This window comes from Bacillus sp. K2I17 (assembly GCF_002209985.1).
GTDB classification, from domain to species: Bacteria; Bacillota; Bacilli; order Bacillales; family Bacillaceae_G; genus Bacillus_A; species Bacillus_A wiedmannii.
Genome location: NZ_NJGF01000017.1, coordinates 1 through 108,226, shown reverse-complemented (window position 1 = coordinate 108,226; position 108,226 = coordinate 1). Strand labels below are relative to the sequence as shown.

Genomic DNA, 108,226 nt, shown 5'->3' with positions numbered 1-108,226 from the left:
AAATATAGAACTCAGGTTGCTTAGTTGTGTTTTTTGAATACTGTCTACTTGACAGGGGTCACTTCAAAATGGTGTCTTTTCTCTTTTTTAAATACGGTATGTTAGTAACTTACTTGTATGTAATGGTACGTTACATTGTTAAACTAACTTCAAAAGAAAAATTTTAAATTTTTTTCTTAATCTATATGTAATAAATATCACGAGAAAATTTTATCGATATAACAAATAAAACTTTCTCAATATTAATATGTTTAATAACTATACCCATCTGCTTTCCAATCCATTACAATAATTTCACATTGCAAATGCGTCAATGTTCTTAATATTCTAAATGGTTTATACCTTATAGGATTACTATGGGAAAGGATGTGAAATATCTAATAAAAAAACACTTTTTATGATGAAATAAAAAAAATTAATGAAGAAAAAGTTATTTCATTATTTTCAAATTTCGTTGAAGTGCATGTATTTATAATCACTATGAGACAAGGATCAGAATCTAAAAAATATTTTTTGTAGATTAGAAAATTGCATTTCAAAAATAAGTTAAAAGTTTATGGAGGGTTATATGAACGAGAAAATTTATTACTGGTCTCCTATTAAGCATTGGGAAAAGTTGCATAATGAAGTTTTGATAGGGGAAATGAGATTTACAGGCATTCTGTCTGAGTGGTTTCCTGAGTTTTATTTTATGGCTCAAAAAGGTGTAAAAATTAGTAAACTAGTAGAGCGCTTTTCTTTAGGAAATATAGAAGAGACACAAAAAACAATAGAGCTTATGATAAAAAATCGTGTGTTAGTAAGTAACATATTACACCCAAGAGAAGTATTTTCCACACAAGAAAAGATTTTTCCGAATCCATATAGCAACCAGATTCGCTTTTCTAAAGAAGAGTTAGATACGTATATGCGTGAACAATTTAATCGAACGCACGTTGCTGCGCGATCAACCGAAATTCAACTTGAAACAACAAATGAGCTACCCACTATAATCAAGGAACGTAGGTCTTGTCGCCAATTTGATATGAAAAAACATATTAATTTTTTAGAATTTTCCCATTTCATATCAACTCTAAAACAGGTTAGGGAAGAAAAAATATACTATCATTACGCAAGTGCAGGCGGACTCTACCCTATTGATATCTTTGTTTATATAAAACCAAAACGTATAGAAGGTATAAAAGCTGGGTTTTATTATTATAACCCATCAAAAAATAGTCTTGTGATTGTAAACAACATTGATCAAGTAATCAAAAGTGATCATGAGTTAATTAACCAGGATTTATTTACTCAATCTGCTTTCTCAGTTTATTTGGTTTATAATGCGAACGCTTCCATCCCGAAATACGGTTCAGATGGATATTTATTTGCTTGTATTGAGTCAGGCATTATCACTGCTACCTTAAATATGGTTGCTGAGACATTAAATTTAGGCGTTTGTTCAGTTGGTCATATGAAATTTGAAGAGATTCAGCAATTTTTATGTTTGGATAACCATCAAGTATTTCTCCATGGGCTTGAAGTTGGCCTGAAAATTAACGAATAGAAGAAATGAATATTAGGGGGATAAAGATAAACATGCACATTAAAGATCGAAGTTCTATTCATGGAAATAAAGGGGTAGAAGCGTTTTGGAAGGAGCAATTATCTTCCGAGGTTCTTGATTTTTCTATATTTAATAGTGATTACCAACTAAATAAAGAAAATCCTTGTGAGCACGTTCAAATCATAATGAATGTAGAGTTGAGTAAAAGTATACAAAAAGAAAGTAAGTCTCAAGATTTATTATTATTTAGCTGGTTACAGGCCGCGTTAAGGATTTGTTTGGCACACTATACAGATCAAGAAAGAATTACTATTGGTATTCCTGTAATCGAAAAAAATCTTGAAAAAAGCGAGAATCTTAATAAATTGATTCCTTTAGGAAGTGAAATCCATCCGCATCATAGCTTTAAACAAGTAGTGAATCAGATTGAAGAAACGACTTTATTCGGGTATGACAATCAGGGGTATCCACTCTCTGAATTATTAGTGGAACATCCTTTAACTCCTTTTCAAATTATTATTGGGATGGAAGGGTTACATAATAAAAATTCGATAGAAGAATATGCAGAGAATAATTTAGCGGTTTGGATACAAAGAAAATGGAATGAAATACATAATGAATTTGAATTTCAAATTTCTTTCAAATCTCATTCGTTTTCTTCTTTGCAACAGTTTGCAAATTCGTATCTTTATATTTTAAAGCAAGTATTAAAAAATCCGAATTTGGCAGTGAAAGATACGTGTATTATTGCAGAAGAAGAGAAAGAGTTGTTAGAAGGATGGAATAACAGTCATACAAACATAGACTTGTCTCTAACATTTCAAGATTTGTTTGAAGAACAAGTGTTAAAAACCCCAGATCAAATCGCTGTTGTTTGTAATGATCAATATTTAACATATAAAGAATTGAATAAGAAAGCAAATCAATTGGCTTTTATTCTTCAAAGTAAAGGTGTATCCAAGGAAAGTATTATTGGGGTTATGGTAGACCGGTCATTAGAAATGATCATTGGCATGATGGGAATTTTTAAAGCAGGTGCAGCATATTTACCAATCGATCCTAACTATCCAAATGAACGAATTGAATATATGTTACAAGATAGTCAAGCAAAATGTTTATTGAGCAAGCGAACGGAAGTAGAGTTACCGCAATTTGCTGGTGAAGTGCTGTATCTTGATGAGGAACATCTCTTCCAAGGTGAAGAAAGTAATTTAATTCGGGAAGGCGCTCCTAATGATTTAGCTTATGTCATTTACACATCAGGATCAACAGGAAATCCAAAAGGAGTAATGGTGGAACAGAAATCTCTTGTTCATTTTTTAAGTGCAATGAGAGAAAAAGTAAAAGATAATCAATCATTCTTGTTTCTTGCTAGTGTTTCTTTTGATATTTCCTTGTTAGAAATATGTCTTCCTTTAACACAAGGCTCGAAAGTAGTCATTGCTACAGAGGACCAGTTTGCAACAAAAGAATTGGCTCATTTGGTCAAAGTACATAAGGTAGATTTATGGGAATCAACGCCATCGCGAATGGAAGTGATTTTAAGTGATCCAGAAGGGGTAAATTTTCTGAAAGATTTAAAATCTATTTTGTTAGCAGGAGAAGCATTTTCCATTGATTTGGTTGAAAAAATTCGATGCATCAGTGAAGCGACAATTTTAAATATTTATGGTCCTACAGAAACAACCATTTGTGCAACAGTAAAGGATTTGAGCTCCGCCAAAGAAGTTACGATTGGAAGTCCCAATCCGAATTATCATTCCTATATATTGAATAAGTATGGTCAATTAAAACCATTTGGAATTCCGGGTGAACTCTGTATTGGTGGCGTGGCGGTAGCACGAGGGTATCTTGGGAAATCTAAACTGACAGATGAAAAATTTGTACCGAGTCCTTTTACTGCAGGAGAAATGATGTATCATACGGGTGATCTCGTTCGTTGGTTGCCTAGTGGAGAACTTGAATATCTAGGTCGAATGGATCATCAAGTAAAAATTCGGGGATATCGGATTGAATTAAGAGAAATCGAAAGCCAGTTAAGGGAATATCCACAAATAAAGCAAGCTATCGTTGTTGATCAAGTATATGGAAATAGGAAATTATTAGCTGCGTACTATGTATCCGATAATAAGGTCTCTTTTGATGAAATCAGAAAATATTTAAGTGATAAATTACCTGAGTTTATGATTCCTGAAAAAATGATTCAGGTGGAAGAGATTCCGCTGAATCCAAATGGGAAAGTAGATAGGAAAAGATTATTAGATATAACACAAACGGATTATATATCAATTCCATACGTTGCACCGCGCAATGAAATTGAACAAACATTGGTGCATGCATGGGAAAAAGTTATGGAGATTGAGGGCATCGGTATTCATGATAATTTTTTTGCTTTAAAAGGAGAATCGATTAAAGCACTTCAGGTAATTAATTTATTAAGAAAAGACTGCTTAAAAATAAGTACAACAGATTTTTTTAAGCATCCTACGATTGCTCAACTTAGTTCTTGTGTAGAGGTAGAGCATAAAGGGGAAAACTTTGAAAATAGACCAACTCATGTTAAAGATTTGTCTAAGTCATTTCCATTAACAGAGGTTCAGACAGCGTACATGTTAGGGAGGAATTCACAGTTTGAATTAAGTGGTATTTCACCTCAAACATATTTTGAATATGAAACAAAATTGGATATTAATCGTCTTTCAAAAAGCTTTCAAAAGGTAATTCATCGTCATCCAATGTTGCGAGCTGTAATTTTACCAGAGGGAGAACAGCAAATATTACAAAGCGTTCCTGATTACGAGATTGAAATAGTTAGTCTCATAGATTTAGATGATAGGAATCAAAATGCTCGCTTACAAGAAGAACGTTCTCGAATGACTAACCATGTATTCCCTTTGGGGAAATGGCCTTTGTTTGAATTAAAAGCCTTTCTTTTAAAAGAAGACACGTATTTATTATGTTTTCGATACGATGCTTTATTAATGGACGGAGCAAGCATGAACATAGTTGGACAAGATTTGTTGCATTATTATTATAAACCAAATCAAAAATTAGAATCTCTATCTTTTGATTTTCAAGATTACATGTTTATCTATGATGAAATGGAACAAAGTGAAGAATATAAAACAGCAAAAGATTATTGGACAAGTAAGCTTCCTGACTTTCCATTTGCATCTTCTTTGCTGTTAAAAAAGGATCCGGCAGAGATTGCTACTCCTAAATTCCAATCACTTACTAAGATCCTGGACAATGAAAAGTGGACAAAGCTACGAAAGTTAGCACAAGAGAAAGAAGTAACTCCTTCCGCTCTGCTTTGTACAATATATGGTGATGTGTTGGCATATTGGAGTAATCAACGTAAATTTGCAATTAATTTGACTGTATTTAACCGTTATCCTGTTCATGAAGAAGTAGAACAGATTGTGGGAGATTTCACATCGCTTATTTTGTTGGATGTTGATGTAAAACCAGAGCAATCTTTCTTTACTAGAGTAAAAGAAACGCAATCTACTTTATTGGATGGCCTTGAACATCGTCATTACGATGGAGTTAACTTTATTCGAGATTTTACTCGATACCACCAAATGACGCCAAAAGCAGTTATGCCAATTGTTTTCACCTCGATGCTAGCAGGTGCGGGTGCGTTTGCTTGGGAACAGCTTGGTTCTCTTCGCCATATTCATGCTCGGACTCCACAAGTGTATTTGGATAATGTAGTAATTGAAAAAAATGGAGAGTTATTAATTAGCTGGAACTATGTTGAAGAGTTGTTTGATGTTGATGTAATAGAAGCAATGTTTTCCCAATTTGTTGACTTATTGGAACAATTAGTGAAACAAAGCGACATAACATCTTTGCAGATGAAAGAATCGGATCAAACTTTAATTGAGCAATATAATAAAACAACTGAAAAAATACCTTTAACTACTCTGTATCAATTATTTACAGACCAAGTAAAACGTACACCGGATGAAGTAGCAGTGGTATTTGAGCAAGAATGGTTAACATACTCGGAACTTCATAAACGCTCCAATCAAATTGCGCATTTCTTAAAAGAGCAAGACATTGGTCTAGGTGACAAAGTGGGTCTTTTAGCAAAAAGACAAGTTGACACAATTGCTAATATGATAGGTATTTTAAAAGCAGGTGCCGCTTATGTTCCGATTGATCCCGATCATCCTTTAGATCGCCAAACATATATTTTAAAAAATAGCTCATGCAAACTTTTATTAGAACCTAGTCTTTATGAAGAAAAACATTTGTCATTATATACAACAGAAGATATGCCCGCTATTGCTGGTCCAGAAGATCTTGCCTATATCATATACACTTCAGGAAGTACAGGGAAACCAAAAGGAGTAATTATTACTCATCAAGCGGTTGCAAATACCATTCAAGACATTAATCAAAAATATCAGATAAATGAAGATGATCGTATTATTGGTATCTCTTCCATCTGTTTTGACCTATCTGTATACGATATTTTCGGAACGTTAAGCACAGGTGCAATGTTGGTAATGATTCGTGATCCAAGAAACATGCAAGAATTAATCCGTACCGTCGAGCGTAAAGGAATTACAATTTGGAATACAGTGCCTGCAATCATGGATTTGGCATTGGATCAAGTAGGTTCTCATTTTGAACAATCTTCTTTGCGTTTAGTTTTACATAGTGGAGACTGGATTCCACTTTCTTTGCCAGGAAAAATAAAACGGCATTTTCCAATTGCAGAAGTAGTTTCACTAGGAGGAGCAACAGAAGCATCGATTTGGTCAATTTATTATCCGGTCAAACAGGTGGAATCACATTGGAATAGTATTCCATATGGGATGCCTTTGGCGAATCAAACGTATTATGTGTTGAACTATGAAAAGAAAATGTGCCCTGTTGGTGTAATTGGGGATTTATATATCGGGGGAGTGGGCCTTGCTAAAGGATATTTAAATGACGAACAGAAAACGAATGACGCATTTGTATCACATCCTGATTTTGGTCTTTTATACAAAACAGGAGATTGTGGAAAAATGCATCCTGAGGGATATATTGAATTTTTAGGCCGCCAAGATTATCAAGTGAAAATTCAAGGATATCGAATAGAGTTAGAAGAAATTGCCCATTGTCTTCTAACTTACAAACAAATCGAACATGCTGTTGTAATTGATCAAACAGATGAGAATGGAATAAAATTTTTAGTTGCATATGTGGTAAATGAGCAAAATATTAGTACAACAGAACTACGAAAGCATTTGCGAGATCACTTGCCGGATTACATGATTCCTTCTTATTTTGTTTATTTGGAACAATTACCCTTGACTCCAAACGGGAAATTAGATAGAAAAGCGCTCCCTACTCCAGAGAAACAAAAAAATGAAGTATTTATTGCTCCAAAAACTGAAATGGAAAAAATATTAACTAGTGTTTGGCAAGAAGTACTCAAAGTAGATCGAGTTGGGGTAAATGATCATTTCTTTGCCTTAGGTGGAGATTCGATAAAAGCAATTCAAGTGTCCGTCAGACTATATAGACAAGGATTTGAGCTAGAGCCAAAAAATCTATTTTCATTTCCTATATTAGGGGACATGGTTCAATTTGTTAAAAAGCTAGACCATCTTTCAAGTTCACAAACAAATGATGTAAACAATATGAACGATAATAAAGCTACATTACTAAATGTTAAAGATAAACAACTTAATCAACATATACTTACCAAAATACAAGAAAAAATGCCGGATATAAATATAGAACGTATTTACCCATTAGTACCTTTCCAGAAAGTTATTTATGAACATGCTGCGACTGAACCGGATACAAATGCATATTTTGAACAAATAATTTGGTCACTTGAGGGGGAACTGGATATTGATCTCTTTATTCAGTGTTTCCAACAATTAATTAATCGTCATGATTCTTTAAGAACAATAATTGTGCAAGATGAACAAGCACAACCTTGGCAAGCTGTTCTACATGATGTTCAAATGATTTCAGAGATAAAAAAATTGGTTGATATGACGAAACAAGAACAGCAACAATTCCTAGACCAGTGGATGAATGAAAATTTAAGTCGAGGATTTAAAAATGATGAACTCATGAACCGTCTCTGTATATTCCAACTAGGTAATAAGGAGCATAAGGTGGTTTGGAGTTCCCATCATCTGTTATGTGATGGTTGGAGCGTCAGCATTTTAATAGACGAATTATTCCAACTCTATGAAACAAAAAATGCCGGAACTATGGCGGATTTACCTATTGTAAAACCTTTTGAAACATTCATAAATTGGACTGTAGCACAAGATCATGAGAGAGCACGTGATTTTTGGCGCGATTATTTATCAGGGTACAATCGGAAAATTAGTATTCCTAAAAAGAAAGTAATAACTCAAAGTGAAGGGTTAAACTTCACATTTATGGATTTAACATTAAATAAGGATTTGACTAGTCAGTTACAGGCATTTGTAACTAAAAACAATATAACTATGAATACGGCATTACTAGCTGTATGGGGAATATTGCTTGGCAAATACAATGGAACAAGAGAGATAGTATTACCTAATCTCGTATCAATCAGACCTCCCGAAGTAGAAGGAATTGAAAATATGTTTGGTCTGTTCACAAATGTTTTGCCTATCCGACTAGCATGGACAGAAACGCAAACTTTTGTAAATTTCCTGCAAAAAGTACAACTAGAAACATTGAAGTGTAATGAGTATGCATATTATTCATTTGTTGATATACAAAAGCAAAGTGAATTAAAAACCGAGTTGACTGACCATCTTTGGGTTTTTGAAAACTATCCAACTAACCAAGCTATCTTCTCTTCAAATGAAAACAGAAATTTTGCTATCACAGATTACGAAGTTGTTGATGAGCCGCATGTAAAGTATGGAATTATGTGCTTCCCTGAAGAGACACTTACAATAAAGTTTGGATATAATCAAACCGTATATGAAGCAGCGACAATACAAGAAATATTGAATCACATCCATCAGTTAATCAACATGATTCTTCAAAATCCAATACAGGCAATCGGTGAATACAAATTATAAAAAATAAAAAGGCGAGAAAGAACTCGCCTTTTTAAATAGAATAGGGGTAAACCAAATGACAAAAAACCTGCAGTTATCAGCTGAAGAGATGCGTCAGTTAGGATATCAAGCGGTTGACTTAATTGTTGATCATATGAATCATTTAAAAAGTAAACCAGTTTCGGAAACGATTGATAGTAATATTTTTAGAGACAAGCTAATTGAAACGATTCCGGAAAACGGATCCAATCCAAAAGAGTTACTTCATTTCCTTAATAACAATGTGTTTAATCAAATTACTCATGTGGATCATCCTCATTTTATGGCTTTTGTGCCCGGTCCTAATAATTATGTTGGTGTAGTAGCAGATTTTTTAGCAAGTGGATTTAATGTATTTCCTACAGCTTGGATAGTAGGTGCAGGTGCTGAACAAATTGAATTAACGACAATCAACTGGTTAAAATCAATGCTAGGATTCCCTGATTCAGCAGAAGGACTATTTGTCAGTGGCGGTTCCATGGCTAATTTGACTGCACTTACTGTAGCGAGACAGGTCAAGTTGAATAATGACATAGAAAATGCGGTTGTGTATTTCTCTAACCAAACTCATTTTTCTGTAGATCGAGCACTTAAAGTATTAGGGTTTAAACATCATCAAATTTGCCGAATTGAAACAGATGAAGAGCTAAGAATTTCAGTTAGTACTTTAAAAAAGCAAATAAAAGAAGATCGATTAAAAGGGAAAAAACCATTCTGTGTTATTGCCAATGCAGGGACAACGAATTGCGGAGCGGTGGACTCTCTCGATGAATTGGCTGATCTATGTGGTGATGAAGATGTATGGCTACACGCGGATGGGGCTTATGGGGCTGCAGCAATTCTCAGTGAAAAAGGAAGGGAGTTGTTAAGAGGAATTCATCGTGCTGATTCTTTGACGTTAGACCCGCATAAATGGCTTTTTCAGCCTTATGATGTTGGTTGTGTACTCATTCGAAATAGCCAATATTTAAGTAAAACGTTCCGTATGATCCCAGAGTATATTAAGGATACGGAAACTAATTTAGAAGAAAAAGTGAATTTTGGGGAGCGCGGAATTGAACTTTCTCGTAGATTTAGAGCATTAAAGGTATGGCTTTCTTTTAAAGCATTTGGAATCACAGCTTTTCGTGAGGCAATAGATCATGGTATTATGTTGGCTGAACAAGTTGAAGAGTTTTTAAGGAAAGAAAAAGATTGGGAAGTAGTAACACCTGCTCAATTAGGAATTGTTACTTTTCGTTACATTCCTTGTGGTCTAACGTCTACAGATACAATTCATGAAATAAACAAAAAACTGGTGGAAGAAATTAATCAAAGAGGATTTTCTATGCTAAGTACGACTAGATTGAAAGAAAAAATAGTAATTCGACTTTGCTCTATCAATCCAAGGACAACAATAGAAGAAATGCTTCAAATCATGATGAGCATAAAAGCAGTGGCAGAGGAAATAAACACTTCGTCTAAACATCTTATATCTGTTTCTCAGACTTGATATATTAGGTAAGTTTTACGTAATAATAGCCGATTTAAAAAAATCGGCTATTATATTTAAATAAATACTCACCAATGCAAACTATTCATGAATGTTTCTCTTGTAAAGGGATTAAGCTTCAACTTTAGATACTCTTTTGAAACCAGTTTTTATTGCTCGTACTATTTCGTTCACAGCGTAAATAGATACCTCGGCATTTGGATTCAATCCTTCAAACCAGTGATAGGCATTTGGATATAAATGAAATTCGACATCAACACCAGCTTGCGCTAGATTGCTTACATAGGTTAATGTTTCACTGCGGAATGGATCCAATTGACCAACAAATGTGTAGGTATATGGTAAGCCACTATAATCCTCAGCTCGAAAAGGTGCTGCATAGGCAGGGATTTGATCCGTTCCATACATTTCTCCTAAATACATTTTCCAACCAGCTTCATTTGCCTTTTGATTCCAAACAAATCCCTCTTTAATTTCATTGGCCGAAGGTGTATTATTTCGGTCATCAATCATTGGATAGAGTGGCATTTGTAAACAAATCGAAGGGTATTTTCGATCTCGGGCTAATAATGATAATGCTGCTGTTAGTCCACCTCCAGCGCTTACTCCTGCAACCCCAATTTGATTCGAATCAATGTTTAATAACTCTGCATTATCAGCAATCCATTTTAAAGCTGCATAACAATCTTCAATTGGTGCTGGGTAAGGATGTTCAGGAGCTAAGCGATAGTCTACAGATACGACCACACAGCGAGCTTCTTTTGCAAACCTCATACAAGTATCATCGTTATCATCTATAGAACCTAAGATATATCCACCACCATGTATCCATAATAAGACAGGTAAAGATTTATGATTTGATTTTGGACGATAAATTCTTAATGGTAAAGGATTAGCATCTGGTCCAACAATGACTTCATCTGTTAACGAAAGGGAGTCATCAACAACGGTAGGTGGTCTCATTTGAGCTATTCCTTCTCTAATTGATTGCAAGTTTTCCGGGCGTAAATCGAGATCTGGAAACATCTCTAACCCTTGTAATAATTCTGGATTTACTCTATTTTTCATTTGAGCACCTCTATTTGTAATTATTTTCAAATAAATGAAGTGTATTCTAAGTAGTTTAATTGTGAAAGAACACCATAATTAAATTGTAAATTGGATATGTTATAACAGTCAACAGAATATTCAGAAATAAAAACCTTTCTCAAGAAGGAGTTTCACGCAACCAATAATACAAGTAGTGGATTTAGGAACAAAGTGTTTTCATGTCGTTGTATTTATGTACACTTAGTTTTCTAACTAAACCAAGTGATGATCTTTTTTATTTTAATGACATATTGCAAATGATACCTGTTCGAATTCATACATTTGTATTCCTTAAATGAAGGTTGATTAATTTTGGAATTGTATAAGAGTTATGTCTTACTTTATTAGTAGCCTCTTTAATAACTGTATGAAGTTCATCCGCTGAACCATCTTTATTTCCAGCTACATGTTTAATTGCATTCTCTCCGCAATATGCTTTCACAATTTCCTCATCAGTATTGATGATACAAAACTTTGCAATTGGACTTTAACTAACTACACATAAACTCCTTATATCTCTAGATAAACTACCGATTAGCTCCATATAGACTCTAGATAACATATATAGAATACAAGTTATCAAGGAGGTAAGAGAAAATGAATTTTATGAAACGCGCAATTCTCAGTATGAAAAAAAGGATAGGAACATCATTAATTTTGATGGCAGTATTTCTGATTGTTACAAATTTGGTTCTTTCAGGGTTCACAATCCAAAATGCATCAAAAAAAGCAGCGGATGCTGCAAGAAAAAAACTGGGCGCAGATGTTACTTTAGGTCTTGATTTTGACAAATTAGGTCAACAAGCTAGTGAAACTGGAGAAATGCCTAATCTGCCGAAGCTTAACACAAAAGAAGCAGATCAATTAGCGGAGTCAAAATATGTAAAAGACTATAATTACATAGGCAACACTTTTGGAATTTCTGATGGACTTAAGCAAGTAGGAGCTTCAGAAGGAGAAGACGAAGGGAAAGGTAAAGCGGGGATGGTGGCTGTACGAGGCGGTTCAAGTTCCGGTACAGAAATAGATATGAATGCTTCTTTTATGATTGAGGGGGTCCGCAAGACTGCATTACAAGAAAGCTTTAAAAACGGAAAAAGTAAAATCATTGATGGAAAACCAATTACAGAGCAAATGAAGGGTCAGAATGTAGCTTTAATGGAAAAACGATTAGCAGAATTAAACAATTTGAAAGTAGGAGACAAAGTTAAAGTGCAATCAGGGGATAAGAAGGAAACCCTTGAGGTTGAAATTATCGGTATTTACGAAACAAATGAGCAAGCAATGGGTCAACAGGCTCCTCCTATTATGGATCCAGCTAATAAACTATATATGCCGCATTCAACTATGAAAAAATTAGAAGTAGACCAAGGTATAAGTAGTGTTCAAGTCGTGTATTTCTTGAATGATCCACAATATATTGATGCATTTAAAAAAGAAGCAAAAAAATCTAATATTGATTTTAATTATTATAAATTAGATGCGCATGATTCATTGTACAAGCAAATGATTGGTCCTATCGAAAATATCTCTTCGACTTCTCAAATAATTATTTATATTGTTTCAATTGCAGGTGCGATTATATTAGGGTTAATCATTATGCTATCAATTAAAGGACGTCGTAAGGAAATGGGAATTCTGTTATCTATTGGAGAGAAAAAATGGAAACTGATGGCGCAGTTCGTAGTAGAAGTAGTATGTGTCGCTATTTTAGCATTTGGATTATCCATAACAACAGGAGCTAAGGTTTCTCAATATATCGGGGATAATTTACTTTCGAGTGAAATTGCTATTGCAAGCGAAGAAACGGACACCACGCGAAATAGTACTGTAATGATGTCTGGACCTGGTGGTACTCTACAAAATCAAAAAGAAGATCCAATTGATAAAATTGATGTAAGTGTAACACGAGAAGATGTAGGGAAAATGGGGGGGATTGGACTAGCTATTGCTATAATAGCAACGCTTCTTCCGGCATTATCTATTCTACGTTTAAATCCAAAACAAATTCTTTTAAAAGATGAATAAGGAGGCTTAACATGGAAACGATTTTACAATTTAAAAATTTGGATTATTATTATGAAAGTAATGGGAAAAATGTAGCGATACTAGACAATGTTAACTTTTCTTTTCAAAAAGGGCATTTCTACACGATTTTAGGGCCATCTGGATCTGGTAAAACTACAACTCTAAGCTTAGGTTGTGGACTGGATGTCCCTAAAAATGGTTATGTACTGTATAATGGCAAAGATATTCGAAAAATTGGTTTGGATCGATATCGTAATCAAAATGTATCTGTAATTTTCCAATCTTATAATTTGATTACTTATATGACTGCTCTTCAAAATGTCCTAACAGCGATGGAAATTACAGGTGTTAAAGTGAAAAATAAGACGGCAAGGGCATTAGAGTTATTAGAGAAAGTAGGACTCACTGAAGTAGAAGCGAAACGTAACGTCTTGCAACTAAGTGGTGGGCAACAACAACGTGTAGCAATTGCTCGAGCATTATCTTGTAATGTTGATTTACTTATTGCAGATGAGCCGACAGGAAACCTCGACGAAGAAACAGCGATGGATATTATAGAACTGTTTCAAGAACTTGCACATAAAGAGAATAAATGTATTATTGTTGTAACGCATTCACAGGAAGTTGCTAAAAAATCTGATCGTGCAGTGTATTTAAGTAAGAAGAAGTTGGTCGTAAACCAAATCTAATACAAATATCTTAGCTTTTTAATTCACATAATTTTCAAAAACCATCCATTTCAAAAGCTTATACTTGATATATAATAAAATCAAGCCATAATCAAAATGGTCTCCCTGTACTGAATGTTAAAATAGTTTGTTGTTTCCTTTTTAACAATACTTGAAAAAGAACTTGTAGGATATTCTACAAGTTCTTTTTATTATAATTGGTTACCTATATCATGGGATAATCACACATAAAAAACGGGACATTACCTAGATATATAATCTAAATGCTGTCCCGTTTAACTGTGTATTTGTATAGTTATTGCAGAATTAAACCTACAATCATAATTAAACTAAATACTATCATCCAACCAAACGCACAATAGCCAAAAATTCTAATCCATTTAGGTAATTGATTCATGTTAATTTTATTTGAGGGAACTCCGTGCATAGAAAACACCATTTTTTGATCTCTATCCCTATTATTTTGTTGTTCATACATAACATCATCACCTTTCTAGAATAGTTGTATGTATAATATATCAGTCTGGAGAAAACTAAGTACCGAATATTAGACAAAATAAAAGTGATTCGACAAATATAGTGGATGGTTCTCTTTTCCAATACAGTATACTATATTTCAAAAAACGAAAATTTGATTACTCAAAAGCTATATATACTAAAGTATTTGCTCATTTAAAATATAGTAAACCTTTACCAAGAGATACTTATTATTCGATATTGATTAATTCGGATAAATTCACTAATACTTCTTAGCGTTTAGACACGTGTATGTCTTTCAAAATATAAGTACCGTAAAGTAGGAGTAATTATTTATTCGTTATTTTTAAAGCATTTAACGCTATTTTAGTTGCGTCTGCAATAAGTTTATCATCGTATTTCGCATCCTCTTTAGCATGATTAGAAAGTATCGCAAGTACAATTGGATTTTTATTTGGTGGCCAAATAATTGCGATATCATTCCTTGTTCCATAAGACCCAGAGCCAGTCTTATCGGCTACTTCCCATCCTGCTGGAACTCCAGCACGGATTAAGTTGTCTCCCGTAGTATTTCTTTTCATCAAATCTATTAAAAAGTTCCGTTTCTCAATTGGAAGGATATCACTTAGCGCGTAAGTTTGAAGACTAGTAGCTAATGCCATTGCGGTACTAGTATCACGAGTGTCATCTGGCTGCACTTCATTTAATTCTGGTTCAAAACGTTCAGGATTTGTAACAGAATCTCCTATTTCTCTTAGTGATTTTTTGAATTCACTTGGCCCACCTAATTGTTTAAGAATAAGATTTTGTGCAGTATTATCACTATATCGAATGGAAGCATCTGCAAGCTCCTTCAGAGTCATACCTGTTCCTACATATTTTTCTGTAATTGGATTGTAGTTCACTAGATCTTTGCTGGTATACTTAATTTTTTGATCTAAATCTTCTATTGATTTCTTTTGTAACAGTGCTCCAACAGCAAGGACTTTGTGGGTAGATGCGTATGCAAAGCGTTCATCTGAACGATAAGTAACAGTTTGATTCGTACCTGTGTCCAATGCATAAATACCAAGTTTAGCATCATATTCTTTTTCAAGCTTTACAAAAGAATGCCTACTTATATTTTCTTGTTTGGTTTGTTTCGATGGTTCGGATTGAATATTACTATTGGAACAGCTTATAAGCATTACACATGAAAGTAATACTACAGGTAGCATCTTTTTATATTGTGCAATGTGAAAAACCTTCTTTGAAACTATCATACATTTTCAACCTCTTTCAAGAATATATGGATTTTGTATAAGTATTTTACATACCTATACAATTAACAAATGCACTGGATAGCACTTCTCTTGTATTTCTTGCATTACAAAATGAGAGGACTACCAAGAATACCTTTTTTATACGTAATAGACAATCTAAGTAACACATTTGTTCCATTTATGATTAAGGTTTTTAACATATCTATTAACTTTGTTTTTAAGCATCGCAAACTCCATTTTTTGAACTCCACTTAATAAAGTTGGATGGTAGAAATAAAGAGCTTAAAAAACGAAAAGTCCCCCTTATTGATTCCTAATAAGATTATACTTGCTACAAAAACAAACAAACTCGTCCTACTAAGAGGGGAGTTTGTTTGTTTGTTGTTTAGATAAAGGAATGTTCATGCAAAATTGCACACTATGTTCCATATTTTTTATAGAATACTTTATATTTAGCGTTTCAAGAATTTGTTTAACAATATATAGCCCCAAACCACTTCCGCCAGTATTTCGATTCCTTGATTTTTCAATTCGATAAAATGGTTTGAAAATTTGTTGTATATCTTCATCTTTAATATTGATACCTGTATTTATAATTTGCATTTTAATTTGACCTTGTTTAGAATCCTTACTTAACTTTATATAGACTTTTTCATTATGTGGTGAATACATAACTGCATTATGGATAATATTTTTACATGCTTTTTCAAAAAGAACACGATCTGTATAAACAGAAAGGTCAGAGTCAATTTCTTTTATTATTTGGATGCTTTTTTGAGAAGCGAAAAATTCGAGATCTTTTGTGATTGTACCTATTAACTTTGAAAGATTAACTTCTTCTATTTTTAGTTTAAAAGTGTGTTGTTCTAACTTTGACATACTTAAAATTTCACGAACTAATTGTTCCATACTTTCAATAATTTGATGATTTTTCTTTAAATATTGATCACGATTTTGATAAGGGCCAATATTGTATATCATCCCTTCTAAGTATCCTTTCATTACAGTAAGAGGGGACTTTAATTCATGTGCTACAATCGCAAAAAACTCTCTGCGTTTTGTTTCTATTTCTCTTTCTTTTTCAATATCATTTTTTAATTGTTCATTTGCTTTTTTTAAATCAAACATAGCTTGTTGTAAGTTAATAGACATGTCATTCAAACTATTAGATAATTCTCCTAACTCATCTGTAGAGCGAACCTCAATTTTTTCGGAGAAATCTAAATTTGCCATATTTTGTGCACCCTCGTTAATATAAATAAGTGGCTTTGTAATAAACCTGGAATAGAAATAAGCACTCCCTATACCAATTACGATCACAATGATACTAATATAGGGGAGAAAGCGCACTAATACTTGCGAAGCTTCATCAATCGGTTGAAATGTTGCGAACACTACAAGCGTTAAACTACCATCTTGGAATTGAATTGGTTCCGTAACATTATATGAATTGCTAATGGTACCTGCATTCTCAAATCTTGCTGCTTTAGTAACTACTGTTGTTTGTGTACCACTTTGAATAAAAGAAAATGAAGGCGAGTAAATAATTATTCCTTCTTTATTTTGAAGCGAAAGCATCGCGTTATTTTTTTTTGCGTATTCATCAAAAAGTGGTATCGCATCTTGAAACGTAAGATCTTTGGATTTATCAATTATTTCTTTTATCCCTGTTTGAAGTTGATCTGTTTTGTATTGCTCATAAAACGTAGGGAGAAAGAAATATAAAGTTAAATAAATCAACACTGCAAAGGATAACAAAATGAGAGATGTAGTCATAAAGAGTTTATAAGTAATTTGCTTCATCTTCATGATTTTTACAATTCTATTCATCAATTTTATAACCAATCCCCTTTATTGTTTTAATATAGGGGATAGCTAGTTTTTTACGTAGATTTTTAATATGTGTATCTATTATTCGTGTTTCTCCAAAATAATCGTATCCCCAAACTTTTTCTACGATATTTTCTCTTGTAAGTACTTTTCTTTCATTTTGAAATAGTAGTTGTAGAATTTCGAACTCTTTTGTCGTTAACAAAATTTCAACATCATTTACATATACTCTATATGCATCAACATCAATGCGCACTTCTTTAAATACCAAATAATTATTTACATTTTTATCATAACTTCTTCTAAGTACAGCTTCGACTCGTCTAATCAAAACATGAAACGAAAAGGGTTTTGTTATATAATCATCAATCCCAAGATCGAACCCTTTCATTTGATCTTCCTCTTCTTCTAACGCAGTTAGCATAATAATTGGTATGTTTGACTGACTTCGAATCATTTTAGCAACTTCAAATCCATTAAGATTGGGCATCATTACATCTAGAAGCACTAAATCAAAGGATTGCTTATTAAATTGTGTCATACCCTCTAGTCCATCTGAAGCAACTACCACTGTATACTGTTGTGTCATTAGAAATTGTTTAATTAATTCCTGAATTTCTTGATCGTCCTCAACCACGAGGATATGATAGTTTTTCATAATATCACCTCTGGTAGTCATTATAGCCGTACTATCTGTAGTTTATGTGGAGATACAGTAGGAAACTTCATAGGACGTTTAACGTAGTAACTCCATTTTCAAGATTGTGTATTCTCCACAAAAAAGTATTATTACCCATATTCCTTTTTTATGGAGAAATATTTGTGTGCTTGAAAAAACTTATTATATAAAAAGCTAAACGATTAATATTTACAAAAAACTAATGTATAATAATGTAAATTGCATGTAGTTTTTTAAACTGTTTGAAAATATACTTTCGATACTTTACTAGAAGGGGAAAGGGAGATGAATTTAAATATAAAAGAAGCCAGCGAAATTTTAGAGCGTACGCCACAAACTTTTTAGTTTTTTTGCTAATTTAGTAAAGGCCTAAGGTGCGAACAAGGGATTATTTAAATCATGTGAGAAAGGTTGTGAAATTATTTGATAGGTTATAAAGCGATGCTGTTTGATTTAGATGATACGTTAATTGATAGGGATAAGGCAGTAGATAACTTGTTTTTATTAGTTTTAGAAAAATGTTATGAGGATGTTAGTGATACAGTCAAAAACAATATGTTACAGAAATTCAAAGAATACGATAAAAGGGAATACGGCATTAGTGATAAAACGATAGTTTTAGAATCATTATTTGATGAATTCGCGCCGAAATATAGATTGCCAGGCGATTATATCCAAGATTTTTGGAATTTAAATTTCCCTAAATGTTTTTCGATAGACCAAAATACTATTCATTTCTTAAATCATATAAAGAGTCACTTTAAAATTGGAATTATAACAAACGGCTCAACGCATAGACAAAAAGCTAAAATAATTAACACGAATTTAAACAATTACTTTGATACGATTATTATTTCTGAAGAAGTAGGATTGAGTAAACCTGATAAACGTATATTCGAACTAGCATTAAATAAGCTTAATGTGCAACCAGAAGATGTATTATTTATTGGAGATGACTTAGAAAAGGATATTGCTGGTCCTCAAAATGCAAATATAAAAGGTGTGTGGTTTAACCCTCAGAAAATCAAGAATACTACCCAAATACAACCATATGTCGAGATTAACACTTTGGATAGTTTGTTAAGTTATGTTAATCCACAATATTTTTATAACAAGTAAAAGCAATTTCATATATATATTCAAAAATATAAAAAGAGAAACTATCATTAATTTCATTGACCGTATTAGTAATAAAAAATAGATATTTACAATAAAAAATAGTGGCGATTTTAATAGTTGCGGCTAATTTAATCTATGGTTAATACGAAGTTTTTAAAATAATTTTACTCATACTGTGTAAATTATAAAGGGGTGGGACTATGGAAATAAAGAAATTAGTTATCGATGGAATAAATATTGCGGTCATAAAAAATGATAAAGTACTAATATCCGATGTTCAAACTGCGTTGGATCTTATGGCAACAGTTCAATATGAGGTAGATGCTAAACATATTATTATCGACAAATCATTAATAACTGAAAGTTTCTTTGACTTAAAAACACGCCTTGCTGGTGATATCCTTCAAAAGTTTATAAATTACAGAGTAAAGGTTGCTATTATTGGAGATTTCTCTATGTATACGAGTAAAAGCTTCAAGGATTTTATTTATGAATGTAATAAAGGGAAAGACATTTTTTACTTAGCAACTGAACAACAAGCAATTGAAAAACTAAGTACATTGAAGCATTAATAATACCATAGTAAAATCTCCCTCTTTTTCACGTCGCTTATTATTTACAACATATAAGAACTGATGTTTGTGGTAAACTAAGAGATGAATAAAGGGGGAGTTTTCTTGTACAATTTTAATGATACAATCCGAAATTTAAACAATTTAGTTTACAAACCTAACAATTTAATGATTACGAATCTAAAAGAAGAAAAGCAAAACGCAGAATATGTAGGATGTTTATTTCACTTAAATAACAAAACTATCCGTTTTAGAGTATCAAAAATTACGCCTAATAAAATTGGTCAATTTGTTTCTTTTTGGGAGAAAGATGACAATATGCATAATCAAGCATTTTCTTATGACGCTGCTCCTGACTTATTAGTTATCACTTGTATAGATGATAATCAACTAGGACAATTTATTTTCCCTAAAGAAATTCTTCTTAAAGAAAAAATATTAAAAACGCAAAGTCAAAAAGGGAAGATGGCTATGAGAGTTTATCCAATTTGGGATACCCCTGTTAGCAACCAAGCTAAAAAGAGCCAAATGTGGCAACTTCAATATTTTGTTGATATAAGCGATCATAATAATTTACCTATAGATAAACTATTACATTTGTATTTGTAGCTTCTTTTCTTAAGTAATCTTGTGAATTAGACTTTTTGTACCGGTACAGTTAAACGAAATGTACATTGTTTCAGTACCCCATCAAATTTACAATCAGCATATACTATTTTAACTTATAAATGTTAAGGGGTGCTGAATATGACAAGTCTACAATACAAACTGTTTACAAGATTGAATCTTACAAACCGTACTGAAGTGAAGTTTGAAGAATTAAATACAATTCTCTTTGCATTTGCACACACTATACCATTTGAGAATTTAGATGTTATAGCACGCAATGCGAATACAATTACTATGGAAAATTTACAGAATAAAATTTTAACTACATCCCGCGGCGGACTTTGTTATGAATTAAATACTCTTTTTTACTACTTTTTAAAAGATTGTGGTTATGATGTACAACTTGCACTTGGAACCGTATATAAAAATGAAATCAATGCATGGGCACTTGAAGATGGACATATAACGATTATTTTAAAGTATGCTAACGAACGATACTTAATTGATGTAGGTATTGCTTCCTTAGTACCTTTAATCCCTGTACCTTTTACTGAAGAGCCTGTTTCCTCTAAAAATGGTTCGTATCGAGTGAGAAAACGAGACACAAGTAAAGGAAATTACGTTCTAGAAAGAAAAGATACGAACGGAGAGTGGAAAGTTTGTCATGCCTTTTATAATCGTATCATTGATGAGACAGTAGTGAACGATGTTCAAAAAAGAGTAATAGAAGATGAGAAATCTATTTTTAATAAGGGACCAATTGCAGTGAAATTAACGGACTATGGCCATGTCTCTTTAACGAATACGAGTTTTACTGAAATGATTAATGGGGAAAAAATAAAATGTGAAATTACAGAAGATCAATATAGAGAGCTATTAAATACTTTATTTGCTATTGAGTTGAGATGAAACGAATAGCTAGCCGGTTCTTACGCAGAATCGGCTATTTTATTAACTTTAATTTAAAATAACTATTAAAGTTTGATTTTATTAATAGATATAATACACTAGAACAGTATGTACAATGAATTTTGAATGTAAAGGAAGATTTTTATGTCAATTATTGATAAATTGAAACTTAATAAGTATACAAATATGGTCGTAATGAATGAACCTAGTGATTATGACATTTTCACAGGAAAAGAAACTGCATTTTCAAAAGAACACGATGCCATTTTTATTTTTGTAGAAACACTTGATGAAATGGTGAAACAAACGAATTATATTACTAGTAATGAAGAATTACTAATTGAAAAAGGCTACATATTCTTTGCGTATCCGAAAAAAGGTAATTCTCGTTACAGTACGTTTATTCACCGTGATGAGATGTTTCCAGCGTTAAACGTTGGCGAAGATGGGTATGTAGGACAGAGTGATATTAAATTTGCACGAATGGTAAGTATGGACGACGTCTTTACTGTTGTAGGTTTAAAGCGTGAAAAGAAAAAAGAGAAGAAAACGCCTGCTATGAGTCAATGTGTTGCCGATTATGCAGATCGTATTAAAGATGTTGAAGCATTATTAGTTAATCATCCAAATGAACTTAAATTTTATCAAAGTTTAACACCTGGATATCAAAAAGATTGGGCGCGTAATTTATTTTCTGTAAAACAAGAAAAAACACGTGACAAACGTCTTGAGAAAATGATTGAAATTCTTTCACAAGGCTATAAAACAATTGAATTATTCCGCAAGAAGAAAAAATAATGGTTAGGAAAATCACAATGATGCAACAATTAATTACGCTTAGCACATTGAAAAAAGGATTCCTTTCAGTATACTAAAGTAAGTTCTTATATTTAAATAATTAGCAAAAGAGAAAAGGTGTTTGAAATGAAATCGTATATTGTAGTTGGAGCTGGTATTTTAGGAGCGTCTACTGCTTATCATCTTGCTAAAGCAGGTGCGAATGTTACTATCGTTGATCGACAACAATTAGGGCAAGCAACTGATGCAGCAGCTGGTATTGTATGTCCTTGGCTTTCACAGCGTCGTAATAAAGCGTGGTATAAAATTGCTAAAGGCGGTGCACGTTACTATTCTTCTTTAATTCAGCAATTAGAAGCAGACGGTGAAACGGATACAGGATACAAACGTGTAGGTGCAATTAGTTTACATACTGATGAGAAAAAGTTAGATAAAATGGAAGAGCGCGCTTATAAACGACGTGAAGATGCACCAGAGATTGGTGAAATCACTCGCTTATCAGCTGAAGAAACGAAAAAATTATTCCCAGCATTATCTGAAGAATACAGTTCTGTTCATATTAGTGGCGCTGCACGAGTAAACGGAAGATCATTACGTAACGCATTAATAAGTGCTGCAAAAAAACATGGCGCAACTTTTATAAAAGGAGACGCGGTATTAGTCCGTGAAGGTAATCATATTATTGGAGTTAAAGTAAATGACGAAACAATGGTAGCAGAAAAGGTAATTGTAACTGCAGGGGCATGGGCGAATGAAATCTTGAATCCATTAGGAATCAATTTCTTAGTTACGTTCCAAAAAGGACAAATTGTTCATTTGCAAACGGAAAATACAGCAACCGAAAATATGCCAGTTGTTATGCCGCCAAACGATCAATACATTTTAACGTTTGACAATGGTCATGTCGTAATTGGTGCTACTCATGAAAACGAAACTGGCTTCGATCATCGTATAACAGCAGGTGGTTTACATGAAGTATTCCATAAAGCATTAACAGTTGCACCTGGTTTAGAAGATGGTACTATGCTTGAAACGAGAGTTGGGTTTAGACCATTTACACCAGGATTCTTACCTGTTATCGGACCACTTCCTAACTTCGACGGTATTCTTGTTGCAAACGGATTAGGAGCTTCAGGTTTAACAGCTGGTCCATATTTAGGTTCAGAACTTGCTAAATTAGCACTCGGACAACCAATTGAATTAGATTTAAACGATTATGACGTTGCTGGTGCAATTGAATAACAAAAAAAGATTAGGATTCGCTCCTAATCTTTTTTATTTATAGCTAATACTTTAATTGCTTTAATAACCTTTTGTTTAATTCCCACAATGCTGTTTTGTTACTATCCCATTTCAAAAGCATTACTGCATCCTCAAAGCATAACCATTTATAATTGGAGTGTTCTTTAGATAATGAAACATTTTTTGTAGAAACTTTAACTCCAAAAGAAAATTCTTTTATTACATAAACATCTTCTCCCCAAAGAAATCCTCCGACTACATCCTCTACAGGTAGTGAAGAAACAGAATCTAATTTTATATAGGGACATTCTTTTATAATACCAGCCTCTTCAAACGCTTCTCGTTTTGCTGATTCAATAGGAGTTTCACCATCTTCTCCACCACCAGCTATTCCTTGCCAATAACCATAATCACTTCGGTTAAAAATAGCGTATTGAATAGAATCTTCAATTATTATATAAGGAAATATTAATGCTTGATATGGTGCTCTCATTGCATAACCTCTTTCTGAAAATAAGCTTTAAATAAACATGAATAATTGTTAATTATTAAATGGAGTGGGGGTTCTTTTGAATAAAAACACCACTGATAAAATAAAGATTACAGCCTTCAAACTACCCCAATATGGATAAACAGTATGATCAGTTAAACTAGCATATTGAAAGATATTCTCTAAACCGAAAATCCCAATAACGACTGCTAAGAGAAAAGCAGCTTTTCCAATAGTACTATTACGATAGAGGGTAAATAAGTATATTGCACATATAAGTGGTACGATGATTTGTAGTAAGATTGCCATGAATTGTCCCCCTAATTTATATTTTATACTTATATTATATCAAAAATGTAATAAAAAGGAATGTAAGTTAATTGATGCTAAGTAGAAAACAGACTTGTACGAACAGGGATATCACACTTTTACGTCTATAGTTTTGATACTAATTTAACTACTCTCATCATATTCTTCTATTAAAAAGAATAACAAGGAGTGTAAAGTTAATTGACAAAAGTTAAGGTTCGTTTACGGCCCATCGTTCATAAAGTAAATTTACCGACTGTATTGAAAACAGCTATACTTCCAGGTGAATCGATCGAAAGACTATTTATCGCAACTCAATTAGGAGAGGTTTTTTACATAGGAGACGGAGCTATAAAGACATTTTTAAATATTCGTCACCGAATTATTAAATTAGGTACATTTGAAGAAGGTGTTTCTAGTAGCGGTTATGATGAACGCGGTTTGCTGGGACTAGCGTTCCATCCACAATTTAATCATAACGGCTTATTTTACCTTCATTATTCAATGGCTGGAACTCAAGGACCAGGTTCGCTTTCAGAACAATTTAAACCGAATCCTTGTGACCCGAAAACTTTAAATTTAAAGTGGACAAATAGAGATACTCAATATGATCATATTGATACAGTTGAAGAATGGGTTTTACAATCAAATGGCCAACCTCAAAAGCGAAGAACATTACTTAATATAAAACGGCCATTTTTTAATCATAACGGCGTAAATAGCTTAAACTTTTCACCTGAGACTGGAAAACTTGTTTTTACTAATGGAGATGGTGGTTCTGGCTATGATCCGTTTAATTTAAGCCAGGATGATTTAGAAATAGCGGGTAAAATAATTGAAATCGATGTAAGTAAAAATACGTCCATAAATAATCCTCCAGTAGTTACACGTTTTAATGAACTTCCTCTATCTATTCAAGAAACTCTTACATTAATTGCAAAAGGCGTACGTAATATAACAGGTATTTCATTTCAAAGGTTGCATAATCAATATATCAAATATGCCGGTAACGTCGGACAAGATATTGTAGAGTCTATTTTTTCTTTTGTTCTATATAAATCAATACCAGTTACCGAAATCGTTCAAACCCATTTAATGAGAGATACTCCTGATCAATATGGAGTTATTAATTTTGGGTGGAGAGGATGGGAAGGGGAATTACCTACTTCTTTTATAAGGCACTGTTCTGAGAATCCTACTTTGGATGAGAGGATAACGGCTTATTATGATGAAACAATAGTAACATCAGTAAATCGTATTCAACCTCTAATAAGTTATTATCATAAAGATTCCAGACCGGATAAGTTTGGAGGAACTTCACTTACAGGAGTTCAGCCATATATGGGGACTGCAATCCCAAATTTAACAGGTAGCGTCGTATTTACTGACCTTGCTAAGAAAGAAGAATCTCAGTCTCCAGTAAAGGGTGCGTTAGCTTATTCTAGAGCTGGTACGCATGGTAAACATACTGACTTTCATGTTATTGAAATCGATTATGATTTTGGTACGCAAGCGGCTTTTTATATGAGTTTGGGAACAAATTTAGATCAAACTAGATTATATTTAGGGGTCTATGGTTCTATGAAAGTAACGGATTTTAACAAAGGTACTATTTTTGAAATCGTTCCTTGATATGATAAAAACTTTCAGATACATTCTTTATATAATCGTCTATTGTATAATGATTGATTCCTTTTAGAAGGTAACAAATAAACAATAAGTGTATGAATAAAAATAGAAAGTGATAAATTAGATATCTTTAGGGGGATTTTGATGAATCACTTTAGAAACTATTGGTATCAACCGATGATCGCGCATGATGCGAATTTTGTTCATAAAAGAAAGATGACGCCAGCAAAGAGGTTAGTGATTACAGCGTTACTCGGTTCACTTGCTGCTATTTTTCAATCTGCCGGGAACCTAATCCCTGGTATAGGCTTATTTATTAGTCCTTTTGCGACGCTGCCTATATTTTTCGCTATTTGTTATTCTACTCGCACGGGAATACTTTCTTACATTCTTACTATTCTCCTATTATTTATTATTGAGCCAAGCGAACTAATTGTCTTTCCTTTTACTACAGGTTTATTAGGTATAGCGTTAGGAGTATCCTTTATACAATTCAAGAGAAGGATTTTGATTGTTTCCTTTTCAGCAATATGTCTACTTCTAGGTATTATAATTGTACTTGATATCTTTCGATTTCCTGTATTAGGTCCTACTGTTCATACAACTTTGGATATAAAAATTATTCTATTAATATTTATTCTGAGCTTTCTATACTGCTGGATCTATGCAGGCATTTGTAGAATAATGTTGAATAGAGTATATAAAGTATGGTCTTAACAATTTCTCATATATTTTTAAAGATTGGAGATTCAAGTCGTGTATAACGTTAAAATTAGAAGACCTAATTCGGATGATGTAGATGAACTGAATATGTTTTTTCGTCTTGTTATTACTGATACATTTAAAAATGAAGGGTTATCACAATTATTAGATGACATAGAAAATGAAATTAACACGAAAAAACAATATTTGAAAAATGATTTGGAGAGTAATGGAGAAAGTCGTTACTTTTTATTAGCAATTGATACAAGTAACGATAAAATCATTGGAACAATTGAAATCGGCCCAGCAAGTACATTGATTAATAGTTGTACAGGTGGTGTGTTTAAAGATTTATATGAAATAGGAACTGTATTTGTACTACCTGAATATCAACGAAATGGCATAGGCAATTTATTACTACATGCAATGTATATTACGTTACTTAGCAGAGGAATAACAGAATACTGTTTAGATAGTGGATACAAAAAAGCACAAAGTATATGGACGAAGAAGTTTGGAGAACCTAGTTATGTACTGAAGGAGTATTGGGGAGAATCAAGCGATCATATGATTTGGAAGAAGAGTTTACATGATACACCTATAATATTTGAATTATAAAATGAAATATGCCTCTGAACGTAGCTTTTCTTACATATGTATGCTATTATTTATCTTTATAATAAAAGAGGACGTGAATGAACTTGATTAAAATTAATATTCCTGAAGCTGATGTTTCAATTACTGAACGTAAACAAGTTATTAAAGGAGACGAGCCAATAATTACTCCAATTAATGGATTTATCGATTTCCACTTGTTCCCTAGAGATAAAGGCGGCATTTTTATGTTTTACAATATTAATGACGAACTTCTTTTCGTAGGTAAAGCTCGTAAAATTAGACAACGTATTAAGAAGCATTTTGAAGACAATGTTTCACCAATTAAAAATCACCGTGATGAAGTATACCGCATCGATGCATGTATCGTAGAGGATCCAACAGAAAGAGAAATTTACGAAACTTACATTATTAATGAATATAAAGCAAAATATAACGTTGATAAAGTATTCTATAAATAAGTAATAAAAAAACAATCCTAGCGCATATACTGGGATTGTTTTTTTATTTAAATTTAGTCCTCATATTTTTCTCCTTTTTTTAAATGATTAGCAACAATAAAACAGCATACACCTATACATATAAGTACAATTCCAATCGATTTATGTTTTCCCTCAAAAAAAGGAATATCAGAAATAACATTTGTCATACATAACCCTATAAACACAAGGATAGGTCCTGCCCACAGTAATACATTGCCGAATTTCGTATGTTGCCACATAGTAACCCTCCTTACCTCTTTTTACATATATATCTATAAAATAAAAGTAAATTCATAGAGAAATATAGTTTTTTTCATATCGAAAATTTAACCTTCATATATTGGTACAAGCAAACGAGAAAGGGGACCATCATGAATTGGTTAGAAGCTTTTATATTAGGGATCATACAAGGTTTAACAGAGTTTTTACCGATAAGTAGTACGGGTCATCTTTATTTAGGAAGGCATTTGTTTCAATTAGATGAAGCAGGATTGTTTTTAGATACGATGCTGCACATTGGAACTTTGCTTGCAGTGTTTATTTATTACAAAAAAGAATTTATATATTTAATTAAAAATCCATTTTCCAAACTAATGCTACTACTTATTGTCGGGACGATACCCGCAGTTGTAATCGGATTGTTATTTAAAGACTTTTTTGAGGATATTTCAAAAACAGGCATTACGATTGGATGGGAGTTTTTAGTGACAGGTTTCTTTCTATATATGGCTGATAAACAAAAAAATGGTCGTAAAAAAATGGATGACATTACATATAAAGATGCATTTATTATCGGTTCATTTCAAGCTGCTGCTATTTTCCCAGCAATTTCTCGTTCTGGTATGACAATCGTTGCTGCATTATGGAGGAAGTTAGACCGCGAAACTGCTGCTTACTTTTCTTTTTTATTATCAACGCCAGCCATTGTCGGAGCTATCATTTTGCAATTAGCAGATGTTTATCAAGGGAAAGCAGAATCTATTTCTAGTACATCTTTAATCGTCGGCACATTATCAGCAGCGTTTTTCGGTTATATAGCCGTTTCATGGATGATTCAATATTTAAAACGTCACTCCTTAAAAGTATTCGCGTATTACGTATGGGGATTAGGCATTTTAATTTTAACGTTACAATTTACTCATGTGTTTTAATGTAGTAACTATTCGTTTAGATCCTGTTTCATTCATACAAGGCAGGGTCTTCTTTCATTAAGGGGGAAAATATGTTTAATAAGGCTATCGTTATTGGCGGAAGTATCGCAGGAAAACTCGCAGCAAAAGCATTATCATCTACTTTTAAAGAAGTAATCATTATAGAAGCTGGTGAAAGATGGGATGGAAAGTCTTCGAGAAAAAGAGTTCCACAAAGTAATCATCCTCATGTGTTATTAAAAGGTGGAGAAAAAGCGATTGAGGAATTGTTTCCTACTATCACTAATGAATTAATTGAAACAGGTAGTATCGTAAATAACTTTACTCGTGATATAAAATGGCATCAATTTGGTTTATGGAAACAGCAATTCATAGGTAAAGTACATATGATTCAACAAAGTAGGTTTTTGCTTGAATGGCATATTCAAAAACGAATTAATGATATTTCAAATGTTACCACTAAATTTGGAACATTAGTTGATGGTTTATTAGTAGATGGAAAGCTTAACAAAGTAAGTGGAGTAAAAGCTAAATGCTTAGAGACGGGCACGCAAGAAGAAATTCAAGCAGATATTGTTGTTGATGCAAGCGGATTCGGTTCAAAAAGTATAGCGTGGTTACGTGAATACAATATTGAAGTGCAAGAAGAGAAAGTGCGCATTGATTTGTTTTACGCAACTAGAATGTTTAAACTCAATGAAAATGAGAAATTAGACTGTTGTAATATGCTAATGTCTCCAAGTTTCCCTGACAATCCGTATGGTGTTCTTATTCAAACGATTGAGGATAATCGCTATTTTGTTACTTTCAGCGGATATGCAAATGAGAAAGCACCACAAACAGATGATGAGTTTTATGATTTTGCTGAAAACCTATCAATTTCTAATGTGACAGATTTTCTAAATAAAGCTGAGGCAATTTCAAATATCAAAACGTACAAAATTCCTTATCAAGTACGTCGGCGATTTGATTTAGTTAATCATTTACCAGAAGGATTGTTAGTAGTTGGGGATGCACATTGTCGTTTTGATCCTGTTTTTGGGCAAGGTGTTTCAGTTGCAGCTATGGAAGCTCACCAATTGCAGTTACTTTTGCAAAAGAGACAAAAGCTTGATAAAACATTTACACAGCGATTTTATAAAAAGACCGCTAATATCATACAAACTCCTTGGGAAATGACTACAACGGAAATATCACGTCATCCTCAGCTAACAAGAAAATTATCGATGAAGCAAAAATTTCAGCTATGGTATACGAAACAAATATATGAACTATCTGCAACTGACTCTGATGTTTATATTCGATTAGTAAGAGTTATGAATTTAATTCGTAGTCCATTGCACCTATTTCATCCGAAAGTACTACTTGCTGTATTACTGAAGCGAAAGAAATAGCAGGAAAATAATCGATTAAAAAGAATATATAACAGTTAGTATATATAGAAGGAGTGAGCGAGATGAAAATATACATAGAACAATTAAAGAAACACGATGCTAAAGATTTATTTACGTTTGAACTTACGAATAAATCTTTTTTTGAAACAATGGTACCAAATCGTGGCTCACAATATTTTAATTTTGAATATTTCCGAAAGCTACTAGACGATTTATTAATAGAACAAGCGGATGGAGATTCTTATTTTTATTTAATTCGTAATGAAGAAAAAGAAATTGTAGGACGAATAAATTTAGTAGATATTGATACAGAAACTCGAAGCAGTTCATTAGGGTATCGAGTCGGAGAAAAGTTTACTAAAAAAGGGGTTGCAACAGCAGCTGTAAAATTAGTTTTAGACGTAGCGAAAAATAATAAAATTAATGAGATTCATGCTAAAACAACTACTAATAATCTCGCATCACAAAGTGTATTAGAAAAAAGCGGGTTTTCTTCCTATCATAACGAAGCAGATACAACATCTGTAGAATTAAATGGAGAACATGTGAATTTTGTACATTATATATGGAGAAATACTTCGCGCTTATATTAAGGGGGACTTATACATGAATGATTTACGTTATCCAATTGGGCAATTTACATCCAAACGTCCTATAACTGAAGAAATGATTGATACATGGATTCAAGAAATTGAAGATTTACCTAATGAACTAGCAAAAGCAATTAAAGATTTAGATCAGAAGCAGTTAGACACACCATATCGAGTTGGTGGATGGACGGTTCGTCAAGTAGTTCATCACGTTGTTGATAGCCATATGAATAGCTACATACGCTTTAAATTAGCACTAACAGAAAAGAATCCTACTATTAAACCATATAAAGAAGAGAAGTGGGCAGAACTACCTGATTCTAAATTACCAGTAGACGTTTCACTAGTAATGTTAGAATCGTTACATAAAAGATGGGTTAACCTTTTATATTCTCTAGAACTAGAAGATCTAGAAAAGACATTTAATCATCCAGAAACTGGTGAAACAAAACTTGCTGCTGCAATTGGACTATATGCATGGCATGGACGTCATCATACAGCGCATATAACTTCATTAAGAAAGCGACTAAATTGGTAACATGGAGATTGGATTAGAGAAGGCAACAGAAAATGATGCAGCAGTTTTATTTCAAATGCAAATAGACTCATTTAGCCCTTTATTAAATAAATATAAAGACTATGAAACAAATCCAGCAAATGAAACTATTGAAAAAACTATTTTAAGGATAAATAATCCAAGCAACAACTTTTATAAGATGATAATAGATTCGAACCTTGTTGGAGCGATATGTATATCCCAAAAAGAACTACCTTATAAATTTTGAATCAGTCCAATGTTCATTCATCCAATCTATCAAGGGAAAGGAATCGCTCAAAAGGTACTTATTTTAATTGAAAAGATGTTTCCAAAAGCAAGGAGTTTTGAACTTGCTACGATTTTAGAAGAAGAAAGAAATTGTTTTCTATACGAAAAAACGGGGTATAAAAGAACAGAAGTAATAAAGAAATTAAATGATAAAACTACACTCATTTATTACAAAAAAGAAAGGTAAAGCATTTGAAATACGCTTTACCTTTTTCTGTTACTTAAGATTAAATATACAAAAACGATGCATATTCTTCCAAAATACTCGGGTTAGTAATTTTGGAACTGAATAAATATACATAAAAGCGTTATTTCGTCGTATATGTTACTAACGCTTTTTGAATGCTTAAAACACTATCGTCACCTTTAAATTCTTTCGTAATTGGTGTACTCAAACTAGATACCCAAATTTTAAGCTCAGCGTCTAAATCAAAATGCCCAGCTGTTTCAATGCTAAATTGTGTAATGCTTTTATAAGGAATAGAATGATACTCTGTTTTTTTACCTGATATCCCTTGTTTATCTACTAAAATAAGACGACGATTTGTAAATACGATTAAATCACGAATTAATTTATAAGCATGTTCAACTTTCTCATCGTCTAACATAATCTTCTCTAAATCACGTTCTACACTTTCTGTACTCGCATTTGATGCATTTCCTAAAATACCGCTAAATAAACCCATATGAAATTCCTCCTCGGTTAATTGTGGAATGTATTACTTATATTGTACCATGCTATTTACTAAGAAATTATGACATTACTTTAGTAGTTTCTGGTTATTATTGCAATTCGTTTATATAACCTCGTCTTAAAATCTTGTGTTAACATGTAAGTAAGAAAAAAGAAGCAGAGGGATATAGCATGAAAAATATAGGTTTAGTATTAGAGGGCGGAGGAATGAAAGGTCTATATACTGCAGGAGTACTCGAATATTTTATGGAAAAGAACTTATTCTTTCCGTATGTAGTTGGCGTATCCGCTGGTGCATGTATGGGCGCAACTTATTTATCACGTCAAAAAGGAAGGAATAAAAAAGTAAATACAGAGCTAGTGTCAGATCACCGATATATATCTTATCGAAATTTGATTCGAAAACGTGAATTATTTGGAATGGACTTTTTATTTGATGAAGTCCCTAATAAAGTTGTTCCATTTGATTTTCAAACTTTCTTAAATTCCAATGAACAATTTGTTATAGGAACGACTGATTGTGATTCAGGAAAAGCAGTTTATTACAATAAAATAGAACACGGAAATGATATTTTAAAAATCATTCGCGCATCAAGTTCTGTACCGTTTATAGCGCCTGCTGTAGAATATGATAATCTAAAATTGCTAGATGGAGGGATTATAGATCCTATACCGGTTCTAAAAGCACAAACTGATGGTTATCAAAAGAACGTCGTGATTATGACAAAGCCAGAAGGATATGAGAAGCAGCGGAATAAATTTTCTGGTCTGGCTAAAATTTTATATAGTAAATATCCGAAAATCGCAGAACATTTAGTAGAACATTATCGTTATTATAATGAAACCGTAACTTATATGAATGGCAACGAACAGAAAGATAATTTTTATGTAATTCAGCCTAGCTCACAACTTCCTATAAGCGGAATAGAAAGAAATAAAGAAAAGCTAGTTAATTTATATAATCTTGGCTATACAGATGCTCAATATCATTATGAAAAATTATTAAGTTGGATAGAGAAATAAAGGGGTGGAAAGTTGCTATTAGGTAAAATGGTTATTTTTAATGAATTGCAGAAAATGCATAGTCTGCTGCATAAACCGTTTCCGTATCGTGCTACAGGAAAATTGCAACGAGACTTAAAAAGTAAATTTACAGATGATGACTGTATAAACGCTGATTTTAATCATTATTGGATGCATACAGCAGGTACTTTAAGTTCTGTACTAAATGGAAACGAACAGAACATTACGTTTCAGCAAATAAAGTGGTTAAGGAAATCGTTTTTTGAATGGTTTCCGCAATATCGTTCTATAGAAACAGAAATTGTGAAGTATCCCGTTTTGTATAGAGATTTCATGAATTATGAGAAAGCGCGAAAACTATTACTATATTATCTTACTGAATAAAAATTAAAACGTACAAGTTATGCTGCTTGTGCGTATTTTGTTCATAAAAAAGACAATATTTATACCTTGCTTATATAGGAATTTTAATGTGCAGAAAGAAGTAATTATAGAATGAAGTAAGGGAGGAGAGGCGTTTAGCGATTGTTTTCCTTTAATGGATTGTCCAACTCGAATATCGTTAGTTATTTATGATAAAATATTTCGAGTGAAATCAAGTACTTATTATATCCAGTATTAAATAAGTTAAGCCAGGAGGAACAACAGTAAAATGGAAAACGTATCAAATATAGATAAATCGGAATCAAGAAAATCTTTACAATCGACTATTCGTAAACTTGAAAATGCATTATTACAGATGACTCAAAAAGGTGCAAATACTACATTAGTGAAAAAACGACTTAAAGCCGTTTGTGTAGGGTTAGCAGTACTAGAAAACGTTTGGAATCAAGAAAGTCACCAGTATAGTCAAGAAGAGTTAGCAGAAGCTCGTAATGTCCTTGTTGGTTTACTTCCATCAATTGAGAGAGCCTATGATAAGTCTAAAGTAGGTAGTCCGCAAAGAACTCTTTTAACAAGACGAATCAAAGCGTTGGAACTTTCTATTCAGGCAATTGATAAACTTTCTAATAAATAACTCATCTAAATACAATATCATCCTAATCCTAATTTTTATAAAAGCAATCTAGTGAAAAGAAATACAAAGGAGGAAGATGGGTGACTTCAATAATTAGTCCTAAATTAGAGGAGCTTAATAATCAATTAAAAAATGGAAACGAGAAAGCTTTTTATACTTTTTTGCATGAAATAAAGTCAAATCATACGCCACTAATAGAACAATGTCCTGTAAATAATCAGTATAAGCTTATAACGTATATATGGTTAGGGGACCAAAAAACTGAAAATGTTTATGTATTCGGTAGTTTTCCTGGTTGGGATCTGTCTGTAAATCAATTAAAACGATTGTTACAGACAGATATTTGGTATGAAACGTTTAGGACGGATAAGAGTTTTATTTCAACTTACTATTTTTCAGTAAACGATTTTTTCGAAAATGATTGGATAAAGCGTAGTGAACAGTACGAACTAGACCGATTTAATGGAAATACATTTGGAGAAGGTGCTAATAAAGCATCAGTGTTAAGTATAGGGATGGAAGTGCAGTATAGCAGTCGTTTCCCTTCAGATCATTATCCATCTGGAAAAATTGAAACATATTCTTTTCATAGTACGATTTTAAATAACACACGTAACATTCATATTTATACGCCTCATGACTATTCTCACACTTCACACCTTCAAGAACTTCTCATTGCATTTGATGGGAATTCATTCATTAATAACCTTTCAATCGCAAGAACACTCAATTATTTAATATACGAAAAAGAAATCCCATCTTGTATTGCTGTTGCAATAGATCCTGTTGATCGACTAGAAGAGCTAACTTATAACGATAAAATGAATGCATTTTTAACGGAGGAATTACTTTCGTGGATTCATGCTAAGTATCGTGTGCATCAAGAAGCGAAACATACAACAATTGCCGGTTTCAGTCTTGGTGGCTTAGCAGCTTTTTATGCAGCACTTCAAAATCCACATGTTTTCGGAAACGTGTTGTCAATGTCTGGATCCGTGCATTGGAAAAAGGATGGTTATGAAAATCAAATTCCTTGGATTGAAAATCAAATTTCATCTATAGATTCCGATACGAGTCAACCTCATTTTTACATAGCAGCAGGAGAACTTGAAAACAAACCTCTTTTAACGGCTAATAGACGCCTGTATAAAGCTTTAAAAGAAAAAGGGTACCAAATTACTTATGAAGAGTTTCAAGGCGGACATGACGGTGTTTGGTGGCGAGAAAAGTTGTTTGATGAATTGAAAGCATTAAAACTTACAAAAACAACACTCTAAATTAAAAAGGAGAGAGAGTCTATGAATCAAGAAGAACTAGATAAAAAACTAAAAAAGCAAGAGATATTAGTAAAAGATGAGAAAGTTTGGTCTTATACGTATGAGGATCATATTAGTTCTATCGTTAAAGAAGCAGAAAAGAAAGGGTCTTTTGATAATTTGCCAGGTAAAGGGAAACCTCTTAATCTTGATAAAGACCTTTCATACAATCCTGAAAAGCAACTTTATAGAACGTTAAAGAATAATCATGTTTTACCTAGGTGGATTGAGCTTTCAAAGGAAATTGATGATTTAAAAGAAAAGCTAAAAGAAAATACAAATACTACAGAAGCAGCGGATTTAATTCGAACTATTAATAAAAAGGTTTTAGAACATAATCTACTTTGTCCACCAAGTGCACAAAAAACGAGGGTGAAAACGGATTTTTAACAATTTTCAATGAAGCTATCTTTTGCTATATAATTAAGTAAGGCATTTTCAATTCATTATTAAAGGGAGGCAAATGTAATGAAGAATACGTATCAGCTTCAAATTCCGAAAGAACTAGAGCAGTATCGTAGTATTTTAGAAGAAAGTGTGAAACCTTATATTAAAGTGTCTGGAACATTAGCAGAGACAACGCTTTTTGAAAGTAAATTTGGTGGTTATCCGTATTTACCTATAGATCAAGAGCATCCTAAAGATTCAAATGGACAACCTATGATGTTACTAGCGCAGCTAAACTTTGAAGAAATGCCGCATGTTGAATATATGCCTCAAAAGGGTATGCTACAGTTTTTCGTAAGTGCTGAAGATGAACTTTACGGAGCAGATTTTGATCATCCAACAATCCAAAAAGACTTTCGAATTATTTATCATTCTACAATTATAGAAGATTTAAATAAGGTAATTACTGATTTTAGTTATTTAAACACTTCAGAATTAGAGAACTTTATCATTCCTGAAGCAGCGAAATTAAAGCTTGAATTAGGTTATCAACCAATAACATCAAGGGATTATCGATTTGAAAAGATGTTTAGTGAGGAAATTGATTGGGAAGAAATTGTTGATGAAGAAAATAATACTGAATTAGGCGAACTGTATGATGATTTATGTAAAGATCAAGGGCATAAAATTGGTGGTTATCCATTTTTCACACAGACAGATCCAAGGGAATGGGAAGAAAAATACCAGCAACATGACATGTTATTGTTGCAAATTGATACAGATGATTCATTAAATATTATGTGGGGAGATTCTGGTATTGCTAATTTCTTTATAAAGAAAGACGATTTATTAAATCTAGATTTTTCCAATGTTATTTACAATTGGGATTGTTATTAAAAACATATAACTGAAATACTAGCAAGCTAAAAAATCTTCCTAAAGGTGAGGGAGATTTTTTTATGTTAAAAATAAACGTTATGTTAACTAGAATAAAGAACGGTAAGTACAATAAAAGTCAAGTGTAACTGACAGAAATAACAACAAATAATCTAAAGTTATAAAACGTGTGTAAATAGCAATATAAATTTATTAAGTAAAACATAAAATGAATTTAATAATTTATATTTTGTATAGAAATAATTTTTCTGTATAAAAATTATTTCTATACAAAATGTTTTTGATTCGATAATTCTTAATGGATTATTGATTTGAATTTGCTGTGATGGATTTATAACAAAAAGAATGATAAAAACTGTAGAAATTCGTTTAGATACGATTTTATGTAAATCTCACTAAAAATCTCCGCTCCGTCTCATTAAGTATAGTTTACTTGGTTTTTGATACCTGATATCGCTTTTTTCTACAACTGCCTATAATATATATTATGTTAACTAACTTAGAATAATAAACTTATTAAATGTTAGCGTTGGTGATTAGCCTCCCCTTGTTCTTTTTAATCATTCTGTGTGATTGATTGTTTAGTTGTTTGTTTTTTTGTTGTTTTATAAGTTGTTGATAAAAATGTCTCCAGATATAAATTATATTTAAGACAATAAAAAATGCAATTCGTTTTAAATGAACGCATTAAACGAATTGCATTGATATGATTACGAATAAGTTTTTAAAATTAGATAAGTTTTTAAAATTAGTTTGCTACAGCAATTGCTTCGATTTCAATTAATAAGTTATCGTTAATTAACTTTCTAACTTCTACAGCCGAACTTGCTGGTGGATTCTTAGTATCAATGTATTGATCTCGAATATCTCTAACAATGGCCATTTGAGAAATCTTAGACTTTCTTTCTGAAACACTTCATATTTTCTATGCAAATAAATATCTTTGTCTTTATAAATCCAATTTGAAAATAGTTGTATTGATTTTCTTCCAGATAAAATAAAGCGATAATGTTTGTTTTGATTTAGTAAATCGGCTCGTAAATTGTGATTTTGAAGAATTTGATGTAAAGAATTCATAAATCTATATGATCCTCCTACAAAGCTTACTATATAATTTTCATATTTGACGTAACCATCCCCATCAAAATATCCACGAACAAAATGATGTAAATATTCTTCAGGCACGAATGGGAATTTGATATTTAATGATTTACATGGCATGATTCCATGTATATTCATAAGGTCGTCTTTTATTGTTTTGCTATTAATGTTTAGCATCTATACGCCTGTTTTTTTATTTTGATATAGTGGCTGGTTGGTGTGTAGTTCTTGTTTTATATCTTCTAAAATGTAACTTTCTTTTTGAGATATACTGACACATTGATTTTCTTTCTGTATAACACCATCTGCTGCTATAAATCCTAAAATATAAGCCATGTTATTTGACCATGTTTTAAAATAATCTTCTGATATGTCATACTTCCTTTTCCAACTCCCTATAGCACGCCTTGGAACGTTATTGTCTGTTAAAACCATACGAATATATCTAGCAGACACATTGGCAAGCGTAGCTATTTCTGAGGTACTCTTCCCTTCTGCATATAGCTGAGTTATTTGAGATTTTGATAGTTTACATTTTGATTTCTTTTTTCTCTCTATTTGCACTTACATCCTCTCCTTCCTTTTAATAATTAGAGACGTATTTTCTTCTACAACATATAACGAAACGTATGTTCTTCGTTGTTTATAAGAAAGTATTTACCAAATTAAAACAATTTACATTTACTTTATATTTGTTTTATCTGCTGCCTGATTTATTTTTTATATATAAGAATAATGAATTTGACAAATTTATGAAATGTACTGAATTTAAGATGAAAGGTAAATTAATTTCGTTTAAACTACAAATAGCTACAATAACAACATACGTATATTGTTAAACGTAAAAAGGAGAACGAATGAAAAAGAAATATATGAATCAAATTCATACTGATGTAAATTTTAAACCGAAAGATATAATCGGTTTAATGACTGATTACTTTAAAATGAAATCAAAGCTGCGTCCTTTAAAGAATTTACCTATTGTTTTATCGGATAAAAATAATGAGTCTTTAGAGAGTGTGACATGGTTTGGGCACTCTGCTTCTCTTTTGAAAATAGAAGGTAAAACATTGTTATTAGACCCAATGTTTGGAGATGCCTCTTCCCCATTTCCTCTGTTTAATAGTAAACGTTATAGTGGTATTTTTTCTTTAGAACGTGAAGACCTTCGAGAAATTGATGCGATTATCATTTCACATAATCACTATGACCATTTGAATTACAAGAGTATTATGCAGTTAAAAGATCGTGCGAAGCATTTTTATGTTCCAACTGGAGTTGCGCAATATTTAATTAAATGGGGTGTTTCACCTAGCAAAATTAGTGAACATAATTGGTGGGACGAAATTACGTTTGATAATATAAAATTAGTTTGCGCACCTGCAAGGCATTTCTCAGGACGAAGTATGACAGATAGAGATTGTTCGTTATGGTGTTCATGGCTTATTCTTGGTCAAGAGACTAAAGTTTTCTTTAGTGGTGATAGCGGGTATGCTCCTCACTTTAAGGAGATTGGTGATAAATACGGTCCATTCGATCTTACGTTAATGGAATGCGGGCAATATGATCCAAGGTGGTCTGCTATTCATATGTTACCAGAAGAGACAGTGCAAGCTCATATTGACGTGAAAGGAGAATTACTTCTTCCGATTCATTGGGGTGCTTTTACATTATCATTACATGAATGGAGTGATCCTATTGAACGTGTGACAAAAGAAGCAAAGCGTTTAGGAGTTAATATTGCAACGCCACAAATTGGTGAATCTATCACGTTAAAATCTACAGACTATCCTTCATCAACTTGGTGGAGAGAAATTTAACTATAAATAAAAAAGAGCGATCTCTATTATAAGGAATTCGCTCTTTTTCTGTATTTAACCTTATTTCACTATATTTGCTTTACCGCTATCTAAAACTCTATTTGTTTGTACAGAGTTAATATTAATAACCGTATTCATACTTTTATCAGTTAGTTCAATAAGTTCGTTTTCGTGATTGATTTTCTGTAAATCCCACACCATTCCATTGAACTCGTTATGTTGTCCACTTACTCTTAATATATTTTTCGTTTTACTTGATGGCTGTAATTGTAGATTTGTAAATTGATTACCGCTAATTTCATTTGGTGTAGTTACATTACTATCCATATAAATCATATTTACACAATCTTCAAGTGAGAAGTTTATAAAACGGTTGGCATTTATCCAAGCATAACCAGATTGCGGTTTCTTTGCTACTAATTTCAGCCCAGTTTCCATTCCTACAACTTTTATATTTTCAAAGTTAATAAATGAAATTTCATTTTCTTTCCCACCAGAATACAAAGAAATTCCAGTACCTTTATTTGTTTCTGTCCAATTAATAATATTTATATCTTTTATTTGTGTTTTGTGCCAAGTGTTATAATACTTATTTTTGCCGTCTAAATATATAACTTCAGAATTAAATGTAGGATCGTTTACAGCTATATAGGCTCCTTCGATAGAAGCGTTTTTTTCTAATTCTAGAACTCTGAAATTACCTTCAACAACAAACTGTGTTCCATAACCGAATAATAATTTTACACCTTTTTTCACTACGATTGGTGACGTGATTTTATACTTCTTATCCTCAAGCAATACTGTTTTAATTGTACTTGATTCTGCTTTATTAATAGCAGATTGTATTTTGTTTGAATCATTTTTACCTTTAAAGTCTTCTACATACACTTTATCATTTTTAGCTACGCTATCTTTTTTGTTGTATTGATAAAAAGCAAAAGTAATTAAAACTACAGCTATGAGTAAAATAATTATTTTCTTCATTACACTCATCCTCATATAAGTTTTCTCCTTAGCTACTCTTCGAATAATCTATGGCTTTTATATTTAGGTTATAATGATTGTGCTGCGTATTATAGATTACAATTCCTGCTTTTTATAATTGAACTATATTATCTATAGAACTATCCTGCTTAATCAATTCCGCATTCCTATAATCTATTAATTTATGATTAGATAAAACAAAATTGTGCTCTAATATTAATTCATTGTGGAATAAATCCGGTAAAAATTTAGGTATCATCTCTCCTACGCCGTAATTATAGTCACTTAGAATCCAAGAAATCTCTTTCCAATCTAAAATTCCTTCTGATACTTTTTTGGAGTGTGATATGTAAATTCATTATGTAGCTTTACTAAATAAACATACATACCACCAGAGTAAGATGAGTCCTCCCACTTAATAATGCCTTTAAACTGAATTTGTTCATGCGTAACTTCTATATTAGTCTCTTCTTTTATTTCACGAATCGCATTTTCTAAAGGTGTTTCTACCTTTCCACCTACCCCGTTCCATAATCCTTTTACAGGGTCATATTCTCTATTTAACATAAGTATCTCTTCATTTCTCTTTATAAAACATAAAGTGTGCTTGTACATAATGTGATTCCTTCCTTTGTTATTAATAAGCTCTTACTGGAGATATAAGATGTACTGCTGCAGATGGTGTTCCTGCTTCAATTAATATTGGTCTCATAGAACCGCTGAAACTTAAAGTAACCGTTTCTTCTTTTATCGCCTTTAAAGCATCCATCATAAATCGTCCATCGAAAGATATATTTAATTGTTTTTCACCTTGAATCTCATCTATCTGTTGTGTCTCGGATATTTTTCCAATCTGAGAAGCGTTAGAAGAAATTTTAATTGTGGATTCGTCTATGATTTCTAAGTTAACATTGTTATTTGCCCATTCACTTGATAATAAGCTGGATCGATCTACACCTTGTAAAATTCTTTTTCTATCTACGTTAATGACTGTTTGAAATTCATTTGGAATTAAACTAGATATATTAGGATATTTTCCTTCAATTAATCTTGAATATAATGTAGTTGTACCGAATGTAAAAATAATGTGACTTTCTGAAAGATAGATGTATACGAATTCTGAATTACTATTCATTAATTTTAGCAGTTCACTAATAGTTGCACTTGGTACGATACAACTTGCTTTTACCTCTGTAGAAATTATCGTTTCGCGTATAGCAAGTCTATGTGAATCAGTTGCAGCACAAATTAATTTGTTGTGTTCTAATTCGATATGTACTCCCGTAAGAACGGGTCTAGATTCATTTTTAGCTACTGCAAAGACAGTTTGTTTAAATACTTCAATCAATTGTTCTGTTTCTGCTTGTATTTTTGCATGATCGTCTATAAGTGGTACTTTCGGAAACTCATATGCTGGAAGTCCATTTAAGTTTAATGTGATTTCTTCTGACTGTATCGTAATTATTTGCTCATTCGTACTTTTTATTGATACATCGCTTGGCATTTTTTTTATAATTTCAATGAAATATTTTGCAGGTACTACAATAGTTCCTGCTTTTACTATAGTTGTAATTTGGTCGCCTTCAGTGGAACTAGGGATGAATTTTTCGATGAAAATATTTGAATCACTTGCGATTAAAGTAATTCCCGATTGATCTACAGTTATTTTTATGCCAGATAATATAGGGATTATAGCTTTGGTAGATATAGCTTTACTTACTTCTGAAAGTGCTTGAGTGAAATGTTTATGATTAACGATAAACTCCATTTTTTCCCCGCCTTACATGAATTGATAATGTTATGAAGATTGATGAACGATTGTCCCGTTAAAAAAGTAAGGCACTGTTTCTTTCCTTTGTAATATATTAAGTAAGTGTTCTGGTATACGTAAATGCGGTGCTGCTTCATGTAATTCCATCCAAGTAATCTCTTCAATTTCTTTTGGCCTTGTTATATTTGCCTGCCCGTCAATTATTTCACCTAAAAAATTAAAGAAAATTGCATGGTGTCCTCTCTCTTCGAAAAAAGCTTCGCTAATGTAACAAATACCGTTTACAGTTATATGTAGCCCGGTTTCTTCTTTCACTTCCCGAGTTACTGCCTCTTCTAACGTTTCTCCCAATTTAACTGCGCCACCTGGTAGCGTGTAATAAGAACCGTTCTTTCCTTTATTTTTTACCATTAAGATCTTTTCATTTGTTTTATCGTATAAAAGTGCATATGTAACATTTACTTTTTTCATACGTACCTCCTCTGTTTTTACTAAAAGGAATTTTCTGTCTATTTATCATTCTATCATTAACTTGTTTTAATAGTAAGTTCACGAAGTATTAGAATAAAAATTGATTAAATTAATACTAAATGAAAATGCCAGAATAACTCCTAAATTAGTAAAAACCCCGCTCCTATTTTGAGACGAGGTTAAACTTATATAACAAACGGATTCCAAATTAACGTTTCTTTAGATCAATTTTAAAAGTATACATATGAAACCCGTATTTTTTGTTAATAGCCAAAGATTTTTTACTTCCCAATTTCACAAAGTAGTTTTATCTCTTTGATTTGTTCTATATGACGCTGTTCATGCAAATAGATCAGTTCTATCCCCTGATCAAGATGTAATTCTCCAAGAGCTGGATGCATCACTGATTTAATCGTTAATATAGATTCATCTTCTATTGTACTTAGGAAACGCATTAATTCTTTTCTCGATTCGTTTAACATATCGATTATTTTCTGCACTTCAAATGGTTCTAAACTTGGTTCAATCATTCCTGGAGCTATAAATTTTAGCGATCTATCTTGTAATATAGAGCGGATTTCTCGACGCTCTTTTAGGGTACTATCAATCTTTTTTAAGCCAGATGAAATAACCTTTATGACCACTTTATCCAATAAAACTAAGTGATGACATACTTGTGCTATACTCCATTTATTCTTGTCTGGCTTACTATTGAATTGAGCATCATCCAATATCATAATTTCCTCGAATAGATGTTTTCTCGTTTCATCAAACCTATCATTTACAAATGAATTCATAACATTTCCCCCCTTCATCTGAATGCATATATTTAGATGCCTATTTTAGGTATATTCGCTATAAATAATTAGTTTCCCGTAACTAATATTCCACTTCGATCTTTTTTTGCTTTAGAAGTGCCTCTAAATATGAATTCACTCAAGATTCTCCTTTAAATGCATAATCCAAAAGGATAAATTTGTATTCAAAATACTAATGTTAATTCAATATACACTTTATAAACGTTTTTCTAAATAGTAATGATTATGTCCTTTCGGATGATCTTCACTTACTCCAATCACTTTATATCCATGCTTTTTATAAAACGCAGGTGCCTGAAAGCTAAAAGTATCTAAATTGATTAGCCTACACTCTTGTTCAATTGCAAATTCTTCAATAAGCTTTATTAATTGGCTTCCGTAGCCTTCGTGTCTATACTCTTCAGAAACCCAAAGGGAATCGACATGTACGTGGTGCCAAAATGTAATTGCAGTTATTCCGCCTACAATTTCTTCCTTTTCATTTCTCACTATAAAACTAATTTTTTCTGAAGGCTTTTTCTCTTCATCCGAAATATGTTTTTGGTTATATTCAATTACTTTTTCTCTTATGTAATCACTATCTTCTTGGACCCATTGTTTTACTATTTTCATTTTAAGTAGCACACTCCTTTTAAAGTATCTATTCAATTTAATAATCGTAATATCCTGTCTAACTTAATAGTCGTAGAGCACTGTTTCATTTCACTAAAATAAAGAAAAGCCGTACTACATTTTATCTGTAGTACGGCTTTTTATGGCGTCTGATTCTTTTTAATCTAAGTTTCAACATATTAGTACAATAATTCAATTGTATTACTGCGGATAAGAATGAACATTCCTAAACCAATTAGAACGACTGGAACGATAATATGACAATTTCTCTCAAGTACTTTAGCTAAAATAGGAGCTCTTATCAATTTGTAGCTAATAAAACACCATATTGCTATCATGCAATAAAAGATTACTAATGTAACAATATTGGCATTAAGATTTTGACTAGCAAACATTGGTATATAAATCGAAATATTATCAGCTCCATTAGCTAATGTAATTGAAGCTACTTTAAATATTGAACTAGAAGCGTTAGCAATGACTTCGTTACTTTTATAAGAACGAAGTGACAATAGTCCTTTCACTCCCATATAAATTGGCACGAATCCTAATAATCCGATCCACGAAACAGGAATGAAAAAAGAGCTTAAAGAACCGATGATACTTAGAAAAATAATTAAACTAAACCCAAAATATTGTCCAATAACAATATAAAGTTCTTTCATTTTAGTTTTCCCTCGGACAGTACTACCTTCTTTCTTAATTACTCCTGTCCTTACTTGCGAAAATAAAACAAGAAGTATAAAAATGTCATCAATATTTGTTAAAGTGAATGCGATAAAAGAAGAAATTATAGTTGTAACCAATATAAGCCAACTACCTTTATAATAAAATAATGGTGTACAAATGAATTGCATATCTAATAACAAAGGTGGTTAATGTAGGTTTATAACATGATTTCAGTGCCTTTATAAAACAATATGAATATTTTACTAATCTGCTACTTAGTTGCTAAAGAAATAAATTACTTTATTACCTTTCAAATCATTTTCACTTATTTTGTAATATAAAAAGAGCCCTATACAAGGACTCTTTTTATAATTAAGCTACTTTCCGATATAAATGTCGTGTTTCTTTTTTGTTTTCTGCTTTTGGTGGACGAATTAATATCGAAATAATGAAGGAAATAACGCTTAAAACACCAATTATAATAAAGGTCGGTTGAAATCCACCCAGTAACGCTCCAATGAACGCTCCTGCAAGTGCACCAAACCCGAAACCTTGATATACAATCCCGTAATTTGTACTATGGTTTTTTAATCCGAAGAAATCTCCAACAATGGCTGGGAAGATTGTGATATTACCACCAAAGCAAAAGGCAACACTTGCTACACAAGCGAAATAAATACCGTAATTTAGAGGAATGAAACTTAAAGTAAAGACTGACAATCCAATTATTATAAACGTTGCAGAAACAATTTTCATTCGACCAATTTTATCTGATAACGTTCCAAGAACGATTCTACCTACCGTATTAAAAATTGCAATCATTGCAACGGCGTTAGCGGCGGTTGCTGCACTAAGTCCAACGAGCTGTACCCCAATATCTTTTACCATACCGATTAAATATAGACCGCCCATACACGATGTGAATAGCATAAAAAACAAAAGATATACTTGTTTCGTTCGCATCATTTCACGAGGCGTATAGTCATTGTTTAATGATTCAGTTACAGTGTTACTTACGATTGCTTCACGTAAGAAGAACGATCCGGTTAAAACTAAAAGCAAGACGATGATACCCCAATATAAAAATGCTTGTGATACACCAAGACTATCGATAAGACTTCCGTTTATATATCTAAAGATTAAGCTGCCCATTCCATATGCCGAAACAGATATGCCAGAAATAAGTCCTTTTCGATTTGGAAACCATTTAATTAAATTAGATAGTGATGTAATATAAGCAGTTCCATCTGCATAACCAACAACGACACCAGCTAATAAATATAGTAATGGTAAGGAAGAAACTTGTGAACTAAGTATTAAACCGAGTCCCAAAACAATCCCTGCAGTAGCGATGAGTTTACGAAGTCCTAATTTTTGCTGCAACTTTCCTGCAAATAAGGTTGAGAATGATAATGAAAAACTTGTTATGGAGAAAGTTATCGCTACGGAATTGAGGTTCCATCCAAACTTACTAACAAGGGGTTGATTAAATAAACTCCATGTATAAATTGTCCCAAGGCCAATTTGAACAATGATTGTACCTAGAACAATTAGTAACGGATTTATAGAAGTTTGTTTCATACTAACTGTCCCCTTCTTTTATCATGACATGAATTTTCACAGTTAGTATAACCATCATAAGAAGCAAGATACTGAATGAAAAATGGAAATTGAATTCATGTACACAAAAAGACACTCCATAATGAAGTGTCTTTCTGCAGGTTATATTAGATTTACTTAAAGAAAGCTTTGTTAAGATAAGACATTTTCAAATGCTTATGTATATAGAATACCAAAAGATTTCAATCATGTGATGGGACTTAAGATGTATTTTTCATTCATCATATAGTCGGATGAACGAAAAATTAATATTCAATTTCATCAAAATCCTTCGGCTGCGGTACCGTTTGCATATTAGCTGCATCTTTAGGATCGCTATAAATTGCATTTTGTTCTGTATTCATATCTTTTATATTTTGTTTTTTATTTTTATTCATTTTATCTTTCATTTTTTTCACTCCTTTTTCATTATAGGAGTAATTATGCCCTATTACCGTTACGAAATGTATCAGCGACTAAATTGCTAAATTCACGTAAATAATATAAATAATTATCACCGCCGTAGTTATACCTTTTATTATACATTTTCGCAACAACTACATTATATTCAGGTATTACTAAAAGAGTCGGTCCTGTAATTCCTAATATTTGATACGCTCCTTTCGGCACTCGTTCACCAAGTTCACTTAAAAGCGTAGGTTCATTTTGAACGAACCAAAATAACCCATTTTGTGGTAGTTCTTTGTTTGCAAATGTTGGACTTTGCAAACTCGTAGCAATTTTTATAACTTCTTTTGGAACAATTTGTTTACCGTTTATCATACCTTGATTTAAATGAAGATTGCCCCAATAAGCAAATTCTCTAGCTGAGACAAATAGATTTTTTTCAGTACCATCATTTACCGTACCGATTTCACTAATCGCGTCTTCACTTGGATTATTAACAACTTTAACTAAGTTTTCATCTTCCTGAATTCTCCAACCTGTTTCTTTGAAGTTAGCTAGATCAAATACACGCTCCTTTAACAATTCAGGAAAACTTTTGCTATATAGCTGATAAATAAGACGTGTTATCATTCTGACATTAACATCTCTATACGCCCATGCTTGTCCAGGTTCAAATTCACGAAAAATTGTCCCATCATGCGTTTCTCCTAAACCGTGCGAATGGGTTACTAAATGTCTTATTGTTGTTTTACCAAGTAATACAGGATCAAAGTCTTTAAGATACTGTATCGCTTCATCATCAATAGAGTTTATTTTCCCCTCGTAAAGCGCAAATGCTACCATTAAACCTAAATAACTTTTTCTCGCAGAAGCAACGTTGAATTGTGAAGATGCGGTTACTTTTTTACTTATAGATGTATTTGAATGATGGCCACTATAATGCTCTAGTACGATTTTGTTATCTTTTATTATACACAGTGCTGTAGCAGAACTATGATTTTCTTCTTTTATATTTTCTACCCAAGAAATTAACTTATCGTATGTATACAAATAAATCCCCCTTAACACGAATAAAAAATTACAACATGAAAGAAAAGTATAAAATAGTATTTACACCTTTCTTTCATGTACACCATTGTTAGTTTTCTATACTTAAATGATCCACCAGTTCCAGCAGTTAAAACAACCGAAACATCCAGCGCAGCCTACACAACGACCACCACATCCTCCACATCTTCCGCCGCCACATCCACCACAGCGACCACCACAACCTCCGCATCCGCCGCAACGACGTGCATCGTCTTGAATGTAATAGTATGGATATTGATTTTGTTGTAGTTGATCCCAATACACAACATTACCAGATTGATAATCATTAAGGTTTAATGATTGTAGTTCTTGTTGAAACTGATTCATTACGAAACCCTCCATTTATAAAAATAAATTCCGTCCCAATGTTAAAGTTTATATATTTTTGCAAACAAAGTAGAAATAAGGCTATAGACTAAATGCGTACATCAACAAAATATGAACTTACACTAGGTGATGTACCTTGTTTTTCAGCCTATTTTCTTAATCTCCTTTCAGGGACGTATTTACTATTAATAGAGGTGTTTAAAAATTGCTAATCCAACAGTTTAGTCGTTCATCGCTTAATTTCCTTTCTAGTAACTCTTTAACTGAAGGTACTGGCATGATTTTATACGTATGTAAAGCCTCTTGATTATAATCTATCCAGTGAAACGCTAAATGAGATTCTTTAGATTTTGGTATGAAATCAATATGTAACTCTTGCGAATCTACTTCAAAAATATGATTGATTTCATGATGAAGAACTTCATGGTCTTGCCATTGGTTTTCTATGACGCCTAAAAATTGTTTTATACTACAATTTACTCCGAGTTCTTCTCATAGTTCTCTTATTAATGCATTCTCAGCTGACTCGCCAACTTCAACATGACCACCTGGTAAAAAATAATGATGGCCAATATATTCAGCCAATAATAATCTATTATCCTTTAACATAACAGCTCGTACAATATGATGAAATTTATTTTTCAATTGCTATTCCTCCCAGTCATTTAATGGCATCTTTCATTTCACATCTTTACTTCGTAATACTTAAACGAACAAACGATATACTTGCTCACCATCATATTCATGTCCCAATGGTTGAAAACCGTAACGTTCATATAGTTTCTTTGCAAAGACATTATCTTTATGTACTGTTAATCTTATTTCTTTACACGCCTTACATGTATTTTTTATTAAAGAAACACTTTCTTGTAATGCCGCTTTTCCATAACCATTCCCTTGCTGCTTTTGATCGATAATAAATCCATTTATCCAATACATATCAGTTGTTTCTCTTACAACAGCATGCATAATAAAACCAACCATTAGATTGCCGTCGTATATCGCAAATGGTATGTACTCCACATTGTCTCCATCTGGTTTTATATATACTTTAGCAAGTGAAACTGCTACAGATGGAACAAATTTCGTCTGATTTTCTTTAACTTGTAGCTTTAAGGCATCTTCCCAATTCTCTCTCGTAACAACCTTTAACTGGACATTCAATATTTTAGGCTCCTTTATAAATAGGTTGTATTTTTATATTCAACAGAGTGACATATTCTCCTTTTTCCGACAACAACCTACAACATGATCTTATTAAATTTTTCTTTATTTAAGTGTAAAGCTGTATTGTTTCACGAAATATTAAAAAGGAACTAGCATAGTGCTAATTCCTTTTACTAAAAAGAAAACCTTGTTATTTATCGTATCCTTTTTGAGTTTCATCATTTATTAGGTTTTCTATTTTCTTATCATCAGGTATTGGTTTCCACCAATTACCTGTAATAAATAGCATGGTTAATAAATTATAACTATCACTAAAGTAGCTTTCTTTCTTATTCTTCATCCAATCCCATCCACTATTTACCCACTTTTGATTATCGCTTTTCGTTGTACTTGCAGCAATAAACGGTGAAACAAATACAGCAGTTGGATAACTACCAATATTGGATCCGTTTAATTGATAACCATCCACAATTTTAGAAGGATTTCCATTCGTTTTATTTTGAATCCATGAAGAGACTTTATCAGAAACGACTTTACTTCTTTTCTCGCCGTACATCGCATAGTCCATTACAATTCTCAATGGTACCCGACTAGCATTGTAATAATATGCATTTGTATATTCTGACTCATCTAAGAAGTCTTTAGGTGCGGGTTGTGGTGGAGTTTTTACAACGAAATCTGAAATAAGTCCTGTATTTTGAGAGTATTTATTACTAAATTGCGTATAAACATCGTACAAATTATTAATAACAGTAAGCCAAGTTTTATCACCTGTAAATTCATAAAATGCTCTAAGGTGTGACATCATCCAATCAGATGGTCTCGTATCAAGTGAATTTTTAGAATCCCAATCTCCCAAATTTAGTCGGTTATTATTTGTAACATTACTAGCTTTAATACCTTTTGTAATCATGTCTTGTGCTTCTTTCAAATAATTAACCGTTCCATTTGATCCCCACTGCTTATGAGCAAGAAGAAGAGAATACGCAATATCTAAATCCCCATCAGTAGCAGAATCAAAATGACCTTGTGCTTTTTTACTATCTGCGACAACCCATCCCATTAAATTAGGATTTTGAGAGCTTTTAAAAGTTCTTGCTGTTTTAAATAAACCATCATAGATTTTTTGAGCATTCGAATCATAACCAGCCATTAATACTGTAATTATCATCCCATACCCTTGACCTTCTGAAGTTCCAAGTGGCTTAAACCCATCAGCATCACCCGTAATCTCTCCTTTTACGTAATAACCACCAGGTAAAGAAGATAAATCATTTTTCAAATATTTCTTTTTCCAATTATCGTAGTAACTTCTTACAGAAGCATTTAAACTTTCCTGTGTAACATGATTTGGTTTTATAACACCTGCATAATTAACTTGCTGGGGAAATGGTTTCATTTCTTTTACAGCAGCTACTTGTTGATTAACTATGGGAATAGAAGTTTGTACTGAATTGTCCGTTCCATTTGCTGCGAAACTAGAATTAGAAAAACTAGCTAGTCCGATTCCTATAATAGAAATACATGTGAAAATTTTTCTTTTTCCATTCATTATGTTGTCATCCCCTTTTAAAATGCTTACTACATAAAATGTAACATACAATATTTAACTGAAATACAAAATATTATATTTATCAACAAAAGAAAGTATAATAAAGTGGTTATGGAATGAGTTTATATTGATTTATTATTTACTAGAGTTGTATATTTTTCTTTTTTTGATAGTGATATATGAGTAATTAAAACTCCAAGTATAGTAATTCCCCCGCCAATTATTGAAACAAAAGTCGGTACTTCACCTAACCATACCCAAGCAATAAAACATGCAGTTACTGGAGTTAAATATAGAGAACTTGTTGCCTCAGCAGCACCAGAATGGGATATGATATATGCCAATGCGATATATGGGAGTACTGTTGGAAATAAACCTAAATATATAACACTCATATTCACTTCAAGAGGAGCTGCTAGTATTTCTGTATACACTCCCGGCGAGAAAATAAGCATACATACAGTGCTAGATAAAATTGTATATATAGTAAATGGCAAGAAGCCATACTTTCTCAAGTAAGAAGTTTGGAAAACAAAAAATAAGCTTTCTGAAATCGCTGCTAATAAAATAAATAATCCTCCACTATTCAATTGAATAGCATCTCCTTGACTAAATGATATGAAAGCAATTCCTATAAAACTAATTACACCACCGATCCAACCATTTAATTTCATTTTTTCATTCAAAAAAACAGATGCAAAAATAGCCGTTACTATAGGTGTGACTGAAACGATTAAACTTGCAGATCCAGCATTTACTGTTTTTTCGCCGTAGTTTAATGCAATGTGATAAACAGTAAATCCTAAAGCACCAAATATAAAAATTGCTGGGATATCCTTTAAGTCCGGCAGTCGTAACTTGTATATAAAAGAAAACAACAGAAGAATAAATGAAGCAATTAATAAACGTAGTAAAGTAAGGTGCTCAGGTGTATAAGATTCGAGCCCCATACGAATTGCTGGAAAGGCAGTCCCCCATATTAAAATCGTAAAAGCATGAGCACAAATAATCCGAAAGTCCCATTTTTTATAATTCATGTTTTTTCTCCCCCTTCAAACCAACCACTTTATAATTACCAATTATTTCTTTTCATCATATTTAATAGTTGTTACAATGTCTTCAACCAGTTATTTATCGTAAAAACCAACCACTTGGCATTTATAAAGTGAACGAGGGAGTTTTTTTATGACAACTAATAAAAAACTGCCTAAGTATCGGCAGATAGTAAACTTTATGAAAGAAAAAATTGAAAATGGAGAATGGCCTATTGGAAGTAAGATTCCTAGTCAACGGCAGTTAGCCAAATTATTTCATGTAAATCGAAGTACTGTAATAACTGCGCTAGATGAACTTATGGCAGATGGATTGATTCAAGGGAAAATTGGAGCAGGAACAATTGTAACAAATAATACATGGTCATTATTAGCGACGAATCCCCCGCCTGATTGGAGTGACTATGTAAAAGCTGGTATTCACAAACCTAGCAAGTTAATGGTACGAGAAATCAATGAAGCAGAAGCAAATAAAGAACTTATCCATCTTAGTAAAGGTGAACTTGCGCCTCAAATTTTCCCGCTAGAAACTATGCAGTCCATTATGAAAAGCGTAAGTGACGAAATAGATTATTTTGGATACGAAGAACAAAAAGGTTTTTTGCCGTTACGTGAAGCAATTAGTACATACGTAAAATCATTCGGAATACATACTTCAGCCAGTTCTATATTAATCGTCTCTGGTGCATTACAAGCACTCCAATTAATATCAATTGGTCTTTTGCATAGAGAATCAACCGTTTTACTTGAACAACCTTCTTACTTATATTCACTTCATGTATTTCAATCAGCAAATATAAATCTATCTGGTATATGTATGGATAATCACGGTATTTTACCTAACGAATTATTAAAACGTATTAAATACAGTCAAAAGAAAAACATTTTATATTCTATCCCAAGTTTTCAAAACCCAACAGGGGCATTAATGTCTCAAGAACGAAGAAAAGAAATAATAAAAATATGTGAAAAGGAACAGTTACCTATAATTGAAGATGATATTTACCGAGAGTTATGGATTGATGAACCATCTCCACCTCCTTTAAAGTCGATAGATAAACATGGACATGTATTATATGTTGGTAGTCTTTCTAAAACACTTAGCCCAGGACTTAGAATTGGATGGATCATTGGACCCGAACCAGTTATTGATAGATTGTCAGATATAAAAATGCAAACAGACTATGGATCGAGCTCTTTATCTCAAAGAGTTGCTGCTGAATGGATAAATAAAGGTTTTTATGAAGAACATGTTGCAAACGTAAGAATTCAATTAAAAGAACGAAGACAATTCATGATACGAGCTTTAAATAAATACTGCGCAGATGTTGCATCGTGGGATATTCCTAGTGGTGGATTATTTATATGGCTAAAGATTGTACCTAACATTCCGATGAAGAAATTATTTTCAGAGGCGCTATCAAAAGGAATTCTTTTAAACCCAGGACGTATATATGAAGAAGAATCAGATCGGTACATTCGTTTATCATATGGATATGTTTCTCCAGAGCAAATAACTAGCGGAATTAAATTGTTGAGTGAATTAATCCGTAAGCTCATGGCATAACAAAAACTCCTCTTTTAACTATAGAGGAGTTTTTGTGTATCGTATTTACCACAATCTCATTTCCTGTCCCAATAAAATAAGTTCGTCATAAGGATCTCCGTCAATATTTAATACTTGAGCAAAAGCAGGTTCTGTTTTTAAACCGTTCTCTTTTAAGCGAAGAATTTCTTCCCTTATATGGGGATGCTGTATTAATAGCATGTGCTCTACTATCATATGTCTATATGCATTTTGGTTACGTACTGGCTTAGGCTGAGCAAATAATTCAAATTTAAAACCTTCAAATTCAAAATTTACCTTTATCGATTCTGTAGTTTTAATTTTTTTCTTTTTTATTTTGAATCCTTTATAAGAACCGTATAAAGATCTCATTTCCTGTTCAAAAACATCAAAGTTATGTACTTCCATTACTATATCTAAGTCAGATTGAAGAGTATCAATTCTAATAGGAATTGTCCCGCAAAGAACCGGACTATACAAAATTAAATCCTCCATAATGTTAAGTTTATTCAAAACATCATACACTTTTTGTTGCTTCTCATTCCCAGATTGTAAATATGTAATAGATGTAAACATGGAAGTCTCTCCTTCTTTTCACGTAATACGTGTCTCCGCTAAGTTCAAGAAAAATTTGTCTGTTTATATTTGTGCTAGGAGTACATTTATTTCAAAATATTAAGGTGAATAAACAATGCGTTTCAACTTTCCTCCTATACTGCAATACTATAAAAATAAAAAAGGAGGAATTATTATGAGCATTTTTCACATTCTTTTAACCATCCACATATTATTTGGAACAATATGCTTAATCACCGGTATTGTAGCGATGGTTGCTCAAAAGAAGAAAGGAAAACATACGGAATGGGGTGAAATATATCATGCATCCTATGTTGTCATCACCCTTACTGCAATTATATTATCCATTATAAGCTGGGATAAAATCGCATATTTATTTTATGTAGCAATTTTCTCTTATTCATTTGCGATATATGGATACCTCGCACGAAAAAAACGTTGGAAAAATTGGCTCCATCACCATATTAGAGGTATGTTAGGTTCTTATATTGGTGCCGTTACCGCACTTTTAGTAAACGTCGGTATTCATATTCCCATAATTAATTTATTACCGCCTATATGGTTTTGGTTTTTACCTACATTAATCGGTATTCCTCTCGTAGTCAGTGTATCAAAAAAATATAAAAAGCGTAGTTAAAATTCATTACAATTTCGTTACTTTCTAATGATAATTACAAAAAATCATACTCAATGTAATATTTTATTAACAAATTCAAATTCAAATTGCTTTAAGTTCGTCACTTGGAGCTAAATAAAAAGAATCCAATAAAAATATTGGATTCTTTTTCGGATTTCATTTCAATATCGGCTCTATGTATTCAATAATGTTACCATTTGGACCACAAACTATCTTTGTATACTTGTGGGTACTTGTTGTATTGATTCAGTGATAATTACACCATTATAATTGAAGATTGTAATAACGAATGTAAACGATCCGGGTAATTCGTAAACATCCCGTCAACTCCCCATAGAAGTAACTTTTTCATATCTTTTTCATTATCTACAGTAAATGGATGAACTTCTAATCCGTGTTTCTTTATTCTCTTTACATAAGCTGAATCAATATATTTATAGTTCATCCCAATACCGATACAGTATGTTTTGTACTTTTTTATCTCTAATTCAGTTAATTGAACTGCCTTTTTGTAAGGTAGTAATTGTACTAGAGGTATATGAACATCTAAACTATGAATTTTTTGCAAACTTACTTTACTAAATGATTGAATAATAACTTTATCACTTATTTCGTAGTACTGTATAATTTCTAATAACTTTTCTTCCATACCGGGATATTCATCTGGCGATTTTGTTTCAATGTAATAATTAGTACTATTCCTGAACGTTTCAATAATTTCCTCTAGTGTTGGAACTGTAGCATCCTCAAATTCTTTCTTTGCTAAAGCTGGATGCTTTTCATTGAAAAAAGAACCTACATTTAGTTGCTTTATTTCTTCTAATGTATGTTCCTTAACTAGCCCCTTACCATTTGTAGTGCGGTTTACTGTTTCATCATGCATAGCTACTAAATGTCCATCTTTTGTCATTTGAAGATCAATTTCTATATAATCTCCTTTTAATTGTTGTCCTAGTTTATAAGCTTGTATTGTATGTTCCGGCGCATACGCAGAAGCTCCTCTATGTGCAATGTTTTTTATATGATTTGATTGATTAATAGCTTTTGGGTACTTAAGTTCATTTACTTTATGAAAAGCAAAAGTGACTATTACTATAAAGGTGAAAATGATTGTAACGATATATATTTTTTTCATAATGATGTATTAACTCCTACATGAAAGCAATTTAGATTGAATAATTTATTCAATTAAACGTCTATTTTCAAATACAGTCATTTGTCCAACAGATTGAAAACCAGCCTTTTTATAAATATTAATCCCATCAGGTGAAGCTTGTAATACGCATTGAGAAACGTTTAATTCCTTTGCTTCTTGTAGCAAGTAATTAAACATAGTAGAGCCAAATCCTTGCCCTCTCATTTCTTCTTTCGTTGCTATATCATAAATACCAATACTATCTTTTGTACATACTAACGAACCAACAGATACGACTTCATTTTTAAAAATCCCTAAATATAGTTTCATATTCTCACTATTCCATAAATCGAAAGAAGCAGTTTCATTGTAGAATGCTTGTACATGTGTACCTTCCTCTGAAGTACCAAATAGATTAGCTAACGTTTCCCCAAAATTTTTAATTTGTCCTGACGAAGATGCTTTTTGTATCGTAAAACCTTCTGGCATGTTTATTGTTGGATGAATTGTTTTTAAGTCTGCTATCATCGCGATATTTTGTTCTGTTTCTTTTAAGCCAAGTCTTATTAATTCGCTTTTTATAGTCTGCTCATGCCTATCATCCCAAAACCAAACACTCATTGGAAATTTCTTTTGATTATAGTTGTTTACCACTTTATATAGTTTCTCAATACCTTCCGTTAAATTATTGTTTAGTATAGTAATGATATTAAATGTATCTGCCGGTAAACCACAGTCGACAGCAATGTAATCCTTCGTTTCTTTTACATTCATTCCATGTAACTGCCGCGCAATATATGAGGTTTTATATGTGAAGTTATCTATTAGTAACTGTTTATAATTCATTCATTTTGCTCCTTTCATAAAAATTCGTTTTCGAATTCTTCAGTATTAAATATAACACATAAGAAATGTATCTATTTCTATAAAAATATCTCTATACATTACTCTTTTTGCCCTAAAAGAATTAAAAATGATATAACGTTGTCGGAATGAAAAAAGTGGTATATAATAAATAGTAACATTACTAGTAATTATTTTAGGTATTCCTAGAATAAAGGAGCGATACATATGAAAATTACTATTTATTTCGGAAGTCATGAAGATCAAGATGTTCGTACTATGGACTGTCATTTAGATGTAGAAGATGCAGAAGAGATCGTTTCTGTATCATAATATAAATAGTTGGGATGAACCCTCTTCCCTACAGCGTTTAAGGCACCTTTTACAGGTGTCTTTTTGTTGTTTTTTTCGTCAAAAACCCTTTACTTTATAGCGTTTTAATAGTAAAATAAAAACATACGAACAAACGTTCTTTTTATTTTAATTGTACATGAAGGGATGATTTTTACAATGGCTCAAGCAAAGCGCAGAGGAAGAAAAAAGCAAACACCTATCATTTCAAATACAGGCTTTATCGGCTCTGTCTTTATTGATACATTGGAGTTACAAAAGAAATCCTATTATTTCGCTCGTAAAAAACTTCAAATTGTTCATCACGTACTTGATGGCCTCTCTGGGGCAACAAGTTCTTTATTTAAAGAACATAATATTTCAGCATACATGTCATGTGTGTATTTACATAAACAAAAGAAAATCGGCTTCGTTCTTTCAACGAAACCATTTGAACAAAGTGACGGCGTTGCTTATTTTGTAAATTATTTAATCGAAAAGAATTTTTACAGTAATGATGAAGAAGTAGAATATCAAGAAGTATTTAATACAGGTTTTATCGGTGTAGTATTCGCTGATTTATGTAGCATAGATCGCTTTAATTTCGAGTTTGAAATGGGTATGTTAACGAAATTAATGAAAGATATGATTATTCCGGTTAAAGAACTCTTTTTACGCCACAATGTACCGGCTTACATCTCCACTTCTCATTTAGAAGAACAAAACAAATTAGGTTTCGTTCTATCTGTAAAACCGTATGATGAACGTGCAGAAGCAGATTTATATTTCGAGGCGTATTTAAAAGAACGCGGGTTATTTATCGGTGATGAAGAAGATGATATTGATAAGATTGTTATTAGGAAAACAGCTGAATTACGATAAAAAAGCGCAGGATGTAGCTCCTGCGCTTTTTATAATTTATGAAGTTGATTTACCAAATAAACGGTATTAGTTTTTTTGTTTTCTGTTTATACACTGTAAATTGTTCCCCATACTTGTTTTGTAAGTAATCATCAGATTTTGGAATATAGTCAAAAACAAATACTAAGAATAGGCCTAGTGGGATAAATAAACTAAAAATATTGCAAGAGATTAATGCTAAGCCAAGCACCAAAATGCAATCCCAAAGATAATTAAAATGAATCGCATATTTAAATAAACCACCTGTATATAGCTTACCTTGAAAGATGTAGCAATATACATTCTATAAATAACCTAAGATTCTACGAAGCACTATAATCTTTCGAATGAACTTCTAACGTGAAACGATTTGATGAAACTTTAATTACTATTAAATATAAGATTCCACCTGCAATTGGAATGATGTAGGCTGGAATATAATTTAATAATAGACCTGATATTGCGAGTGCTATTGGCTGCATCATTTTTCCTAAGCTTAATCCAATACTAAGCACTCTTCCCCTATATTCATTAGGAATCTCTTTTTGCATGAAATAAATTAAAGGAATATCAATTAGCGCTATAATAAACCCTAAAAAGATCATAACAACACAATACGTAATAACGAATACTAAATCATTCACTTCAAAACTTTTGAATAAAACTGGAATTCCTAAAATAATCATAATAACTGACAACATAGAACTTAGCTTTTTCAAAAGATAAGAGTAAGTAAAACGATCAGTTATCTTTTTTACTACAATTGCACCAATTATCATCCCTACTGGAAAAGTCCCTTGAATGATACCAAATTCCTCAGAGGTCAGATTGAGTACTGTGTTAATAATGTATGGCAATGGAACAGTTACAGCAAAGCCTAAGAAGAAATTAAACGAAATTAAAATATGAAACGTATTCTTTAAGCTTTCTTTTTCAAGTAAGTAAGAAAACCCCTCTTTTATATCTTTAATAAAATTAACTCTTCTTTTTGCATTTTCCTCATTTATATTACACTCGAACAGTTTAAAGTGAATAAATAGTAATGCTATCCCTGAAAGAATAAATGAAATACCGTTTATAATTATAAAAGTTTTAATATCAAATACTGAAAAAACGATGCCACCTAACATAGGGCCAAGAATTAAAGATACAGAATCGATAATTTTACTTATAGAATTAATACTCATAAGCCCCTCTTTAGAGACGATATTTGGTTTTGCAGCTTCTAATCCTATTCCAAAAAAGGTTGTAAATACCGTCATAAGAAAGGTTGTAGTATAAATAATGAATAAGTTTAATCCATAATAGCTACTTACTATATAAACAGCTATTAATAAGCAGCCACTTAGTAGATCCATACAAACAACTAGTTTCTTTTTATTAACTTTATCAGCAATTACACCAGCAAATGGATTCATAACAATCATTGGAATCGTTCCTAATATGAGCGTAATCGCGAAATTTAACGCAGATCCAGTTATTTGTAAAACATATAATCCTAATGCGAAACTATACATAGAGGTACCGAATATTGATACTGTTTTTGCGATTGAATATAAACAAATATTTCTTAGTTCTTGGTTTCTTTTTTTATTTTCTATATGTAATCGTAAACTTCCCATAACAATTCCCCCCACTTTTCTTTGTATTACATTAAGTGTAAGTTATTGGGTTAACCCAATATCAATACATTGTGTTTAAAAATTAATACAAAGAAATAAAAAAAGATGGGGTTAACCCCATGCCCATTAAACTAATCTCATGTACCGTCAATGATTTGAAGATAAATAGCTTAGAATTGTTCAAGCAAATAGTTGTAATTGATTAGATACAAAAATATACATATAAAAAACGCCACCCTTTTCTATAATTAATTCTACAGAAAGGATGTCGCTTTTTTACTTTATATAGCCGTTTAATACTTACGCTTGTTATTTATATAATCTTCATTAGTGAAAGTAACTCAATTTCGTTTGTTTAATATTAGCACTCATCTATTGAAAATATATTTTTAATAAAACATCTTACCATCAGAATTCAAATTTAACAGGTCTTAAAAAAAGTTCTTCTAATGTATCTTTTGCATCTTTACTTTCAAATAAAATCTCATATAAAGCGTTACTAATTGGAAGTTCCACATCATATTGTTTAGATAGTTCTTTCAATGCTTTTACGGTTGAAACTCCTTCTGCCAATTTATCAAAATTTTGACCTAAGACAAACGCTTCCCCGAATTTTCGATTATGACTATGTAATGAAAACAATGTTGCTTCATAATCTCCTAAATGACTCAATCCATATATTGTTAAATCATTTCCTCCCATTGCTGTAACCAATCGTGAAAGTTCCCTAGTCCCTCTGGCCATTAGCGAACCTTTCAAACTGCTGTAATTCAATCCATCCAACATTCCTGCGGCGATTCCCATAACATTTTTTGTGGCAGCTCCTATTTCATTGCCAATCAAATCTTGTCCGTAGTAAAACCTTATTAAATCACTATTAAACTCCTGTACAATCTTCTTAGTGATACTAATATTTTCAGATCCAATCACCATACAATTCGGAATGTCATTTACAAAATCCTGTACATGTCCAGGCCCTATCCAAACCGCCATATTGGTATTTTTCCCAACAATTTCGCTAAATACTTGAGAGAGCCTTTTTCCACTCGTTGCTTCAAGCCCTTTCATACATAAAATAAAGGTTTTCCCTTGTATTTCATCAATTAAGTTTAGTCGATTAGCAAATGAACGTAATTCCTGTGCACTAATCGATATAATAATAATCTCCGCGAATACAATGGTTTTATGTAGTGAATTACTTAGCTCGATATCTTCTGAGAGCTTAAGATAATCATTCTTTCTAGTTTCATCTAATTCAATGTAATTTCTTGAATTTTCTCTCCCCCACAACATTACATTATGACCAACCTTGTTAGCATACCAAGCTATAAATGTACCCCAACGTCCACAACCAAGAACTGAAATATTCAATAATCTCACCTTTGTTTTTATAAATTTTTTATTATGATATGAATGGTTTTACTTATATTGTTCAATATTGGATAAATATTAACAAATATCCTTCATCTCTAATTAACATATGATGACAAAATCAATAGTTAGCAATAGTTGAATCATTTAGACGCGCTTCCATCGAAAGGTAAAATTATTAGAGTTTCAGAAAGCCCATTTTATCTCTTTCATATAGGTACACATGTACAAATACGAAATTTTTTTATTGAAATGTAAAAAGTAATATGGTATCTTCTATTACATTGACTAATTACATATGAGAATCATGTATAACTCCAAGAATATGGCTTGGGGGTCTCTACCAGGAACCAATAACTCCTGACTACAAAACGCGTCTTTTAGCGTTTGTGGTCAGGAGTTTTTTTGTTTTAAGGTAAATAATGACGAGAAGGGAATACAAAAAATGAATTTCAAAGTATTTATATTAGCTTTAGCAACAATAGCAGTAGGGCTTGTAGAGCTTATTGTTGGAGGAATATTGCCAGACATCGCTAAAGATTTTAATGTTTCATTAAGTTCCGCTGGTCAATTAATTACAATCTTCGCCTTTACTTATGCAATAGCAGGTCCTGTATTATTAATTTTTACAAGTAAAGTGGAAAGAAAAAAATTGTATATTATTTCACTTTATATGTTTCTAATTGGTAATATACTTACTTATTTTAGTCCAAACTTTACTTTTATGATGATAGCAAGAATTTTAACTGCTATGAGTACAGCATTAGTTGTCGTACTTTCCCTTACAATTGCAGCAAAGATTGTAAATCCCTCTTACCGAGCAAAAGCATTAGGATTAATTTATATGGGTATTAGCTCTTCACTTGTTTTAGGAGTACCACTAGGCATATTAATTTCAAACACATTTGGCTGGAGAGTTATTTTTCTTTGTATAGCTATTTTATCATTGGGATCTATTATCTTAATTTCAGTATTTTTAGAGAAAATACCTGGTGAGGAAAACCGAACTCCTTTATCTATCCAATTAAAGGCCGTGTGTAGTCCAAAACTAGGTGCTGCTCATCTAGCTACCATGTTTATGTTAGCAGGACACTATACTTTATATGCTTATTTTACTCCTTTCTTAGAAGAAAAGTTTCACCTAAGCCCTTATTGGATAAGCATATTTTATTTAGTATTTGGTATAGCTGCAGTAAGTGGCGGAGCGTTCGGCGGTATATTATCAGATAAAATAGGGGCTCCAAAAAGTATTGTGATAGTTATTACTTTATTTGCTCTAATCTTATTTATATTACCGTTCACGACAGTTTCTATTGGTCTATTTATTCCTGTTATGATAGTTTGGGCTGCATTAAGTTGGGGACTTGCACCACCTCAACAAAGTTATTTAATCCAAACCGCCCCAGATACGTCAGATATACAACAAAGTTTTAATAATTCAGCTCTACAAATAGGAATCTCACTCGGTTCCGCAGTTGGAGGTATAGCTTTAAAACAAGTAGAGAATGTTGCCTACATGGCCTGGGTTGGTGGATCTCTAGTTCTATTGTCTTTAGTTTTGGCTATCTTTTCTCTTACTAGACATACACCGATAAGAGAGTGTCATGTGAGTGCTAAACATGTAGATTAACATCCTCTTTGTCTTTTAATCGCAAAGAGTATAAATATAAATCATCAAAAAAAGTCCAGTTATAAAACCGGACTTTTTTTGACGGGATTGCCCTTATCTTTTTCCGAAAAATGAATATGTATAAATTTCTTCTCCTTGAACAAAGAAATCCTCGTACTTTCCTCCTCGTGTCAAATAATTTGAAGTACTTTCATCAATGGATTGAAAGTGTAGATTTTGGATTTCTTTCGTTACTTTTGAAAGTGTAAAATTTTCTCGAAAGTTATTTGTAATTTGGCTATTTGAGCTGAAATTTTTAAATAAAATAAATAAACTTACTAAATAACAATCCGTTTTAAAAAGTGGATTTAATTCGTGAAGTAAAAAATCCTCATGCTCAAAACTATAATTGCTCGTACCAGAATGATCAATTACTACATCAACTGACTGATTCTGAATAGGGATATTCAAAAAATCAGCACAGATAAAGAGAATGTTTCTTTTCGGATTTCTTCTCGCTAATACATCTTTTAAAAATAAAAGTTTATTTAAATCTCGATCCACTGCAATGTATAGGCAATTTTCGGGCAGTTCTTCATAAATGTTTCTCAAAAAGAATCCAAGTCCCGATCCTAAATCCAGTATTAATTTGTTATTTAAATTTAAATGTACTAGTTTCTTTTTCGCCCATTCCCCTTCCCTATGCATATTTTCCAAATACGCATTATCAGTTTCATGAATATAATCCGAAATAGTATCTTCAAGTGACGTTTGCTCATTTACTTTAAACAATTTACCCGCAGTTATAATTCCTGAAGTAATAATATATTCTTCACCACAATTACAAATTAGCTTCCCCTCAGTAATTTGATTGTTAGTAATAATTCCATTTTGAAGAATTAGTTTTTCGCTACACTTAGAACATGTAAGTAAATGAAGTACGCTTAAATCTATCCCTATAATTGAATTTGAAGTTTCATTTGTTAATAATAAATCTTGTAACACTTCCTTTAATTTATCCCGCCTCTTCCCCAAAAGCTCTATTTCCTGTTCCATCTTGTCATATTTCAATTTAAATAAAGATTGGTAAAAAGTATCATTTTCGTAATTCATAGATTTCGCTAAATTTTTATAAAAAAATAGTTCTTTAATTTCATTCAAGCTAAATCCTAGATCTTTGTAATGTAATATAAGTTCTAAATCTATTTGACAATACTCATCAAAAAAATAATGCCCTCCCCTTTTTTCAGGAATAATGAGACCCAGGTCCATATAATGTCTAATTGTATCAATACTTATGTTATTTAATTCTCCAAATTTACCTATTTTCATAGCATCACTACCATTTATATATTTTTTTATATAGATTTCTATTTTTATATTTAAAAACCCTTTAAACTTTCGAAACAACATTATTTACGTTATGTATGGGATATTTGAATGCCACATATTTTATAGGTGTATAATCCTTTTATTTAATTAAATTTCCATCGCATAGAATATACAGGAATTTATAACTTAATATAGAACATAAAAAGGAGCAGTTTATATTCTAAATTAGGGGACATACATACGGAATGAGGGATTAGAAAATGAAAATTGCAATAGTCTGTTTTGATAACTTTACTGATATAGATGTTTTTCTACCATGGGATTTATTAAATCGTGTACGTTTAGTTGGCGGTATTTCTGATTGGGACGTTCAACTATTAGGAACGGGAAAAACTCATATATCCATGTCTGGCTTACGTATTCCCATGACAGGAAGCATATCTGATATTCCGTCTGCTGACGCTGTAATATTTGCAAGTGGTAAGGGTGTACAAAATTTATATACAAATCAAGAGTATCTTAATAGCATTCATGTAGATCCTCAAAGACAATTAATAGGATCTATGTGTTCTGGTTCATTACTACTAGGAGCTAAAAAATTACTAACAGGTAAGAAAGCCACTACATATCCGTCCGTAGTAGAACAGCTTAAAGAATTTGATGTAGACGTTATTGAACAAAGTTTCGTAAACGAAGGAAATATCTCGACTGCTGCAGGCTGTTTTGCTGCTCAAGATCTCTCAGCCTGGATTATAAGAACCCTAATCAATGAAGAAATGGTCGATACTGTTCTAGAAACTGTTCAGCCAGTAGGCAAAGGTTTATATTTTTAATTTCAAATCAAGTTGAGGGATTGGTTGCTCCTTAAAACGATAAAATGAGCCTTTTTGTTTGATGGCGACGTGATATGCCTCCAATTTCAATTCAATTAAATAAAAAACCCGTGAATTATTCACGGGTTTTCCTCTTAATAACTAATTGCTATTGTACCTTCACCTGCATGAACCGCAAATGAAATTGGTAATGGATATAGTTTAAAGTCCATTTCAGGGAATGCTTTTCTAATATCTGAAATCCATTCCTCAGCTCCATCTTTATCGTTAGCATGGAACATATGAAGTACTTTTGGTAATTCTTTTTCGAGTTCATTTTTAATGTATTCTCGACATTTTTGGATTTTGCGAACTTTCTTTTCAAGTAAAAGCTCTCCACCTTTTACTTCTAATATTAAGTTGACACTTAATAAACTTCCAAGTAAAAATTGAACTCCCTTTACACGTCCACTTGCGTAAAGGCCTTTTAAACTTTTCGGGAATACGTGGAAAGGTCTTCTTTTTTCATCTACTAATGTTTTGTGTATATCTTGTAACGTCATACCATCATTGTATAACGATTTCGCTTTTCTAATTAGTTCATCCATTGGATAACTTGTTGTTTCACTATCCAATACCGTTAATGGGAAACCTGCCATGTCTGCAGCTAACTTCATGTTTTGATAAGTTCCACTTACTTTTCCGCTAATAGCAACTGCAAATCCCTCTTCATATTCTTCTTTGCATTTCGAAAATAACTCTACCATTTCCCCTATGTTAGGTTGTGATGTAGTGACAGTTTTACCTTCGTTTAACGCATTATAGACGCGCTCACGCACACCTTCTTCACAATCTTTGTACGACACACCATCAATAATAACTTCAATTGGGATAACAAAGTTATCTCCTTCTGTTGTAAAACTCGCAGTTGTACTATCAGTAATCCAAGCAACACGCTTCATGTTGTTCCTCCCTTAATTCAATTCCTCTTTTCTGACTTTTCTATATATTTATGTTACGAAAAGAGAATATCCCTGTAATAGTAACAGGACTTTATTGTTTTGGCTATAGTAGATGGATATTAAATGTGAATATTTTTTGTCATTTTCACGAAAAAAAGAAGAAAACCGAAGTATTTGCCCGATTTTCTTCTTTTTATACATTATTTAAAGGTTTCATTATCTAAAATTACAACATAATCATTTGTCAATCGACCAGCTTCTTTCGTATAACTAACAAGTCTTTGTACGTTATCACAGCAAAGTTTCGCTCCCCATACGAGTAACGGTACGCCGATGAAGTCGATGTGAAATCTTCTAGAAAACAGACCACCGAAAGTCATTGGTAAAGGCACTGTTGGTGATGTATTAGAAAAAATAATCTTTTCATGACTTTGATAATGTTTTTGCAAAATCTCTCCTAAATGTTTCATCGCAGGTACAACGACTTTTGATGCACCACATCCAATTGTATAAACCGGATTACCATTTTCGTCTATTCCATGAAAAATGATTTTGCCCATATCCTCTGTTTTCAATTTATTAAAGTAATCTACATTCAAAATTTCTTCTTTCGTTAACTTACGATCCGTTGGTAATTTATTTAAATGATAAGCTGCAGCAAGTGAAGTTGAATGTGTTCCGCCAAAATCTGTATAAATGAATATCATATTATCATCCCTTGTTGTAAAAGTTCAATGTTATTTAGTATTACCGTTCACGGCGCTGTTAAACAATGGATGAATACTTTCATGTTTTTTGTATTAATTCATTATATTTTTTCCAAATATAATATCGTTTACTAATTACAGTACCTAATGTGATACATAAAAAGGTATTTGTTACAACCATTAATGTATAGTGAGTACTGCTAGAAAACATACTTTGTTTAATCAAAACCTTCGTACCTAGAATGGCAAGTAGAATAATTGTACTTAACCAATTTCCTTTGCGTAATACATGACCTGTTTCACTATCTAATCGAAATGTTAAAACTTTTCCCCTAATCATTCCAAGGCCCAATCCAATCCCCAGCATTACAACGAATAGTAATACTTTCAATATAGTTAATTGTCCCATATGAATAATAGACTGGATTGTCGCAAAGCACAGCAAAGTCGGAATGAACCAAATACGATTAATATTCACTTTATATTCTTTACCTTGCATTAATATCATTATAAAAACAACAAGTAGAATAACAAATAGAATATCCATTTAGAGTCCTCCTATTTACTTGTTTACATTTGAAAATTATATTCGCTTCTTTTCATTCCATACTTTAAATAAACTAGCTAATAAAAATTATAAAATATAGAATGTGATTTCCCATCAGTTTTAAGCATTGTTTATGCAAAAAAGACGTACAAATAAATAGTACGTCTTTTTTGCATTTATTAATGCGTTCATAAACTCTTTTAACCTTATGAAAAAGAGTTTTCTAATTCTTTCATTATCTTTTCAGGACCCGCTCCTTTATTTGACGGAATAACTACTGTAATACCTAATCCTGGATATACGGCTGAGCGAAAACTGACTCCTGGATCATATCCCATTACATGATATTTGAATATCTTGTTTTCTCTTGTTTCAATCCATATTCCATAGCCGTAAGACTGATTATTATTTACTTGAATATGAGGAGTTAAAAGCATGTTTGTATATTCTCGGCTTATGATTTCATAGTTAAATAACGCTTCCCAGAACTTCAGCATGTCTGGCGCAGTAATAAAAGCACCACCATCAGAACCACCTTTTATTGGTATAGAGTAGGCGTTTGTTCTCCAATTTTGGTTAATTTCGTCTTTTATATATCCTAAAGCTGTGTGTCTTGGTAAACTATCTAAAGAAAAATAGCCAGAATCATTCATACCAATTGGATTGAATATGTTTTTTTCTATATATTCCGTAAATTCAAATCCTGTCTGTTCTTCGATTATTAATCCCAGTATGATAAAACCTGCATTGTTGTAATGAAACTTACTTCCAGGTGCAAACATCATATTTCTGTTTTGGAATAATGGTAAGAAGTCTTTTAAATTTTTTAATAGATACATAGGAGTTTGTTCCCAAAGATTTTCGAAATTATCCATAATACTTTCATCAAAATAATCTGGAATACCCGAACTATGCGTCAGAAGGTGATGTATTGTAATATCTTCATTGAAGTTTGGACAGTTTATGCGTAAACAATCTTTTAACTTTGTTTGAAAAGTAATTATCCCCTTCTCAACAAGTTGACAGATACCGATAGCAGTGAATATTTTACAACCGGAGGCAATTCCGAACCTTGTTTGTAGCGTATTATTTATACATTCATTGCGATTTGCGTAACCAAACGCCTCTTCATAGACTAAGCCTTTTTCTTCTTTTACTAAAATTACCCCAGAGAAATCTATATGCTGATGCATTTCTTTTACAATACTGTCTATTTGATCTTTTGTTTTCATTACAAAAACCACCTTCGTTTATCAATATTGTTCACCCTTCTTATATTTCCATATATAGGAGGGTAAACCCTCCTATTGAATACCGTAAATCAAAACCAAGATTACTATTTTGAATTGATTGACTCAGAGGAATGCACTTTAGAATGTGAGGGCAATAAAGTAAATACACACAATATGATAGTTATAAGCAGCATTACCAATGAGCCTACAATAACCACAAGTTGTATAGAAATAAATTGAGTTGCAACTCCGAACAAAATCGTAATTAAAATGGTGATGCCCGCAATCACAAGCCCATATATACTCCCAATCCGTCCCATGATATGGACAGGGACATTATTTTGATAAAAGGTATAAAATCCTGTGTTTGCATACGCCATAGAGAAAGATAAAATAAAGAATCCAATAGCAGCTATTAAAAATTCATTTGAAAAAGCATAAATTAAATAACCGATTGCTATGAATAATGATCCTATTCCAATTAAAAATGAAGGCGCTATTTTTTTGGATAAAATTGTATTTGTTATAGCTCCTAAAATAAACCCGGCTCCAGCAATACTAACTAAAAAGCCATATTCACTATCTGTTAACAATAAAACTTCTTTCGCAAATGACAATTCAAGTGAATCAGTTGCGGCAACTAAAACCATCATCCCTTGAAATAAGAAATACACAAAAACGATATATAAAGATTTTTTACTGAAATTTAAAACGATGTTCCAATCTTTTTTTAGTACAGCTAAAGATAACTTATCATTTGACGTAGTAATATCGGATTTTTTATCAAGATTAGGTAACAGCAATGTAATTACTCCTGATAAGAGAAATGCTATAGCATTTATATATATAGCAAACTCCGGTGTACTTGCTATTAACAATACTCCCGCTATCGCTGGACCAATTAATGATGCACCAGATCCTATTAAACTACGTAATGAGTTGAAACGTTGTCTTTTCTCTACTGGTATTAATTTCGTCATATATGTCATAGCAGTTGGCTCATAAATTGCACTGGCCATACTGATAAAGAATACGAATACATAAACAATCCAAAGTGATGGAAGTAGAGGTAAAATAGCGATAAATACCGCACGATATATATCGAGGTGAATCATTAACTTCCGTTTATTTAAACGATCAATCATACTTCCTGACCATGCGTTTGTAAATAAGGCGGCTAATGGTTTAATTACATATAAAGTAGCAACAGCTAAGGCTGAGCCTCCCATATTATAGACAAGTACATTCAGTGCTATTAAGTAAATCCATGCCCCTAAATTCGCAATACCAACTCCAGACAGTAGTAATAAAGGATATTTCCAATCTTTAAGTAAGTTTTTCATTTTAGGCCCCCGTTTTCCAAATTGTTTTGAAACAATAAAAAAATCCCACCCCCAAGACTTTTAGTCTTAGGGACGAGATTTATCATCGCGGTGCCACCCTAGTTTGTTAATATGTCGCCATATTAACCTTATCAGGTACTGCATTGTAAATCATGCTTATACCATAGCTCTATAACGGGAGCTCCCGTCACACCACCCCCTAATAAAAGGTTCCGATGTGCTGCTCAGAGGCTTGGTTCAATAAAGAATTTTTACTCCTTTTCAGCTAAATGGAGCTCTCTGTGAAAAATTCATTTTATTTACTCTTCTCTTCACTGCATTTGATTTTTTCCATATTATCACAGAAATATTTAACTGTAAATAAAAAATAATCAGATATTTAATAACGTGTTTCTGTTAATTCTTTTATTTATTATTTTTTCTAAAAATTACGGTGCGTGAAATTACTTAAATCTATAAAATAAAGAGCCTATTGTATATAGACCCTTCACTTTGTCCGAATTAATTTGTATTCGCCTCTACTAACGGTTGTAAAGGTGGTTCTAAGTTTAGTTCTAATGCATCGCCTTCTTGTATATCTTGTCCCTTTTCAATGCTTTGACTCGTTACATAGCCCGTACCTGTAGTCTTTAATTCTAATTTTAATAGTTTAGAGAAATACATAACATCACGCATGGACCAACCTTGTAAATTTGGCATTATTGCGTTCTTCCCTAATAAAAATATACGATCCCCTTCACTCATTACTTCACCAGATTGCGGATATTGTTTTATTATTTTTCCTTCGCCTAAAATTATCGGTTGGAGCTTCTCTTTTTTCACACTATTCTCTACTGTATCCATTGATTGATTGACATAGTTTTGTACTTTTAATTGGGATCGTTTCGTTGCATCTGCCATTTGTTTTTCTGTATATGGTTTCACTTTTAAATATTCAAGGCTATTTTTCATAACTGGTTTAAATATTTCAGCGAGCGGCTGAGCTCCATACTCATCTCCCTTTAACTTTGGCTGCTTAATAGCTAAGTATACAATTAACTCTGGGTCATCAATCGGAGCCATTCCTAAAAATGAAAAAATATAGTTTTCTTTTCCTTCCATATATCGTCCATTTTCAGGATTCGGAATTTGCGCTGTTCCTGTCTTACCTCCTATTGGATAACCATCCACTTTATACATTGTACCAGTACCTTTTGAAGACGTAATAACACGCTCCATTAAGTCTCTTACCTTGTCCGCTGTCTCTTTTTTTATTGGATTCCCAATTTCTTTCGGTTGATTTTCCATAATAACTTGTTTATTTATTGGATTTACAACTTTGTCAACGATATATGGTTGCATCATTTTTCCGTCATTTGCTATAGCAGTAGCTGCTTGGATTAATTGAATGGGAGTTACTGTAGAACCTTGTCCGAAAGAAGTTGTGACTTGTTGAATTTGTGTATTTAATAATAATGTGTTTTTACTTTCGCCAGGTAAATCTATTCCGGTTTTTTGGTTGAATCCAAATTTATTCATATATTGCTTAAATTTATCCGGTTTCAATAACTGATCTTCTAAAATAGAAAAAGCTACGTTGGATGATCTTTCGAAGCCTTCATCAAATGTAATAGATCCCCATCCAAACCCACCGTTATGATCTTTTATATCAGATGAACCAACTGAATATTTTCCAGATTGGAAATATTCTTTCCCGTTATATACCCCTTCATTTATTGCAGCAGCTAACGTAAATATTTTCATTGTTGAACCTGGTTCGTATGCATTTGCGATTGGATCATTTAAAAAATATTCGATATCGCCTTTATTAGGATTAAAACTAGGTTTACTAGACATTGCTAAAATTTCCCCTGTCTTTGGATCCGCTATGATTCCTACTAACATAGAAGAATCATAGTGCTCTTGCGCTTTATTCATCGCTTCTTCTAAAAAACTATTAATTTGTTTATCGAGCGTAAGGTATACGTTATTCCCATTTTTAGCTGGTTCTATTTTCCCTATATCATTTGTAAGCGGGATTCCTCTTGGTGCTCCCACATATTCTATATTCCCGTTTGTAGAGCGCAAATATTTATTCAGGCTCTTTTCAAGTCCAAATTTTCCTTCTGTATTTCCTTTATCGTCAGGTCTCGCAAAACCAAGTATATAGGATGCAAAATCTTCATTTGGATATACTCTTGCTTTTTCTGACATAAAAGATACCCCTGGAATTTTTAATTTTCCAATTCTTTCTTTTACTTCTCTAGATAAATTCCGGCCAACTTTTCCAATTTCAACTTGCGTGCGTCCATCATGAAAATTTTTTAATACGTCCTCTTTATCAATTTCAAGCGCATCAGCTAATCGCTCTGCAGTTTCATCTTTATTTTTCACTTTATTTGTTCCTTTTAAATTCACAACAACACGATATGTTGTGGAATCTTGGACTAACACTTTTCCAGCTTGATCATATATTGTGCCACGATTCGCTTCCAAAACACCATTTTTATTATGTTGTTCAATTGCTAGATCTTTTACATCTACATTATGTACGACACCTACTGCCTGAATATAGAAAAACCGCAAAAGCATAATAAGAAACAAAACAATAAAAGCAACCATAAAATACCGCGCACCTTTATTCGTTTCAAGTTTATGCATATTTATCTCCTTTCTTTCACAATTAATTGCTACGATGGTGTGCTTTAAATTATGTAGTTTTTTGCTTTCAATACTATATGTTTCGAACTTTACCTTTTAATTCCTTTAAATCGTTCTGAAAGTAGTTATTGTTTCTGTATTTATTTTATTTTTCTATTTATAGTACGGTGCGTGAAATTTATGAATATTCCGTAACGTGATGATTAATTTATAATAAACTACAAATTTAATAGGTGCTAACCTACTTGTTCTTTCGCCACTCTTTTAATGCAAATACCCTTTTCTTATGCACAATAAAAAAGTTCGCCTCTGGATTTCCAAAGGCGAACTTTTAAACAAACTTACAAATAGTTATTTATAAAAATTAAGCTATATGATTATATTTCGCTAGAAAAGGAATTCGTTTCGCTACCAATGCGTACATTTTAAATACAAATCTCGCTATTGGTTCACACATACGTGTACTTTGCATTACTAAGCCGCTCGTAATAAATGTTAAGAAAGCAGCACCAAGTATATCTAGAGGATAATGAACACCTACGTACATACGTGATACACCGACTAATACTGCCCAAATAAGAGCGACATATTTAAGTTTTTCTCCTCTAAGTAAAAATACAAATGCAATGGAAAATACAAGTACTGAATGATCACTAACAAATGATGAGTCTGCTGCATGTGGTACTAATTGATGTACATCATGTGATACAAATGGACGTGGATGGTAATATACCGCATGTATCACAACATTTACTAGTAAAGCGATAATGACTGAAAGTGTCGTATATAACACTGTATATTGTTTTTTAATGGCATTGACTTTCTTTCCATTATTAAACCATAAGATAAACATAAACAAAATTGCTACATATACAGCACTATTTGTAATAGCAATCATTAGCGTATCTAATAGTTTGGATGATCCAGCAAAATTATTAAACCATTGAAATACTGTGTAATTCATAATACTCTCTCCTTAAATAAAAGCGTTCTTGATTTACACAGTATACAACATCAATATGAAAATGGGCTTAAACTTTTCTCATCTAATTCTCATTTTACTAGTACTCATTTGACAATAGTAAGACTAATTATAACGGCTAATTATGTATAAAGCTGAAAAACCTTTCAAATAATACGAATCATATGCTTTTTATGTGTAGAATACATAACATAGCTATTTAAATATACTAGTTGCGAAATCATATTTTTATTACATACGAAGTGCGATATTACCAAATTGTTCTCCTTGTTCCATACGACTTAACGCTTGAATAGCTTCTTCTAACGAATATACTTTATCAATAATTGGTTTAATTTTATGGTTCTCTATAAACTTAACCATTTCATGAAATTCCTCACGGCTACCCATAGATGTTCCCATTATATCGATTTGATTATAAAATAATGCTCGTAATGGTAATTCAATTTTATCTCCTGAGCTTGCACCAAAATTAACAATTCTCCCATTTGGTTTTAATACATCAAAGTATTTTAAGAATGTTGCTGGACCTATACTATCAATTATTAAATCTACTTTCTCTCCGCTTAAACTCTCTTCCCAATTTCCAGAACTATTAAAAGAAAAGTCTGCGTCATATGTTTCGGCAAACCGTCTTTTACTCTCTACCCTTGAAGTAACACTTACTTTTGCACCAATTGCTTTTGCAAATAACATGGCAAATGTCGCTACACCGCCGCCTATGCCTGGAATTAAAACATGTTCTCCACACTTTAATCTACCCTTTGTAAAAAGCGCTCTATATGCAGTTAGTGCCGATAAAGATAGAACCCCAGACTCTTCCCAAGTAAGATATGACGGTTTTTCCACTACATTTTCAGCTGGCACAATAACATATTCAGCAAACGTTCCATCCTTCGGTCCACCTAACACCTCTGGTAACTCAGGTATTTCTGCAATATTATCCCATCCAATACTAGGATTAATAATAACCTCGGTTTTCAATAAAGCACCTGAAACCCCTTCTCCAATTTCCGTAACAATACCTGCACCATCTGACCCTAGAACTAATGGTAATTGCATTTCTTTTCTGTTATTCATTATAAATAAATCACGATGATTTAAGCCGGCTGATTTTAATTTCACTTTCACTTCTCCAGCATTAGGTGTTATCTCTGGTAATACTTTATATTCTACCCCTTCAAATCCAGCTTTATATTGATGTACGATAGCTTTCATTTTTATTCCCCCTTTATATTTCTAATGTACTAGAAAGTTCGAAATAAACAAAATAATTTGACCGTAAAAAAGAAGGAATGCACAAAACATCCCTTCTTTTTGAATTATTAAAGTGAAACGGTAGGCAGTGTAATCGTAACGATTGTTCCTTCGTCTTCTTTACTCTCTATTTGAATCGTTCCGTTGTATTTCTCTACAAGTCGTTTTGCAATAGACAAACCTAGACCGTTTCCACCCTGTTTTCGACTTCTTGCTTTGTCCACACGATAAAAGCGGTTAAGAACAAAAGGTAAATCAGCTTCGGGTATTCCCGCTCCACGATCTATGATACAAATTTTAACTTTCCCTGATTGTACACTAGATTCAATACAAATATATTTATTAACTTCTTTTGTATATTTCACTGCGTTATCCATTACGATAATAATAATTTGTTCTAAGTAAGATGAAGGTATTGAGACATATGCCACATCTCCACCCAGTTTCATATCAAATTGAAATTCAGTTTGAAGTACGGCAAAATTTTGTGAGACTTGTTTTAATATGCTATTTACATGGACTGGATCAGCTGCGATTGGATGCATCTGTTCTGATTCAGCTCTTGATAGTTCTAGCAATTCTAAAACTAACTTATTTAAACGATCAACTTCCTTTAAACTGGATTGAAGCGATTTATTTAAAACTGCTGGATCATCTTTCCCCCACCGATTTAACATAGACAAATGTCCTTGAATAATTGTTAGTGGTGTTCTCAGTTCATGGGATGCGTCTTCTACAAACTGCTTCTGTTGTGTAAAAGAAGTTTCTACCTCATCCATCATTTCGTTAAAAAGAAACGATAATTTTGCAAGTTCATCATTATTTTCACGTACTGGAACCCGTTCATTTAGTCCATTTTTCTTTATACGTTTCATCGTATCCGTTATATTTTGAACGCTTGATAATAGTTTTTTCGTGATTAGTAGCCCACCTAAAAAACTAAAGATTAATCCACATATTCCGGCAATAACCATTACCACTAGAATAATTTTTAATAAATGATCGAAAGCCTCTAAGTTTTTCGTAAGTTCAATGGTACCAGTGAACTCTTTTGTTTGAATTGGTATACGCTTAACTAATATGCGATCTTCTACATGTCTTTTTATAAATAATTCCTCATGTGTAACTTGTTTTGGTTTTATCCACGATTCATTAAACTCTCGAGAAACAGAAACAATTGTTTTCCCGTTCATACCGATAATACGAATCATTTGATGTTTATCAATCATATTGTTTAAGAAATCTTTACTGTTTTCAAACGTTTTACTCGAAAGGCTATCATTTTTATCTTGGAAATAGGCCGCTATTTCTGTCACTTGTCTATTTATTTGTTTCTGTTCATAGTCTATAGTCCACTTATTAATTACAATAAACTGCAGAGCACTATATAAAATGAATAAAATAAATACTAGAGTAGTGGACCAAAGTGTTAATTTCCACTTTATAGGTAGATTTCGAATTCGATGCACACTATTTTTGATCATTTCATTATATATCCAGCACCGCGGACCGTTTGGATATATTCCTCCTTATCTACACTATGTAACTTGTTACGTAAATAACGAACGTATACATCAACGATATTTGTCTCAACCATCGCGTCATATCCCCATACTTGATCCAATAAAACATCACGGGTAAGTACTCTATTAATATTTTTCATAAACATCAGTAATAGTTCAAATTCTTTATTTGTTAGTTCGATTTCTTCATTTCCTTTCGTAATCGTTCGCGATTCAATCTGGAGCTGTAAATCTTTGAATGTAAGAGATGAAACATGTTTATTTTCTATATGTTCTTCTCGTCTAAATATAACTCTCATTCGCGCTAACAGCTCTTCAATTGCAAATGGTTTCGGAAGATAATCATCGGCTCCGCTATCTAATCCTGTCACGCGGTCCATAATACTATCGCGTGCAGTCAACATAATAATAGGTGTATTTTTAGTTGCCCTTAATCTACGACACACTTCTAGTCCATTTAACCCAGGCAGCATTAAATCAAGTAAAATAAGATCATAATTTGTTTCAAGTGCGGCTTCTAATCCCTTCCTTCCATCAAACTGAATGTCTACCTTATATCCTTCATACTTTAATTCTAATTCTAAAAAATCAGCTAAACTTTCCTCATCCTCAATAATTAATATGTGTTGCAACAGTAATTCCTCCTATACAGTTAAATGAATGAGTAATCCTATCCCAAATATAATTGCAATGATTTGATGTGCTTTTCTATACAATATCAAGTTTGTTTTTTTATTATGTTTCTGTAAGAAAAATCCAACGATTCCTAGTATGATTAAAATGAAAAGAGAGAATATACCACTATAAAATATAAGCAGATGCCGACTTCCTTTTAATAAAAAATAAATGCCATGAGTAATTGATACAGCTAATACAGTATATCCAATTAATACGTGAAACTTTTTAATAAAAAGATATACATCCTTTATCAATTTAAACCCAATTATATTTTTCTTTTTTAAAAATAACCATATATGACGTAAAATCCATAACGATGCAGCTAAAATTGCCCCGTATTCACCGAAAGAACCTAATTTCTTATTTAACCATTTCATATTTAATGCGTTGCCGTATATTACATTAATAAATAACAATGCTATACTACAAAAAATAATAGTAATGCCTATAATTTTAACATACAAATGAAAATATTTATTTCTTAGTAGCTTCTCCAATTCATTCAAGCTCCTTCCTTATAAACCTTCTGTAACAAGCAGAATATCAAATTAAAAAGAAAGGAACATGAGAGAAAGATTAAAATAAAATGAGAATTTGAAGATCACTTAATTTTATTTAGCGATCTTTTTAGCTTCCTGTATTATTTTTTGAATAAACGGTGCCTTTTCCTTTGTATATGAAACACGATCAAAAGGATATGTAGTTGCAAGTTCCTCTTTTAATTCTCTATATTCTTTCTGTGCCCATTTATGTTCTATAAGAAAATCACGAAATAAAATGTTATTCTTCCACTCCTCACTATTATAAATATAAACATGCAAATGATGGGTACCAGCTCTCCATTTTCCCTTTCTAAAAAAACGTCGATTGGGTGTTTCTTTTGGAACATACTCATATCCAATTTTTAATAACGCTTCAATCCACTTTTCCGTAATTTTCAAATCAGTTACACCAATCATCATATCAATTAGAGGTTTCGCTCCTAATCCTTGTACAGATGTGCTCCCTATGTGTTCAATAGCAATACAATCTCCTCCGAATAAAGAAATAAATTTCTCTTTTTCTATTACATACTCTTTATGCCATTCTTTTTCATATGGCTTAATAACGATTTGTTGTTCCATTTTATCCACCCTCTTATAATCTTTTATTATTATATTTATAAAATTTCATGTGATTAACATAGGATTTTCACAAAATATGTCGAATACTGAAATATACAACTTTATTATAATAAATGCGAGGTATAATATGAAAGATATTCCAGTTGAAATTCAATTGAATCAAGTTACATTCCAGTTAAAAGAACATCATAATTTTGATTGGCTATTGAAATTAGGAAACGTATTTGCGGTTTTTGACCAGCAAGATTCAGGCAATCTATCTTTTGGTGTAGAAAAAGATGGGCGTAAGAAATTTATTAAATATGCAGGGGCACAAACACTTGCATATGAAGGAACTGTGAAAGACGCTATTGAAAGGTTAAAAAAATCGGTTTTCCTATATGAGGAATTAAAGCATGACTCGCTTATAAAACTAATTGAACACTTTCCAGTTCACTCTGGATATGTATTAATTTTCGATTGGTTTGATGGTGAATGTCTCCATTCGCATTGGAGTTTTCCGCCTCCTGAAAAATATACTAATCCAAGCTCTCCATTTTATAAATTTAAACATTTATCAGTTATGGAACGAATTCAATCATTACATTCCATCTTTTCTTTCCATACATATGTCGAAAAGAAAAACTATGTAGCATTAGATTTTTATGACGGTAGTATTTTATATAATTTTCATACAAATGAGACGAAGATTTGTGATATTGATTTATATTCTAAAAAACCATATGTGAATAAAATGGGAAGATTATGGGGCTCCTCGCGTTTTATGTCTCCTGAAGAATTTGAGCTAAATGCTATGATTGATGCAAGAACAAATGTATTTAATATGGGGGCGATGGCTTTCGAAATTTTAGGAGATGGAAAAGATCGTTCCTTTACAAAATGGGAAGCAAGTAGGAATTTATATGAAATAGCGTATCGTGCTGTAAATGAAAGCCGAGCTGAACGATATGAATCAGTTAAAGTATTTTATGAAGAGTGGATAAACGTGGCAAATGCTGAAAAGATATAACCTATATTATTAAAAACATAAAGTTTCTACTATAATCATGTATAATACATATAAAATGGAAATTCAAAATAACGAGGAAAATATTATGAACTTTGTTTATATTAATCAAAACGTATTAAATAATCTTCTTTACATTTTAAGTAGTATATTTATTTTTTATTTTATATATGATAGCGGACGCTATTTAAAGAAATATAAAAAATTACTTATTATCCTTTGTACGAGTATCCCTCTTATTTTATGTATGCGCTATCCAATCTATATGGATGAAAATTGTATTCATGATTTAAGACAAATACCAGTTATAATAGGCACACTTTATGGTGGCTTCCCTGTTGGTATCATTTTGTTTGCTATTTTATTAATTACAAGATTTTCATTTTATGGATTTAGTATGTTAACAATACTAGTTTATGGAACAATGTTTATCGTTACAGCATTCGCATCCGCAAAATTTAATAAGTATAATAGAAAAATTAAAGTAGCTTATGGAATGTTTTTAACATTTTTTCTAGCAATATTTACAACTGTAATTGTATTAACTTTATCAGATTTTGAAGTGAATAATTTGTACATTATTTATTTCATAATATTACCAACCATTTTGATGTTGTTTGGCATTTATTTTAATGAAGTTTTAAAAGATGCAGTATGTATGCGATCGAAGATGATTAAAATGGAAAAAATGGAGATTGTTAGCCAACTTGCTGCTAGTATATCGCACGAAGTAAGAAACCCCTTAACTGTCGTAAAAGGATTTACTCAACTTTTAAAAACACCTAATTTAACTCCAGAATCAAGAGACGAGTATATTGAACATATACTTGAAGAGTTACATCGTGCACAAGGAATTATTGATGATTATTTAACGTTTGCCAAACCTGCTTCAGAAAAATCAGATCATATTTCAGTAGAACAAGAGTTGAACCGAGTTATTAATATGATCTTACCATTATGCAATATGAATACAATACATATTACAAAAGATTTTTCCACAGCAACAATTGTAGGCAATAAACAGCACTTTCAACAATGTTTTTTAAACTTAATAAAAAATGGGATTGAAGCAATGCCTAATGGTGGTACTTTACATATCTCCTCATCTATTAGTAATAATAAAGTTATTATTCGAATTGAGGATAGCGGAATTGGTATGTCACAAGAGCAAGTAAATCGATTTGGCGAACCATATTTTAGTACAAAAACAAAAGGTACAGGTTTAGGTACAATGGTTGCTGTTAAAATCATTGAAACGATGCAAGGTAGTTTGAAAATCCGAAGCGTTATTAATAAAGGTACAACTTTGACAATTACATTGCCAAAATGTAATATGAACTCATCTGAAAACAAATAAAAAAGGAGCATAATTGCTCCTTTTTTATTTGTTTCGATACATAAGTATCTTCTATGTTTTTTTAGTTTACATTTGTGGAGACTAATTAGAAATTAGTACCCTCCGCCCCAGCAGCTGCATCCAACGATAATTAATAAAATAAATAACACAACTAATAACGCGAAACCTCCACCAAAACCACAAGAACCACCGTAACTCATATTTTCTCCTCCTTTTGGTTTGAAAACTAATAGGTAGTTGATCATTTTAACTGGTTCGTATTATACATTATGTAAATATCCCTTTTTTGAGCATGTCCACATAAAAATAAGTAAAAGCACTCATTTGAGAGTGCTTTAAAATGGATACCAAAAGTTTTGAAATACATGTAACTTTAAATACACTGCAACAATTAAAATAAAAATACCTACAAATAAAGCAATGAAATCCCCGCTTTTCGCTTTATTTGTATAAAACCAAGTTCGTGTATTCTTCTTTCCAAATCCTCTTAAATCCATTGCATTTGAAACTGTATCGATTCTATCTAGTGAATGAATAATTAAAGGCCAAAAAATTAAGACACGGTTTTTCATACGAATCCATAAACTTGCTTCTCCTTTTTCAAAAGCTACTCCTCTCGCCTCTTGTGCATGTTTAATAACTTTATATTCGGACTGAATATCAGGTATATAACGTAATGCAATATTTATTGCATATGTAATCTTATAATGAATTCGAAATTTACTTAAGCTACTCACAAATTTGCTTGGATCAGTCGTGTATATATAAATAAGTGTAAATGGTAATAACGTAAAATATTTTAATGAAAGTGTAGCTGCATAAAATAATGTTTCATATGTAATTGTTGCATATCCGATATGTAAAAACGAAGTATATGATTCGGTTAATTCAGATCCATGAGTTGGTGTAATAAATAAAATCATGACAGAATTTAATAAACTAAATGTAAATATAACAGTAAAAACAATAAAAATTTTACGAAATGGAATTTTAGCAACTAAAAGTCCGATACATCCAATCATAAATACAAATAGCAATACGCGAAAATCAAAAAATAAAAAAGTAAGCGTCATGCAAAAAATAAATAACAACAATTTCACTGCTCCATCCATACGATGAAAATATGTATTATACACCTTCCTCCCTCCTCATAACATCAAAATAAAGTTCTATAAATCTTTCAGGTTTTGCAATACCACTTAATTTAACGAGTTTGAATAAAGAACTCTCCCCTAAGTGCGCTCTATGTAAAGTTTCTGAATTCCCTAATACAGTAGATGCAGTATTATTCGCAATAATTTCTCCTTCATGTAGAACTATCGCTCTGTCTGCATATTCTAATGTGAGATTCATATCGTGTGTAATAAAAATAAAAGATATTCCCTTTGCAGCTAGTTTTCTTATAAACGTCATAAACTGTTTATAATGATAATGATCTTGTCCCGCTGTCGGTTCATCTAAAATAATAAGTTTCGGATTGGTTGTTAGTACAGATGCAATCGTTACTCTCTTTTTTTGTCCGTAACTTAATGCCTGGATTGGCCAATTTCGAAATGGATACAAGCCACAAATTTTTAACGTTTCCTCCGCTCTATGCTTAATTTCTTCCTTTGAAACCTTTTTTAATTTTAATGAAAATGAAACTTCTTCTATAACAGTAGGTTGTGTAATCATATGATTTGGATTTTGCATTACATAAGATATGACTTCACCACGTTTACGAATAGACCAAGAATTGATATTTACTTCATCAAATACAATCCTATCATTTTTTGTTTTGTTTATGCCTATAAGACTATGAGCTAATGTAGATTTTCCAGCACCATTATGACCCAAAAGTGCAACAATTTCCCCTTCTTTAATGGAGAAATTTACATTGTCTAATACTTTTTGTTTATTAGAATAGGAGAACGACAAATTTTCTACTTTCAATATTTCTTTGTTTTTAGGAGTATTTTTACAAAAAACTTGCTTCTCCATCCACTCATTTATTGCGCTACGAACACTTTCTCTTTGAAGATTTTCAAGTGGGTATATTACCTCATTATTACTATCAAACTGTAATCTCTTTAATCCTTCAATGTACATAGGTTCCCTTAAGCCAATAGATGGTAATATATTTGAGGCCAAAATCTCTTCTGGTGTTCCTATCTCAACGATTTCCCCTTCATCCATTAAAATAATTTTATCTAAATCCAGATTGAACATTTCTTCTATTCGATGTTCAATAAGTACAATTGTTTTATTATATTGTTTATGTATATCTTTAATAAGTTCTATCGTATGTAAGCTACTTACTGGATCTAAATTCGCTAACGGTTCATCAAACAATAAAATATTAGCATTTGTCGTTAACAGACCGGCTAAAGAAACAGTTTGTTTTTGCCCTCCTGATAATTCATGCGGACTTTGTTTATGAAAAGTATGCATCTTTACCTTTTTTAATGATTCTGAAACAATCTTTTTCATATCATCTTGATTTACACATTCATTTTCTAAATAAAAAGCTACATCTTCTTCTACTGTAAGACCAATAAATTGTGCATCTTGATCTTGCAAAATTGTTCCTACCTGTTTACTCTGTTCAAAAATACTCCCTTTCCTCGGATCTTTTCCCGCAATAGAAATAGTTCCAGTACTACTCCCTTCATAAGAAAATGGGATTAGCCCATTAATACAATGAGCTAATGTTGATTTTCCTGAACCACTACGTCCAGCAATTAGTACTTTTTCTCCAGGGTATATATGAAATGTAATGTCTTTTACAGTAGGTTGCGCAGCATGTTCATATTGAAAGCTGAATTGTTCAAAAGAAATGATTGGTTGCATGTTAACATCCCTACTTTTCAATTTTTAAATGTGTATGTTTCTTATTAGATTTAGCTAAACCTATTGTAATTGGCAATCCAAGAACTAAAAATACAATAACATCAGCAATTGTTGCTCCTAATACTTGTATAACAATTTTGTCAAATGGTTCTCCCATCACAATAACATCGAATGCCCCAGCAAATATAATAGCAATGACAATACCAATTAACCCAGTAATGGCTAAATAAGAAATATCCCGCTTATTATACGTCCCGTTTTTCACACTAAAGCTAACTCTTTTTTGAATGAGTCCCATTGCAAATCCGATAATGCCTGAACTAATTACCCATCCCCACCAAATACCCCAACCAGCGATTGTATCCGTTACGGTATGACCGATAAGCCCTATTAAAAGTCCTGCCACTGGACCAAATAACGCTCCAAAAACGGTTAAAATAGCTAATGCAGGTTTAATAAATGTATTGGGTGCAATAGAAAATCCCCAAAGTCCTAATATCCCGTATAATGCTGCTCCAATTCCGATTGCCACTACTAACTTCGTTGATAATTTGTTCATTACAATTCCCCTCCCGTATTAGTCAACTTTTATTACTCTATATTTATTTTGAAAATGAATTATGCATCGACACTCCCTTTCTATACAACAAAAAATGACCCCTTACATAAGAGGTCATTTTCTTCACGTTCAAGAATCCTCTTATCTTCCAAAAAACACATCGTGTCCTCTGCGGAATTAGCACCTTCCTATAAATTTATATAGGGGTTGCTGAGGTTTCATAGGGCCGTTCCCTCCACCTCTCTGGATAAGTATTAATTTGTAATTCGTATTATGGCACTAATAAGTGTAAATTTCAACACTTTTCTAATTATTTTTATTTTTCGTTTAACGGTACATTTAAATCATTGTATTCTTATCGGAATTATGAAATAATGAATTCAAAATAGTTACGGGAGGAATATACGATGAAAGTAATCGGTTTAATTGGTGGACTAAGTTGGGAATCTACATCGTTATACTATAAACATATTAATACACTTACACTCTCTCAATACGATCAAAATGCGAAGCTTGTTTTATATAGCATGGACTTTGGTGAAGTAACTACTTTATTACAAAATCATCAATACGAAGAAGTGAAAAACGAATTAGTCACAGTTGCAAAAAAGGTTGAAAAGTCCGGGGCTGAATGTTTATTAATGTGTTCCAATACGGTCCATTTATTTGCTGAAGAAGTAGAACAGGCAATATCTATTCCACTTCTTCACATTGGTGATGTAAGTGCTAAAAAAATGGTAGAGCAGAATATAAAACGGATCGGACTTTTAGGTACGAAACAAACGATGGAACAAGACTTCTATAAATCACGTCTAGCGAACTATAACATTGAGACAATTATTCCAAATAAAGAGGAAAGAAATTTTATTCATCATGTTATTTTAAATGAATTAAGTAAAGGAATTATTTCAGAAACATCAAAAGAAAAGCTATTACAAATTACAAACTCATTAATTCAAAATGGCGCAGAAGGTATATTGCTAGGCTGCACCGAAATACCATTGCTCATTTCCCAAAACGACCTTACTGTACCTGTTTTTGATACCGCTTTTTTACATGCAAATACTGCTGTGCAGTTTGCAGTATAATAATATAAAAGCATAAAGGTAGTGCCTCTATGCTTTTATCTTGTCTAAACTATTTATTTAAAAGAGATGTAATCACTGCAATTGCTTCTTTAGTACCACCACATTCTAAAAAACTATCATTCAGTTTTCGTATACCATGTTTATACTTTTCATTTGAAAGAACGTCTGTTACCGCTTCATTTAAAGTTTGCACATTAACATTCTCTTTCAATAACCGATGTGCTGCTTCAAGTTCAGTTAATCTTTGCGCTATCATTGGCTGGTCTTTATCGTGTGGAATTATAACAAATGGGACATTAAAATAAATGGCATCGTGTACGCTATTCATACCACCATGTGTAATGAAAACATCTGCTTCACTTAATATTTCTGATTGGGGTACGTATGAAGCAATTATAAAATTGTCTGGCGCTTTCTTAATTTTCGAACAATCATTTCTATCACCAATTGCCATTACAACTATTCCATCAAAATCCGAGAAAGTATCAATGCAAGTATTAAAGAATGGTTCGAGTCCTTCAAGCAGTGTCCCCATTGAAATATAAATAACTTTCTTATCTTTAAGTAATTCAAATGGAAACTGTACATTTGTTTTACGCTTTGAAATACTCGGTCCAATAAAAATGTTATTTCTTCCAAATAAATCGCTATTAGGTTGAAAATAGCGACTTGTGTACACAAGAGTAATATCTCCCTTGTTATGCATAAATTGAAGATTATTTTTAGGTGTTACTCCAAATTCATGTTCCATTTGATATAGTAACTGTTCAGAAATTTTATCAGGTTGGAATGGTATTTCTGCATTTGGATGAAAAGGTAATGTTTCCAAAAAATTTGGAGGAATTAAAAATATAGGAGAAGAAACTATGCCTGGAATTTGTAAATACTCCTTTACTAACTCTCCAGCGCCAAATATATCAGAAATTACGAAATCAAAATGTATGTTTTCACATAATTGTTTCGTAATTTCTAATATATATAAAGAAGTTTGAACATGTACACGAAAGAAAGAATTCAGCCCATCTGGAGTTTCAGAATCAATAGAAATCTCCTTTAATAAATCTGGATGTGTATATACAGTAGCTCCCAAATCTTCAATTCTGCCTTTAAATTGTTCTGTCGTAATATAATGTACGTGATCACCTCGTTCAGTATAGGCTTTGACTAAACTTAATGTAGGATTTACATGTCCCTCTGCTGGAAAATTAACCACTAAAATATTTAGCACTTATTTCTCACTCCTTACATTTCAATTCGCTTATTAAGCATACTGTAATTATTACCGTCAATCTTCACCTAATAGTCCTAATATGCTTGCTACTTTAGGTTGATAAATAATTGTTAGTGATTAAATTAAAAAAGGCATCTACATAAGTAGATGCCAAACCGTGATAAGGAGTGTTCTGTGAGGTTAGAATAAGCTTTTCAGCTTGTCCTATGCTATCAATATATGATTTATTTTATAAAATGTGAATAATTGATAGAATGATTTTACCTCCCTATCACCCATTTTGAACCTATTTCTAAATAAGTCGACTCTAGTTTCTGTACTATTTCATATGTTTTAACCTTCTTGAGAGCTATCTATTTTTATAGTTTCTCCAGTCAATCTCTTATTTTTCAGTTCAAAATAAGCATCTAAAACTTCTTTTCCAATATCAGAGTTAATACCAGATTTATCATTAATAACCCACGGCACAACTACAGAGAATGCTACTTCAGGATTATCATACGGCGCATATCCTGCTAACGTTAAATTATAACATTCTCTTCGCTCACCTTTTTCATTTCTTCCAATATCACTTTCTCCACCGTATACTGTCTGTGCTGTCCCTGTTTTACCTGCTGGCTTATAAGATGCTTTTTGGAACGCCCTTACTCCTGTTCCATCACCTTCTTGGAATACCTTTCTAAATCCTTCTTTTACTTGATTTATATATTCCTCTTTCATATCTATCTTATTTAAAACGATTGGTTCTACTGCATGTACCACTTTACCAATCTCATCTTTTTGCGACGTTTGCTCTCTTACCTCTTGAACAATTTGTGGCTTCATTCGATATCCACCGTTTGCGATTGTTGAAATATACTGTACAAGTTGAAGTGGCGTATAGGTGTCATACTGGCCAATTGAGTAGTCTAGTAAGAAACCAGGTTGATTATCTTTTTTACCAATTTGTCCAGCTATTTCATTTGGTAAATCAATACCCGTTGGAACACCTAATCCAAATTGCCTGAAATAATACCTCATTTTATCAAAGTACTCCTGTTTAATATTTAATGAACTATTTTTCACATAATCTACACCTGCAATTTTTAATGCTGTATGAAACATATAAACGTTTGAAGAGACTTGTAACGCTCTTAAATCATCAATATTTCCAAACTCTTTCCAAGACTTTTTTTCCTTTGTTCCTTTAAACTTCATAGGTGCATCATAAAAATAAGTGCCTGGTGTTATAGCTTTCGTTTCAAATCCAGTTAAAACTGTCGCACCTTTCACTGTTGATCCAAGCTCATAAGAACTAGTCATTGTGCCTAATGCATAGTCTTCAACTTCTGTTTTTCCGTCTTTTTCTACAAGTCTTTTCCCGGCCATGGATAATACTTGTCCGTTTTTCGGATTCATCATCACAACGAAAGCACGGTCCAACATGGATTCTGACCCTTTATATGTCTTTAATATTTTTTCAATACTTTCTTCTACTTTCTTCTGTAATTCCATATCTATTGTTAAAGTTAAATTCTTACCGCTCTTTCCCTCAGAAACGATTTCCGTTCTAATTGTATTACCTTGTTTATCTGCAACGCTTCTGACTTCTTTTTTTGTACCATGAAGTACATCTTCGTATTGCTGCTCAATATAACTTTTTCCAACCCTATCATTTCGGCTATAATCACGTACCAAGTAGTAATCTAATCGTTCACTTGGTAATCCTTCATCGGAATTAGAAACATTTCCAAGAACAGATCGGAATAATCCATCATTTACATACACTCTCTCCCAATCAACCGATACGTCTACACCTAGGAGATTCGCTAAACCTTCACTAATTATAGTAAATTCCTTTTCACTAACATCTTTTTTAATAATTTGAGGAGCCATTTGATAACCAGAAGTCATCTTACTTTTAATAGCTAACACTTTTATATCTTTCTCTGTTAATTCCTGAAGATTTTTATCTGTAACCCGTTTTCTTTTTAACTCTTCTATTTTTTTATCTAGCTTCTTGCCGCTAATATCCTTTTCTCTAAATGTATCTATTTCTTTTTTCGATACTAGATTTTCAGCCAGTTTCGGATTTAATTGCATCCAAAAATCTTTCTTATCTGTCTCAGTTAACTTAGCTATATCTTCTTGCGGCATTTCAATTATGTCTGCAAGTTGTCTTGCAGTTTTTAATATATCTTCTGATTTTACACCTTTCATCTTTGTATATGTAATTGTACGTAAAGATTTATTATCAACTACTGGATTGCCTTCTCTATCAAATATTTTTCCGCGTGGGACAGATAGGCTCACAGTTGCATTTTCTCTCTTTTCTACTTCATTTTTATAAGTCTCTCCATCGAAAATTTGCACTTTACCTAACTGTATAATCATTGCAGAAAATAATAAAAATACACAAAGAAATAAAATATTTAACCGCGTCGGTATTGCTCTACCACTTTTTTTCTCATGCTTTTTCACCTTGTCATAATCTCCTCCTTACCGAATTCCTACTAATAATTGAATCTATATATTAAAAGTAATGCACATTTTCTATACAGTACTTTGCACAAATATTAATATACTGATAAAAACTTAATAGAAATTAAAACAAAGGTTAAGAAAAGGTAAAGTTTACTAAATTAAATATAAAAATCCCCAATAACCAAAAGTTAAGCTTTTGGTTATTGGGGATTTAGTAATTTAAGAGTTAATAATTGGACGTATTGATTCGAATCTATCATCATAATTTGATAGAGATTTTTCGCTCTGAGCTTTCGGCAAGTAAATCGTTACTGTTGTCCCGACTCCAACTTCACTCATAATACTTATATTTCCTTGATGACTTTCAATGATTTTATAACTTAACATTAATCCGATACCGGTACCTTTTTCTTTCGTACTATAAAAAGGCTCACCTAATCTCTTAATTCTATCTTCAGGTATCCCTATTCCTTCATCAATTACATGAATAATGACACCTTCATCGTTTATCTCTTTAATATGAATTGTAATTTTCCCGCCATCTGGCATAGCTTCGATTGAATTTTGCAAAATATTAATAAACACTTGTTTCAATTGATTTTCTGAGCATTCAATGCTTATGTCTTTGTTGTCTGCATATAGTTCCACTTGAATATTCGTCATAATTGCTTTTGTATTCATTAACGATACGACATTATTATAAATTTGATAAATATTTCTTTGTTCTGTATTTATCTCATCTGTTTTAGCAATTGATAAAAACTCTTGAAGAATCGCTTCTATTCTTTCAATTTCAGAAAGCATTAAATCAAAATATTTTTCTTGATCTTCTTTATTAATTTGAAATAACTGTATAAACCCTTTAATGACAGTTAATGGGTTCCTCACTTCATGAGCCACACCAGCTGCTAATTGACCAATTGCTGCAAGTGTATCTGATTTATTTAGCAATTCTTCTGTCTTTTTCCGTTCTGTAATATCGCGTACAATGATCATAATTTTATCATGTAATAATGGTAAGCATCTAGCTTCAAAGAAATCGACACTCCCATTAATTGTAAGTGGATATTCAACAATTACATTCGTCCCTTTTTCCTTCACTTGATGAATTGCTTCCTGAAACTGCTGTGCTACTGGAGATGGTAATACTTCGAAAAACTTTTTTCCCATAAAAGCTTGTGCCGGTACGTAAAATTTCGAAGGGGATCCTGCTTTATAATCTATAATTGTGCCATCATCTTCTGTTAAGAAACATAAATCTGGTAAAGCCTTAAAAATTAATTCCAATTCAGACGTTTGTTGTTTTAACTGGTCTTCTATCGCTTTTAAATGTGTAATATCTACCCCGACAGCCCAGTAGCTATATCCTGTTACAGGAAACTGTTCTGATATATTGGACCACATGATTGTTTTGATTTCACCATTTTTACATGTTAAGTGCATTTCCCAATCCCTGAAATTTTTTCCACACGTTAAAAATTTCGTTTGTATTTGGTGACGATAATTATGATCTGGGTACAATAATTGTAGGGCATTTGGATTCCCTATTATTTCTTCAGCTGTATAACCTGTTACAATTTCACACTCCCGATTCCACAATACAAAATCTCCATTATAATCAAGCGCATCAACCATAACAGGCATGTTTTGTAAAATGGTATGCAGTTCCTCCTCTTTTCGAGAAAGCAACGTTGTATTTTTACTTTGAAATACCTTTGTTGCTCCATCTATAATTAGATTTGAAAGCATTTCAAAGTATTTTTGACAATTGAAAATGTCACTTTTGTTTGACCATACTACAAAAGATCCTAAATGTTGATTGTATAAAAAAATGGGGATTTCAATTTTGGGAAGTTTACATATTTTCATTTCATTTATTCCAAAAGAAAATATACATTCTTTTTCAGCATCAAGAAGTTGATGTGATATGTTGGTTAATTTATAAAACTGTTCTGCCATGGTTTCTATTGTACTCACATCAATAAGTTCCATTAGCCGCGCATTCATTCCTTTTTCACCTCAATATGTAAAATTAATACAAATTCAAAATTTATACTTCTCCATTATACGTAGAATGTGCCTTTAGGTATATAGCTGCAGAATAATTATTCGAATAAATTTTATTTTTCAATTAAAATAGAGAAGAATTTGCGTATAAAATGAATCCTTAATCAGTACGTATTTTGTTCATCACATATTAATTCTGAATGTACGACCAATCTAAAACGGATACTCATGCAGAAACCGGATTTTAATATCAGAGTCATACACATCGATTTTAGTAGTATAAAAATACAAAAAATATAAAGTTCATAAAATTTTCACAATTAATATGAAAAATATAAACATTTATTCCAATATATTCTATATAATAAAAAGTAATAAGGCTTCTATGAATCTCATAGAATACCTTACCCCTAATAAAAAGAAAAAAAGAATCCATTTGGATTCTTTTTTTCTTTTTATATTACATTACATATTTATATAAAGCATGTGCAACACCGTGTTCTTCATTTGATAAAGTTTCGTATTTACACATTGCTTTTATTTCTTCGACTGCGTTCCCCATTGCAATTGATATGTTCGCTTTTTCCATCATGGATACATCGTTTAGCCCATCACCTATCGCTACAGTATTTTCAACTGGAATATTTAGATGTTCTGCTAAAGTATATAATCCATTTCCTTTTTGAGCATCTCGATGATTAATTTCTAAATTATGCCAATATGAAGATGTAATTGCTAAATCAGTATTATGCAGAAACGCTGCTTTTAACTTTTTTAATTTTTCTATGTCATAAGAAAATGGTAAAAGCTTATGCACATGTATATCAGTTTCTACAATCGGTTTACAACTTTCTGCACTATGAAACGCTGTATGCTCAAGGTATAAAGCTGCGATCGTTTCTAATTCTTTCAAGTCGAAATTTTCTTTTGAACTCTTCACATACTCAATTTCATTACGTACACTCTCTACTCCATAATCCGGTACATACACACCTTTATCAGTATAAAGCTGATAATATAAGCCATTCTCTTCAAGATATTCTACAATTTCAAGTGCTTGCATATTTTGAATTGGATATCTCTTCATCATTTTTTTATCTTTATATATAAGCGCACCATTTTCCGCAATAATTGGACACTCTAAATTAACTTCTAACAACAATCTTTCAATGTCGACGATAGAACGTCCTGTACAAATTGCTACAACATGACCCGCTTCCTGACATTTTTGAATTGCTTCTGCATTCTCTTTACTAATCATTTTATTCCCTGAAAGAAGAGTTCCATCTAAATCAATTGCGATTAATTTCATTATTTCTTCACCACTTTCTATAAATACACGAGTTCATTATAAACAAAAGGTATCGTTTTCATACTGATCTCGTGAAGTACTCCTTATTTATAATTTATGAAAAGCGTTTCAGGTCAAGAAATAATTAATAATAAAATCAAAAACTTTTCTTTTTAAAGAAAAGTTTTTGATTTTATACTATGAACTATAACTAATATATTTCGTCTCACACATGTACACATTCTTTTCTTCAGTTGGGACATATACTTTAAACTTTTCTAAACGTTTTCCGTAAATATGAATAGTGACAACGCTTTCATTTTTAGCTATTTCAAGAATATGACAATCAGCTGGTGGAATGACTTTATCTGTTTCTCCTTCTCCCAAATAAAGATTTCCTGTATGTGTTAAATAAACAAGTGAATTTTCAAACTGCTTCGTTTGTATAAAGTTTTGCACCATTATCCTCCCTGTAAAAACGCCTTCTACTCCCCATGTACCATCATGATCATGTAAAGGTGTAGATTGTCCATCTTTCCATACAAGAGCTAATACTTCAAAACGATTAAAAGGATCTTCATATAACAAATGTCGTGCGTATTGAGCCGAATTCGCCTTCTGTTTTTCTAACGGAAGCCATGTTTTCTTTTCTAAAAGTTCTTCTAGTAATTTTTCAATCGCACAAACAATTTGACCTTCTAATAAATTACTATCCATTAAATCCGTTACAGCTTTAATAAATGTTTGAAACGTTTTACTTCCATTACACGTTAACATAAGCGTCCTCCTCCATTCTTTTTCACACACCTCCATACTAAATAACTAACTAAAATTTTACAATTGAGAAATAAAGTGAAACTTTAATCAGTGGGGATTTTGTTCATCCCCAACTGATTATTAGTTGAACCAATCGGACTTTTATGGGCAGTTGATCCCCCACCTAAATTCTTTACTTTCGCTGAATTTTGAGGTGGGGGTCTTACTGCCCATTAAAGCGGGATAAAAAAACAAGGTACAGTAAATTTGTACCTTGCTGATCGATTTACCTATTATTCAAAAGAATAGGTAAGTAATTTAACGTTTGTTCATTTTCCAATAGACATTTTTCTAAATTGAACAATGGAGATAACTCTATTTTTTCAAAAGCATTTATGAAAGTTCTTAATGCAATCTCAGCTTCTAAACGTGCAAGTGGTGCTCCTAAGCAAAAGTGTGCACCTTTACCAAATGTTAAATGCTTTTCATTTCCTATTCGGTGTATATTAAATTTAGAGGCTTGCGAAAACTTTTTCTCATCTAAATTTGCTGCACTTACCCACGCAACAATCATTTGATCCTTTTTCATAAAAGGCCCAAATATATTTGTATCCTCTGTAATCCTCCTAGCTAATGTAACGGGAAAGCGATAGCGCAATACTTCCTCAATTGCCTTTGAAATTAATTTAGGTTCTTCTCTTAATTCTTTATATGTTCCAGGTGAATCCACTAAAAAGCAATAAAAGCTATTAATAATTAAATTAGTAGTTGTTTCATTGCCTGCCGCTAATAAACCTAAAGAAAAAGTAACAATTTCTTCATCTGTTAATCTTTCGCCTTCATATTCAGCTCGTATTAAATCCGAAATAATATCATCGGTTAAATGGTACCTCTTTCCCTGAACAATCGGTAGAAGATATGCTTTAAATTCATTTAGTGCTATACCCTTTTCCGCATCCAGATCACTAAACTTTTCTTTACTATACGGCATAAATAATATATCAGACCATGCTTTAATTTTTTTACGGTCCGTTGTTGGCACTCCTAATAAATCGGATATGACGGTAACAGGTAAAGGTGCAGCAAACTCTTCAACAATATTAACCTCACTATATTTTTCGATATGTTCTATAAGTTCATTTGCGATTGCCTGTATTCGGGGTTTCCATTGTTCTAAACTTCTTGGAGTAAATGCTTTAGAAACGATAGAACGTACATTGCGATGTTCTGGTGGATCCGTAGAGTTTATATTTATCCTAGTTTCTAAAGGAGGGATTGCGAATTGTCTTCGCTCCCTTCTACTTGAAAATAAGCGATAATCCGATAAAACTCGATTTACATCATCGTATAAAAAAACATTCCATACATCTTGCTCTTCATCGTAATGTACAGGGTGATTATCCCTCATAAATTGATACCACTCATACGGATTCCACAATTCTTCTTTTGTTTTCAGCTTTGAAATTTCATGAACTAAAATCACATTTTCCGGCGAAGCCATAGTTCTTTCCTCCCTTTTCTTTTACAATAAAAGTGATAGGTCGGTAGTTCAAAGTTGTATAATCTAACATATGTTATTTTAACATATACTAAAGGAGATTTTTTATTGGAGAACTTGAGAAATATATAAGGGGGATTTTTATGTACGTTGACATTTTACTATTAGCAGAATTAACAACTGGACCAAAACATGGATATGAAATAAAGAAAAATGTTCAAAACCGGTTAGGTGAGAATTTCGAATTAAATCATAACACACTTTATCCCGCTCTTCGGCGCTTCGAAAATATGGGTGCTATAACGAAAAAAATACATAAACAAGTCGGAAAGCCAAACCGAAATATGTACGATATAACTGAAACAGGTGAAGAAATTTTTTCAGAGATGTTAAGAGAGTTTCCTGAAAAAATTGCGACAAATAACGCTGAGTTCCTTGTACGTATCGCTCTATTTGAAAAACTTGATTACGAAGGTAGAAAAGAAATTTTAACAATACGCCAAGACGTACTACATAAACAGCTTACTGCTATTCAATCTTTAGATGTTAGCTCATCTTTTATTACAGAAGTTATTGAATTTAGTAAATCACGTATAGAACACGAATTACTCTGGATTACATCACTTATGAAGAAAATATAAAAATTAACAAGAAAAGTTAAAAATAATGAATGAAAATGAGATTTATTATCAATACTATAATTAATAAAAGGGCAACCACGATTTGGCTACCCTTCAAAAAATTTATACTTCTGGATCGAAAGTTTTGCAATCTGTTTCTTCCGTAGTTGATGCATGTTTCCCTTTATGACTTACTACATAAATTGCATCTGCACTACATTTATTGCCGTTAGCCCAAAATTTACAGTTGTTTACTTCACATAAAACGTCTTGTGCCATAGTATCACACCTCCTTGTTCTATTATCATTAACAAAATTCGGAGGTATGATACTCTTTGTCATGCATTTTTTATTACCTTATTAGCTTTCTTAATGGTTCAATATTTCCTTGTACAATAGCATCTATATTTTCTGTTATTTTTTCAATGTCAAAATGCCACCATTGAATTTGCAATAACTCTTCTACTATTGTATTTGTAAATCGTTCCTTTATTTTATTTGCAGGGTTTCCGCCAACAACTGTATATGGTGCGACGTCTCTAGTCACAACAGATTTAGCTGCAATGATTGCACCATCTCCTATTTTTATTCCAGGCATAATCGTTGCATCCATACCAATCCATACATCATTTCCTATAACTGTATCCCCTTTGTAAGGTAAATCAGACAAATTAGGTGTATACTTCTCCCACCCATTTCCAAATATATTAAATGGATATGCCGAAAATCCATCCATCCGATGATTCGCTCCGTTCATAATAAAGGTAACTCCATTTGCAATACAACAAAACTTTCCAATAGTAAGATGATCTCCAAGAAATTCATAATGATGTAATACTCGATCTTCAAATGTTTCTCCATCTTTCGCATCATAATAAGAATAGTCACCAACAAGTATATTAGCTTTCGTTATTGTATTTTTTATAAAATGGACATTTTGATTTCCTTCAATAGGATATTTAACATTTGGATTAGGATTCATGTTGTACAGCACTTCCCTTACCATTTATTTCACTTTCTACCGCTATTACTGGCTTTAAATTGTATATAGGTAAAATAAATAATAATCCAATTATAAATAGTAAAGCTGTTCCCTCATACATCGTACTTAATGAGAACACCTCTTTTAATGAACCGGCTACACTCATTGTTACTACCATTGAACCGGTAAATAGTGGACTTAAAATGCCATTTACACGACCGATAAAATCAGTATCGCTATTTTGAATAATGAGCGTATTAATACCTATTTGGATACATGGAAGAGCTAACCCACTAAAAAGTTGTGCTGTAAGTGTCACCCATAAATTCGTTGAATAACCTATAATACCAATGCAGATCGCCTGACCGAGCATCCCTACAATTAACATCTTTTGCGGAGCTACGTTTTTCGCAAATACCATCGCTAAAGCTCCGCCAACAATCATACCCGCGCCATTTACTGTTAGTAACCATTGCAAACTCTCTTTTGATAACCCTAACTGCTCAGTCACAATAAATATACCTAATGGCTGAATCAATCCTATACCTAGTCCTGCTGCCATAAAACAAAGCCCAAGCAAAGTTAATGCTTTTTTCTTTTTCACATATTTAATACCATCCAGCATCTCCTGTAGTAGCGTGATTTCTTTCTTCTCATTATCATTCTCAAGATCTTTCGGAAGAAATAACAACACAGCAGCTGCCAGTAAAAAAGCGATACCTGTTATGATAATTGAAATATAAATTCCAAAACTATGAAAGATAAATGTTCCAAGAATCGGTCCTAACACCATAAAAATCGCAAATATTGTTTGATATATAGACATCGCTAATTGAATTTGTTCCGTTGATAAATGCTGTTTAAACAATTTCATCCCTGATGGTTGAGAAAACTGCGAAAGGATTGCAGAAATAAGCGTGACAAAAAACACGATTTTCCACGTTCCAAACATTAGTGTAATTAATACAGCGAATACTGAAATAGAACTTAACGTCTCACACCATATCATTGTCCTCTTCGGCTTCCACCTATCAGCAAAAGTTCCACCAATGAATGAGAAAATAAAAATAGGCGCAAATTCAGCAACTGAAATCATTGAAATAGCAAAAGCATCACCTTTCGTCATTTCCATTACATACAGTAATACGGCAAAGTTTCGAACCCATATTCCAATTTGTAAAAATAATGCTGAAGCTAAAATTCCCTGTACAAATCTATTTTTCAATACTTGTGATACCCCATTATTTTGTTTCGTTACTACATTTGTCGACATAAAAAGGCCTCCTATTTCGTGTTCTGAACAGGAGGCAGCACAAATCATATAAAAAGACTATATATTCGCAGAGCGAAATACATCCCTTTTCTATAAATGTACAGACTAACCCTATTCAGAAGAATATTTCGTTTTTTAACGAAGATCTCTTACAAATAGAATTAGTTGATCATTGGGATGTGTTCACCCTTCCGTTTCGAATTTAAATAACACATACATACTCTATGTAAAGCATTTTCGATGTATGCATGTCTTAAAATAAATATTCTAGAATGTTAATGGTAATTCCTCTAAAGAACGCATTAAATAATTACCTTGCCATTTAATATCTTCACGATTTCCTTTTAATTGCAAAGCAGGCATTCGATTAAACAAAGTAGTAATAGCAATCTTTGCTTCCAACCTAGCAAGCGGAGCGCCTAAGCAGAAATGGCTACCATGCCCAAATGCAATGTGACGATTATTCTCCCGAGTAATATCGAATACATCTGGGTTTTCAAATATTGTTTCATCGCGGTTTGCCGAAGCTAATGCAATGACAACCATATCCCCTTTTTGGATTGTTTGTTCGTGAATTTGAAAAGGCTCAGCTGCCCATCTTGCAGTTGTAACCTCAACTGGAGAATAATAACGCAATCCTTCTTCAATTGCAGAATCAATTAATTTTGGATTATCTTTTAATAACTGTAATTGATTTGGATTTTCAAGAAGTGCTAATACCGTATTCGTAATTAAATTCACTGTTGTCTCATGCCCTGCTACGATTAATAACATTATCATTGAATATAGCTCTGGAGCACTAAGTTTATGCCCTTCATTTTCTGCAAGTATTAGCGCACTAACCAAATCTTCTTTTGGATCTTTTCGTTTTATATCAACTATATATTGAAGATATGTAATAAACTCAGATAGTTGTTTTTCGGTTTCCTTTATTTCTTCAGGTGTTTCTGGCGATGCAATGACAGCATGAGACCAAATTCTAAATTTCGCTTGATCTTCTTTTGGAATACCAAGCATCTCACTAATCACAATGATTGGTAAGGGGAATGAATAATCATCCACTAGATTTAATGTACCTTTTCGCTCTATCTCTCTTATTAAATCATCCGCTATTCTCTGAATTCTTCCGTCTAATTGTGTAATCATCTTCGGTGTAAAAGCTTTTTGAACTAAAGATCGTAAACGACTGTGATTAGGTGGATCTGAATTTAACATGTGCGTTGTTAAATGATCACTATTGTCAACGGAAAGATACATGTTCGTTGTATCTTGAGGAAACACATTTGCCGCATCTTTTTTTAAGCGATTATCTTTTAGAAGTGGCAATGCATCTTCATATCTTGTAATGAGCCATTCTTTACCGATTTCAACTTCATTTACAAATAATATAGGTTGCATTTTTCGCGATTCTTTATAAATTTCATATGCATCTTCTTTAAACTGCGCTGAAGCCAAATTAATGCCATCTTCTATTCTTTGCCCAACTTTATTTTTCATTGACATTGTATTCCCTCACTCTCATTTGTTTTTAAAAACCAACCAACATATGCATTATACTCTAATAAAAACGTGAAAATTGTAAATTTTTAATCAAAATCTTACTTCATATATTGAAAAATAAAAAAGTGAGAGAGTAAGATCTTTCTACTCTCTCACTTTTCTTTATGCGAAGCACATGAAATTACTAATTTGTTGATAGCGATAACTTACTTTACGACGACGACCACCTTGCCAAGTGTAACCTGATACTCCGTTTCTTCTCACTTCAGTCGGAAAGAACCATAAGTCTCTCCCGAAAGGTCCTGGACGATGTAAACGTAAAAATCCCCATCTTCCTAGACAGTTACACATCCATGATTTCATATTTCCTGGTTGTGCTGGCGAAGCAAATGTGGATGGTAACGATGGAGCTTGTGATGGTGGTGGTGACGTTGGAGCATCTTCCGCATCATCTGGTCTATAATCTTCTTGTTCCATATCTCTCACTTCATTTACAGGTTCATACCCGTAGTTTTGTGGATTATAATACATCCCTTGATCATATGGATAATTTTGCTGGTTATACATATTAACAAATCACCTACTTTTCATTCAGTACCTTTAACATTCATATGTGATTTGCCTCCTATAGGAAGCTTATGTATAGCCTAAATTCAACAAAAAAATAAAGCTCGTATTTTAAAAATACGAGCTTCTTCATAATCGGAATAGATGTATTATTTTCTTAATTTCACACTATAAAAACGCATTTCATCTAACGAACCTTCAAATTCAAATACTTCTTGTTTAATTAATTCCTTTAAGCGATATTCTAAAAACGTATCGCCAACTAACTGCTCTACATGACCAAGTGCTTCACCAATTACCCTAGGGGCTTTTAGGAATTCTCGATCAGCACCTATACTTTTCGCACATTCAATAATAAATTGATCAAAATAATCTTCTTGTACAGAACGCACTTCATTGTCTGTCCAAACTCTTAAAAATTCCGTACTTTTCGATAGACTATCCCACTCATGTTCAAACTGCATACGTTTCTCTACAGTTAAATATGGCAATTCTACAAAACTTTTTTGAATTAGAGCTAAACTTTCAGGTGCTAACTCTCCAGTTCCACGAATAGCATACTCTTTTTTTAATATTTCTTTACTTGCTTCAGACGTATTAATAACGCGAATGTTTTTCTTATCTTTTAATTGCGCCATTACAAAACATAGACCTACATGTTCATGTGCGTTATTAGCTTTCCAAATTGTAATAGGTGTTTCAATAGGAATAGTGTGTAGTTCTTCCATAGTTTCTAAAAACCTTGGTAAATACTCTTCTTCAAAATAATTATCATAAGCAGTTAAATTGTTTACTAACCATTTCTGTCTTGCAAGTTGTCCCTCATTCATATGTAGCTTGTTTATCGGCCCAATTGAAAAGAATTCAGAAAAAGCGACAACCCTCTCTTCCAATTGTTCTTCTTGACTAAACATATATTTTAAACATCCAGCTGTTGAATCATCAAACGCAATATGTACGTGTGAGCTTTCTTTTACATTTCTTATATATGATGTATTACTCGTTAGTTGCTTAGGAATATCCATCAAATTTTTAATTGCATCTTCACTATAGTTTTCTTCTAATAAATTCAACTGAATAAGAATACTTTGAAGTAAATGTTTTGCTTCATCTTCGTACATATCCTCTACAACATTTTTGATTTTATCTATCATACAAATCCCTCTATTCATTTCATAAATAACGTATATTATAGTGTATCATTTTAGTATCATTCTTTTAAAGTTTTTTTAAAGTAAAAGCATTTATTATTCAAATTGCTACAGCTATCCACATTTTCAAAAAAAATCTCTCCTACAATTCTTAATTACTAAATATTCTTTTGTAAATCCTTTTATTTAAATGTATACTTATATAGAAAATAAAAAAATATAGGAGCTATATGTATGGAGAAAGCGATTACTACTTATAAACATTATTTGAAAAATTGGAGATTTATATTTATTTGTATATTACCTACTATCGCCTTATTATATGTTTTCGATGTCATCTTTGAATTACTATTTCATCAAGATTTCTATTTATCTAACTTAATTTTTGCTATTATTTTATTTTTAATATTTATGAGCATCAAAGATATGTTTAAAATTGAAAGTTAAAGAGCCGGATAAAAAAAGAGCACCCTGCAATCGGATGCTCTCATGTGATAGAGGTTTTTTCTGAGTATTAAGTAGGACACGAAGGTCTTGTCCTACAATATAATATATGCTTGTACTTATTTTATTGTGCATCTATTAAACATCAAATGTATACGTATTGCTAAAAATTCTGCTCATTTATTAATTGTATAATTATTATATTTACACATAAAAAACATCCCTATGGATGTTTTTTATGTACCGATTTTTAAGCTTCCATAAACTTAGCCGGTACACCAATTTTTTCAACTACAGAAGATATATTAGTAGGATTAATCATTACATTTTCAATACTAACTAATTTATTTTCTAATAGTCCATTCTCTGTAGTAATAAGTTCTTCAAACCGATCTAAAGTCATCGAGAATTTGTGTTCACTTCCGCCATTCATACAGACTTTAACATACTTCATAGTGTCACCGCCTTTCATAATAATCTATATTTCGATAAGAAGACGCTTACATCCTTTTTATTTACTACTAGATTTCTCACTTTTACTCCTTGCCAATTCACGTTTATTTATTTTAGAAAAAGCAGTTACTATTTTATGTTCACGTTATAATTGCTAGTAAGAATGCTAAAGATAAAAATGCACAAAGTGGTATATATAAAACAGTATCCATTTTAGCAAAATACGTATCTTTTTTTCGCTTAAAGATGCCAAAATAATGAAACTCACCAATTACTCTTATAAAAAAAACAATCATACAAATCCAGGAGCCCAATTGAACGATAATATTAGGAACTTCGAAATGAACAACATTTGTTTGTTGTAATAAAATTATTGCCGCCATACTTAATAATAAAGCAATGAACAATGTCATTCCTACACCTGGTATAAACGCCTTTTCTCCAGATTTTGTTGGAATGACACTATTTGTCGCCCACTTACCTCCGAAAGCCCAGTAAACATGTAAAAAGCTAACTAAAAATAATATACAGACAGAAATATATGTAATAATAAGCATTTTGTCCTCCCATTATTTTATTTAAGTCCTTAACTTTAGGGTATGCTATAAATTCCTCATTAGCAATCTATATAATTACATAAAAAACCCTTCAATGATAAATCATTAAAGGGTTACTCAAATATCTTATGCATTATACCTATTTCTACGACGTTCCATCCTCGTTTGTCCTTGAGCAATACCTTCTTTATATGGATCTATTTGCTCTGTCATTTCATATGTTGCAGCTTGAGCTGGTTCTTCGTAATTATGCTCACGTATTTTTTCTGGCGTATTTCGTTTTGATACTTTTCCACCAAACTTAAATAATTTGATCTTTAATTTCGGTAATCTAGGAAGTGGAATCTTAAATGATAATTTTTTGCGCTTCTTTTTTTGTTGAAATAGATTTATATTTTCTTTATTATCATCCTGCTCTTTACGATGTAATAACATCGCAAGTAATCCACCTAATATAAGTCCTCCAACTAACAGTAGAAGATATAAGTAATGACTTGTCATTAAACTCGACATACGTTCAAGTATGACTAACGACTGTACTTCTTTAATATCCCAAAGTAAAGCGGCCCATAATGAGAATAAACCGAAAGTAAGTCCATATGTACGAAAACGGAATAAACATGGAATTAAAGCGATACAAGCGGCGATTTTCGCATTCCCTATTATTGAACTTGTTGAAATATCTTGATGCCAAATGACTAACAGCAGTGTTATAAATGGCGCATACGCTATCCAACTACATATACGTGAATATATTTTTTTCGCAAAATAGCTACCGAAACTAGTAAAAAATAAAAGGCCTCCGATATATAAAGATTGTTCTAGTGGGATTTGCTTCATAATTCCTGCAACTGGAAAGAGGCCGCTTAATAGCATTAATAACACATCTAATTTCTTCACAATTCCTCATTCCTTTCAAATTTCTTTTGAATCAATTCATATTGCTTTTCCATATGATGTAGATTTTGTATTTCTAAAAAATATCTTAATCCTGTATGTAAATAAAGTAAATACATAAAAGAAAAGATACATGACAAAGGATATCCTTATTTACATGAAAAAATGACAAATCCTGATCAATATAACGAGCAGGATTTGTCTACTATTATTTAAAGCAAAATAATTGAATCTTTCTTTTCTATTTTCATTATATCTACATCCAATTCATCATCAAACTCTTTAAACTCTCTTGCATCTATATCAGTCATATAGCTCTTTATTACTTTCGCCATATGCATAGAATACGGCATATGTATATTTTTTTCCTGAAGCATACTTGAATTACAGCACATATAGTGTACCATTTTAGCGATATAATTCCTTTCTACAGGTTTTACACCTAGCGTTAATATTTCAAGTATGTATCGCTGCAATGTTTCACTACCATTTAGCGTATATTCGCCAGTGCTATAATACATCCCTTTTTGATCTACATATAAACTTGTACCTTTAGGAGCATCATCACGTTCTATCACACCGTATTTTGGTGTATCAAAAGATGTATTTATTCTTATAATGTTTAAATTAGGGACCTTTAGCGCATCAGGAACAATCTCCGGTAAAATATCTATATCAATTTTTTTATTTTGTAACTCTTTTATCCAATATTTTCTTAAATTCGCATCAATAATAAAATATACTTGCTCATTTTCCTCTTTTGCATGTTGTAAAATTTCTGTTAATGTTTCAGAAACAAATTGTTTAAATTGAATTCCCATATCATTTCTTTTTGAAGGTTGTGGTAAAAAGGTGTTGTGTTTATTTACATTTAATAACAAATGATCAATCGTTTGCCAATCTGTATTCCCGTATAGTTTATATGAAATTTCTTTTCCTTTTATTTGTGAAAAAATAGGTAAGAAATCAAATTTCGAGATTCGCTCAATTGATAAATTAACATATGTACAAGGTAAATTTATTTTATTCCAACTACGTTTCAAAAATCCTTTTTGTTCTAATAAACTAAGGATACAATTAATAATTGTTGTACGAGATACACTTTGGCCAATAAATAAATTAATAAATGCTGAAATACGGTTAGTTCGTGCAAACCCTTCTCTAACGATTTGCTTTGGATCAATTTTTTCACGCCCATCACAATTTTCCATTGTGATTAACGCCAATGTCGCATCATTGCGCTCACCTGCAGTAGCATAAACCGCTTTCATAACATCCTCTACTAAATTTGTTTTGTATTTCTGGCAATATTGCATTTTATATGGATTTTGTAATACTTTTTCAATATTATATCTTACTATTTTTAACAATACTGGAGAATCTGCATTTAATACATATAACGACTCACCGATTTGAGCTAACAAAATTTCACTTTCAAATAACGCTTGTTCAACTTCCAACGATATTTTTTCAGACCATATTTCTAACGTTATAGTCTCTAATCCTTTTGGTGCAATTAAAGGGAATAATTCATTTTCATTATTTGTTGCTAGTTTCTTACATTCTGGTAGTAATGTGAAATCAGTGAATTTTTGCTGAAACCCTTTAAATAAATACTCTCTTTCCTTTACTTTTATACCAGGTTTTATTTTAGTACCTTGAACTTTATATATTCTCTCATTGTATGGAAGTAACACCCTAAGATTTTCTCCTAGCATATAATCTTTCGGATATTGAAGGATATGCTCTAATTCAACTTCTCCTCCTATATGAAAATCATCTTTTAAATTTCTAAATATCTTTATCCACTTTATACCGTTTGTAGCTTGCTGTACTTTTAGTTTTACAAACCGAACTTTTTTATTATTCGATGCAAATTCTGGAGTAGAAATTAAAATCATGCCTCGTTTTCTTCTCAAAAGCAAAGGAATATCTGGATGGTTATATTCTTGATAAAACCTCCGAATTCCTATTGAAACATTTAATAACGGAATATTTTCGCCTCCGCGCGTGATACATTCAAACCGATATACATAGGCGAAATAATCTTGAGTTTTTTCATCTTTAATAGGCTCTGACATTGCCTCACAAATATTTTGTGATCTAAGAGGAGAAAAATATATATCTTCTTCGTTGATATTCTCTAATCGTACAGGTTGTTCACAAAAAATATGTGAAATTAAAGCGGGCACCCACTTAGAATATATTTCATTATCATGTAGTACTGTTAAATTAGAAATTAAATCGTAATGCCATTCATATTTTGGCAATTCTATTAATTTATTAGGTTTCCAATCATGAATCACCTCATACCAACTTTGGAAAATATAATCAAGTTGTTCTTTTCTAATAGGTTCTTTGGATACAATCCATGGTGTATTTTCATTTAATACATATGGATTATGCTGAATAAACAATATATCAGAAAACATATCATATAATCTTTCATTCAATCGTTTCAACTTACTCGTTAATAAAAACGTCTTATAATGTATCTCTACAATATCGAGCCAATCAATAGGAAAATATATAAATGATACACTTTCGTTTAAAAGAGGTTCTACTATATTTTCAAATGTTAACAACTTTAATTTTTCCATAGAATGATTACTTCCTTTCTTCATTTTTCTTGATTACAAAAAAACTAAAGTATTATCACATAATCTAATTATTTAAAAGAATAACAAATACTACTTATCCGATTAACGTATTAATGAAATGACTCTTATAAAAGTTAAAAGAAATTATCATACATAGCCCTCCTTATATATACTAAATACATTACATTAGGATTATACAATATAAATTGCGTATTGCATTTAAGATTTACAATAATTTTACAAAAGAGTATGAAAAGAGGTATTGACCATACATATGTATAGCAATACCTCTTTTCTTTACCCTATTACATCTTTTACTTCTGTATCCACTGGCCATTTTTCTAAGGCATAAGCTATCTCCCAAAATGAATATTCATATTGACTACTAATAAGAAAATGCTGTTTCATTCGCTTCCGGTCAGACTCTGTCACTTTTTCAACGATAGTATCTAACCATGTAATTTGCTCTTCAACTAATGTACGGAAACAATCAGATTCACAAGTAGAAAGCCAATCATTTTAAATTGGCTCTTCTGGCTGACGCTCTTTTAAACATTCATCAATTTTTCGCTTATCATCATTTTTACTTTTGAACTTTTCACCGAATAATGCCACTGTTATACCTGCAGCTGGAACGAGTAATAATTCAATCATTTTCTCCACTCCCCATATACCCTTTATTAGGGTATATATCCCTTATTTTCGGAATACTCCCGTACACGCTTTATGCCAACGACCAGTAAATGTCCTGAAATTCCACGTTGGTATTCCCCTATAGAAACGCGAAAAGAACATAACGTAGAAGATACAAGAACGAGCCTGTGAGCGTTGTGTACATGGTCATTCGTGGAAGCCAACGTGGAACACTCTGCCCCATTTTTTCTGCAACCTTCATCGTAATCACTGACAAGCCTGTTGCAGTCCATACTACTACCGCTTCACCAACGATTGTCATTTGAATCCCTCTTTTCGAATGAGTTGTAATCCCTTCGCTATCATAACCGGTTGATACTCATTAATGACGTCTCCCCAATCAAGCACTTCATCCTTATCTTCATATAAATCATCCATAATATCGTTCGATAAACGGTAATAGCCTTTATATTCACGATTGTTAAAAACCTCATGTCTTTCCATGTGATCCACAATTGCGTTTGTTTCTTTCTTGCCATTAGAACCCCAATACATATTTCTCAACTCTTTCGATGGATATAGGTAAGGCGTTTCGTTTAAATGTGAGAATTGCCAACGCATATGCGTCCTCTCCCTTCTTGATGTCCTTGATTCCACTTGGTATTCCTCATGGTCTTGATAAAGGTATATGACCTAGAAAGGAGGATTTTGCCTGTCCTTCGAGAAAAAATTCGTAGGACAACTAAAAAAGGGTGATGATATGGAAAGTCGTTTGAAAGAAATTTTGGATGCACGTGGAATTAAATACAGTTTTATTGCTAAAAAAGTTGGGATTGCAACATCCACAATGACTAATTTAATAAAAGGTGGACTTCCAACCTTACCTGTCGCCTATCGCATTGCACGTGTATTGGAAATGAAATTAGAAGAAATTTGGATTGAAGATGAAGAAATAGAATAATCATCATTTGGACATACTCATACTGAGGTGAATTGCATGATTTGGGCAATAGCATTGCTTGTAATTGTTTTTCTAATTGGTGCAATAACAAAAAGTCCGCACGTAACACCTGAAGAAATTAGAACCGAGCGAATCAAAAGAAGTGCAACTCGTAGCAATTTAGAAGTAATGGATCCGAGGGAATTTGAATATTTTGTAGCTGATGTCTTTCGTTCTCTTGGTTATAAAGTTCAAGTAACTTCTGGCTCTAACGATGGCGGCAAAGACATCATTCTTTATTAAGAGAATAAAATGAAATTCGTCGAGGTAAAACGCTATACGAAAAACTCCATTGGAAGACCCTTTATTCAGAAGCTTCATAGCGCAATTGTGGATGCTGATGCTGTTGGAGGATATTTCGTAACACTAAGTCATTTCAATAAGAACGCAAGACAATATGCAGCAAATAAGAACATTGAATTAATTGATGGCAACTCACTTATCGACATGCTAAATTCATAAAAATATAAAGTCCCATACTTTTGAACGGTGGTTTTTCGTTACTAACTCACGCTTTAAACAGAACTTATGTATACTTACCGTACACAACGTATGTCGGAATAGTTCGCAGGAATTTGTGAAATACTAAACGATTTAAATAAAAATCCGAAGCCAACAGTTACAGAAGATATACAAAAACAACTTAAATGAGAACTTATACATTCAATGCAAACTCAAGAAGAAGTATTAATTTCATATTACCACGATAGCTGTATATCAATATGGATACATAACTACTATCCATATTGATATACAAATTTATCTTAGCTTGAGAGGAGTTTCCGCATCACCAATCGCTTGAATCATTTCAATCTTTATGTTAATTCTGTTTGGTGATTCTATAATGTTATCAGCTGAATTACTTTCTACGTTTAAGTTGGGTCCAATAATAGTAACTAGCTCTTCGCTAATATGCAGTATAAAGCCTTTGATATGAATACCTTCTAAAAATAATACAATGTATAAATTAATTAATTGATAATCATATAGTAATTTTTTAATTTCAATTTTTATTTTTTCAATATTATTAGATGTATCTATTTGGTAATAAGATTCTTTTTGATTGAATAATAATTGCGAATTATCTTGCGATAGTATAAATTTTTTGGAGGTTAGTGAAGTATTAAAAGTATCACTTAATTTTAATAAAACCCGAGAAGATTTTTGGTTTTTTGATGATTTTGCAGAAATACCAGTGTTTTTTTTGGATCTGATTGTTTGTGTTGAGGTATCAGGTGTTTCTTGAGGTCTAATTGTTTGTGTTGAGATATCAGGTGTTTCTTGAAATCTGATTGTTTGTGTTGAGGTATCAAGTGTTTCTTGAGGTCTGATTGTTTGTGTTGAGGTATCAGGTGTTTCTTGAGATCTGA

At 32.1% G+C, this 108,226-nt stretch carries 101 protein-coding genes, 8 pseudogenes, 2 riboswitches and 1 other annotated feature; of the genes and pseudogenes, 39 read left to right on the top strand and 70 right to left on the bottom strand.

Translation table 11 applies throughout. From position 1 onward, the window contains the following. Positions 1 to 568 precede the first annotated feature (568 nt). From CER22_RS19385 to CER22_RS19375, 3 genes are read left to right on the top strand one after another with little or no spacing between them, the layout of a single operon-like run. The gene (locus tag CER22_RS19385; RefSeq protein ID WP_061672242.1) at positions 569 to 1,546 is read left to right on the top strand and encodes a SagB/ThcOx family dehydrogenase; all 978 of its coding nucleotides are present in this window, start codon (positions 569 to 571) and stop codon (positions 1,544 to 1,546) included. Positions 1,547 to 1,578: 32 nt separating this feature from the next. Continuing rightward, positions 1,579 to 8,589: a non-ribosomal peptide synthetase gene (locus CER22_RS19380; protein ID WP_142293511.1), complete on the top strand. Its 7,011-nt coding sequence runs from the start codon at positions 1,579 to 1,581 to the stop codon at positions 8,587 to 8,589. Positions 8,590 to 8,644: 55 nt separating this feature from the next. After that, the gene (locus CER22_RS19375; RefSeq protein WP_088609384.1) at positions 8,645 to 10,099 is read left to right on the top strand and encodes a pyridoxal phosphate-dependent decarboxylase family protein; all 1,455 of its coding nucleotides are present in this window, start codon (positions 8,645 to 8,647) and stop codon (positions 10,097 to 10,099) included. Positions 10,100 to 10,210: 111 nt separating this feature from the next. Here the strand turns inward: CER22_RS19375 and CER22_RS19370 are convergent, their stop codons facing one another. Together CER22_RS19370 and CER22_RS33125 are read right to left on the bottom strand one after the other, a co-directional pair. Beyond that, the gene (locus tag CER22_RS19370) at positions 10,211 to 11,167 is read right to left on the bottom strand and encodes an alpha/beta hydrolase (RefSeq protein ID WP_088609383.1); all 957 of its coding nucleotides are present in this window, start codon (positions 11,165 to 11,167) and stop codon (positions 10,211 to 10,213) included. Positions 11,168 to 11,462: 295 nt separating this feature from the next. Beyond that, positions 11,463 to 11,630 (bottom strand): hypothetical protein, encoded by a 168-nt coding sequence (locus CER22_RS33125; protein WP_162862808.1) that lies wholly within the window; start codon positions 11,628 to 11,630, stop codon positions 11,463 to 11,465. Between the two features lie 155 nt (positions 11,631 to 11,785). On the opposite strand from CER22_RS33125, the gene CER22_RS19365 reads away from it, so the two are divergent. Beyond that, positions 11,786 to 13,216, top strand: a complete 1,431-nt coding sequence (locus CER22_RS19365) for an ABC transporter permease (protein ID WP_088609382.1) — start codon at positions 11,786 to 11,788, stop codon at positions 13,214 to 13,216. 11 nt (positions 13,217 to 13,227) lie between these two features. Continuing rightward, entirely contained in the window at positions 13,228 to 13,905 is a 678-nt protein-coding gene (locus CER22_RS19360) for an ABC transporter ATP-binding protein (protein ID WP_060486770.1), read from the top strand. 295 nt (positions 13,906 to 14,200) lie between these two features. On the opposite strand, the gene CER22_RS19355 is transcribed toward CER22_RS19360, so the two are convergent. From CER22_RS19355 to CER22_RS19340, 4 genes are all read right to left on the bottom strand, one after another. Further along, positions 14,201 to 14,383: a hypothetical protein gene (locus CER22_RS19355; protein WP_060486771.1), complete on the bottom strand. Its 183-nt coding sequence runs from the start codon at positions 14,381 to 14,383 to the stop codon at positions 14,201 to 14,203. Between the two features lie 328 nt (positions 14,384 to 14,711). After that, complete coding sequence (gene bla, locus CER22_RS19350) at positions 14,712 to 15,644, bottom strand: class A beta-lactamase (RefSeq protein ID WP_088609381.1); 933 nt, start codon at positions 15,642 to 15,644, stop codon at positions 14,712 to 14,714. A 357-nt stretch (positions 15,645 to 16,001) separates the two neighbouring features. Next, positions 16,002 to 17,474, bottom strand: coding sequence for a sensor histidine kinase (locus CER22_RS19345; RefSeq protein ID WP_088609380.1), 1,473 nt, complete (start codon positions 17,472 to 17,474; stop codon positions 16,002 to 16,004). Further along, positions 17,467 to 18,132 carry a response regulator transcription factor gene (locus tag CER22_RS19340; RefSeq protein ID WP_000800743.1) on the bottom strand — a complete coding sequence of 222 codons (666 nt, stop codon included), beginning with the start codon at positions 18,130 to 18,132 and terminating at the stop codon, positions 17,467 to 17,469. Before CER22_RS19340 ends, CER22_RS19345 begins: the two co-directional genes overlap by 8 nt. Before the next feature lie 447 nt (positions 18,133 to 18,579). Here CER22_RS19340 and CER22_RS19335 point away from each other — a divergent pair, with 447 nt between their 5' ends. From CER22_RS19335 to CER22_RS19310, 6 genes are all read left to right on the top strand, one after another. Continuing rightward, the gene (locus CER22_RS19335) at positions 18,580 to 19,272 is read left to right on the top strand and encodes an HAD family hydrolase (RefSeq protein ID WP_218824979.1); all 693 of its coding nucleotides are present in this window, start codon (positions 18,580 to 18,582) and stop codon (positions 19,270 to 19,272) included. A gap of 200 nt (positions 19,273 to 19,472) precedes the next feature. Then, positions 19,473 to 19,844 (top strand): DUF4180 domain-containing protein, encoded by a 372-nt coding sequence (locus tag CER22_RS19330; RefSeq protein WP_088609378.1) that lies wholly within the window; start codon positions 19,473 to 19,475, stop codon positions 19,842 to 19,844. 105 nt (positions 19,845 to 19,949) lie between these two features. After that, a complete protein-coding gene (locus CER22_RS19325) occupies positions 19,950 to 20,453 on the top strand; it encodes a MepB family protein (RefSeq protein WP_141555565.1) in 504 nt (167 codons plus the stop codon). A 138-nt stretch (positions 20,454 to 20,591) separates the two neighbouring features. After that, a complete protein-coding gene (locus CER22_RS19320; protein ID WP_088609376.1) occupies positions 20,592 to 21,362 on the top strand; it encodes an arylamine N-acetyltransferase family protein in 771 nt (256 codons plus the stop codon). A gap of 144 nt (positions 21,363 to 21,506) precedes the next feature. Further along, complete coding sequence (locus tag CER22_RS19315; protein ID WP_088609375.1) at positions 21,507 to 22,160, top strand: YdeI/OmpD-associated family protein; 654 nt, start codon at positions 21,507 to 21,509, stop codon at positions 22,158 to 22,160. 126 nt (positions 22,161 to 22,286) lie between these two features. Next, positions 22,287 to 23,402: an NAD(P)/FAD-dependent oxidoreductase gene (locus CER22_RS19310; RefSeq protein ID WP_060486860.1), complete on the top strand. Its 1,116-nt coding sequence runs from the start codon at positions 22,287 to 22,289 to the stop codon at positions 23,400 to 23,402. Between the two features lie 43 nt (positions 23,403 to 23,445). On the opposite strand, the gene CER22_RS19305 is transcribed toward CER22_RS19310, so the two are convergent. Together CER22_RS19305 and CER22_RS19300 are read right to left on the bottom strand one after the other, a co-directional pair. Continuing rightward, positions 23,446 to 23,895, bottom strand: coding sequence for an NUDIX hydrolase (locus tag CER22_RS19305; protein WP_088609374.1), 450 nt, complete (start codon positions 23,893 to 23,895; stop codon positions 23,446 to 23,448). A 48-nt stretch (positions 23,896 to 23,943) separates the two neighbouring features. Continuing rightward, complete coding sequence (locus CER22_RS19300; RefSeq protein ID WP_060486781.1) at positions 23,944 to 24,201, bottom strand: hypothetical protein; 258 nt, start codon at positions 24,199 to 24,201, stop codon at positions 23,944 to 23,946. Positions 24,202 to 24,402: 201 nt separating this feature from the next. On the opposite strand from CER22_RS19300, the gene CER22_RS19295 reads away from it, so the two are divergent. The 4 genes from CER22_RS19295 to CER22_RS19280 all read left to right on the top strand — a co-directional run bounded on the left by CER22_RS19295 (position 24,403) and on the right by CER22_RS19280 (position 27,608). Next, positions 24,403 to 25,833 (top strand): PQQ-dependent sugar dehydrogenase, encoded by a 1,431-nt coding sequence (locus CER22_RS19295; RefSeq protein ID WP_088609373.1) that lies wholly within the window; start codon positions 24,403 to 24,405, stop codon positions 25,831 to 25,833. Positions 25,834 to 25,974: 141 nt separating this feature from the next. Then, positions 25,975 to 26,547, top strand: a complete 573-nt coding sequence (locus CER22_RS19290; protein ID WP_088063636.1) for a hypothetical protein — start codon at positions 25,975 to 25,977, stop codon at positions 26,545 to 26,547. 39 nt (positions 26,548 to 26,586) lie between these two features. Continuing rightward, positions 26,587 to 27,150, top strand: coding sequence for a GNAT family N-acetyltransferase (locus CER22_RS19285; protein WP_088609372.1), 564 nt, complete (start codon positions 26,587 to 26,589; stop codon positions 27,148 to 27,150). Positions 27,151 to 27,227: 77 nt separating this feature from the next. After that, a complete protein-coding gene (locus CER22_RS19280; RefSeq protein ID WP_001048941.1) occupies positions 27,228 to 27,608 on the top strand; it encodes a nucleotide excision repair endonuclease in 381 nt (126 codons plus the stop codon). 53 nt (positions 27,609 to 27,661) lie between these two features. Here the strand turns inward: CER22_RS19280 and CER22_RS19275 are convergent, their stop codons facing one another. Continuing rightward, complete coding sequence (locus tag CER22_RS19275; protein ID WP_000267713.1) at positions 27,662 to 27,868, bottom strand: hypothetical protein; 207 nt, start codon at positions 27,866 to 27,868, stop codon at positions 27,662 to 27,664. Between the two features lie 132 nt (positions 27,869 to 28,000). On the opposite strand from CER22_RS19275, the gene CER22_RS19270 reads away from it, so the two are divergent. From CER22_RS19270 to CER22_RS32610, 5 genes and pseudogenes are all read left to right on the top strand, one after another. Then, positions 28,001 to 28,780 (top strand): undecaprenyl-diphosphate phosphatase, encoded by a 780-nt coding sequence (locus tag CER22_RS19270; RefSeq protein WP_060486786.1) that lies wholly within the window; start codon positions 28,001 to 28,003, stop codon positions 28,778 to 28,780. Positions 28,781 to 28,851: 71 nt separating this feature from the next. Beyond that, positions 28,852 to 30,174 (top strand): NAD(P)-binding protein, encoded by a 1,323-nt coding sequence (locus CER22_RS19265; protein ID WP_088609371.1) that lies wholly within the window; start codon positions 28,852 to 28,854, stop codon positions 30,172 to 30,174. A gap of 62 nt (positions 30,175 to 30,236) precedes the next feature. Next, positions 30,237 to 30,767: a GNAT family N-acetyltransferase gene (locus CER22_RS19260; protein WP_087984455.1), complete on the top strand. Its 531-nt coding sequence runs from the start codon at positions 30,237 to 30,239 to the stop codon at positions 30,765 to 30,767. 13 nt (positions 30,768 to 30,780) lie between these two features. Then, the gene (locus tag CER22_RS19255) at positions 30,781 to 31,302 is read left to right on the top strand and encodes a YfiT family bacillithiol transferase (protein WP_088063632.1); all 522 of its coding nucleotides are present in this window, start codon (positions 30,781 to 30,783) and stop codon (positions 31,300 to 31,302) included. 1 nt (position 31,303) lies between these two features. Continuing rightward, a pseudogene (locus CER22_RS32610) lies at positions 31,304 to 31,777 on the top strand (GNAT family N-acetyltransferase). Positions 31,778 to 31,898: 121 nt separating this feature from the next. Here CER22_RS32610 and CER22_RS19245 read toward each other — a convergent pair. Then, on the bottom strand, positions 31,899 to 32,276 hold the full coding sequence (locus tag CER22_RS19245) for a PH domain-containing protein (RefSeq protein WP_000522465.1): 378 nt from the start codon (positions 32,274 to 32,276) through the stop codon (positions 31,899 to 31,901). 179 nt (positions 32,277 to 32,455) lie between these two features. Here CER22_RS19245 and CER22_RS19240 point away from each other — a divergent pair, with 179 nt between their 5' ends. The 6 genes from CER22_RS19240 to CER22_RS19215 all read left to right on the top strand — a co-directional run bounded on the left by CER22_RS19240 (position 32,456) and on the right by CER22_RS19215 (position 36,925). Then, a complete protein-coding gene (locus tag CER22_RS19240) occupies positions 32,456 to 33,307 on the top strand; it encodes a patatin-like phospholipase family protein (RefSeq protein WP_088063630.1) in 852 nt (283 codons plus the stop codon). Positions 33,308 to 33,319: 12 nt separating this feature from the next. Beyond that, positions 33,320 to 33,691, top strand: coding sequence for a YxiJ-like family protein (locus CER22_RS19235; RefSeq protein WP_088063629.1), 372 nt, complete (start codon positions 33,320 to 33,322; stop codon positions 33,689 to 33,691). Positions 33,692 to 33,959: 268 nt separating this feature from the next. Continuing rightward, positions 33,960 to 34,325, top strand: a complete 366-nt coding sequence (locus CER22_RS19225) for a hypothetical protein (RefSeq protein ID WP_088063628.1) — start codon at positions 33,960 to 33,962, stop codon at positions 34,323 to 34,325. A gap of 80 nt (positions 34,326 to 34,405) precedes the next feature. Then, positions 34,406 to 35,602: an alpha/beta hydrolase gene (locus tag CER22_RS19220; protein ID WP_142291752.1), complete on the top strand. Its 1,197-nt coding sequence runs from the start codon at positions 34,406 to 34,408 to the stop codon at positions 35,600 to 35,602. 21 nt (positions 35,603 to 35,623) lie between these two features. Then, positions 35,624 to 36,031 carry a J-domain-containing protein gene (locus CER22_RS32605; RefSeq protein WP_097890144.1) on the top strand — a complete coding sequence of 136 codons (408 nt, stop codon included), beginning with the start codon at positions 35,624 to 35,626 and terminating at the stop codon, positions 36,029 to 36,031. Between the two features lie 78 nt (positions 36,032 to 36,109). After that, complete coding sequence (locus CER22_RS19215) at positions 36,110 to 36,925, top strand: YwqG family protein (RefSeq protein WP_088609370.1); 816 nt, start codon at positions 36,110 to 36,112, stop codon at positions 36,923 to 36,925. A 748-nt stretch (positions 36,926 to 37,673) separates the two neighbouring features. Here the strand turns inward: CER22_RS19215 and CER22_RS19210 are convergent. After that, a pseudogene (locus CER22_RS19210) lies at positions 37,674 to 37,817 on the bottom strand (RidA family protein); the annotation flags it as partial. A 2-nt stretch (positions 37,818 to 37,819) separates the two neighbouring features. Then, positions 37,820 to 38,590, bottom strand: a pseudogene (locus CER22_RS33695) (LAGLIDADG family homing endonuclease); the annotation flags it as partial. 293 nt (positions 38,591 to 38,883) lie between these two features. Between CER22_RS33695 and CER22_RS19195 the strand changes: the two are divergent. Then, the gene (locus tag CER22_RS19195; RefSeq protein ID WP_088609368.1) at positions 38,884 to 39,846 is read left to right on the top strand and encodes an MBL fold metallo-hydrolase; all 963 of its coding nucleotides are present in this window, start codon (positions 38,884 to 38,886) and stop codon (positions 39,844 to 39,846) included. Positions 39,847 to 39,906: 60 nt separating this feature from the next. On the opposite strand, the gene CER22_RS19190 is transcribed toward CER22_RS19195, so the two are convergent. The 15 genes and pseudogenes from CER22_RS19190 to CER22_RS19120 all read right to left on the bottom strand — a co-directional run bounded on the left by CER22_RS19190 (position 39,907) and on the right by CER22_RS19120 (position 52,350). Next, complete coding sequence (locus tag CER22_RS19190) at positions 39,907 to 40,845, bottom strand: hypothetical protein (RefSeq protein WP_088063624.1); 939 nt, start codon at positions 40,843 to 40,845, stop codon at positions 39,907 to 39,909. 97 nt (positions 40,846 to 40,942) lie between these two features. Further along, positions 40,943 to 41,445: pseudogene (locus CER22_RS19185) on the bottom strand (NUDIX hydrolase). Between the two features lie 22 nt (positions 41,446 to 41,467). Next, entirely contained in the window at positions 41,468 to 42,598 is a 1,131-nt protein-coding gene (dnaN, locus tag CER22_RS19180; protein ID WP_088063623.1) for a DNA polymerase III subunit beta, read from the bottom strand. Positions 42,599 to 42,628: 30 nt separating this feature from the next. Further along, positions 42,629 to 43,072: an NUDIX hydrolase gene (locus tag CER22_RS19175; protein ID WP_088063622.1), complete on the bottom strand. Its 444-nt coding sequence runs from the start codon at positions 43,070 to 43,072 to the stop codon at positions 42,629 to 42,631. Positions 43,073 to 43,353: 281 nt separating this feature from the next. Next, complete coding sequence (locus tag CER22_RS19170) at positions 43,354 to 43,869, bottom strand: DinB family protein (protein WP_088609367.1); 516 nt, start codon at positions 43,867 to 43,869, stop codon at positions 43,354 to 43,356. A gap of 216 nt (positions 43,870 to 44,085) precedes the next feature. After that, a complete protein-coding gene (locus CER22_RS19165) occupies positions 44,086 to 44,502 on the bottom strand; it encodes a GNAT family N-acetyltransferase (protein WP_088063620.1) in 417 nt (138 codons plus the stop codon). Between the two features lie 179 nt (positions 44,503 to 44,681). Continuing rightward, complete coding sequence (locus CER22_RS19160; protein ID WP_088609366.1) at positions 44,682 to 45,308, bottom strand: cadmium resistance transporter; 627 nt, start codon at positions 45,306 to 45,308, stop codon at positions 44,682 to 44,684. 235 nt (positions 45,309 to 45,543) lie between these two features. After that, the gene (locus CER22_RS19155) at positions 45,544 to 46,752 is read right to left on the bottom strand and encodes an L-lactate MFS transporter (protein ID WP_087984442.1); all 1,209 of its coding nucleotides are present in this window, start codon (positions 46,750 to 46,752) and stop codon (positions 45,544 to 45,546) included. A gap of 284 nt (positions 46,753 to 47,036) precedes the next feature. Next, positions 47,037 to 47,180 (bottom strand): hypothetical protein, encoded by a 144-nt coding sequence (locus CER22_RS33120; protein WP_087984441.1) that lies wholly within the window; start codon positions 47,178 to 47,180, stop codon positions 47,037 to 47,039. Positions 47,181 to 47,211: 31 nt separating this feature from the next. Then, entirely contained in the window at positions 47,212 to 48,228 is a 1,017-nt protein-coding gene (locus tag CER22_RS19145) for a serine hydrolase domain-containing protein (protein WP_088063618.1), read from the bottom strand. A 102-nt stretch (positions 48,229 to 48,330) separates the two neighbouring features. Continuing rightward, positions 48,331 to 48,594 carry a heterocycloanthracin/sonorensin family bacteriocin gene (locus tag CER22_RS19140; protein WP_060486806.1) on the bottom strand — a complete coding sequence of 88 codons (264 nt, stop codon included), beginning with the start codon at positions 48,592 to 48,594 and terminating at the stop codon, positions 48,331 to 48,333. A 198-nt stretch (positions 48,595 to 48,792) separates the two neighbouring features. Then, positions 48,793 to 49,239 (bottom strand): annotated as a pseudogene (locus tag CER22_RS19135) (NUDIX domain-containing protein). Positions 49,240 to 49,299: 60 nt separating this feature from the next. Then, on the bottom strand, positions 49,300 to 49,758 hold the full coding sequence (locus CER22_RS19130; RefSeq protein WP_088063617.1) for a GNAT family N-acetyltransferase: 459 nt from the start codon (positions 49,756 to 49,758) through the stop codon (positions 49,300 to 49,302). A 193-nt stretch (positions 49,759 to 49,951) separates the two neighbouring features. After that, entirely contained in the window at positions 49,952 to 51,313 is a 1,362-nt protein-coding gene (locus CER22_RS19125; protein ID WP_088063616.1) for a glycosyl hydrolase family 8, read from the bottom strand. Between the two features lie 122 nt (positions 51,314 to 51,435). Continuing rightward, the gene (locus CER22_RS19120) at positions 51,436 to 52,350 is read right to left on the bottom strand and encodes a DMT family transporter (RefSeq protein WP_088063615.1); all 915 of its coding nucleotides are present in this window, start codon (positions 52,348 to 52,350) and stop codon (positions 51,436 to 51,438) included. A gap of 148 nt (positions 52,351 to 52,498) precedes the next feature. Here CER22_RS19120 and pdxR point away from each other — a divergent pair, with 148 nt between their 5' ends. Further along, a complete protein-coding gene (gene pdxR, locus CER22_RS19115; protein ID WP_088063614.1) occupies positions 52,499 to 53,932 on the top strand; it encodes a MocR-like pyridoxine biosynthesis transcription factor PdxR in 1,434 nt (477 codons plus the stop codon). A gap of 45 nt (positions 53,933 to 53,977) precedes the next feature. Here pdxR and CER22_RS19110 read toward each other — a convergent pair whose 3' ends face one another. Then, the gene (locus tag CER22_RS19110; RefSeq protein WP_060486812.1) at positions 53,978 to 54,508 is read right to left on the bottom strand and encodes a DUF4269 domain-containing protein; all 531 of its coding nucleotides are present in this window, start codon (positions 54,506 to 54,508) and stop codon (positions 53,978 to 53,980) included. Between the two features lie 175 nt (positions 54,509 to 54,683). On the opposite strand from CER22_RS19110, the gene CER22_RS19105 reads away from it, so the two are divergent. Further along, the gene (locus CER22_RS19105) at positions 54,684 to 55,145 is read left to right on the top strand and encodes a hypothetical protein (RefSeq protein ID WP_000021531.1); all 462 of its coding nucleotides are present in this window, start codon (positions 54,684 to 54,686) and stop codon (positions 55,143 to 55,145) included. Between the two features lie 256 nt (positions 55,146 to 55,401). Here the strand turns inward: CER22_RS19105 and CER22_RS19100 are convergent, their stop codons facing one another. Next, a complete protein-coding gene (locus CER22_RS19100; RefSeq protein ID WP_088609365.1) occupies positions 55,402 to 56,280 on the bottom strand; it encodes a glycerophosphodiester phosphodiesterase in 879 nt (292 codons plus the stop codon). 45 nt (positions 56,281 to 56,325) lie between these two features. After that, positions 56,326 to 57,126 (bottom strand): GNAT family N-acetyltransferase, encoded by an 801-nt coding sequence (locus CER22_RS19095; protein ID WP_088063611.1) that lies wholly within the window; start codon positions 57,124 to 57,126, stop codon positions 56,326 to 56,328. Positions 57,127 to 57,621: 495 nt separating this feature from the next. On the opposite strand from CER22_RS19095, the gene CER22_RS19085 reads away from it, so the two are divergent. Next, positions 57,622 to 58,335: a hypothetical protein gene (locus CER22_RS19085; RefSeq protein WP_097906957.1), complete on the top strand. Its 714-nt coding sequence runs from the start codon at positions 57,622 to 57,624 to the stop codon at positions 58,333 to 58,335. 49 nt (positions 58,336 to 58,384) lie between these two features. Here the strand turns inward: CER22_RS19085 and CER22_RS19080 are convergent. From CER22_RS19080 to CER22_RS19070, 3 genes and pseudogenes are all read right to left on the bottom strand, one after another. Further along, positions 58,385 to 58,636: pseudogene (locus tag CER22_RS19080) on the bottom strand (methyltransferase family protein); the annotation flags it as partial. Between the two features lie 40 nt (positions 58,637 to 58,676). Next, entirely contained in the window at positions 58,677 to 59,975 is a 1,299-nt protein-coding gene (locus CER22_RS19075) for an MFS transporter (RefSeq protein WP_088609363.1), read from the bottom strand. A gap of 408 nt (positions 59,976 to 60,383) precedes the next feature. Beyond that, the gene (locus tag CER22_RS19070; RefSeq protein ID WP_256943720.1) at positions 60,384 to 61,355 is read right to left on the bottom strand and encodes an NAD(P)H-dependent glycerol-3-phosphate dehydrogenase; all 972 of its coding nucleotides are present in this window, start codon (positions 61,353 to 61,355) and stop codon (positions 60,384 to 60,386) included. Positions 61,356 to 61,633: 278 nt separating this feature from the next. Then, positions 61,634 to 61,733, top strand: a riboswitch (purine riboswitch). A gap of 58 nt (positions 61,734 to 61,791) precedes the next feature. Here CER22_RS19070 and CER22_RS19065 point away from each other — a divergent pair. Further along, the gene (locus CER22_RS19065) at positions 61,792 to 62,976 is read left to right on the top strand and encodes an MFS transporter (RefSeq protein WP_088063928.1); all 1,185 of its coding nucleotides are present in this window, start codon (positions 61,792 to 61,794) and stop codon (positions 62,974 to 62,976) included. A 93-nt stretch (positions 62,977 to 63,069) separates the two neighbouring features. Here the strand turns inward: CER22_RS19065 and CER22_RS19060 are convergent, their stop codons facing one another. Beyond that, positions 63,070 to 64,287: a methyltransferase domain-containing protein gene (locus CER22_RS19060; protein ID WP_088063927.1), complete on the bottom strand. Its 1,218-nt coding sequence runs from the start codon at positions 64,285 to 64,287 to the stop codon at positions 63,070 to 63,072. Between the two features lie 260 nt (positions 64,288 to 64,547). On the opposite strand from CER22_RS19060, the gene CER22_RS19055 reads away from it, so the two are divergent. Beyond that, complete coding sequence (locus CER22_RS19055; protein ID WP_088063608.1) at positions 64,548 to 65,120, top strand: DJ-1/PfpI family protein; 573 nt, start codon at positions 64,548 to 64,550, stop codon at positions 65,118 to 65,120. A gap of 134 nt (positions 65,121 to 65,254) precedes the next feature. Here the strand turns inward: CER22_RS19055 and CER22_RS19050 are convergent, their stop codons facing one another. The 12 genes from CER22_RS19050 to CER22_RS18995 all read right to left on the bottom strand — a co-directional run bounded on the left by CER22_RS19050 (position 65,255) and on the right by CER22_RS18995 (position 78,094). Next, entirely contained in the window at positions 65,255 to 66,061 is an 807-nt protein-coding gene (locus CER22_RS19050; protein ID WP_000831941.1) for a DegV family protein, read from the bottom strand. 200 nt (positions 66,062 to 66,261) lie between these two features. Next, entirely contained in the window at positions 66,262 to 66,768 is a 507-nt protein-coding gene (locus CER22_RS19045) for a DUF3189 family protein (protein ID WP_000576339.1), read from the bottom strand. A 79-nt stretch (positions 66,769 to 66,847) separates the two neighbouring features. Beyond that, complete coding sequence (locus tag CER22_RS19040; RefSeq protein WP_000353194.1) at positions 66,848 to 67,315, bottom strand: DUF1453 family protein; 468 nt, start codon at positions 67,313 to 67,315, stop codon at positions 66,848 to 66,850. 206 nt (positions 67,316 to 67,521) lie between these two features. Beyond that, the gene (locus CER22_RS19035; protein ID WP_088609362.1) at positions 67,522 to 68,547 is read right to left on the bottom strand and encodes a serine hydrolase domain-containing protein; all 1,026 of its coding nucleotides are present in this window, start codon (positions 68,545 to 68,547) and stop codon (positions 67,522 to 67,524) included. 104 nt (positions 68,548 to 68,651) lie between these two features. Beyond that, on the bottom strand, positions 68,652 to 69,890 hold the full coding sequence (locus tag CER22_RS19030) for an MFS transporter (protein ID WP_088609361.1): 1,239 nt from the start codon (positions 69,888 to 69,890) through the stop codon (positions 68,652 to 68,654). Between the two features lie 65 nt (positions 69,891 to 69,955). Then, positions 69,956 to 70,214: a binding site (T-box leader), on the bottom strand. Between the two features lie 177 nt (positions 70,215 to 70,391). Continuing rightward, positions 70,392 to 72,530, bottom strand: coding sequence for a penicillin-binding protein (locus CER22_RS19025; RefSeq protein ID WP_088609360.1), 2,139 nt, complete (start codon positions 72,528 to 72,530; stop codon positions 70,392 to 70,394). A gap of 364 nt (positions 72,531 to 72,894) precedes the next feature. Further along, on the bottom strand, positions 72,895 to 73,494 hold the full coding sequence (locus tag CER22_RS19020; RefSeq protein WP_088063604.1) for an undecaprenyl-diphosphatase: 600 nt from the start codon (positions 73,492 to 73,494) through the stop codon (positions 72,895 to 72,897). Positions 73,495 to 73,743: 249 nt separating this feature from the next. After that, a complete protein-coding gene (locus CER22_RS19015; protein ID WP_088063603.1) occupies positions 73,744 to 74,730 on the bottom strand; it encodes a zinc-binding dehydrogenase in 987 nt (328 codons plus the stop codon). Positions 74,731 to 74,837: 107 nt separating this feature from the next. Beyond that, positions 74,838 to 76,253 carry a HAMP domain-containing sensor histidine kinase gene (locus tag CER22_RS19010; protein WP_088063602.1) on the bottom strand — a complete coding sequence of 472 codons (1,416 nt, stop codon included), beginning with the start codon at positions 76,251 to 76,253 and terminating at the stop codon, positions 74,838 to 74,840. Beyond that, positions 76,250 to 76,924, bottom strand: a complete 675-nt coding sequence (locus tag CER22_RS19005; protein ID WP_071723193.1) for a response regulator transcription factor — start codon at positions 76,922 to 76,924, stop codon at positions 76,250 to 76,252. Before CER22_RS19005 ends, CER22_RS19010 begins: the two co-directional genes overlap by 4 nt. Positions 76,925 to 76,936: 12 nt before the next feature. After that, the gene (locus tag CER22_RS19000; protein ID WP_061678537.1) at positions 76,937 to 77,467 is read right to left on the bottom strand and encodes a hypothetical protein; all 531 of its coding nucleotides are present in this window, start codon (positions 77,465 to 77,467) and stop codon (positions 76,937 to 76,939) included. Between the two features lie 114 nt (positions 77,468 to 77,581). Continuing rightward, entirely contained in the window at positions 77,582 to 78,094 is a 513-nt protein-coding gene (locus tag CER22_RS18995; protein WP_088063601.1) for a GrpB family protein, read from the bottom strand. Between the two features lie 127 nt (positions 78,095 to 78,221). Between CER22_RS18995 and CER22_RS18990 the strand changes: the two genes are divergently transcribed. Both CER22_RS18990 and CER22_RS18985 read left to right on the top strand, forming a co-directional pair. Beyond that, positions 78,222 to 79,103, top strand: coding sequence for a protein kinase (locus CER22_RS18990; protein ID WP_088063600.1), 882 nt, complete (start codon positions 78,222 to 78,224; stop codon positions 79,101 to 79,103). An 85-nt stretch (positions 79,104 to 79,188) separates the two neighbouring features. Next, positions 79,189 to 80,457 (top strand): sensor histidine kinase, encoded by a 1,269-nt coding sequence (locus CER22_RS18985; protein WP_088063599.1) that lies wholly within the window; start codon positions 79,189 to 79,191, stop codon positions 80,455 to 80,457. A gap of 92 nt (positions 80,458 to 80,549) precedes the next feature. Here CER22_RS18985 and CER22_RS18980 read toward each other — a convergent pair whose 3' ends face one another. The 4 genes from CER22_RS18980 to CER22_RS18965 all read right to left on the bottom strand — a co-directional run bounded on the left by CER22_RS18980 (position 80,550) and on the right by CER22_RS18965 (position 83,845). Continuing rightward, the gene (locus CER22_RS18980; protein WP_000120182.1) at positions 80,550 to 80,657 is read right to left on the bottom strand and encodes a YjcZ family sporulation protein; all 108 of its coding nucleotides are present in this window, start codon (positions 80,655 to 80,657) and stop codon (positions 80,550 to 80,552) included. A 135-nt stretch (positions 80,658 to 80,792) separates the two neighbouring features. Continuing rightward, a complete protein-coding gene (locus tag CER22_RS18975; protein ID WP_088609359.1) occupies positions 80,793 to 81,593 on the bottom strand; it encodes an energy-coupling factor transporter transmembrane component T family protein in 801 nt (266 codons plus the stop codon). Next, positions 81,586 to 83,286: an ABC transporter ATP-binding protein gene (locus CER22_RS18970; protein ID WP_088609358.1), complete on the bottom strand. Its 1,701-nt coding sequence runs from the start codon at positions 83,284 to 83,286 to the stop codon at positions 81,586 to 81,588. Before CER22_RS18970 ends, CER22_RS18975 begins: the two co-directional genes overlap by 8 nt. 10 nt (positions 83,287 to 83,296) lie before the next feature. Continuing rightward, positions 83,297 to 83,845, bottom strand: coding sequence for an ECF-type riboflavin transporter substrate-binding protein (locus CER22_RS18965; RefSeq protein WP_001038206.1), 549 nt, complete (start codon positions 83,843 to 83,845; stop codon positions 83,297 to 83,299). Positions 83,846 to 83,983: 138 nt separating this feature from the next. Further along, a riboswitch (SAM riboswitch) is annotated at positions 83,984 to 84,099 on the bottom strand. A gap of 153 nt (positions 84,100 to 84,252) precedes the next feature. Between CER22_RS18965 and CER22_RS18960 the strand changes: the two genes are divergently transcribed. Further along, complete coding sequence (locus CER22_RS18960; RefSeq protein WP_088063596.1) at positions 84,253 to 84,933, top strand: aspartate/glutamate racemase family protein; 681 nt, start codon at positions 84,253 to 84,255, stop codon at positions 84,931 to 84,933. Between the two features lie 49 nt (positions 84,934 to 84,982). Here CER22_RS18960 and CER22_RS18955 read toward each other — a convergent pair whose 3' ends face one another. The 6 genes from CER22_RS18955 to CER22_RS18925 all read right to left on the bottom strand — a co-directional run bounded on the left by CER22_RS18955 (position 84,983) and on the right by CER22_RS18925 (position 94,182). Continuing rightward, a complete protein-coding gene (locus CER22_RS18955) occupies positions 84,983 to 86,161 on the bottom strand; it encodes a macrolide family glycosyltransferase (RefSeq protein WP_088609357.1) in 1,179 nt (392 codons plus the stop codon). A 336-nt stretch (positions 86,162 to 86,497) separates the two neighbouring features. Further along, positions 86,498 to 88,624: a peptidoglycan D,D-transpeptidase FtsI family protein gene (locus CER22_RS18950; RefSeq protein WP_088609356.1), complete on the bottom strand. Its 2,127-nt coding sequence runs from the start codon at positions 88,622 to 88,624 to the stop codon at positions 86,498 to 86,500. Positions 88,625 to 88,846: 222 nt separating this feature from the next. Continuing rightward, complete coding sequence (locus CER22_RS18945) at positions 88,847 to 90,634, bottom strand: PAS domain-containing sensor histidine kinase (RefSeq protein WP_098133340.1); 1,788 nt, start codon at positions 90,632 to 90,634, stop codon at positions 88,847 to 88,849. A 460-nt stretch (positions 90,635 to 91,094) separates the two neighbouring features. Next, the gene (locus tag CER22_RS18935; protein ID WP_088609355.1) at positions 91,095 to 91,946 is read right to left on the bottom strand and encodes a Cof-type HAD-IIB family hydrolase; all 852 of its coding nucleotides are present in this window, start codon (positions 91,944 to 91,946) and stop codon (positions 91,095 to 91,097) included. Between the two features lie 177 nt (positions 91,947 to 92,123). After that, positions 92,124 to 92,702, bottom strand: a complete 579-nt coding sequence (locus tag CER22_RS18930; RefSeq protein ID WP_088609354.1) for a cysteine dioxygenase family protein — start codon at positions 92,700 to 92,702, stop codon at positions 92,124 to 92,126. 265 nt (positions 92,703 to 92,967) lie between these two features. Then, entirely contained in the window at positions 92,968 to 94,182 is a 1,215-nt protein-coding gene (locus CER22_RS18925) for a cytochrome P450 (protein ID WP_088063591.1), read from the bottom strand. Positions 94,183 to 94,322: 140 nt separating this feature from the next. Between CER22_RS18925 and CER22_RS18920 the strand changes: the two genes are divergently transcribed. Continuing rightward, positions 94,323 to 94,820 carry a PadR family transcriptional regulator gene (locus tag CER22_RS18920; RefSeq protein WP_088063590.1) on the top strand — a complete coding sequence of 166 codons (498 nt, stop codon included), beginning with the start codon at positions 94,323 to 94,325 and terminating at the stop codon, positions 94,818 to 94,820. A gap of 102 nt (positions 94,821 to 94,922) precedes the next feature. On the opposite strand, the gene CER22_RS18915 is transcribed toward CER22_RS18920, so the two are convergent. The 6 genes from CER22_RS18915 to CER22_RS18885 form a co-directional block, all read right to left on the bottom strand. After that, positions 94,923 to 95,078, bottom strand: a complete 156-nt coding sequence (locus CER22_RS18915; protein WP_000046089.1) for a DUF1540 domain-containing protein — start codon at positions 95,076 to 95,078, stop codon at positions 94,923 to 94,925. A 73-nt stretch (positions 95,079 to 95,151) separates the two neighbouring features. Then, positions 95,152 to 95,781 carry a Vat family streptogramin A O-acetyltransferase gene (locus CER22_RS18910; protein ID WP_088609353.1) on the bottom strand — a complete coding sequence of 210 codons (630 nt, stop codon included), beginning with the start codon at positions 95,779 to 95,781 and terminating at the stop codon, positions 95,152 to 95,154. Further along, positions 95,771 to 97,054 carry an MFS transporter gene (locus CER22_RS18905; protein ID WP_088609352.1) on the bottom strand — a complete coding sequence of 428 codons (1,284 nt, stop codon included), beginning with the start codon at positions 97,052 to 97,054 and terminating at the stop codon, positions 95,771 to 95,773. Before CER22_RS18905 ends, CER22_RS18910 begins: the two co-directional genes overlap by 11 nt. Positions 97,055 to 97,321: 267 nt before the next feature. Continuing rightward, complete coding sequence (locus CER22_RS18895; protein WP_088609351.1) at positions 97,322 to 98,557, bottom strand: cytochrome P450 family protein; 1,236 nt, start codon at positions 98,555 to 98,557, stop codon at positions 97,322 to 97,324. A 159-nt stretch (positions 98,558 to 98,716) separates the two neighbouring features. Then, positions 98,717 to 99,121, bottom strand: coding sequence for a hypothetical protein (locus CER22_RS18890; protein WP_000282697.1), 405 nt, complete (start codon positions 99,119 to 99,121; stop codon positions 98,717 to 98,719). A gap of 149 nt (positions 99,122 to 99,270) precedes the next feature. Next, positions 99,271 to 100,275, bottom strand: coding sequence for a DUF1835 domain-containing protein (locus CER22_RS18885; protein WP_088063585.1), 1,005 nt, complete (start codon positions 100,273 to 100,275; stop codon positions 99,271 to 99,273). Positions 100,276 to 100,506: 231 nt separating this feature from the next. On the opposite strand from CER22_RS18885, the gene CER22_RS18880 reads away from it, so the two are divergent. Further along, complete coding sequence (locus CER22_RS18880) at positions 100,507 to 100,719, top strand: hypothetical protein (protein WP_048547123.1); 213 nt, start codon at positions 100,507 to 100,509, stop codon at positions 100,717 to 100,719. 247 nt (positions 100,720 to 100,966) lie between these two features. Here the strand turns inward: CER22_RS18880 and CER22_RS18875 are convergent, their stop codons facing one another. The 7 genes and pseudogenes from CER22_RS18875 to CER22_RS18840 form a co-directional block, all read right to left on the bottom strand. Beyond that, the gene (locus CER22_RS18875; protein ID WP_000878362.1) at positions 100,967 to 101,170 is read right to left on the bottom strand and encodes a hypothetical protein; all 204 of its coding nucleotides are present in this window, start codon (positions 101,168 to 101,170) and stop codon (positions 100,967 to 100,969) included. Between the two features lie 139 nt (positions 101,171 to 101,309). Further along, on the bottom strand, positions 101,310 to 101,726 hold the full coding sequence (locus CER22_RS18870) for a DUF3995 domain-containing protein (RefSeq protein WP_088063584.1): 417 nt from the start codon (positions 101,724 to 101,726) through the stop codon (positions 101,310 to 101,312). A 126-nt stretch (positions 101,727 to 101,852) separates the two neighbouring features. Next, on the bottom strand, positions 101,853 to 102,626 hold the full coding sequence (locus CER22_RS18865; protein ID WP_142293510.1) for a DUF3959 family protein: 774 nt from the start codon (positions 102,624 to 102,626) through the stop codon (positions 101,853 to 101,855). 209 nt (positions 102,627 to 102,835) lie between these two features. Beyond that, positions 102,836 to 105,223 carry an RNaseH domain-containing protein gene (locus tag CER22_RS18855; protein WP_142293509.1) on the bottom strand — a complete coding sequence of 796 codons (2,388 nt, stop codon included), beginning with the start codon at positions 105,221 to 105,223 and terminating at the stop codon, positions 102,836 to 102,838. 297 nt (positions 105,224 to 105,520) lie between these two features. Beyond that, a pseudogene (locus tag CER22_RS18850) lies at positions 105,521 to 105,790 on the bottom strand (thiaminase II); the annotation flags it as partial. Between the two features lie 205 nt (positions 105,791 to 105,995). Then, entirely contained in the window at positions 105,996 to 106,178 is a 183-nt protein-coding gene (locus CER22_RS18845; RefSeq protein ID WP_061674231.1) for a hypothetical protein, read from the bottom strand. After that, the gene (locus CER22_RS18840; RefSeq protein ID WP_088122225.1) at positions 106,175 to 106,477 is read right to left on the bottom strand and encodes a hypothetical protein; all 303 of its coding nucleotides are present in this window, start codon (positions 106,475 to 106,477) and stop codon (positions 106,175 to 106,177) included. Before CER22_RS18840 ends, CER22_RS18845 begins: the two co-directional genes overlap by 4 nt. A gap of 139 nt (positions 106,478 to 106,616) precedes the next feature. Here CER22_RS18840 and CER22_RS18830 point away from each other — a divergent pair, with 139 nt between their 5' ends. Together CER22_RS18830 and CER22_RS18825 are read left to right on the top strand one after the other, a co-directional pair. Beyond that, positions 106,617 to 106,817, top strand: coding sequence for a helix-turn-helix domain-containing protein (locus tag CER22_RS18830; RefSeq protein ID WP_000445877.1), 201 nt, complete (start codon positions 106,617 to 106,619; stop codon positions 106,815 to 106,817). 36 nt (positions 106,818 to 106,853) lie between these two features. Next, positions 106,854 to 107,318, top strand: a pseudogene (locus tag CER22_RS18825) (restriction endonuclease). 297 nt (positions 107,319 to 107,615) lie between these two features. On the opposite strand, the gene CER22_RS18820 reads toward CER22_RS18825, so the two are convergent. Further along, a partial coding sequence (locus CER22_RS18820) for a hypothetical protein (protein WP_088609349.1) occupies positions 107,616 to 108,226 on the bottom strand: 611 nt, incomplete at its 5' end.

Coding starts and splice junctions, on each gene's coding strand:
- CER22_RS19385 (WP_061672242.1), top strand. CDS start 569: ATGAACGAGAAAATTTATTACTGGTCTCCTATTAAGCATTGGGAAAAG.
- CER22_RS19380 (WP_142293511.1), top strand. CDS start 1,579: ATGCACATTAAAGATCGAAGTTCTATTCATGGAAATAAAGGGGTAGAA.
- CER22_RS19375 (WP_088609384.1), top strand. CDS start 8,645: ATGACAAAAAACCTGCAGTTATCAGCTGAAGAGATGCGTCAGTTAGGA.
- CER22_RS19370 (WP_088609383.1), bottom strand. CDS start 11,167: ATGAAAAATAGAGTAAATCCAGAATTATTACAAGGGTTAGAGATGTTT.
- CER22_RS19365 (WP_088609382.1), top strand. CDS start 11,786: ATGAATTTTATGAAACGCGCAATTCTCAGTATGAAAAAAAGGATAGGA.
- CER22_RS19360 (WP_060486770.1), top strand. CDS start 13,228: ATGGAAACGATTTTACAATTTAAAAATTTGGATTATTATTATGAAAGT.
- CER22_RS19355 (WP_060486771.1), bottom strand. CDS start 14,383: ATGTATGAACAACAAAATAATAGGGATAGAGATCAAAAAATGGTGTTT.
- bla (WP_088609381.1), bottom strand. CDS start 15,644: ATGATAGTTTCAAAGAAGGTTTTTCACATTGCACAATATAAAAAGATG.
- CER22_RS19345 (WP_088609380.1), bottom strand. CDS start 17,474: ATGAATAGAATTGTAAAAATCATGAAGATGAAGCAAATTACTTATAAA.
- CER22_RS19340 (WP_000800743.1), bottom strand. CDS start 18,132: ATGAAAAACTATCATATCCTCGTGGTTGAGGACGATCAAGAAATTCAG.
- CER22_RS19330 (WP_088609378.1), top strand. CDS start 19,473: ATGGAAATAAAGAAATTAGTTATCGATGGAATAAATATTGCGGTCATA.
- CER22_RS19320 (WP_088609376.1), top strand. CDS start 20,592: ATGACAAGTCTACAATACAAACTGTTTACAAGATTGAATCTTACAAAC.
- CER22_RS19315 (WP_088609375.1), top strand. CDS start 21,507: ATGTCAATTATTGATAAATTGAAACTTAATAAGTATACAAATATGGTC.
- CER22_RS19310 (WP_060486860.1), top strand. CDS start 22,287: ATGAAATCGTATATTGTAGTTGGAGCTGGTATTTTAGGAGCGTCTACT.
- CER22_RS19305 (WP_088609374.1), bottom strand. CDS start 23,895: ATGAGAGCACCATATCAAGCATTAATATTTCCTTATATAATAATTGAA.
- CER22_RS19300 (WP_060486781.1), bottom strand. CDS start 24,201: ATGGCAATCTTACTACAAATCATCGTACCACTTATATGTGCAATATAC.
- CER22_RS19290 (WP_088063636.1), top strand. CDS start 25,975: ATGAATCACTTTAGAAACTATTGGTATCAACCGATGATCGCGCATGAT.
- CER22_RS19280 (WP_001048941.1), top strand. CDS start 27,228: ATGAACTTGATTAAAATTAATATTCCTGAAGCTGATGTTTCAATTACT.
- CER22_RS19275 (WP_000267713.1), bottom strand. CDS start 27,868: ATGTGGCAACATACGAAATTCGGCAATGTATTACTGTGGGCAGGACCT.
- CER22_RS19270 (WP_060486786.1), top strand. CDS start 28,001: ATGAATTGGTTAGAAGCTTTTATATTAGGGATCATACAAGGTTTAACA.
- CER22_RS19265 (WP_088609371.1), top strand. CDS start 28,852: ATGTTTAATAAGGCTATCGTTATTGGCGGAAGTATCGCAGGAAAACTC.
- CER22_RS19260 (WP_087984455.1), top strand. CDS start 30,237: ATGAAAATATACATAGAACAATTAAAGAAACACGATGCTAAAGATTTA.
- CER22_RS19255 (WP_088063632.1), top strand. CDS start 30,781: ATGAATGATTTACGTTATCCAATTGGGCAATTTACATCCAAACGTCCT.
- CER22_RS19245 (WP_000522465.1), bottom strand. CDS start 32,276: ATGGGTTTATTTAGCGGTATTTTAGGAAATGCATCAAATGCGAGTACA.
- CER22_RS19240 (WP_088063630.1), top strand. CDS start 32,456: ATGAAAAATATAGGTTTAGTATTAGAGGGCGGAGGAATGAAAGGTCTA.
- CER22_RS19225 (WP_088063628.1), top strand. CDS start 33,960: ATGGAAAACGTATCAAATATAGATAAATCGGAATCAAGAAAATCTTTA.
- CER22_RS32605 (WP_097890144.1), top strand. CDS start 35,624: ATGAATCAAGAAGAACTAGATAAAAAACTAAAAAAGCAAGAGATATTA.
- CER22_RS19215 (WP_088609370.1), top strand. CDS start 36,110: ATGAAGAATACGTATCAGCTTCAAATTCCGAAAGAACTAGAGCAGTAT.
- CER22_RS19195 (WP_088609368.1), top strand. CDS start 38,884: ATGAAAAAGAAATATATGAATCAAATTCATACTGATGTAAATTTTAAA.
- CER22_RS19190 (WP_088063624.1), bottom strand. CDS start 40,845: ATGAGGATGAGTGTAATGAAGAAAATAATTATTTTACTCATAGCTGTA.
- dnaN (WP_088063623.1), bottom strand. CDS start 42,598: ATGGAGTTTATCGTTAATCATAAACATTTCACTCAAGCACTTTCAGAA.
- CER22_RS19175 (WP_088063622.1), bottom strand. CDS start 43,072: ATGAAAAAAGTAAATGTTACATATGCACTTTTATACGATAAAACAAAT.
- CER22_RS19170 (WP_088609367.1), bottom strand. CDS start 43,869: ATGAATTCATTTGTAAATGATAGGTTTGATGAAACGAGAAAACATCTA.
- CER22_RS19165 (WP_088063620.1), bottom strand. CDS start 44,502: ATGAAAATAGTAAAACAATGGGTCCAAGAAGATAGTGATTACATAAGA.
- CER22_RS19155 (WP_087984442.1), bottom strand. CDS start 46,752: ATGAAACAAACTTCTATAAATCCGTTACTAATTGTTCTAGGTACAATC.
- CER22_RS33120 (WP_087984441.1), bottom strand. CDS start 47,180: ATGAAAGATAAAATGAATAAAAATAAAAAACAAAATATAAAAGATATG.
- CER22_RS19140 (WP_060486806.1), bottom strand. CDS start 48,594: ATGAATCAGTTTCAACAAGAACTACAATCATTAAACCTTAATGATTAT.
- CER22_RS19125 (WP_088063616.1), bottom strand. CDS start 51,313: ATGAATGGAAAAAGAAAAATTTTCACATGTATTTCTATTATAGGAATC.
- CER22_RS19120 (WP_088063615.1), bottom strand. CDS start 52,350: ATGAATTATAAAAAATGGGACTTTCGGATTATTTGTGCTCATGCTTTT.
- pdxR (WP_088063614.1), top strand. CDS start 52,499: ATGACAACTAATAAAAAACTGCCTAAGTATCGGCAGATAGTAAACTTT.
- CER22_RS19110 (WP_060486812.1), bottom strand. CDS start 54,508: ATGTTTACATCTATTACATATTTACAATCTGGGAATGAGAAGCAACAA.
- CER22_RS19105 (WP_000021531.1), top strand. CDS start 54,684: ATGAGCATTTTTCACATTCTTTTAACCATCCACATATTATTTGGAACA.
- CER22_RS19100 (WP_088609365.1), bottom strand. CDS start 56,280: ATGAAAAAAATATATATCGTTACAATCATTTTCACCTTTATAGTAATA.
- CER22_RS19095 (WP_088063611.1), bottom strand. CDS start 57,126: ATGAATTATAAACAGTTACTAATAGATAACTTCACATATAAAACCTCA.
- CER22_RS19085 (WP_097906957.1), top strand. CDS start 57,622: ATGATTTTTACAATGGCTCAAGCAAAGCGCAGAGGAAGAAAAAAGCAA.
- CER22_RS19075 (WP_088609363.1), bottom strand. CDS start 59,975: ATGGGAAGTTTACGATTACATATAGAAAATAAAAAAAGAAACCAAGAA.
- CER22_RS19065 (WP_088063928.1), top strand. CDS start 61,792: ATGAATTTCAAAGTATTTATATTAGCTTTAGCAACAATAGCAGTAGGG.
- CER22_RS19060 (WP_088063927.1), bottom strand. CDS start 64,287: ATGAAAATAGGTAAATTTGGAGAATTAAATAACATAAGTATTGATACA.
- CER22_RS19055 (WP_088063608.1), top strand. CDS start 64,548: ATGAAAATTGCAATAGTCTGTTTTGATAACTTTACTGATATAGATGTT.
- CER22_RS19050 (WP_000831941.1), bottom strand. CDS start 66,061: ATGAAGCGTGTTGCTTGGATTACTGATAGTACAACTGCGAGTTTTACA.
- CER22_RS19045 (WP_000576339.1), bottom strand. CDS start 66,768: ATGATATTCATTTATACAGATTTTGGCGGAACACATTCAACTTCACTT.
- CER22_RS19040 (WP_000353194.1), bottom strand. CDS start 67,315: ATGGATATTCTATTTGTTATTCTACTTGTTGTTTTTATAATGATATTA.
- CER22_RS19035 (WP_088609362.1), bottom strand. CDS start 68,547: ATGAAAACAAAAGATCAAATAGACAGTATTGTAAAAGAAATGCATCAG.
- CER22_RS19030 (WP_088609361.1), bottom strand. CDS start 69,890: ATGAAAAACTTACTTAAAGATTGGAAATATCCTTTATTACTACTGTCT.
- CER22_RS19025 (WP_088609360.1), bottom strand. CDS start 72,530: ATGCATAAACTTGAAACGAATAAAGGTGCGCGGTATTTTATGGTTGCT.
- CER22_RS19020 (WP_088063604.1), bottom strand. CDS start 73,494: ATGAATTACACAGTATTTCAATGGTTTAATAATTTTGCTGGATCATCC.
- CER22_RS19015 (WP_088063603.1), bottom strand. CDS start 74,730: ATGAAAGCTATCGTACATCAATATAAAGCTGGATTTGAAGGGGTAGAA.
- CER22_RS19010 (WP_088063602.1), bottom strand. CDS start 76,253: ATGATCAAAAATAGTGTGCATCGAATTCGAAATCTACCTATAAAGTGG.
- CER22_RS18995 (WP_088063601.1), bottom strand. CDS start 78,094: ATGGAACAACAAATCGTTATTAAGCCATATGAAAAAGAATGGCATAAA.
- CER22_RS18990 (WP_088063600.1), top strand. CDS start 78,222: ATGAAAGATATTCCAGTTGAAATTCAATTGAATCAAGTTACATTCCAG.
- CER22_RS18985 (WP_088063599.1), top strand. CDS start 79,189: ATGAACTTTGTTTATATTAATCAAAACGTATTAAATAATCTTCTTTAC.
- CER22_RS18980 (WP_000120182.1), bottom strand. CDS start 80,657: ATGAGTTACGGTGGTTCTTGTGGTTTTGGTGGAGGTTTCGCGTTATTA.
- CER22_RS18970 (WP_088609358.1), bottom strand. CDS start 83,286: ATGCAACCAATCATTTCTTTTGAACAATTCAGCTTTCAATATGAACAT.
- CER22_RS18965 (WP_001038206.1), bottom strand. CDS start 83,845: ATGAACAAATTATCAACGAAGTTAGTAGTGGCAATCGGAATTGGAGCA.
- CER22_RS18960 (WP_088063596.1), top strand. CDS start 84,253: ATGAAAGTAATCGGTTTAATTGGTGGACTAAGTTGGGAATCTACATCG.
- CER22_RS18945 (WP_098133340.1), bottom strand. CDS start 90,634: ATGAATGCGCGGCTAATGGAACTTATTGATGTGAGTACAATAGAAACC.
- CER22_RS18935 (WP_088609355.1), bottom strand. CDS start 91,946: ATGAAATTAATCGCAATTGATTTAGATGGAACTCTTCTTTCAGGGAAT.
- CER22_RS18930 (WP_088609354.1), bottom strand. CDS start 92,702: ATGTTAACGTGTAATGGAAGTAAAACGTTTCAAACATTTATTAAAGCT.
- CER22_RS18925 (WP_088063591.1), bottom strand. CDS start 94,182: ATGGCTTCGCCGGAAAATGTGATTTTAGTTCATGAAATTTCAAAGCTG.
- CER22_RS18920 (WP_088063590.1), top strand. CDS start 94,323: ATGTACGTTGACATTTTACTATTAGCAGAATTAACAACTGGACCAAAA.
- CER22_RS18915 (WP_000046089.1), bottom strand. CDS start 95,078: ATGGCACAAGACGTTTTATGTGAAGTAAACAACTGTAAATTTTGGGCT.
- CER22_RS18910 (WP_088609353.1), bottom strand. CDS start 95,781: ATGAATCCTAATCCAAATGTTAAATATCCTATTGAAGGAAATCAAAAT.
- CER22_RS18905 (WP_088609352.1), bottom strand. CDS start 97,054: ATGTCGACAAATGTAGTAACGAAACAAAATAATGGGGTATCACAAGTA.
- CER22_RS18895 (WP_088609351.1), bottom strand. CDS start 98,557: ATGTCAATGAAAAATAAAGTTGGGCAAAGAATAGAAGATGGCATTAAT.
- CER22_RS18890 (WP_000282697.1), bottom strand. CDS start 99,121: ATGTATAACCAGCAAAATTATCCATATGATCAAGGGATGTATTATAAT.
- CER22_RS18885 (WP_088063585.1), bottom strand. CDS start 100,275: ATGATAGATAAAATCAAAAATGTTGTAGAGGATATGTACGAAGATGAA.
- CER22_RS18880 (WP_048547123.1), top strand. CDS start 100,507: ATGGAGAAAGCGATTACTACTTATAAACATTATTTGAAAAATTGGAGA.
- CER22_RS18875 (WP_000878362.1), bottom strand. CDS start 101,170: ATGAAGTATGTTAAAGTCTGTATGAATGGCGGAAGTGAACACAAATTC.
- CER22_RS18870 (WP_088063584.1), bottom strand. CDS start 101,726: ATGCTTATTATTACATATATTTCTGTCTGTATATTATTTTTAGTTAGC.
- CER22_RS18855 (WP_142293509.1), bottom strand. CDS start 105,223: ATGGAAAAATTAAAGTTGTTAACATTTGAAAATATAGTAGAACCTCTT.
- CER22_RS18845 (WP_061674231.1), bottom strand. CDS start 106,178: ATGACAATCGTTGGTGAAGCGGTAGTAGTATGGACTGCAACAGGCTTG.
- CER22_RS18840 (WP_088122225.1), bottom strand. CDS start 106,477: ATGCGTTGGCAATTCTCACATTTAAACGAAACGCCTTACCTATATCCA.
- CER22_RS18830 (WP_000445877.1), top strand. CDS start 106,617: ATGGAAAGTCGTTTGAAAGAAATTTTGGATGCACGTGGAATTAAATAC.